The following is a 105,779-nucleotide window of genomic DNA, read 5'->3' as shown; positions in this document are numbered from 1 at the left end:
CGCCGCATCACCGACCGCCACCGCCGGATCCGCCGTCAACGCATCAAGCAAAGCCACAAACCGAACACCCATCGACTCCAACGTCGACAAATCGAACATGTCGGCGGCACCGATGATCTCGCCGGACCATCCCGCTCCGGCCTCACCGGTGAACAGCGCAAAGTTCATGTCGAGCTGCGCGGGGACCGGCAATCCCTCGACCGCCGCGAAATCGAGGCCGTCGACCTCGTGGCTCGCCCGCAGTGCCGCCCCCGCGGGATCGAACGAAAAGATGACTTGCACGAGTGGCGAGAACGCTTCACTGCGCACCGGGTCGACGGCTTCGACCAGGGTCTCGAACGGCACGTCGGCGTGCGCGAACGCATCCAGGTCGATCTCGCGCACCCGCGCGAGGAGCTCACCGAACGGCTCGGAGAGATCGACGTCGGTCCGCAGCACCAGAGTGTTGACGAACATCCCGATCAGACGATCGAGGACGGCCTGTCCTCGCCCGGCCACCGGCGTTCCGACGATGACGTCATCGGTGGCCGACAGCCGCGCCATGAGCACCGCGAAGACGGCGTGCGTGACCATGAACGGCGTGACCCCATGCGTGCGCGCGAACTCCGTCACCCTCGTCGCCAGCGAGGACGGGATGTCGAACACGGCCTGCACACCGGTGTGCGTCGCGACCGCAGGTCGGGGTCGGTCACCCGGGAGTTCCAGAACATCGGGTGCGCCCACCAGCCGCTCTCGCCAGTAGGCGAGCTGGCGACCGACGATCGAGTCCGGGTCCTCCGGCGATCCGAGCACGTCGTGCTGCCAGATGGCATAGTCGGCGAACTGCACCGGAAGCGGAGCGAAGTCCGGCGTCGCGCCGCGAACGCGTGCCGCGTAGGCGGCGACCACCTCGGTCACCAGCGGGAGCATCGATTCGCCGTCTGCTGCGATGTGGTGCACGACGAGACCGAGCACGTGCTCCTCGTCGCTGATCGGCCACAGCATCACCCGCAGCGGCCACTGCTTGGTGATGTCGAAACCGTTCGTCACCGAAGCGAACAGCGCTTCCTGCGAGTGCACGACCTTCCACACCGCCGAGAGCCGCGCCTCGACATCGTCGACCGAGGAAACCGCCTGGTAGGGGATCCCTTCGACAGCGGGAAACTCGGTGCGCAGAATCTCGTGGCGCACGACCACGTCGACGACCGCCGACCGCAATGCGGCCGTATCGAGTCGACCGGTCAGTCGCATGACGGCGGGGATGTTGTAGGTCGCCTGCGCCAGGTCGAACTGGTTGAGGAACCACATCCGCTGCTGCGCGAACGAGAGCGGTATCCGTTCTGGCCGCTTCTCGACCTTGGTGATGGGTGGCAGGGCCGGCGCCGACTCTGCGGCCCGGACCGCGAGTTCCCGGATGCTCGGTGCCTCAAAGAGGTCACGGAGGTTCAGTTCGACATCGAGTTCCTCACTGGCGCGACCGATGATGCGCGCCGCGAGCAACGAGTTTCCGCCGAGGTCGTGGAAGGAGTCGACGGCACTGACCTTCTCCACACCGAGGACGTCCGAGAAGATGATCGCCAAGGTGCGTTCGACGCCGTCTTCCGGCGCGACGTAGTCCCCGGAGGAGAAGTCCGGTGCCGGCAGTGCCCTCCGGTCCAGCTTTCCGTTGACGGTCAGCGGCAGTTCGTCGAGCACCACGACCGCGTCGGGCACCATGTAGTCCGGAACGACCGACCGCGTGTGTTGCCGGATCTCAGCGACGTCGAGCGCCCCGGTTTCCTCGGCAGTTCCGACGACGTAGCCGACCAGCAGGTCGGTCCCGCCGCTGCCGTCCTTGATGGCGGCGGCAGCAGCCTGGACACCCGGCGCAGACAGCAGCCCGGACTCGACCTCGCCGAGTTCGATTCGGTAACCGCGGAGTTTCACCTGGTCATCGCCGCGACCGAGGAATTCCAGACTTCCGTTGCGAACGAGGGCGCGGTCGCCGGACAGGTACATCCGTTCGCCGGGCGCCCCATACGGGTCGGCGACGAAGCGCGTCGCATTCAGCGCGGCCCGGCCTGCATAGCCGCGGGCGAGCTGGCGGCCGGCGATGTAGAGGTCGCCCGGCACACCATCGGGGACCTTGGCGAGCCGCGCATCCAGCACATAGACCGCAGAGCCCGGCAGTGCGAGGCCGACGTCGCCGGTGGCGTCCGCGGCGAACTCCGGGGTCAGCCGCCGGCGCGTCATGTACACGGTGGCCTCGGTGGGCCCGTACATGTTGTTGAGTTCGGGCCCGTCGTTGCCGCCGAGCTGCCGACGATCTGCGTACCAGCGCCGCACCTGCCCGAAGTCGAGGGCTTCACCGACGAAGATCATCGAGCGCAGCGCTGACGGCAGCTGCCGTCCCCCGGCGCCACGCAACGCCGCGGCCAGTTGGTAGAACGCCGACGGCGTCTGATTGACGACGGTGATCTGCTCGCGCTCCAGCGCATCGACGAAGGCGCCCGGATCACGGGCGGTGTCGCCGTCGAGGATCACGAGACGTCCGCCGACCGCAAGCGGCATCCAGATCTCACCGACCGACAGGTCGAAAGCGTACGAATGATACTGCGACCAGCTGTCGGTGTGGGAATAGTCGTACTCCGCCCCCATCGCGGAGATCAGGGCGACCAGGGCGCCGTGTGCGACGGCGACACCCTTCGGTGTTCCGGTGGAGCCCGATGTGTAGATCACATACGCCGGATGCACCGAAGACACCGCCGCCCCCACGGCGGCCCGCGTGTCCGCGAGGGCCCGGGACATCTGATGCTCCACGGTCACGATCGGCGCCGACACACCGTCCCACTCGGCAGCGGTCACCGGATCGGCCAGGATCACCACGGGATCGGCGTCCTCGATGATCTTCGCCAGTCGGTCCATCGGATGCGAGCGATCCAGCGGCACATACGCGGCACCCGACTTCATGATGCCCAGGAGAGCCACGACGAGATCGACGTCTCGGGGCATCGCGACGCCGATGCACGCCTCGGGTCCGGCACCGTCGGCGATCAGACCCGCCGCGAGCACCTCAGAACGCTCGTCGAGTTCCCGGTAGCTCAGCGTGACCCCGTTGTAGTCGCTGACCGCCGGCCGATCCGGAAAGCGGGTGGCGATCGAGCGGAACACCCCGGGAAGCGACCCCAGGTCGGCCGAACCGACCAGATCGAACACCGCTCGGCGGATATCAGAAACGGCGATCTTCGTCGCCGCGCCGGCGGCGGCCGGTTCCAGTCCAGCCTGCACGAAGAGCGGTGTCACGGCACCGCTGACCGCCGCATCGGGGTCCAGCCCCTGCGCGGCGAAGACGGCGGCCAGCGGCGCCGTCCGACTTTGGAGTTCAGCGAACGAGATCGGCCCGCTCGGCGCGGTGAACGCGACCGATCGCCCCGACTGGAGCGCCGCGAAGGCGAGCAGGTCGACGGTGCTCGGTGCGGATCCGAGGATCCGGCAGAAGGCGCGATTCAGCTCAATTCCGATCATCAATGTCAGTCCTACTGTCCGTCGACCCGAGCACTGCGGATGTCCGACAGTGCGCTACTGAGACCCTCCGGCCCCGCCGCCGCGAGCTCCGGAGCCAGGCTCATCAAAGCCGTGACCAACGCCGAATCCCGATCGGGGATCGACACCGCCATCGCGGTGGTCGTGGCCCATAGCTCACCGAAAGTGATCGTCGAGGCGCCGAACCGAACCGCGACCGCCTCCGGTGTCTGATTCGCACCCGACTCCACCAGATCTGGCAGCGCCACCCTCTGCGCTGCATCGTCGTCGTCGGAGTAGCCGTCGCTGTCCGTGGCGATGGAGATGTCACCGACGGTGACCATCGGGTCGCCCGCGACGGCTTCCAGCACGGCGAGGAATCGCCCGGCATACTGTTCGATCGTCGACGCGTCGAAGAGGTCCGTGGCGTAGACGAAGTTCGCCCGCATCGGACCGCCCGTCCCGGAGCTGCCGAGGGCGAGCGGGTCAGTGGGAAAGACGCTGAGTTGCAGATCGACCTGCCCGGCGGTGAGACCTTCGTCGACCGGCGCGATCGTGAGTCCGGGGACCTCGACGACCGGCATCTCGAAGTTCTGAAAGAGCAGCATCGCTTGGAACACGGGATTGAACGCACTGCTGCGGCGCACACCGACACCCTCGACAACGGCTTCGAAGGCGATGTCGGCATTCGACATGTCTTCCATGTCCTCGGCGTGCACTCGCTCGACGAGGTCACCGAACGTCTCGTTCGCATTCAGAATGGTGCGCAGCGGCAGACTGTTGACGAACATGCCGACGAGACTGTCGAGAGCCGGCTCCGTGCGGCCCGCGAACGCAGTACCGATGACCACGTCGTCCACCCCCGCCATGCGTCCGAGGAAGACGGCATAGGCCGCGTGCACAACGTCGAACAGGGTGCCGTCGTGACTGCGCGCGATCAGTTCGAGGGCGGCGACCAGCTCCGCCGGAATCTTGAACTCCACCGTGTCGCCGGCAAAGGACGGTGCGATCGATCGCGGCCGGTCCGAGGGCAGACGGAGTTGATCCGGAGCGCCGCGCAGCCGACCCTGCCAGTAGGCAAGCTGTCGATCCCGCTCCGAGATCCCCTCGGCACCGACGGCGTTGAGCCGCTCCGCTTGCCACAGCGCGAAGTCGACGTAGTCGACACGGAGGGGCGGCAACGCAGGGATTCTGGCTTCGGCCCGCGCCAACGCCGCAGCGATGAAGTCCTGCGCAAGCGGACGCAGCGATGACCCGTCCGCACTGATGTGATGCATGACGAACACGACGATGTGCTCGGCCGGCCCCAGACGCACCAGGGCCATTCGGAACGGTGGCGCCTGGGTGACGTCGAACCCCCGGCGGACGACGTCGCGCACCACGTCGAGTGCTGAATCGGTGGCCTCCACCATCTCGAAATCCAGGGCGGCCACGGCCTCGGCTGCGGGTACCACTCGCTGGCACGGGTCGCCCCCGACCATGGGGTAGTAGGTGCGCAGGGTTGCCTGTCGCTCAACCAGATCCGCGGCAGCCGCCCGAACCGCCGCTGCGTCGAGAGTCCCCGAGAGGCGCAAGGCGAAGGCGATGTTGTAGGCCGGCGAATCCGGATCCAGGCGATTGAGCAACCACATGCCGCGCTGGACTTCGGAGATCGGGGCGTGCTCCGGATGCGGACGAGGGCGCAACGGCAGGGCGACTCGTTCGGTGTCCGACGACTCCGCATACGCGGCAATCGCCTCGACCGACGACGCCTCCAGCAGTGCCTTGACCGGGATGTGCTGGCCGGTGACACCCGACAGGGCACCGGCCAGCTTCACGGCCGCAAGTGAATTGCCGCCCATCTCGAAGAAGCCGGCGGTGACGCTGACCCGGTCCAGACCGAGATACTGGGCGAAGACCTCGGCGACCACTGCTTCACGCTCGGTGCGCGGTGCGACGTACTCGCGATCCACCGTGGGAGTGAAGTCGGGCAGCGCGCCGCGGTTGACCTTTCCCGTGAGCGTCCGCGGAAACTCGTCGATCACTTGGAGTGCTTGCGGCACGAGGTGACCGGGCAGGAGCGTTCGCGCATGCCTGAGCATGTCGGCCTCGTCGGCCGCAGCCCCCGACACGAGACTCACGTAGGTCGCGAGCATCGTCTCGCCACCGGGACGCGCAACCCCCAACGTCAGCGAGTTCGCCACCGCGGGGTGCCGGAGCATCGCGGCATCGACTTCACCCGGTTCGATACGCAGACCACGGATCTTGAGCTGATGATCGGTGCGCCCCAGGTAGTCGAGACGACCATCCGCTCGCCACTGCACGCGGTCCCCGGTGCGGTACATCCGCTGGCCGCGGTCGAAGGGATTCGCCACGAAACGGCTGGCGGTGAGGCCAGGCATCCCGCGGTAGCCGAGCGTCACCTGATCGCCGACGAGATAGAGCTCGCCCGCGACACCGACCGGGACCGGCCGCAGGCCGCCGTCGAGCACCAGCGTCCCGACGCCCGGCAAGCCGGTGCCGATGGTCACATCGTCCTCGGGCCGGGTGAACACGTCGACAGTGGTCCACACGGTGGTCTCGGTGGGACCGTAGATGTTGATGTAGCGACGCCCCGCCGCCGTCCACCGACGCACCAGCTCCGGCGGATTCGCCTCGCCGCCGCCCAGCACATGACGCAGGGTGGGCACCGACTCCGGGTCGATGGTCGCAAGGACCGAGGGGGTGAGGAACAAGTGGCTGACCTGATGCCGGTCGATCAGTGACGCCAGTTCCGACCCGGCGTACGTGTTCAAATCCGCGACGACCTGCGTGGCACCGGCGCCCCACGCCATCGTCAGTTCCAGAATCGACGCATCGAATGTCGGTGAGGAGACGTGCAGTACTCGCGATTGTGGCGTCAGCGAGAGGAACTTGGATTCGGCGGCAATCAGATTCGCGAGTCCACGATTGGGCACCTGCGTCGCTTTGGGCGTTCCGGTCGATCCCGAGGTGTGAATGATGTACGCGATGTCATCGAGCCGAACCGGGCGGCGAAGTTCCTCGTCACGGATCTGGCCGGCGCTGAATCTACCGATCACCGCTTCGTCCCGCGCGTCACCCAAGACCAACCAGTCGAGCTCCGGGAGTTCTCCTGCCGCCGATTGGGATTCGACCGCGGCGACCCCGACCGTCGCGCCGCTGTCGGCCAACATGACCCGGCGGCGTCCGAGGGGGTCGCGCACATCGATACTGACGAATGCCGCACCGGTCTCGATCACCGCGGCCGTCGCCAGCACCGACAGATCCGAGCGCGGAATCGCCAGCGCGACGACGTCACCGGGCCCCACGCCCTTGGCGATCAGCGTGCGGGCCACCTGCGCGGTGCGGGCCGAGAACTCGTCGCGCGGGATCGTCCGCGTCCCGACCACCGCCGGGGAGGTGGGATCGGCCAGGGCCGCACCCGCTCGGACGAGTTCCCGAAGCGTGCGGGCCTGAATCTTCGACGGAGCTCGGGTGAGCCGTTCGATCTCTTCCACCGGTATCAGGTCGATCGATCCCAGCGTGCGTGCCGGATCCTCGATCATCGAGCGCAAGGCGGACCGGACGTAGCCCGCGAGATCCTCGATCCTCGCTTCGGTGAAGAGGTCCGTCGAATAGTTGAACTCCAACTCGATGACCGGTTGCGACGCGTCCCGCAAGTCGATGGTCTCCGTCGCGTCGATCGCCAGGTCGTACTTCGCCGCGGCGATACGACCGTCGCTGAACTCCGCGCCCAATCGTTCGAGGGGTTCCCGGTAGTCGGCTCCCAGCGTCAGCGAGACTTGGAACAGGGGATTGTGTGCGAGCGTGCGCTGTCCCACCACCGCGTCGACGATCTTCTCGAAGGCCACCTGACTGTGTTCCATGGCGCGCGTCCGGATCTGTCCGGATGCGGTCAAGGCGTCGCCGACGGTGGTTTCCGGATGCAGAGCACTCCGCAAGACCACCGTATTGACGAACATGCCCACCATGTCGCTGGTCTCCGGCTCATCCCGGCCGGCGATCGGAGTACCGATGGAGACATCGCTGGTGCCGGCCAACCGCCCGAGAACCGTGGCCACAGCCACGTGCAACACGGTGAACGGAGTGACGCCGTGTTCCACGGCCAACGACCTGATTCCGGCGACGATGTCGTGGGGCAGAACCGCGTCGACGAAGGCACCGCGACCGCTGGGCACCGCCGGACGCGCGAAGTCCGTCGGCAGCGCGAGAAGGTCGGGTGCCCCGCCGAGTTGCTCTCGCCAGAAACCGACCTCCCGGGAGCTGCGCGACGCCGGGTCGTCGGGTTCGCCGAGCATCTCGTTCTGCCAGAGCGTGAAGTCGGCGTACTGCACGGGCAGCGGCTTCCACTGCGGAGCACGGCCCTCGCACCGTGCGGTGTAGGCGGTGATCAGATCGGAGATCAACGGCCGGAGCGAGTACCCGTCACCCGCGATGTGATGCAACACGCACACCAGCGCGTACTCCGTCTCGACACCGTCGAGCACCCGCAGCAGCGCGAAACGGACCGGAAGGTCGGAGACGAGGTCGAATCCGCCGACGACTTCAGCGAAGATCTGCGACTCCAGTTCCGCCGCCGTGACGGCCGACGTTCGCACCGGCACACGGGCCACCGCTTCAGCCACGCTGAGCACGGCTTGGACAGGATCGCCGTCGCGAGTCGGATACACCGTGCGAAGAATCTCGTGACGTTTCAGCACATCGGCGATCGCCTGTCGGAATGCGTCGCCGTCGACCTCTGCGCGCCACCGGATCACTCCGGGCATGTTGTAGGTCGGCGCCTCGGGATCCAGACGATTGATGAACCACAGCCGGGACTGCGGGTTCGACAGCGGGGCGCCCCCGGAGCGCTCGCGCGGCCGCAGCGGCAGTCTCTTCTCCGAGCTCGGCGTCGAGGCCACCGCCAGGTCGGCGATCGTCCTGCTGCCGAAGATGTCCGTCAGCGCCAGATCGAAGCCGGCCGCGTGCATCTTGGCGCGCAACCGCGCCGCCGACAGCGAGTCCGCACCCAGTTCGAAGAGGTTGTCCCCCATCCCGATCAGGCGTGCCCCGAGCATCTCCTGAATGATGTCGGTGAGCGTGATCTCGACGGCGGACTCCGGCGCCAGGTATTCGTGCACTTCCGTCCGGAAGTCGGGCGCCGGCAGCGACTTGCGATCCAGCTTTCCCGCGGAATTGAGTTGGATGTCGTCCAGCACCATCCAGACGCTGGGGACCATATAGCCGGGAAGCGCCCGGACGGCTTCCGCCTTGACCGCATCCAGGACGACGCTGTCCCGTCCGACACCCGCCAGGTACGCCACCAGGTGCTCAGCGCCGCCGGGCGCCGCGGCCACCGTCACGGCCGTGTGAACAACGCCGGGCACACTCGATATCACCGACTCGATCTCGCCCAATTCGATGCGTTGGCCGCGGAGCTTCACCTGGAAGTCGGTTCGGCCCAGGTACTCGAGCCGCCCGTCCGGTAGGCGCCGCACGAGATCACCGGTCCGATACATCCGCTGGCCCGGACCGCCGTAGGGGTCCGCCACGAATCGCTCGGCGCTCAGATCGGCGCGGTCGGCGTATCCTCGCGCGAGTTGTACACCCGCCAGGTACAACTCACCGGGCACCCCATTGGGCAGTCGCTCCAACCGCGAACCCAGAACCCGTGCGGCGGAGTTCCATACCGGCCGGCCGATGGGCACCGACAGGTTCGTCGAGTCGAGCTCGCGAATCTCCTCGGAGGTGATTTCGATCGCGGCTTCGGTCGGGCCGTACAGGTTGTAGAAATCGACCGACGGCCATATCCGGCGCACTTCAGCCGCCACCGCCGGCGGCAGCGCCTCCCCCGTCACCGAGATCATCCGAATACTGTCCAGCCGGCGAAGCCGCTGCTCGTCGTTCGCCTCGAGGAAGACCGACAGTATCGAGGGCACGAAATGCACCATCGTGGCTTCGGTCCGAGAGATCTCGTCCGCGACGTACTCGGCGTCGATATGTCCGCGGTCCTTCAACAGAACAAGGGTCGCACCGACCATCAGCGGGGCGAACAACTCGGGCACGGAGCAGTCGAAGGTGTACGGCGTCTTCTGCACGACCCGGTCGTGCGGGGCCAAACCGAGCTCGGAGATTCCCCAATACAGTCGGTTCAACACCGCGCGGTGGGTGAGAACAACACCCTTCGGCGCCCCCGTCGACCCCGAGGTGAAGAGGGCGTAGGCCGCACAGTCGGGGCTGAATACCCCTCGGTCCCCGACCGGCAACGGCTGGAGATCGACGTCGACGGGTCCGGTCGAGTCGACCTCGACCATCGGCACTCCGCCGACTCGAGCAGCCGCGGCCGCCTCGGACTCGCTGTGATGGCGACTGATCAGCATGTGCCCGGCCTGCGCCGTAGCCAGCATGTGACCGATACGCTCCGCCGGGGCCTCCGGGTCGATGGGCACGTAATGTCCACCCGCCGAGATGATGGCGTATATCGCCACCATCATCTCCACGGACCGCGGCATGCACAGCGCCACCGCGCGCTCTGCGCCCACCCCTTGATCGACCAGTTCCCGTGCGAGCGCAGCCACGCGCGCACCGAACTCGCCGTACGAGATCTCCCGGGTCCCGAGGACCAGAGCCGTTGCCTCTGGATTCGTGGCGACCTGCCGCTCGAAATCAGCCAGGAGATAAGTCATGTCTCCTGTCGGGTGCGACGGCCCCTCCTCCACCGCGGCCAGCCATTCGGCTTCGCGCACCGAGGTGAGTTCGATCGCCGGGATCCGGCGGTCCAGGTCCGCGTACATTCGATCGGCAAACCGCAGAAAGCGGTCGAGATGGTCTTCTATCTCTTCCAGCCGATAAAGACTCGGGTTCGCCTGAAGATCAATCGTCATCGGCGCCCCCGGAACCGGCTGGTAGAGATTGATCGCCAGATCTTCGATTATTCCGGTGGACAGCACGCGATAGTCGATCGTCGCCTCGTCCAGGCTGAGTTCGTCGAAGAACATCATGTTGATCGCGGGCCCGAAGTACAGCTTCTGCGGGTCCAACCCCGCTTCACGGCGGATGTCCTCGGTCCGATACCGCTGGTGCCGCAGCGCTCCGGTGAGTTCGATTTGAGCGGCCGTCGCGACCTGACGCACAGTCAGCTCTTCCAGCCCGCGCAGCCGGATGGGCACGATGTTCGACAGCATGCCCGCGGATTCCCGGATCGCCTTGGTGGTGCGACCGGTGACCGGGAGGCTGAGCACGACGTCGTCGGTGCCGCACATCCGCGCCATGAACGCCGCGAATGCGGCGGTGAGCAGGGCCGCCTGATAGCTGTTGAGTTCCGACGACACCTCTGCCAGACGCGCCTCAAAGGCCGCGTCGAGTGATCGCCGAACCACTATCGCCTCGGCGAGCGCCGGCTTGGCGGCGGACCGAGCAAGGGTCACCGGTTCGGGCATCTCGGCGATACGGCTCTGCCAGTGTTCACGATCGCGCAGACGACGTCCGCTGTCGAGGTAGTCCTCGTCGTACTTGGCGATCTCGGCGAGCGTCAGCGCCGGCCTGTCGTCGGGCTCCTCCCCCCGCCTGATCGCGTTGTACCGGTCGATGATCCGCAGCGCTATCGCGATGGCCGCGCTGCCGTCGCACACGATGTGGTGGGCGCGCTGATACCACAGCGTGCATTCGTCCGAGATGATCAGAAGTTCAGCGACGACCAGCTGATCGGTCCACATATCAACGGTTCGCCGCTGATCCTCGGCGATCCACTCGTCGACAGCATTCTCGGGATCGTCCGCATTCCGGAAGTCGTGAATACCGACTTCCTGGGGAAAGTCCAGATCCACATACTGGCAGGGAACATCCCCCTCAGAGGAAAACCTGATATACGGCGCTTCCAGGAGTTTACCGACCGCCTTTGTGCAGTCGGCGAGCAGTTCGATATCGAGTGCTCCTGCCGCGTGGCTGATTCTGAAGCACTGCGCGATATTGACCGAATAGTCCTGCGATAGCGTCTCTGCGAACCATATGCCGCGCTGTGGGGCGGTAAGGGGCAAAAGCAATCGTGAACCGGCGGCCCCCCGCCCTCGCCCGCTGTCCGCTGAGCGGTGCTCTGCAGTTTCCGTACCCAATTGACTATTCACCTCCCTCACCCCGAGACTACACAGTTCATTCCCAGCGACAACCAAATCTCGCTTTGTCGGAAAAGGCCGGATTCCCTAACGGTCCTAACACCTCCTGAGCTGCGGTGATGGCGAATCTGACTTACGGCCGGTCCTGAAATACATCGGTTCAGACGACCCCGGATGCGACCGACACAGACACCTCGTTTTCACCCTCTTCCCGCCGCTGCTCGCTGATATCCACGGAGAGCCGGGACCGTGGTGAGCAGAGTGATCACGACAACCCAGATCGCCACCTTCGTAAGGTCCGCAACGAGTGGTCCACCCGCCGCTAACGCCCGCATCGAATCGATCGCCGGCGTCATCGGCTGGTTCGCCACAATCGGTTGTAACCATCCCGGATACATATCGATCGGCGAGAATCCGGAATTGAAGAACATGAGCAAGGACGACAGCAGTCCCAGATACGGAACGAGCGGCGCACCGGGTCGGAAATTGACCGCCAGGGCGAGGGTGAGCATCGCGAATGCACCGGCAAAGGCCAGCGCGACGACCACGAGTCCGATGGCCGGCCCGACCCCCTGGGTAAACCGGAATCCGATGGCGAATCCGGCCGCGATCAGAAGCAGTGTGGTGATCAACGCGCGCACGATCTCGGCCAGCACGCGCGCGCCGAAGTCGGCGCCGCGATTGATCGGGAGCACATAAAGTCGACTGAGCAGCCCGGTCTTGCGTTCCAGATTCAATCGAGTCGCTGACACCACTGACCCGAACATCGCACTGGTCAAGATCACGAGTGGCACCGTGCCGTAGACGCTGTCCTGCCCTGTCGCTTGGCCGATGACGTCGCCGAGGACCACCTTGAACATGACCATCGTCAACGCGGGAAAGATCAGCACCTGAACAAGGGTGGGTATGTCGCGGCCGGCGACCAGCAGTTGTCGGCCGGTCAAGACCAGGGTCTGCTGCCACCACGCGGACAGCGAGGTCTCCGAGTGCGGGCCGGCAGTACCCGCCAGCATCATCGTCGCCGGGACCCCGGCGTCGGCGTTCATTGCGCATCCTTGCGGGAGCCGATCGCCACGAGCACCGCGGCCAGCACCAGCAGGCCGAGGGTCCACCACACGGCCGCCGCCAGACTCTGCCAATCCAGAACGCCGCCGATCGCGTCGCGCATCGCTCTGGTGATCTGTGAGATCGGCTGATTCTCGACGAACCCTTGGATCCACTCGGGAAAGCGATCGACCGGCATGAACCCGGTCGACAGCATTCCCAGGATCAGCGTGGGGAAGGCCACCAACTGGCTGGTAGCCGCGGGCGACTTGGCCACCAACCCGATGCCGTCTGAGACCAGAGACAACGCCATGCCGATCATTCCGACGAGGGCGACCGCGATGGCCGCGCCGGCAATCCCGCCACCGACCTCGGCCGATTCCGGACGCCACCCCATGACCAGGCAGGTCACGAGTCCGCAGGCGAGAGCCACCACGAGCAGCACCGCATTGGTGGCCGACCGCGCCAGGAAGGGAATCGCCTCCGACATCGGCAAGACCCGGAAACGGGCATGCACTCCCGCCTGGCCGTCGAGCGCGGAGCGCATCGCCGACGACGAGGCCACAAAGGCCATGGACTGCAGCATGATGATGGGCATCAGGTACTGCGCGTAATCGATCGCCGTCACCTCCGCGACGACCTTGCGCAGCGGCAGGTAGAAGCAGACGGCGAGAAAGACGGGGGAGACGAACGCGAAGATGAACTCGCCGTTGCGGAGCACCTTGAGCAGACCGCGTTCGGTGAGCACCCACCACTGCTGGAACGCATTGATTCGACTCGTGACCGGTTCCAGGGTGAGAGTCGGCGTGGCGTCCGCAGCCCGCGCCGTCATGGCCGATCCTCAGCTGCCGTTCCGCGGTCCGCCTCCGGGTCGGTGAGCGCCAGGAAGACCTCATCCAATGAAGGCCGTCGCAGCGCGATGTCGGCGAGCGGTATCCGCGCAGCTTCGGTGCGCTTGAGTACCTCGGCCAGAGTCGCCGGCCCGTGCGGAGCAGGAACCGACAGCGCGTCGGCGGTCTCGTCCAGGTCGTCGGCCGTCGGTCCGCCGAGGCCGTGCAGCGCGGTCCGGAGCCGCGGCAGGTACGCCGGATGCACCGGAGTGACCTCGCAGTAGGCCGCGCCGGTGGCCGACTTCAGTTCGTCCGAGGTGCCCTCCGCGATGACTTTGCCCTTGTCGATGACGACGATGCGATCGGCCAACGAGTCGGCCTCCTCCAGGTACTGGGTCGTCAGCAGAATCGAGACCCCCTGGTTGCGCAGACTCTCGACCAGTGCCCACACGTCCTGGCGGCTGCGCGGATCCAAGCCGGTCGTCGGTTCGTCGAGGAAGACGACCTTCGGCTCCGTCACCAGGCCGCAGGCGATGTCGATTCGTCGGCGCATACCGCCGGAGTACTGCCCGACCTTCCGGTTGGCAGCCCCCTCCAAACCGAACGTGTCGAGCAGTTCGGCCGCCCTGGCTTTGGCCGCGTTCTTACGCAGCCCGAGCAGCCGGCCGAACATGATCAGATTCTCGCGGCCGGTGAGGCCCTCGTCGAGCGCTGCGAATTGTCCGGTCAACATGATCGACTGACGCACGGACGGCGCCTCGGCGACCACGTCGAAACCGCAGACGGAGGCGCTGCCGCCGTCGGGTGTCAGGAGCGTGCACAGCATATTGACGGTGGTCGTCTTGCCCGATCCATTGGGGCCGAGCAGAGCGACGACACGTCCCTGCGGTACTTGAAAGCTCACTCCGTCCACGGCCACGAGATCTTTGAACGCCTTTCGCAGGCCGGCGGCCTCGATCGCGATCGGCAGGTCCTCGTCGTCTCCGACGGGAACCAGATCCAAGGCCGGAAAGGCGACGGTGCTGGCCTGCGCCTGCGCCAGCTCCTGCCCGGTGAGCGCAGGCTCCACGGCAGTCACCGACCGGCCGGTGACATCCCAGGTGGGGCCCGGCCGCCGCGGGGCCTGCCTGGGCAGCGCGGGTGCATCGTCGATGATGCGCTCCTCGGCACGCCGTCGGCCGACTCCGCTCAGTGCCCACACACCCGTCGTCGTCGTGCCCTCGCCGCGGTGCCGACCCCGCGGCGCCGACGCCTGAGACGGGAACGGCTCCGACCGCGCGGGAACATCGGGGCCGCGCTCGGTCAGGGGCGCTGCCGTCGTGGTCGGCGCAGAGGGACCCGTCCCGTTATGCACCCGGGAGTCGCTGGTATCGAGTTCGGTTCGCCATGCGCGCAGCTGCAGCAGCGTCGGGTCGTCTGCAGGAACCCAGGGCATGGTGTCCTCGAGCGGGTCCCCCGCACCCCCGTCGCGACGGCGACTGCCAGCCGCGGGAACTGACGTGTGCTCAGCGCGCACACCATCGCTGACACGTCGATCAATGTCCGGCATCCGGTCCCGCTCTGTCGGGCCTCAGTTGACCCGGGACGTCGTCCCAGGCTCGTCGAGGCGGCGAAAAGCACTACTCCTTCTCTGCTAAATCTATCGACGGGTGGATCACTTCCGTTTCGCCTTCGACGAAGATGGGCCCGTTCGGTGGAATCCACCCAGCTGGGCGCAACGAATCGATAACTGTCCCGCGGCGGCGCCTCACGGACCGCCTAGAATGCGAATCGGCCCGAGTTCCCCCGCGGAACCGGGCCGATTCCGTCAGCAGCAGCCAGTCCCCCGGTCCCGCACGCCAGACTCGGTACGACGCGCGACGCTAGTATCCGAGCGGGTTCTCTACCTGGAACCGCCACGCATCGCGGCACATGTCGTCCAGACCACGGGTCGCGTGCCAGCCCCAGGCCGACGCGACCTTGCCCGGGTCCGCGATCAGCGTCGCGACGTCGCCCGCCCGGCGCGGTTGCACCAGGTGGGGAATGTCCCGGCCGCTCGCTTTCGCGAACGCCGCGCTCAGCTCCAACACCGACGTCCCCACTCCCGTTCCCAGGTTGAACACCTGCATGCCGGGCTCGTCGTCGACGTGGTCGAGGGCGTCGACATGGCCGTCGGCAACATCGACGACGTGGATGTAGTCCCGCTGCGCGGTCCCGTCGGGCGTCGGGTAGTCGTCTCCGAAGACATTCAGCGCAGGCAGTCGCCCGTCCGCGACCCGCATCAGTACGGCATCAGATTGTGGATCGCCCCCTTGGGAGACTCCCCCAGCAGCCCACTCGGATGAGCCCCGATCGGATTGAAATAGCGCAGCGCCGTCGCCCTCAACTCCGGGTGATAACGGCAGGCCTGCGTGATCATCTGCTCGCTGGCCCACTTCGACCAGGCATACGGATTCGTCGGCCCCTGCGGATCGGTCTCGGTCAGCGGGCGCGGCAGAGCCTCGCCATAGATCGAGCACGACGAGGAGAACACGAGGCGATGCACCCCGTACTCACGCATCACCCGAAGCAGGGCGGTGGTGCCACCGATGTTGATGTCGAAGTAGTCCAGGGGGATCTGCGTGGACTCGCCGACGGCCTTCTTCGCCGCGAAGTGGATGACGACATCGATCTCATGCCGACCGAACACCTCCGCGAGCGCCCCTCGGTCGAGGACCGGCAAAGACAGGGCGGCGGTAACCACAGGTGGCAATCGTAGGTCCTTCAGTGACCTGAGATGCGAATCGGCCCGAGTCCCCCACCGGGGGAATCGGGCCGATTCATTGTTCAGCAGAGACTGCCGAGAAGACCTACTTGGCCTTCTCCAGCACCTCGACGAGGCGCCAGCGCTTGGTCGCCGACAGCGGTCGGGTCTCCATCAGACGAACGCGGTCGCCGATACCGGCCACCTGCTCCTCGTCGTGCGCCTTGACCTTGCTGGTGGTGCGGATGATCTTGCCGTAAAGCGGGTGCTTCACGCGATCCTCGAGCTCCACCACGATGGTCTTTTCCATCTTGTCACTGACGACGTAACCGATCCGCTCCTTGCGGCGGTTGCGCTCTTCCACGTTCACGTTCTGGTCCTCACTCATGCGTCGTCACCTTCCGGACCGGACGCCAAGCCCAGCTCACGTTCGCGCATGACGGTGTAGATACGTGCGATCTCGCGACGCACGGTCCGCAGGCGGCGGTTGTTGTCGAGCTGGCCGGTGGCCATCTGGAAACGAAGGTTGAAAAGCTCTTCCTTCGACTCCTTCAGCCGGTCGACCAGATCGGTGTCGCTGAGCTCACGGAGCTCACCAGCAGCGATTCCGAGTGCCATCAGAACTGCTCCTCTCTGGTCACAATCCGGGTCTTCATGGGGAGCTTGTGCTGTGCGCGACGCAGGGCCTCGCGAGCGGTCTCCTCATTGGGGTAGGTCATCTCGAAGAGAACGCGACCCGGCTTGACCGGGGCGACCCACCACTCGGGCGAACCCTTACCGGAACCCATGCGGGTTTCGGCAGGCTTCTTCGTGATCGGACGGTCCGGGAAGATGTTGATCCAGACCTTGCCACCTCGCTTGATGTGGCGGTTGATCGCGATACGAGCGGACTCGATCTGACGGTTGGTGATGTAGGCGCTCTCCAGTGCCTGGATACCGTAGTCACCGAAGGTGACCTTGGTGCCGCCCTTGGCCCGGCCCTTGAGGCTCGGGTGGTGCTGCTTGCGGTGCTTGACCCGACGAGGGATCAACATGCCTCAGCCCTCCTGGTTCTCGGCCTGCTCAGGAGCAGGCGCGCTGGCTTCCGCGGTGACCGCTGCGCGGCCGGCCTCGGTGCTGGTACCGGTGGTGCCGGAGGCACCGCTGCGACGCGGGCGGCTCGGGCGACGCGAACGACGATCCTCGGCTGCCGGAGCGGCCGCAGCCTGCTCGCGACGTCCACCGACGATATCGCCCTTGTAGATCCACACCTTGACGCCGATACGTCCGAAGGTGGTCTTCGCCTCGAAGAAGCCGTAGTCGATGTCGGCGCGCAGCGTATGCAGCGGCACGCGTCCTTCGCGGTAGAACTCCTTGCGGCTCATCTCGGCACCGCCCAGACGACCGGAGCACTGGACACGAATGCCCTTGACGCCCGGCTGACGCATGGCCGACTGGATGGCCTTGCGCATGGCGCGACGGAATGCCACGCGGTTGCTGAGCTGCTCAGCGACGCCCTGGGCGACGAGCTGCGCATCCGCTTCGGGGTTCTTGACCTCGAGGATGTTCAGCTGCACCTGCTTGCCGGTGAGCTTCTCCAGCTCGCCGCGGATGCGATCTGCTTCGGCGCCACGGCGACCGATGACGATGCCCGGACGAGCGGTGTGGATGTCCACGCGAACCCGGTCACGGGTGCGCTCGATGTCGACACCGGAGATGCCGGCGCGCTCGAGGCCCGTGTTCAGGAGCTTGCGGATCGCGACGTCTTCCTTGACGTACTCGGCGTACTGCTTATCGGCGTACCACCGGGTGTTCCAGTCGGTGGTGATGCCGAGGCGGAAGCCATGCGGGTTGATCTTCTGGCCCATGCTCAGGCTCCCTTCTTCTTCTGCTGACGCGAGCGCTTGCGATCGGCGACCTCACCGATGCTCGACACCACCACGGTGATGTGGCTGGTCCGCTTACGGATCCGGAACGCACGACCCTGAGCACGCGGCTGGAACCGCTTCATGGTCGGGCCCTCATCGGCGAACGACTCGGTGACCACCAGGGTGCGTCGGTCCAGGCCGAGGTTGTTCTCGGCGTTGGCGACGGCGCTGGCGAGCACCTTGGCGACCGGCTCGCTGGCGGCCTGCGGGGCGAACCGCAGGATGTCCAGTGCCTCGTCGACGTTCTTGCCGCGGATCAAATCGATCACGCGACGCGCCTTCATAGGCGTGACACGGACGAACTTGGCAACAGCGCGTGCGCTCTGCACTTCGTTTTCAGTCTGAGTACTCATGGTTTACCGGCGCTTCGCTTTCCGGTCATCCTTGATGTGACCCTTGAAGGTGCGGGTAGGGGCGAACTCGCCGAGCTTGTGACCCACCATTGAGTCGGACACGAACACGGGCACGTGCTTGCGACCGTCATGGACCGCAAAGGTGTGACCGATGAAGTCGGGGATGATGGTCGAACGACGGGACCAGGTCTTGATGACCTGCTTGGTGCCCTTCTCGTTCTGCACGTCCACCTTCTTCAGAAGGTGGTCGTCGACGAACGGGCCTTTCTTCAGGCTACGTGGCATTTCTTACCTCCTCCTAGTTATCGCTTGTTCTTGCCGGTACGACGACGACGGACGATCATCTGGTCGCTGGCCTTGTTCTTGCGGGTGCGGCCTTCCTTCTGACCCCACGGGCTGACCGGGTGACGACCACCCGAGGTCTTGCCCTCGCCGCCACCGTGCGGGTGGTCGACCGGGTTCATCACGACGCCACGGACGCTCGGGCGCTTGCCCTTCCAGCGCATGCGGCCGGCCTTGCCCCAGTTGATGTTCGCCTGCTCGGCGTTGCCCACCTCGCCGACGGTGGCGCGGCAGCGCACGTCGACACGGCGGATCTCACCCGACGGCATACGCAGGGTCGCGTACGGACCCTCCTTGCCGAGGAGCTGGATCGAGGCACCCGCACTGCGGGCCATCTTGGCGCCACCGCCCGGACGCAGCTCCACGTTGTGGATCTGGGTACCGGTCGGGATGTTGCGCAGCGGCAGGTTGTTGCCGGGCTTGATGTCGGCGTTGGGGCCGGACTCGACGATGGTGCCCTGCGTCAGGCCCTTGGGGGCGATGATGTAGCGCTTTTCGCCATCGACGTAGTGCAGCAACGCGATCCGCGCAGTGCGGTTCGGGTCGTACTCGATGTGAGCGACCTTGGCGTTGATGCCGTCCTTGTCATTGCGACGGAAATCGATCAGGCGGTAGGCACGCTTGTGCCCGCCACCGCGATGCCGGGTGGTGATCCGGCCGTGTGCGTTACGTCCGCCGGTGCTGTGCAGCGGACGGATCAGCGACTTCTCCGGATGGTCACGGGTGACCTCGGAGAAATCTGCACCACTGGAGCCACGACGGCCCGGGGTTGTCGGCTTGTACTTACGAATAGCCATATTGTCTTACGTCCCTCTCTCAGAGCGCGCCGGTCAGGAGACCGGGCCCCCGAAGATCTCGATGGGATTGCTGCCGTCTCGCAGCGTCACGATGGCGCGCTTGGTGTCCTTGCGCTTGCCGAAGCCCGAGCGAGTGCGCTTGCGCTTGCCCTGGCGGTTGGCCGTGTTGACGCTGTCGACCTTCACATCGAAGATCTTCTCGATCGCGATCTTGATCTGAGTCTTGTTGGCATCCGGGTGGACCAGGAAGGTGTACTGGCTGTCTTCCTGCAGGCCGTAGGCCTTCTCCGAGATCACCGGCGCCAGAATGATGTCACGCGGATCAGCGTGCGTCGCCATTCTCAGGCCTCCTTCTTGGTGTTCGCCTCGACGAAGGCGTTCAGCGTCTCGACGCTGAACACGACCTCATCGGCGTTCAGGACGTCGTAGGTGTTCAGCTGATCCGGAGCGATCGCGTGCACGTTCTTCAGGTTCGCGAGGCTCTTGCGTGCAGCATCGTCTTCGCGGCTGATGACCACGAGGAACTTGCGGCGAGCGCTGATCTCCTCGAGGAAGGTGCGTGCCGTCTTGGTGGACGGCACCTGGCCGGCCACCAATTCGGTGATCACATGGATCCGCTCGTTACGCGCCCGGTCCGAGAGGGCTCCGCGCAGGGCGGCGGCCTTCATCTTCTTGTTGACCTTCTGCGTGTAGTCGCGCGGCTGCGGGCCGTGAACGACGCCGCCGCCGACGAACTGCGGTGCACGGATCGAACCCTGACGGGCGCGGCCGGTGCCCTTCTGGCGGTACGGCTTCACGCCGCCGCCACGAACTTCACCGCGCGTCTTGGTCGAGTGCGTGCCCTGGCGGCCTGCGGCCTGCTGAGCAACGACGACCTGGTGCATCAGGGAGATGTTGGCGGTCTGATCGAACAGTGCGGCCGGCAGCTCGACGGTGCCGTTGGTGGCACCACCGGGAGCGCGGACGTCCAGCGTCAGCTTGGTTGCGGTTTCGGTGCTCACTTGTCGCCACCCTTCACAGCGTCGCGAACCACCACGATGCCGCCCTTGCGGCCGGGGATCGCGCCCTTGATCAGCAGGAGACCGGCCTCGGCGTCCACCTTGTAGACGGTGAGGTTCTGCGTGGTCACCTTGTCGTTACCCATACGACCGGCCATCCGCATGCCCTTGAACACGCGGCCCGGGGTGGCGCAGCCACCGATGGAGCCGGGCGAACGGTGCACGCGATGCGCACCGTGGGTCGCGTTGGCGCCCGCGAAGCCGTGACGCTTCATGACGCCGGCGAAGCCCTTGCCCTTCGAGGTGCCGGTCACGTCGACCTTGACACCGTCGGCGAACAGGTCGGCGCCCAGTTCCTGGCCCACCTCGAACGCCGCGGTGTCCGCAACGCGGATCTCGGCGAGGTGGCGACGCGGGGTGACTCCGGCCTTGGTGAACTGACCGGAGACCGGCTTGCTCACCTTGCGGGGATCGATGGCGCCGTAGGCGAGCTGCACGGCGGTGTAGCCGTCACGCTCGTCGGTGCGGATCTGGGTGACGACGTTGCCGCTGGTCGCGATGACCGTGACCGGAACGACCCGGTTCTGCTCGTCGAATACCTGGGTCATGCCGAGCTTGGTGCCCAGGAGACCCTTCTTTGCAATCTGGTTGCTCATTGTCTCATCCCCCGTCACTGAATGTTGACGTCGACGCTGGCCGGCAGATCGATACGCATGAGCGCATCGACCGTCTTCGGCGTCGGATCGAGGATGTCGATGAGTCGCTTGTGCGTGCGCATCTCGAAGTGTTCGCGGCTGTCCTTGTACTTATGCGGCGAACGGATAACGCAGTACACATTCTTTTCGGTGGGCAACGGCACCGGGCCGACCACGCGTGCACCCGTACGGGTCACGGTCTCGACGATCTTGCGCGCAGAAGCGTCGATCGCCTCGTGGTCGTAGGCCTTGAGCCTGATGCGGATCTTTTGTCCCGCCACGCTTGTGTCCTCTTCCGTCTCAATGTCTCTCGACGAACAGAACACCGCGTGGACTCAACACCCGCTTCGTGAGATGCGGGCGGCAACGGAGCCACACATGACCATCGCCCGTTTGACTTGGGCGCGATCGACGCTGTTCTTTTCGTCGTTGTACGCTGTCGAACCCGAAAGTTCGACGCTGGCTGTACACCAGCTGGTTTCTCCGGCACCCGCGGTCGGGCGTGTCGGTCCGCAACTCCCTGGGGAGTGCGCGTTACACGCCCGGGTCCACGTTTCGCGGCCCGGAGAGGTTTCATCGCCTCGCGAGGAGGCAACCTGTCAAGTATGCACGACGCTGCCCGTCCAGGACAAATCCCGGCGGCCACCGCCACTCAGCGTGGCCGCAGCACGTAGGCCGTGTAGCCGTACTCGTCGCCGTGGTCGCGGCGGACGGCGAGTTCCGCCCGGGCCGGAGCGAGCATTTCGGCGTCGATCCCCTCCGCGCTGAATTCCCCTACCCGCGCGGCCAACGGACCGTAGTACTCCTGCCAATCCGATTCGGGCAGACGATAGGTGGCCGCCACGTCCCAGCCACCCTCCAGACAGGCCGCCACATTGCCGGCCGTGGTCCGCATGGCCGGATAGCCCGGCTCCCAGAACGCCCGCACCTGCGCCGACGGGTGGGCCACGGTGTACTCGGCCTCGGTGACGACGAGGACACCGCCGGGGGCGAGTAGACGACGCCATTCGTCCAATGCCCGATCGAAGCCCATCAGATAGGCCGCGCCCTCGCTCCAGAGGAGGTCGACGCCGCCGTCGGGCAGCGGCAGGTCCTCCATCGACGCCTCCAGGACGTCGACGCGGTCTGCCACGCCCGCGGATTCGGCCCGATCCCGCACCTCGTCGAGGAAGGGTCGGTGGACGTCGACGGCGGTCACGACGCCGTCGGTCAGCTGGGCCAACGGGATGGTCGAGGCCCCCGGGCCGGACCCGATGTCCACCACGACGGGTCGCGGCGGGAGCGGACCGGCCAGGCGCAACAGCAGCTCGGTGGTGGCGGGCGAGCCGGGCGCCTGCCGGGGCAGCCCGGCATGGAGGCGATGAAAGAAGGCGTGCAGTTCGGCTTCGTCGGGGGCCATCACGTCAGCCTCACAGATCGGCGCGCGCAGCGCGAGGGAATTCCAGTCGAGACCCTGGCGCGGTACGCGCGGTCACAGTAACGTGATCGACCACACACCAATAATGCACACATCGATTACGGCGTCATGCCGGGAGTCAGGGGCCCCATGTCGAAGCTCGGATCCATCATCGAGTCGGTATCGGATGTTGTCGGGGCGGTGAAGGTGATGAGCAAGTCCGGCGCCATCGACCTCTCCGATCCCAAGCGTGTGCTGTCGATGATGAAGTCCAACAAGTTGATCGGCCCCACCGCGACGGTGCTGGCCCACAAGGCCGCCGACTTCCCGGATGCCCCCGCGGTGAGCGATGAGCACGGCACCTTGACCTGGGCGGAGTTCGACGCGCAGGTCAACGCCCTGGGCAATGCCCTGCTCGACGCCGGCCTACGCCCTGGCTCGGTGGTGGGCATCATCGCCCGCGACCATCGCGGGGTGCCGATGGCGCTGTGCGCGGCCGGGCGCGCGGGCATCCGCCTGGCCCTGATGAACACCGGCTTCGGCGCCACCCAGTTCGCCGAGGTCGCCGCGCGCGAGGGCGTGCAGGCCATCCTGTACGACGAGGAATTCGCTCCGCTGGCCGACACGCTGCCCGACGATCTGGTCCGCATCGTCACGTGGACCGACGGCACGCAGCCGGTGCGCGCGGACGCCCGCACCCTCGACGAGATCGTCACCACCGGAAACACGGCCACGCCCCCGGTGCCGGAGGCCTTCGGCGGCATGGTGATCCTCACCAGCGGCACCACCGGCCTGCCCAAGGGTGCCAGCCGGACCAAGTTCGCCCCGTTTGCCAGCGCCCTGGTCCTCGATCGCATCCCGCTGCCGCGCAACGGCACCATGGTGATCGTCTCGCCGATCTTCCATTCCACCGGCTTCGCACTGTGGGGCGTCGGTCTGGCGCTGGGGAACGAGACCGTGCTGATGCGCCGCTTCGACGCGGAGAAGACGCTGGCCGCCATCGAACGGCACCGGGCGCAGGCGCTCGTCGCCGTCCCGACGATGCTGCATCGCATGGTGGCGCTCGGCCCGGACGTGATCGGCAAGTACGACCTGAGCAGCCTCGAATCCGTGGTTGTGGCCGGTTCGGCCTTGTCCCCCAAGCTCTGCCAGGAGGTGCAGGACGCGTTCGGCGACGTCCTCTACAACCTGTACGGCTCCACCGAGGTCGGGATCGCGACCGTCGCCCAGCCCGCCGAACTCCGCAAGGCCCCGGGCACCATCGGCAAGCCCCCGGTGACCAGCCACATGGCGCTGTTCGACGACGACGGACGGCCGATCACCGCGCCCAACACCAAGGGGCGGCTGTTCGTCCGCACCGGCGCCCCGTTCGAGGGCTACACCGACGGCCGGAACAAGGACTTCATCGACGGCTACATGTCCAGCGGCGACATGGCGTACGTGGATGAGGACGGCCTCTGGTTCATCGCCGGGCGCGACGACGACATGATCGTCTCCGGCGGCGAGAACGTGTACCCGCTGGAGGTGGAGAACCTGCTCGCCGAACATTCCCACGTCGACGACGTGGCGGTGATCGGCGTCGACGACGACGAGTACGGCACCCGACTGCGCGCCTTCGTCGTCCGCGCCGACGGCGCCCCGGAAGATCCCGACGCCCTGCGCGCGCACGTGAAGGCGAACCTGGCCCGCTACAAGGTGCCCCGCGACGTGGTCTACATCGACGAACTCCCCCGCAACCCGACGGGCAAGCTCGTCCGCCGCCTGCTGCCGACCGGCCCGTTGGAGTCCTGATTGCCCGGTTCTCGATTAACGTCGAGCACATGGGATCCACTGTGCCGCCGCTGACGGTGCCATCACCGCGTTCGACGGTGCCGTTGCCGACCACCGGCGCGCCGGCGCCGTCGAACGTCACCCTGAAGGTGACGATGGCGCTGACCGGGACCGTCTTCGCGCTGTACGTCCTGGTGCACATGATCGGCAATCTGAAGGTCTACACCGGCGCCGAGCACTTCGACGCCTACGCGCACTGGCTGCGGACCCTGGCCGAGCCGTTGCTGCCGTACGAGGGCGCGTTGTGGCTCTTCCGCGCGGTGCTGCTGGTCTGCCTGGCGGCGCACGTGGGCGCCTCGGTGCTCATCGTGGTCCGGGCACGACGGGCGCGCGGCCGGGTGCGGCGTACCGGCATGGGCTGGCGACGCCTGCCCGCCACCCTCATGCCGTACACCGGACTGGTGTTGCTCGTCTTCATCGTGGTGCACATCCTGGACCTGACCACCGGCACCCGGCCGGTCGCCCCGACGGGTTTCGTCGATCCCACCCGCACCTCCTCGGACGCCTACGGCAACCTGGTGGAGAGTCTGCAGCGCTGGCCGATGGCCCTGTTCTACATCGTCGTGATGGCGATGCTGTTTCTGCATCTGGTGCACGGGCTGTGGACCCTGGCCCAGGACTACGGGGTCACCGGTCAGCGCACCCGCCAGGTCTGGGCGCTGCTGGCCCTGGTCTTCGCCGGTGCGGTGGCGCTGGGTGACCTGAGCATCCCGATCGCGGTGCTGGCCGGATGGGTGGGTTGAGATGGAGCATCTTCTTCGTTCGGGTGCGCCCGACGGCGACCCGGCCACCGCGTGGGCCCGCCGCCGCGACGACTACCGCCTGGTCGGCCCGCTGAACCGTCACAAGTTCTCGGTGATCGTCGTGGGCACCGGGCTGGCCGGCGCCGGGACGGCCGCGGCCCTCGGCGAACTCGGCTACCGGGTGCACGCCTTCACCTTCCACGACGCCCCGCGCCGCGCGCACAGCGTCGCCGCGCAGGGCGGCATCAATGCCGCACGCGCCCGCCAGGTGGACAACGACTCGGTCCGGCGCTTTGTGACCGACACCGTCAAGGGCGGCGACTTCCGCGGCCGCGAGGCCGACGCCTTCCGCCTGGCCGAGGAATCGGTCCGGGTGATCGACCACCTCAATGCCCTCGGCGCGCCCTTCGCCCGCGAGTACGGCGGCTCCCTGTCCACCCGCAGCTTCGGCGGGGTCCAGGTCTCGCGCACCTATTACACGCGCGGCCAGACCGGCCAGCAGTTGCAGGTCGCGGCGACCGCGGCCCTACAGCGTCAGGTGGCCGCGGGCAATGTCACGCTGCATACGCGTCAAGAGATGCTCGATCTGATCGTGGCCGACGGTCGCGCCCAGGGGATCGTGGTGCGCGACCTGGTCACCGGACAGATCGGGGCGCAGACGGCGCACGCCGTCGTGCTCGCCACCGGCGGCTACGGCACCGTCTTCTACCAATCCACGCTGGCGCGCAACTCCAACGCCACCGCGGCCTGGCGCGCACACCGGCGCGGGGCGCTGCTCGCGTCGCCGTCGTTCATCCAGTTCCATCCCACCGCGTTGCCGGTGAACGCCCCGTGGCAGACCAAGACCACGCTGATGAGCGAATCGTTGCGCAACGACGGCCGCATCTGGGTACCGCTGCGGGCCGGCGACGACCGTCCAGCGAACTCGATTCCCGAGCACGAGCGCGACTACTACCTCGAACGCAAATACCCGACGTACGGGAATCTGACGCCGCGCGACGTGGCCTCCCGCGCGGCGCGCGAGCAGATCGAAGCCGGCCACGGCGTGGGTCCGCTCCGCAACAGCGTCTACCTGGACTTCGCCGACGCGCGCGGTCGTCTCGGTCGCGCCACGCTCGCCGAGCGCTACGGCAATCTCTTCGACATGTATCGCGACGTCACCGGCGAGGACCCGTACGAGGTGCCCATGCGCATCGCCCCGGCGGCGCACTTCACCATGGGCGGGCTGTGGTCGAACTACGACCTGATGACCTCCGTCCCCGGCCTGTTCGTCGGCGGCGAAGCGGGTTGGGGCTACCACGGCGCCAACCGGCTCGGCGCCAACTCGCTGCTGTCCGCGTGCGTGGACGGCTGGTTCACGCTCCCCTATTCGGTGCCCGACTACCTCGCCGGCCTGCTCGGCGAGCCGGTGCTGGCCGCCGATCACGAGGCGGTGCGGCAGGCCGCGGCCGACGTCCGCGCGCGGATCGAGGCGCTCACCGGCATCGGCGGGAGCACCGGACCGGCTGCGTTCCATCGCGAACTGGGCGAGATCCTCTACCGCGGCTGCGGGGTGGCGCGCAGCGCCGACTCCCTCGCCGCCGCCCTGACCGAGATCGACGACCTGAGTCGCCGCTTCTGGTCGGACCTGCGGGTGACCGGCGGGACCGGCGCCTTCAATCAGCAGCTCGAACACGCCGGGCGGGTGGCCGACTTCCTGGAGCTGGCGCGGCTGATGTGCCTGGACGCCCTCGATCGCGACGAGTCCTGCGGGGCGCACTTCCGGGTGGAACATCAGACCCCCGACGGCGAGGCCCTGCGCAACGACGACGAGTGGTGCTTCGCTTCGGCCTGGGAGACCCGGCCGGACGGGAGCGCCGTGCGCCACCGCGAACCGCTGACGTTCGAGTCGGTCCGCCTGGCCACCCGCAACTACCGATAGGACACCCGTGGAGATCACCATCGAGGCCTGGCGCCAAGAGCATCGGGATGCCCCCGGACGGTTCGAGACCTATGTGGTCGCGGGCGTCACCGAGCAGATGTCGCTGCTGGAGGTCCTCGACCTGCTCAACGAGCAGCTCGTGGCCGCCGGCGACGAGCCGGTCGCCTTCGACTCCGACTGCCGGGAAGGCATCTGCGGGGCCTGCGGGATCACCGTCGACGGCCGACCGCACGGCCCGGTGCCGAACACGCCGTCGTGCCTGCAGCATCTGCGCCAGTTCCCGCAGACCACCCGCCTGCGTCTGGAGCCTTTGCGCGCCAACGCCTTTCCCGTGGTGCGGGACCTGGCGGTGGACCGGTCCGCCCTGGACCGGGTGATCGAGGCCGGCGGGCACGTGGACGTGCGGACGGGGCAGGCCGCCGACGCCGATGCCGAACTCGTCGGCCACGACACCGCCGAGCGCGCTCTCGACTTCGCCGGCTGTATCGGTTGCGGCGCGTGCGTGGCCGCCTGCCCCAACGGTGCGGCGCATCTGTTCGCCGGCGCCAAGCTGCTGCATCTGGCGGAGCTGAGCTACGGAAAGCAGGAACGCGGGCGCCGGGCCCGCGCCATCACCGGCCAGCTCGACCACGATTTCGGGCCGTGCTCCAGCTTCGGCGAATGCGCGCAGGTCTGCCCCGCCGACATCGATCTGGCCGCGGTCGCTGCGGTGAATCGCGAATCGATCCGGGCGGGACTCCGCCGCCGATCTGACTGACCGGTAAGATCGGGCCGCATGGCTGCCGAATCACCCACCTACGCCCTGCGCAAGCGCCTGCCCGCCAACCGCCTCGGGAACGCCCTGTTCTCGCTCGGGATGGTGGCCCGGGTGCCGTACTTCGGCACGGTGCTGCCGATGGTGCAGGAGATGCGCCCCGGCTACTGCCGGGTGTCCTCCCCCAACTGGTTCGGCGTCCACAACCACCTCGGCACGTTCCACGCCATCGCGGCCTGCAATCTCGCCGAGGCCGCGATGGGCATGCTGATGGAGGCGTCCACGCCCACCAGCCACCGCTGGATCCCCAAGGCCATGAACGTGCAGTACCTGGCCAAGGCCACCACCCGCCTGACCGCGCACGCCGAACCGGCCCGGCCGCTCGATTTCGACGCGATCGACGAGGGCACGGATGTGGCGATCAGCGTGCGGATCTGCGATGCGAGCGGGACCGAGGTGGTGCACGCGGACATCACCACCTGGGTCAGCCCCGCCTGACCCGGGCCCTACTCTGCTCTCAGGAACGCCCAGTAGTGTTATCCCCGACCTTTCCCCGAATCTTCTCGGGGCATACACGTGACGAAGGACCAATGCCTTGAGCGCCAACCGTGTGATCGATCCGCGCGCCGCTGAGCGGCGCCGCTCCATTCTCATCACCATCTCCGCCGTCATGGTGTTGGTCGTGATCGCCGCCGTCGTCGTCATCTGGGCGTTCAGCGGCAAGGACGACAACGGCAGCGGCGGCACCGCGATCCCGACCGTCACCACCGGCGACGCCATCCGCATCACCTCCGCTCCGGCCGACACCACTCCCCCGGTGGTCATCACCGTGGTCGAGGACTTCCAGTGCCCGGCCTGCAAGCAGTTCGAATCGATCATGGGCCCGACGCTCAACGGCTTCAAGGACAACCCGAAGGTCGCCGTCGACTACGTCTCGATCAACATGCTCGACCAGATGTCGACCACCGAGTACTCCACCCGCGCGGCCAACGCCTCCATGTGCGTGGCGGAGAAGACCGGTAAGGACGGCGACTTCGACACGTGGATGACCTTCCACAACGCGCTGTTCACCTCGCAGCCCGCCGAGGGCGGTGCCGGCCTGGCCGACACCCAGCTGGTCTCGATCGCCAAGGACGCCGGCGTCACCGACGTGGCCGACTGCATCAAGAACCTCGAGTACTCCAAGTGGATCGACGAGGCCACCGCGACCACCATGGGCCAGCCCGGCTTCGAGGGCACCCCGAGCGTGCGGATCAACGGCGACGTGGTCAAGGTCGGCACCCCCGACGAGCTGCAGGCCAAGGTGAACGCTCTTCTCGAGGGCGATAAGTGACGTCCGCGGCCTCCGCTGACACCGGGGACACCGGGAACGACACGGCCCTCGCCGCAAACGAGGCCGCGTCCACCCATCCGCTGCTGGCTCTGCGACCGATCGGCACCGTCGCCTCGTGGGTGATGCTCATCTGCGGCGTCCTCGGCATGGCCGGCGCGGCCGCCCTATCGATCGAACGCGTCGAGCTGCTGAAGAATCCGAGCTACTCGGCTTCGTGCAACTTCAGCCCGGTGCTCTCCTGCACGTCGGTGATGAACACCGAGCAGGCCGCCTTCCTCGGCTTCCCCAACCCGTTCCTCGGGCTGCCCGCCTTCGCGGTGATTCTGGTGACCGCGCTGCTCTCGCTGGGTCGGATCCAGTTGCCCCGCTGGTACTGGATCGGCCAGACGCTGGTCACCGCGGTCGGCTTCGTCTTCGTCAATTACCTTGCGTTCCAGAGCATCTACCGCATCGGCGCGCTGTGCCCGTACTGCATGGTGGTCTGGACGGTGACCCCGATCATCCTGGTGCTGAGTCTGTCCCGAGCGCTGGGCGACGGGCCCCGCGCCGCACTGGTCCGCGATGCCTCGTGGATCGTGCTGGCGGCCTGGTACCTGATCGTCGTCATCGCCGCCGGTGAGCGGTTCTGGTACTACTGGAAGACCCTGTTCTGACCGATCCCCTCGCCGATCAGGCGAGGTCGGTGGCGATCGCCCAGGCGACAGCCGCGATGGTCGCGTGCGGACCGCTGTGCAGCGGTCCGGGCAGCACCGAACCGTCCACCACCCGCAGCCCGTCGAGGGCGCGCACCGCACCGAGCGGGTCCACGTGTGGGCCGCCGAGCGGGAGCGTTCCCGTCGCATGCTGCGACATGCCCAGCACCGGATCGATCTCCACCGACCCGGGCAGCACCAGGTCGGTGAACTCCGGAGCGGTCAGCATCGCCGCCACCCGTCGCGCGCCGCGGTCCATGCGGGTCGCCGAGCCCGCGGTGGGCTCCCCGAGGTCGAGCCCGTGGCCATCGCACTCGCCCACGCTGGGCTCGCTCATGTCGGTCACCCCGATGGGCACCCCCCGCAGCGGTTGACCTCCGATGAAGGGGGCGAAATCGTCTCCGTAGCACCGGATCTCGAGACCGTCGTCGGTGTGCACCACGGACTGCAGCAGGGCCGGTGCGGTCACCTCGCGGCGCGGCGTGAAACGCACCAGTCGTTCGGCGTGCTCCCGGGGCCGCAGCGCGGCCAGGCCCATCAGCGGCAGGACCCCGCTGCCGGCGAGGAGAGCCGCGGTGCCGAGGGTGCCCGCGGCCACCACCACTTCCCCCGCGGTCACCCGTTCCTGGCCCACCCGGACCCCGCGGGCTCGCGCGCCGTCGTGCAGGATCTCGTCCACCGCCGTGTCCCCGCGCACCGTCAGGCCGGGCACGGGCCCCGCCAGGAAGGCGTCGGCGGCGGTGACCCGATGTCCGTCCCGCCGGTTGCTCCGCACCCGCAGCAGCCCGGTGCCGGACCAGGCATCGCGGCGGGCCGGGCCGAGGATCGGCGACCAGTACCGCTCGAAGGCGGCCGGGACGTCGCCGAGTTCGTCGTCGCCGAAGGGCCGCACCGACATGGCTCCGCCGCCGTCGTCACCGCCGTCGAGGGCGGCGAAGGCCTCCTCGAGACGCGCGGGCGTCCACCACGCCGGCCAGGCCGCGAAGTCCTCGGGGTGCGGACGGAGGAAGTAGCCGCCGTTGATCGCCGCCGATCCGCCCAGTCCCCGCCCGCGCACCACCGGCCGACCGCGACGTTCGGGGATCGGCGCGCTGCGCTCGCGATCCTCGAGCGGCAGCCGGGTCAGGTCGGTGATCGCGGCGCCGGGCAACCCGCCGGGGCCGCGCTCGAGCAGCAGCACCGACCGATCGCCGGCGGCCGCCAACAGGCTCGCCACGATGGCCCCGGCGGTACCGGCGCCGACCACCACGACGTCGGCCGTGCGCGGCAGGTCGGGCGGGGTCATCGTCAGACCCGGAGAACGGGGACGAGCGCGGCCGGGCTGGCCGCGGCCAGCACGCCCTGCCACAGGCCCGCGCCGTAAGCCAGATCGTCGAGCCTGCGCATCACGACGAAGCCCACCGGACCGATCGCGGGCGACCGGGATTGCAGGACCTGATCGCGCAGCCACCACACCGCCCCCTCGGCCACCGCCAGCTGCAGCACCACCCGGCGGAAACGCGGGATCAGCAGAGCCGCGACCAGCGTCAACGGCCAGTAGTGCCGCAGCATCGCCTGGCAGGCCTGCAGCAGGCCCCAGCCGATCCCGCGACCGGTGGCCAGGGCCGCGATCGAGGTGCGGCCGGGAATCCCGGCCATCAGCGTGCGGGTGCGGTACATCGAGTACAGGGCGATCACCGAGGCCAGCAGCACCCCGAACCGGGTGCGGGTGAGCAGGGCCACCACCGCCAGCGCCATCGAGGCCGTCGCCATCACCGGCGCCGCGGACCGCCCGTGCCGGCCCGCCAGTTCCGCCGCACCGGTGCCGTAGTAGCGGCGTCGGTTCAGCAGCTTCGACAGCGACTCGCGGTGATCGTGCCGAACTCGCGCGATCGGGTCGTAGTACACGCGCCATCCGGCGGCGTGGGTGCGCCAGCACAGGTCGACGTCCTCGGCCACGCGCAGCGTCTCGTCGAAACCGAGGAAGGCGCTGGTGCGAACCACCATGGCAGCACTGGGCACGTAGGCCAGCGCCGTCCCGGGTGCGACCGGGGACTCCCGCGGCCCCATGTCGAGGCTGGAGTGCGCATTGGCGTACCGGGCCACCACCGAACCGCCGGCGGACAGCCGTCGGCCCACCACCCGCGGGGCGACGATGGCGACCGTCGGATCGGAGAAGTGCCCGAGCAGCATGGTCAGCCAGTCGCGCGTGGGCACCGTGTCCGAGTCCAGGAAGGCGACGAACTCGGTCTCGGCGGCCGCCAACCCCGCGTTGCGCGCGGCGGCCGGGCCCCGGTTGACGTCGAAGCGGATCAGCGTGACGTCCTCGGGAACGCGCACCGGTTCGGCGGAGCCGTCGTCGACCACGATCACCCGTTGCCCGGCGAGGGCGTGCAGGATGGTGTCGATCCCGGACTGGTTGTCCCGCACCGGAATCACCACGGTCACCGCGCACGAGTCCGGTCCGTTCATCGGCCGCGGCAGACCGATTCCGGAGTCGAGCAGGGTGCGGGCCAGCGCCCGCGTCGCCGCGTCGTGCACCGAGATCCGACCGTCCGCCGAGGTCATGCCGAGCGCCGCATCGGAGAGCTTCAGCACGCGCATCGGCGAACCGCCGACCAGGTAGCGCAGGTCGGAGTTGCGGACGCAGCGGCGGTCGATCTGCACCTGGAAGCCGTCCGGCAGCGCCGTCACGCTCGGCCCGTTCCCGTTCGGGCCCGTCTCCTTCGGCCCGGTCACCGCAGTCGACCCGAGTCGTCGACGGTCCACTCGGCCAGGGCGCGGGTCAGGGAGCGCGCGAGAGCGTCCAGATCGCGGGCCCCCGCGCGGGCGTCGGCGCCGCTCGGGTCACCGAGCACCCCGTTCGGGCTGACCCCGGCCACGCCCACGGCACGCAGGTCGTCGAGCAGCTCGGCGATCGGGGCGGTGTTTCCCGCCTCGGCCCGGTCCAGGCGCACTCGTTCCGGCGAGATCTCAAGCAGCACAGCAGTTTCCGTCCGACCTGCGTGCGCATCCGCGCCGGGAAAGGCGCACGGGAACCAGCCCACGTCGCGGCTCTCCGCACGCAGCTGGGCCACCGCGGCGCTCACCGCAGCACCGTTGCCGCCGTGCGCATTGACGAAGACGAGGCGCCGAGCCCACCGGCACGCGCTCCGACCGAACTCCACGAGCAGCAGCGTCAGGGCTTGTGTCCCGATCGAGATGGTGCCCGGAAAGCCCTCGTGCTCGCCGGAGGCGCCGTACTCCACGGTCGGCGCGAGCAGATATCCCGGCACCGCCAGGGCGGCCACCGCGCGGGTCGCCACCGTCTCGGCGATGCGCGAATCGGTGTCCAGCGGCAGGTGCGGTCCGTGCTGCTCGAGCGAACCGACGGGGACCACCAGCGTCACCGCCGACCCCCCGAGGTCGGGCCACACCGTCGAGGCGAGTCGCGGGACGGCGTTCATTGCGCAGACTCTACCGACGCACACGCCCGAGGTGAACCCCGCCTCCGCGATGTTTCCCGCCGTGACCACCTCGTCGGCACCGCGAGAACCAGAGACCACACGAGTTGCCTCCCTCACAGTTGTGTAATGCTGAAGCGATCGGCCCGGTGACCCTCACCACTGTTGAACTTCGGAGGTACTTCCAGTGACCACGCCCGCCCATCCCGCTTCGGACCGCTCCGGCCCGCTCGCCGCCGTTCGCGTCATCGAGTTCGCCGGCATCGGACCGGGCCCGCACGCCGCGATGCTCCTCGCCGACCTCGGCGCCGACGTGATCCGCGTGCAGCGTCCCGGGGAGATGCCCCAGGAGGGACGCAAGGCCGACGCGCTGCTGCGTGGCCGACGCGTGGTCGAGGCCAATCTGAAGAATCCGGCCGACCGCGAGACCATCCTGAATCTGGTCGCCAAGGCCGACGTCGTGATCGAAGGGTTCCGCCCGGGCGTGATGGAGCGCCTCGGCTTCGGTCCCGAGGACCTGGCCGCGGTGAACCCCGGCCTGATCTACGGACGCATGACCGGCTGGGGCCAGGAGGGCCCGCGCGCCGAGCTCGCCGGCCACGACATGAACTACATCTCGCTCACCGGCATGTTGCACGCCATCGGACGGGCCGACGAAAAGCCCACGCCCCCACTGAATTTCGTCGGCGATTTCGGCGGCGGTTCGATGTTCCTGGTGGTCGGCATCCTGGCCGCGCTGGTCGAGCGCAGCATCTCCGGCAAGGGCGACGTGATTGACGCCGCCATGGTCGACGGCGCCTCCGTCCTCGGTCAGATGATGTGGGCCTTCCGTGGCACCGGCCTCTGGCAGGACCGCCGCGGCGTGAACCTGCTCGACACCGGCGCCCCGTTCTACGAGGTCTACGAGACCTCGGACGGCAAGTGGATGGCGGTCGGCGCCATCGAGCCGCAGTTCTACGCGCAACTGCTGGCCGGTCTCGAACTGGACCCGGAGTCGCTGCCCCACCAGCTCGACACCGCACGCTGGCCCGAGCTCAAGGAGAAGTTCATCGAGGTCTTCGCCACCAAGACCCGCGACGAGTGGGCGTCGGTCTTCGACGGCACCGATGCATGCGTCTCGGCGATCCTCGACTTCACCGAAGCCCCGAACGATCCGCACCTGGCCGCCCGCGGCACGCTGGTCGAGATCGACGGCGTGATGCAGGCACAGGTGGCCCCGCGGTTCGCCCGTTCGTCCACCGTCACCCCGGAGGCGCCGGCCCGCACGGCCACCGATCCGGCCGCCATCTGGAACGACTGATTCCTACCCGCCACCCTCTCCGCGAAACGGCCGATGGGCACCGACTTCGGGCACGCACGACCGCCAATTAGAACGTGTTACAGTTTCCCCAAATTCAGCGGAGAGGGTGTCATGGGACAGTTCGAGGGCCAGGTCGTCTACATCAGCGGTATCGCACGTGGACAGGGCCGTAATCACGCGATTCGTTTCGCACGCGAGGGTGCGTCGATCATCGGCATCGACATGGCGGGGCCGGTCGTCGACCACGCCACGTATCCGCCGGCCACGGCCGACGACCTGACCGAGACCATCGCACTGGTGGAGGCCGAGGGTGGCCAGATCCTGGCGCGCCAGGGCGACGTCCGCGATCTCGCCGCGCAGGTGGACCTGCTCAACGAGGGCGTCGAGCGGTTCGGCCGACTCGACCATGTGGTGGCCAACGCAGGCATCCTCACCTGGGGCCTCACCTGGGAACTCACCGAGGACCAGTTCACCGACGTGGTCGACGTGAACCTCGTCGGCACCTGGAAGACCCTTAAGGCCGCCATCCCGCACCTGCTCAAGAACGGCGACACCGGCGGCTCCATCACCATCATGAGTTCGGTGGCCGGCCTCAAGGCGATGCCCGCGCAGGCGTCGTACTCGGCCTCCAAGTTCGGCCTGCGCGGTCTCGCGCAGACCGCGGCGAAGGAACTGGGCCCCCAGCGGATTCGCGTCAACACCGTGCACCCGTACGCGGTGAACACGCAGATGGGCCTGGCCGACACGTCGGCGCTGAAGGCGTTCGAGGAGTGGGGCATGCACTTCCCGTCGCTGCTGGGTCACTACCCGGTGGCCTCGCTCGACGACCTCACCGACGCCGTCTTCTACCTGGCCACGGCCAAGGCCGTCACCGGCGCCGAGTTCCAGATCGACATGGGCCACTCCAAGGTCTGACCCTCCCGGTCTCGCCTCCGCGACCGGCAACAACTGAGCCCGCCCTCCTCGTCGCGAGGAGGGCGGGCTCAGTGCTGGCGTCCCGGTGTCAGGCGCCGAAGGTCTGCTCGAAGCCTTCCGGGATGATCAGGTCGTCGCGGCTCAAATCGGCGACGTCGGACTTGCCCAGCCCCATCAGCGACGAGTCCAGCCCCATCTGCAGCAGATCCAGGACGTTCTCCACGCCGGTCTGCCCGTTGGCGGCCAGGCCCCACAGGTACGCGCGACCGATCATCACGGCCTTGGCGCCCAGCGCCAGCGCCTTGGTCACGTCGCTGCCGCGGCGGATTCCGCCGTCCAGGAGGACGTCGAGATCCTTGCCCACCGCGTCGGCGATCGGGCCGAGAACCCGGATCGTCGCCGGGGTGCCATCGAGGTTGTTGCCACCGTGGTTGGACACCGAGATGGCGGTGGCGCCGATGTCGACGGCACGCTTGGCGTCGTCGATACGGGTGATGCCCTTGACCATGAACTCGCCGTCCCACTGCTCGCGCAGCCACTGCAGGTCCTCCCAGGTGGGCGGCGGGGTGTTCATCCACTGGCCGTACACGTTGAAGAAGGTGGGGCCGGGCTCGCCCTTGTGGGCGATGTTCGGGGCGCTCAGGTCCGGAATGTGCAGCTTGCCGTCGCGGAACCAGCTCATCGCGAAGCGCGGCTTGGTGATCATCTCCGGGGCCAGCTTGGCGACGGCGTTGAAGTCGACCTTCTCCGGGATCTCCGGGCTGCCCCAGTCGCGGCCGACGTTGAACACCCAGTCGGTGGTGACGATCAGACCCTTGCAGCCGGCCTCGCGGGCGCGGTTGGCGCGCGCCAGGATGTCCTCGCGGCTGCCGAGCCAGTAGATCTGGAAGAACACCTTGTCGTTGACGGCGGTGACTTCCTCGACCGGCTTGGAGGCGAAGCTGGACAGCCCCATCGCGGTGCCGCGGGCCGCCGCCGCACGGGCCACCGCCACCTCGCCGTCCGGGTTCACAGCCTGGACGCCGGTCGGGCTGATCATCACCGGGAACGGCAGGTGCTGCCCCATCACAGTGGTACTCAGGTTCCGCTCCGGGGTGGCGCCGATGACGTGCGGTGCGAAACCGAGCTCGCCGAAGGCGTCGACGTTGTCAGTGACGGTGATGCCCGCCTGGGTGCCGGCCACCAGCGACGAGTAAATGGTCTTCGGCAGGCGCTTCTTGGCGCGCCGCTGGGCTTCGCCCACGGTCTCGAACCAGGGGTTGCGCCGCCACGGATTCTTCTCCGCCAACTCAGCGAATTTGGACATGTCTGAACTCTCGATCAATAGAAATGGTGAAAAGGCTGCCGACCGCTGGAATCAGGAGCAGCAGGAGGACGACGAGCAGCCGGTGGCCGTGGTCGGCATGAACCCGGCCAGCGGATTCTCGTCGCAGTCGCGCGAGGGCGGGCGGGTCATCAGCGTCAGCGGCACACCGCGGGAGTGGTCCTTGTTCGCGGTGGGCTTGGAACGCTCACCGGCCAGCAGCGTCTCCCCGTAGCCCTGCACGCACTCCGGGTCGGGGCCGTCCAGCGGCAAGCCGGTGAAGAACTTGGCCGCCATGCAGCCGCCTCGGCACGCATCGAAATGCGCACACGAGCTGCACGCACCGGCGCTCTGCGGCTCGCGCAGTTCGGTGAACAGATCGCTGCGCTGCCAGATCTCCTGGAAGCCGCCGTCGGTGGTGATATTGCCGGCCAGGAAGTTCTCGTGGATGGCGAACGGGCACGCGTAGACGTCGCCGACCGGGTCGATGAGGCAGACCACGCGTCCGGCGCCGCACAGGTTCAGGCCCGGCAGGCCGCTGCCGCCGCCCTCACTGAAGGCCGCCAGGTGGAAGAACGAGTCACCGGTGAGCACCCGGTCGCCGTGCTCGACCAGCCAGTCATACAGGTCGCGCTGCTGCTCGGGCAGCGGGTGCAGATCGTCCCAGACGTCGGCGCCGCGACCGGACGGACGCAGGCGCGTGATGCGCAGTGTGGCGCCGAAGCGGTCGGCCAACGCCTTGAACTCATCGAGCTGGGTCACGTTCTGCCGGGTCACCACGACGCTGATCTTGGCGTCGGCGAAGCCCGCATCGGACAGGTTCTGCAGCGCGCGCACGGCCATGTCGAAGGAGCCGGGGCCGCGCACGGCGTCGTTCACCTCGGCGGTCGCGCCGTCGAGCGAGATCTGCACGTCCACGTAATCGGTGGCAGCCAGTCGCTGGGCCACCTCGGGGCTGATGCGCAGACCGTTGGTGGAGAACTTGACGCCCACCTGGTGGTCCACGGCGTAGTCCACGAGCTCCCAGAAGTCCGGGCGCACGGTGGGCTCACCGCCGCCGATGTTCACGTAGAACACCTGCATGCGCTGCAGCTCGTCGATGATCGCCTTGCACTGCTCGGTGCTCAGCTCGCGCGGATCGCGCTTGCCCGAACTGGACAGGCAGTGCACGCACGCGAGGTTGCAGGCGTAGGTCAGCTCCCAGGTGAGACAGATCGGGGCGTCCAGCCCGCGTTCGAACTGGTCCACCAGACGCCCCACCTTCGGGGGCGCCGCGACAGAAGTCGGCAGATCCAGGCGCGGGGTGGTCGACGGCAGATCGTCGATCCGGGGTTCAAGGGTGGTCATGGGTCACTCCTGGTCGCGGGCGGTGATCATGCCCGAGTCGGCGAGCGCGGTCAGCGCCTGCACATACATGGGGCGGTCGGCGTCGGCGATACCGGCGGCGATCAGCGCCGCCTCCGCGCTGGGCTGATCGGCCAGCGACTGCACCAGGTCGACGACGACGAGGTTCTTGAGGAAGGACAGCTTGCGCGTCCCGAAGTGATACAGCAGGGCACCGAACGGTTCGGGCCGCAGGGCCACCGACGGATTGAGCCGCCAGGGCAGTGCGAGAGAGAAGGACGTGCTTCCGGTGACCGCGAGGTCACCGGAAGCACTTGTCGACGCGGTGGTCATCAGTAGACGCCGCACATCCCGTCGATGGAGACTTCCTCCACCAGCGATTCAGTGACGAGTTCCTGAGTGTCGTCGGTCATATCGAACCAACCTCCTTCGAGTTTCTTTGTGGTTCACGACACACTATAATGGCACCGGGTGCAAAATCAAGACCCGCGGCCCATCCGACCGCGACGGGCACCGCGGGAGCAGAAAGTGAGAGCGATGACGCGCGCCGGGCGACCACAATCGACCACACGTGCCGAGTTGAGCACCCTCGCTATCGACCTGTTCACCGAGCAGGGCTTCGACGAAACCAACGTCGACGACATCGCGGCCGCGGCCGGCATCGCCCGGCGCACCCTGTTCCGCTACTTCCCCTCCAAGAACTCCATCCCGTGGGGCGACTTCGACGGACACCTGGCCAAGATGCGCGACCAGCTGCGCGCACACCCCGACCAGCCCCTTGGCGAAGGCCTGCGCCTGGCCCTGATCGCATTCAACGAGGTCCCGGAGGTGGAACACGAGCACCACCGGCGCCGCATGCGCCTACTACTGGAGGTGCCCGCCCTGCAGGCCCACTCGATGCTGATGTACGGCGAGTGGCGGCAGATCGTCGCCGAGCACGTGGCCGAACAACTGGACCTGCCCGCCGGCGCGCACTTGCCGCAGACCATCGCGTGGCAGCTGCTGGGGGCCAGCCTGGCCGCCTACGAGCAGTGGCTGTCCGACCCGAACACCGACCTGTTGGCCCTGCTGAACGAGGGCTGCACCGTGGTGACCCACGGCCTGCCGGCGACCGGGCCCGACGCCACAGACGCCGTGTGACGAGCGCGAACTAGACTCGCGCCGAAGCCCTGATATTCTGCAGTAGAACCTGTTCTAGTTTTCCCGGCGATGCCGTCGGGCCGATTCCACAGAGAGTCCCACGATGACGGATCTGACGCCGCACTCCGCCCGCAGTGCGATTCTGACGGTCGCCGAGGTGATCGACGAGACGCCCGACGCCCGCAGCATCGTCTTCCAGGTGCCCGAGGCCCACGCGGACAAATTCACCGACTACGAGGCCGGTCAGTTCCTGACGCTGCGCATCCCGAGCGATCAGACGGGCTCGGTGGCGCGCTGCTACTCGCTGTCCTCGGCGCCGGGTTCGCACGAGCTGCCCAAGGTCACCGTCAAGCGCACCGCCGACGGTTACGGCTCCAACTGGATCTGCGACAACCTCGCCGCCGGCGTGCAGATCGAGTCGCTGCCGCCGTCGGGCGTGTTCACCCCGGCCAACATCCACACCCCGCTGCTGCTGATCGCGGCAGGATCCGGCGTGACCCCGGTGATGTCGATTCTCAAGACCGCGCTGGCCAAGGGCACCGGACCCATCACGTTCTTCTACGCCAATCGCGGCGAGAATGACGTGATCTTCGCGGCCGAGCTCCGCGAACTGACCGCCGCCCACCCGGGCCGGCTCACCGTGATGCACTGGCTCGAGTCGCTGCAGGGCCTCCCTTCGGCCAAGATGCTGGCCACCGTCTTCAAGCCGATGGCCCCGACGCACAGCGCCTACATCTGCGGCCCAGGCCCGTTCATGGACGCGGTGCACGACGGTTTGGCCAAGGCCAAGTTCGATCACCACAACGTGCACACCGAGGTCTACAACTCGCTCTCCGGCGACCCCTTCGTCGACATCGAGCTCGAGGAGATCAGCGACGAGGAGGCCGCGGCCGCCGCCGAGGTCGAGGTGGAACTGGACGGCGAGACGCACGTGCTCAAGTGGCCGCGCTCGCGCACCCTGGTGGACGTGATGTTGGCCGCCGGTCTCGACGCGCCCTACTCGTGCCAAGAGGGCGAGTGCGGTTCGTGCGCGTGCACGCTGACCGAGGGCACCGTCGAGATGGAGAATTCGGGCGCGCTCGACCCCGATGACATCGCCGACGGCTACATCCTGGGCTGCCAGGCCCGCCCCACCAGCGACCAGCTCTCCGTCGAGTTCTGATCCATGACCGATTCGGTAGTCATCGTCGGCGGTGGCCTCGGCGCTTCCCGGCTCGCGGAGAACCTGCGCGGCAACGAGTTCGCCGCACCCATCACCATCATCTCCGCCGAGGCGCACCCGCCCTACGACCGCCCGCCCCTGTCCAAGAGCACGCTGACCGACGCCGCCGACCGGGTCGATCTCAAGCCGTCGGAGTTCTACACCGACGCCGGGATCGAGCTGCGGCTGTCGTCTCGCGTTGTGGCGGTGGACACCGCCGCCCGGCACGTCACGGTGGAGACCGGCGGACAGCGCTCGGAGGTTCCGTACGGCACCCTGGTGCTCGCCACCGGCCTGAGTCCGCGGCGTTTCCCGGGCGAGGGCGCCGACCTGTCCGGCGTGCACGTGATCCGCACCTTCGACGACGCCGTGGCGCTGCGTGAGGACGTCGACGGCGTCCGCACCGCCGTCGTGATCGGCGCGGGCTTCATCGGCTGCGAGGCGGCCGCGAGCCTGACCAAGCTGGGACTCACGGTGACGGTGGTCGAACCGGCGCAGACGCCGCTGGCCGGCGCACTCGGCCCGGTGATCGGCGGGTTCGTCGCACGCCTGCACACCGAGGCCGGGGTGAACCTGCGCACCGGGGTCGGTGTCACGCGCCTGTGCGGCACCGACGGCCGGGTGTCGGCGGTGGAACTCGACGACGGCACCGTGCTCGACGCCGACCTCGTGGTGGTCGGCATCGGCGGCTACCCCGACCTGACCTACCTGGAGGGGTCCGGCATCGAGCTCGCCGACCGGTCCACCGGCGGCGGTATCGCCTGCGATCACCTGGGGCATACCAGCGCGCCGGGCGTCTTCGCCATCGGCGACGCCGCGAACTGGGCGGACGCGCACGGCCGCCGGCACCGGGTGGAGCACTGGAACCACACGGTCGAGCAGGCCGTCACCGTGGCCGCCGAGATCGAAGAGCACGCGCTGCCCGCGCCGACCGTGCCATACTTCTGGAGCGACCAGTACGACCTCAAGGTCCAGTTGCTCGGCGCCCCGCGCCCGGACGACCAGGTGCACGTGGTCGACGACGACGGCCGCAAGTTCCTGGCCTACTACAGCCGCGACGGCCTGCTCACCGGTGTGGTGGGCGCGGGTCGCGTCGGCAAGCTGATGAAGACCCGGCCGCATCTGCTCACCGAGACCCCGATCGCCGAGCTGCTCGACGCGCAGTGAGCGGGCCCGGCGCGCCGTGCAGTGCCGCGTCGTCGGCCGCCGAGATCGCGGCCGCGGTGGCCGCGCTCGGCGACCCGGCGCGGGCCGACGGGCAGCGTCGGTTCTTCAAGACCGGCCCCGGACAGTACGGCGAGGGCGACGAGTTCGTCGGGGTGCGCGTGCCGACCCTGCGCGCGCTCGCGCGCTCGCTGCGCGGCCTGCCACCGGACGTGGTGGACACGCTGCTGGACAGTCCCGTGCACGAGGTGCGCCAGCTCGCACTGTTCGTGGCCACCGCGAACTTCGCGAAGGCCGACGCGGAGGCGCGCGCCGACTGGGTGCAGCGCTACCGCGCCGCCGTCGCGCGTGGTCGGGTCAACAACTGGGATCTGGTCGACCTGTCCGCCGACCCGATCCTCGGCGGGTGGCTCCTGGAGCGGGGTGACCACCGCGAACTGTTGACCTGGGCTGGCTCGGCAGACCTGTGGGAGCGCCGCGTCGGCCTCCTCGGCACCTTCGCCTTCCTCAAGGCCGGGCAGCCGCGGGCGATTCTGGACGTGGCCCCGCTGGTGATCGACGACCGTCGGGATCTGATTCAGAAGGCCTTCGGGTGGATGCTGCGCGAGCTCGGCAAGCGCGTCGATCGGCAGCTGCTCCTGGACTACCTGGATGCCCACGCCCACGCGATGGGCCGGACCGCGCTGAGCTACGCGACCGAGCACCTCTCCGCCGATCAGCGGACGCTATACCGAGCGCTTTGCGCGCCCAAGTGAGACAGTGGGGTATGTCCCACATCGACTTTCACATGGATGGTTCTCTGGCCCGCGCGGCACGTCACCTGTCCCGGGTGTCGGCGCGGACCGTCGCCCGCCACGCGGGGATCGAGACCGACGAGCTCCGCAGCTACGAGAAGGGCGGCGACGCGCTCACCGAGGAGCAGATCCAGGCCGTGGCCGACGCCCTGATCCACTACGGCGTCCTGTTCATCGCCGAGGACGAGGTGGGCGGCGTGGGCGTGCGCCGCAAGTTCACGCAGACCGGGGTGCGGCGCCTGGACACCTGGGAGGGCGAGGGCGGACCCGTCGGCGTCGACGACGCCTGACCCGACCCGACGGTCAGGCGTCGGTATCGGTGCTCGTGCGAGCAGCGGGGCTCTTGCGCCAGATCGCGAGCGCGACGCCGATCAGCGGGAGCTGCAGCGGCAGCCGCGCCCAGGCCACGGTCTTGATCGCGGGACCGGCGTCGACGGCCAGGCGCACCGTGTTGAGGTTGGCCGGGAACACCGCGACCATCAGGGCGGCGGCCGCCGCGGCGGCACCGCGCCGCGTCCTGGTCGGCAGCAGGGCGGCACCGATCCCGATCTCGGCGGCGCCGGAGGCGTAGGTCAGCGTCCGCGGATCGCCCGGAAGCTCCTTCGGGATGATCGCGTCGAACGGCTTGGGCGCCACGAAATGCAGCACGCCCATGAACATCAGTAGCCCCGACAACGCCTTCGCCATCCGATCGATCATCATGCGCCGCAGTCTACTGGCGTGCGCCCCTATTGCGGGGACACCGGTTCGAGCCGGGCCAGCAGCCAGCGGCCGTCGGTCTCGGTCATCGTCGCCCAGCGCGCCACGCCGATCCGTTCCGGCTGCACGGTGCTGCCCTGCACGGAGATCGTCTGATCGACGAACACCAGGACCCGCGCCCGCGCCGGTGTGCGTTCGGCGACGCCCACGTCGAGCACCATCGACGACATGACCAGCCGCGAGGCCGTCGCGCCGGGGAAGACCACGTCGGGCCCGCGCGACAGGTAGTCGGCGGCGAGCGCCCCGGTGAGCCGGTCGGCGACGCGCTCCCGGTCGGCCGCAGTGTCGCCGGGTGCGAAGGTCATCAGATCGGTGACGGCGATCGCGGTCGCCTGCCGAACCGGCGCCGCGGCCTCGTCGTCGACCGTGCCGCCGCGCCACGCGAGGACCCCGGCGACCACTGCCACGATCACCGCGAGACTCGTCACCGCGGCCCAGATCGTCACGAACCGACGATCGGCGGGGACGGAAAGGCGTGTGCCGATCATGAGGCCCGCTCGGTGTCTTGCACCAACCACCGGTCACCGGTGTGGCGCATCAGGACCCGCACCGCGACACGGTCGGTCCCCGGCGCACCGCCGACCAGTTCGGGCTCGGTGGCCTGCGCCACCACCAGCACGGCGACCGGTTCCCCGGCGCCGGCCTGCACACCGGCAGAGATCACCCGGCCGGTGCTGGGCGCCCCCAGGCCGGCCACGGCGGCGCGCAGATCGTCTTGGGCCGCCGAGAGCCGTTCGTGCTGCGCACCGGTGCTGATCGCCAGCACGCGCTGCACATAGTCGGCCGGTGCGGCCGGATCGGCGGAGAGCATCGTCTCGATACTCTCGGTCGCCGCCGCTCGCGCGGCGGCGTCGCGGTCTAACTGCCGCTGCGCGGACACCCTGTCGTTGGAGGCCCACACCGTCGCCGCGACCAGGACGACGGCCACTGCCAGGGCCGCGACCATCAGCAGTCGCAGCCCGGCGCGTCGCCGTCGCGCCAGCCGCCGCAGCCCGGGAGCGGCGGCGATGCGTGCTTCCCGCTCGGCTCGTTCGGCGGCGCGGTAGGCCTCCTGGGCGGCGCCGAGCCGCTTGCTCTGTTCCTTGGTCGCCGTCACTGCAGCTCGTCCACTCCGTTCAACAACCAGCGGTCCCCCGAGCGCCGGTACTCGGCGTTCACCGACTTGGTGCGCACCGTCGGCTCACCCTGCTCGGGCGTCACGATCACGTTGACCACCACCACCGCGGTCCCGGAGTCCTCCTGCGCGTCGACCACCCCCACCTGCAGCGGCTCCCACCGGACCGAGCGGGTGCCGGTGGGCGGTGACGCGGCGAAGGCGGTCGCCACCGACGCGGCCAGCGTCGGCGTCACCAGGGTCCGCGCATGCGCGCGGTCCTGTTCCCAGCTGACCGCACGCGCGGAGAACACCTCGGCGAGGATACGACCGGCCTGCTCATTGAGTTCGACGGTGGTGGCCGCGCGCGCGGCCACCGGTGCGCGTCGGGCGTCGACCACGCCGAAGGCGGTGGCGGCGATCGCGAACAGCAGCAGCACGATGAGCCCGTGCCGCCACCAGTCGCGCCGACGCATCGGCGCCTCGAGGCGATCGACCACGGCCGCGGTGCGCGAGGGCTTCTCGGTCCCGGTCTTGTCGGTTCCGGTCTTGCCGGTTCTGGTCTTGTCCGTCATGGCAGGAAGGCCACCCCCGACAGTTTGAGTCGGCCGTCCTCGGGCTCGACGACGACCCGCAGACGCAGCTGTCGACGCTTCTCCCCCTCGCCGGCGGCACCCTTCACCGCGACTGCCGCGGCGATCAGGACCACGCCGACATCACCGCTGCGGCCCACCAGACCCGCGCCGTCGATGCGCGCCCGACCGTTGCTGCCCTGCTCCTGCACGAACTCGGTGTAGGCCTGCGCGGACTGCGCGAACTGGTCGTGGAAGTCGCCGGTGGCCCCGGCCAGAATCTGGCGGGCCCGATCGGTGTCGTCGGCGTCGGCGGTGAGCAGCAGTTCCACCCGCGAGGTGGCCGCGTCGATCAGGTCGGCGTCGCTGTAGGACCGCTCCCGGGCCGTGGCCTGCCACACCGTGACACCGGCGACCAGCACCGCGAGCACGGCGACGACCGCGAGAGTGAGCCGCACGGATCGCGAAAGACCCTGTCGCAGACCGGCATCCACTTCGGCCTCGGCCAGGCGCGCGGCCGCCTGCTTGCGCGCAGCGCGCGCCGACCGCCATCGCGCCACCGCCGGATCCGCACCTGTCACCACGGCTCGACCCTACGCGGCGGGCGGGGCGGCCTATTGACCGATGCGCGAGTTGTAGTCCGAGCGGGCCGTGGGGTCGGGGTGCAGGAAGATGCTGTCGGTCTTGGTCAGTCGTCGCATCGCCTGCTTGAGGGGGTGCGGCAAGATCGTGTTGACCCCCACCCAGCCCATGAATCGCGGCGCGGTGACGCGGACCCGCGGATGGGCGATCACCCGCACCACCTCGGCGGCCACCTGCTCCGGTCGCACGGTGGTCACCAGGGCGTTGGTCTGCAGACCGTCGATCAGTCCGGTCTCGGTGAACGTCGGCAGCACGGTGCTCACGCGCACGCCGCGCGGCGCGAGTTCGGCGTCGAGGGCCTCGGAGAACTCGATGACGGCCGCCTTGGCCCCGTTGTACACGGTGAGGCCGGGGTTGGGCAGCCGACCGGCGACCGAGGAGATGTTGACGATCTGGCCGCCGGGGCCGTCGACCATCCGGCGCGCCGCCGCCTGGCTGCCGAGCATCACGCCCACCAGGTCGATCTCCACGGTGCGCCGGATCAGCGCCTCGCTGTAGTCCAGAAACGACCCGACCGGCATGATCCCGGCGTTGTTGACCAGCACGTCGATCGGCCCGACCCGCCGCTCGATCTCGTCGAGGAAGGCGGCGAAGGAGGCGGCGTCGGTCACGTCCAGCGCGATGCCCTCCACGCCCAGATCGGCGGCCGCTTTGCCCACCGCGTCGGCGTCGATGTCCCCGAGCACCACGCGCGCCCCGGCCGCCAGCAGTTGGGTGGCGGTCTCCAGGCCGATACCGCGGGCGCCGCCGGTCACCGCGACCACCTTGCCCGCCAAGGCTTCCCGTACGTCGGTGCGGCGGCGGTCGGCCCGGGCGCGGCGAGAGGTCAGGAACGAGGACAGCATGCGCGGCCTTCCGAGAGGTTGAGGCGATCGAGAGCGGGAGACGGCGTCGGTCAATAGACCATGGGCGCCAGGAAGGTGGTGGCGAAACTGCGCACCGACTCCGGCGTACGCAGCGAGTCGTCGGAGGCCGGGACCTCCAGGAACGAGATCACCAGGCGGACATGGATGTCCACGGCCCGCCGCAGCAGGTCCTCGGGCATCGTCGCACCGCATTTGCGCAGCGCGCCGGCGACGCGCGCGGTCACCATGTCGATGAACAGCGAGCTGATCGACGCCGTGAGGCCGCGGATCTCGGCGTCCTCGATCACCATGCGGTGCAGCAGCGGATCGGTGTCGATCATCGTCGCGCCGGTGGCGAACGCCTCGACGACGGCCTCCGCAGGCGAGCGCCCCTCCACGGCCCGCTCCAACTCGCCCATGCCCCGCTCGAAGGTCGCATTGGCCAGCGCGATCAGCAGATTGTCCTTGTTTGGGAAGCGCCGGTACAGGGTCGACCGGCTCACGCCTGCGGCCTTGGCCACCCGGTCCATGTTCGCCGAACGCACTCCGGCCTCGGTGAACTCCTGAGCGGCGGCCGCCAGAATCGCGGCTTCCTGCTCCTGGGGGGACGCCGTGACGCGGGCCTTGCGCGGTGCGGCCATCAGCGTCGAACCAGGGTGACGGGCAGCTTGTCTTTCGGCACCGGCAGCGCGCTGTAGTCCATGGGAAGACGGTAGCCCGCAGGCACCGACCACTCGTAGTCACGCAGCAGGTTGTGCATGATGGTCTTGATCTCCATCTGCCCGAAGTACAGGCCGATGCACTTGTGCACGCCGCCGCCGAAGGGCATCCACGCCATCCGGTGCCCCTTGTCCTCCGCGCGGTCGGGCTCGAAGCGGGTCGGGTCGAAGACGTCGGGCTCGGAGAAGTACTGCGGGTCCCGATGATTGGCCAGCTGCGGGATGGTGACCATGGTGCCGCTGGGGATGAAGAATCCGTTGACCTGGGTGTCCTTGATCGCCATGCGCGGCTGGGCGGGCACCGGCGGGCAGAGGCGGAGCGATTCCTTCATGACGCCGTCGATCACGGTCATCCCGGCCAGGTCGTCGTAGGTCAGTTCCGCGTTCAGCGCCATCGACTGCGCCCGCGCCCGCGCCTGCCACTCGGGGTGTTCGGCCATCCGGTAGGCCATCTGGGTCATGGTGATGGTGGTGGTGTCGTGCGCGGCCATCAACACGAAGATCATGTGGTTCACCACGTCCTCGTCGGTGAACGTGTCGCCGTCGTCGCTCTCGGCGTGGCAGAGCACCGAGAACAGGTCGGGCGTCGCCGTGGCCCGCTTGGCCGGGATGTGCTTGTAGAAGAAATCCTCCAGGATCTTGCGCGAGCGCAGGCCCTTCCACCAGCGGCCGCCGGGAACCGGCTTGCGCACCAGGGCCACCCCGGCCCGGACGGTCTCGATGAAGGCCTTGTTGAGGCGGTCGGCTTCGGGCTTGCTCAGCTCCAGGCCGAGGAAGATCTCCAGCGCGATGTCGAGGGTGAGCTCCTTGAACTCTTCGAAGAGCTTGACCCGACCTTCGGGGAACTTGGAGACGCGATCGATGATCACCGGCTGCATCTCGTCGAAGTACCCCTTGAGCACCTTCGGCGCGAAGGCCTGCTGCAGGATGTGCCGATGATGCCGGTGCTCGTCGAAGTCCAGGAGCATGATGCCGCGGTTGAAGAACGGGCCGATGAAGTAGCTCCACGCCGGGGCGTTGGCGAAGGCGCGGTCCTTGTTCATCAGGATCTCACTGGCCGCCTCGGCACCGTGCGCCGTGACGATTCGCACGCCCAGCGCGTTCATGGCGAAGACCTCGCCGTACTGCTGGAGCCGTTTCTCGGAGAAGTCGAAAGGATCGCGGCGCATCGTGAGGATCTCGAGCACACCGTTGCGTTCACTGACCGGAACGGGACGCAGATCGCTGCCTGCCGCGGGCTGAGCGAGCAGTGGGAAGGCCATGGTTCCTCCTGAAGTCGGCGCCGCTGTGCGGCAACTCACTCCATTGGAACAGATAAATGCTTTTGTTTCTAGTGTCGGTGCCGACAAAAGTCGGCCGCGCGGTCAGCGCGCCATGAGAATGGCGTGGCAACGGCGCAGTCGCGCCTCCCACCAGGCGGCCCGCTCCGGCGAGGCGAGCGGGAGCTCGTCGTCCGGGGTCACCAGCCGCGGACCGACCACCCCGCCGCGCGGGACGAACGACGGCGCGACGTCGCGCTCGAACAAGGCGCCGGTACCCAGTCCGCAGGCATGCTCGAGCACCGGCAGCGCGGCCGCCGTCGACACCGAGGCCGCCATGCCGACCGCGGTGTCCAGCGCGCTGGAGATCACCACGTCCATCCGCAGCGAGGCGTTGAGCGCCAGCACCTTCCGCATGCCACCGAGCGGGGCCACCTTCAGCACCGCGATGTCGGCGGCGTCGGCCCGCACCACCAGGAGCGGGTCGTCGGCGCGGCGGATCGACTCGTCGGCCGCGATCGGCACGTTCACCACGCGGCGCACGGCCGCCAGTTCGGGAATGGTCGCGCACGGCTGCTCCACGTACTCCACGTCGCCGATCGCCTCGATCGCCTCGATCGCGGTGGGCACGTCCCAGGCGCCGTTCGCGTCGATCCGCACCCGTGGCACCAGCTCCCGGACGGCGGCGACCCGCTCGACGTCGTCGTGCAGACTCTGACCCGCCTCGGCCACCTTCACCTTGGCCGTCGTCGCCCCGGGGAAACGCGCCACGATCTCGGCGACCTCGTCGGCGGGCACGGCGGGCACGGTGGCGTTGACCGGCACCGCGTCGCGCACGGCGGGCGGCGGCCCCTGCCAGGCCGCCTCGATGCCGGCGGCGAGCCAATTCGCCGCCTCCACATCGTCGTACTCGACGAACGGCGCGAACTCGCCCCACCCCTTGAGTCCGCGGAAGATCATCGCCTCGCGCACGGTGATCCCGCGAAAGCGCGTGCGCATCGGCAACGACACCACGTGCGCGTTCTCCAGGATCAGATCCACCGGCGGCAGTTGCGGCTTGCTCGCCCGCACCACGAAGGTGGGCATCTCGCCATGCTTGCTCGGAATCGCGAACGGGTTGTTGCTGCCCGGCTGATAGACCATGCCCCCGAGCCTACTGCCGCACCCACCCCTCCCCGTTAGAAACAAACTCTTTATTTTGTGTCAATGCGGGGTTACGCTGTTCCCATGACGACCGACTTCTCCGCCCGAGTCCGCGAGGCCGAGCCCAGCATTCTCGACGACGCGGACCTCGATGCGCTCCCCCTGCGCCTCGGTGCCGATTCCCTGCTCTGGAAGTACGCCGGCGATGTGCGGATGATTCTCGGTTTCCAACGGCTGGCCGGCACGGAGAACTGCATCGAACAGCTGGCCCAGGGCGTCGAGGACCACTCGATCATCTTCAACGACTTCATCGGGCGCGCCCGGCGCACCGGCCCCCCGGTGATGCGCACCGTCTACTCCGATCAGCCGCAGCGCTGGGGCCGCCGCGTGCGCGACTTCCATCGCGACATCAAGGGCACCGTCGCCGACGGCTCGCGCTATCACGCGCTCAATCCGGAACTGTTCTACTGGGCGCACGCGACCTTCGTCGATCAGGTACTGACCATCACCGACACCTTCATCCGGCGCCTGTCGTACGAGGAGAAGGTGCAGATCTTCGAGGAGAGCAAGGTCTGGTACCAGCTGTACGGGGTGAGTCCGCGCAGCCAGCCGCAGACCTACGAGGAGTTCTGCGAGTACTGGCAGTCGATGTGCGAGAAGTTCGTACCCACCCGCACCATCGTCTACGCCACCGGCTACCTGCGGCAGGGTGTGCCGGGTCCGCGCTGGATGCCCGCACCGCTGTGGCGCCTCGCCGCGGCGCCCCTCAACGGCATCCTGCGCACCGTCATCGTCGGCACCCTCCCGCCCGAGATGCGCCAGGTGTGCGACCTGCCGTGGGATGCCCGCAAGCAGCGCCGCTACGACCGGTTCGCCGCCGTCATGCGCGCGGCGAACCCGGTGATCAACCGACTGCCGGTGCGCATGCTGTACGTGCCGTGGGCCTACGAGGGGTGGATGCGCACCGGCGTCGATCCGCGGCCGCTGCACAATAAGTCCTGACCTCGGCGTCGGCGCACGGCCGGCTACCAGAAGCGGCAACGGTTTCAGCCCGGCATGAGCGCACGAGTGCGCAGCAGCGAGACCACCGTCTCGGCAACGCCGATCCGGTCTTCGGTCAGGTCGTGCCAGGTGAAGCTCAGCGGTAGCCAGCCCGCCCGGATCAACGCATTCCTCTTGCGCGCATCCCGGCGGAACGCTTTCGGGTCGCAGTGGAACGCCCAACCGTCGATCTCGACGGCCACTTTCCACTCGGGCCACGCAAAGTCGAGCCGCCAGCCTTCGAAGGGGTGCTGCCCGATCCATCCGCGGATCCCTTCCTCGCGCAGCAGCTGCGCGAACATGCGCTCCGCCGCCGATTCGGTGTCTTCGTCGAGAACTGCCAGCAGAGCCCGGGCCGTCGACATGCCCCGCGTGCGGGGATAGCGCTTGACCGCCTCGCGCAGTCCGTCGACCGTGACCTGACCCAGCTGCAGTGTGCGATCGAGAAGGCGCGAAGGGTCCGGATCGAATTCCACGGCGCCCACCACGGTCAGGTCCTTCGCGGTCAGGTCGAGCCCACGAAGCGTCGTCAGGTCCTCCGCGCAGAAGGTGCGGCGCACGACGTCCACGGCGCACCCCGTCCACCGTTGTTCAGGGACCGCCTGAGCCGCCGACATGGTCAGCGGCTCGGGCAGGGTGTCCACGAGCCCGTGCCACCACGCCGCTGTCGTCCGATCGAGCACCCCGCGGTGCGCCAGAGCCGCCGCCCGCACCATCGCTCGCTCGCCATAGTCGTGTTCGGCGGATCGGTAGATGCCTGCGGCCAACCGCTTCCATTCTCCGCGCACCGCTCGCCCACGAATCCCGCCCCGGCTGAGGCCGCACGCAAGGGCCTGCGCGGTCGTGACGATCCCGTCCTGTTCGGCGAGGATCGCCGCCAGCTGTCCGGTCTCTCCCATGAGGTTTAGACGCGGGGCGGCGCCTCCCGGTTCCATCTCCGCTCGAAACTGTTGACTTTGGTGCGCTGAGGTCACCAAAGACAACGGTCTCGCCGAGTCCGCGCCCCGAAGGGCCCAGCACGGTCGCCGAGCTACCGCGGGCGGCTCAAATGCCCCACCACCGACTCCACGAATGCGGCGGGTGCCTCCCGATGCACGCTGTGACCGGCCTCGATGGTGACGAACTCGCCGTCGGGCAGCGCCTGCGCCAGACTGCGTAGGTGGCGGGGCGGCAGAAAGCTGCGGTCGCCGCCGGAGATCACCAGCGTCGGTGCGGCCACCGCGCGCAGCCCCTCCCACCACGCCGGATCCGCCTGCTCGAACTGCAGGCCGACCACCTCGGGCATGCTCCGATCGAACCGGAGGAAGGGTCGCGGGTCGGCCAGCAGGACCCCGAGGCCGCGCACCCGTTCGCGCAGCGTCGAGGTGGGCGTGATCGCTTCGGCCAGGTCGGCGGCATCGCGGGGCATGGGCGGCGGCTCCTCCACCACCGCGCGGCGCACGCGCTCGGGTTGGGCCATCGCCAGTCGCAACACCGAGTGGGCGCCGAGGGAGTGCCCCACCGCGTCGACGGCGGGTACGTCGAGGGCGTCGAGCACCGCGGCCAGGTCGTCGCGGAAGTCGTTCAGGCGGTACCGGTCGGCGCGGCCGCTGCGACCGTGTCCGCGGAGGTCGACGGCGATCACCTCCCGGCCCGCGCCGGTGAGCGTGCCCTCCAGGCGGCGCCAGGTGGTGTGGTCCCCGCCCATCCCGTGCACCAGCAGCACCGGTGGCAGGCCCGCCGCCCGATCGGCAGCGGAGGCGACCCGCACCGCCAGGTCGGGTCCGCGATTGATTCCGCTCAGTACACGCACTCCGCCAGCTTAGTCGCGGGCATTCCTCGCGAGGAGCACAGCGCGGGGCGTCGTCCACGGACTCGGTGCTGCGGCCCGTCACCCGATCGGACGACACCCCCGACGATTCGATACGCTCCGGCTTTGCCGTCGGCAGGCAATGCCGACATTCCTCCGAAAGTGACGTGATGACTACCCGACTGTCCGCCGCCATCGTCGTGACGGCGCTGCTGGCCGCCCTCCTCTCGGTCGTCGCCACCGGCCCCGCCGAGGCGCGCACCCGCTGCACCAAGGTCGCCGTGATCGGCGACAGCAAGAGCGAGCGTCGGATCGGCGCGCGCGAGGTGATCGCCGAGCAACTCAACCGGCGCGGTATGCCCTCCTTCCTGAGCACGTCCAGCGGCCGCACCGTGCACCGCGCCGGTTTCGGCACCGACAAACGTCACGGCAGCGGCATCGCGGCGGTCGGGCACGCCAAGCGCGCCGGGGCGAACTGCTTCGTGATCGCACTGGGCGGCAACGACGCCATGCGCGCCCGCGGCGACCGCCGCGTGCTGCGGCAGTCGATCGAGGCCCTGATGTCGGCGGTGGGCCGTGAGCACACGGTCGACTGGGTCACCAGCACCAGCGGGCACCTCACCGGTCGCTGGTCGCGGCACACCCTGCACCAGTTCACGATCGAACTCGACCGCGCCCGCGCCCGCTGGCCCAATCTGGAAGTGAACCACTGGGAGCGCGTGCCCGAATACCTGCCCCTGTGGTGGCGGCCCGACCTGCTGCACTATCACACCGGAAACACCGAACGGGGTCGATACACCGTGGACTCGGCCTTCCTCCGCGGCAGTCGCTAACCTCGGGGTCATGGCCGACTCCGAACAACCCCGCAGCTCGCAGCCCGTCCCCCGGTCCGACGATCCGCTCGCCGCCTTCGCCGGCACCTGGCGCGGCACCGGCGAGGGGCACTATCCGACGATCGCCGACTTCACCTACACCGAGGAGATCGAACTCTCCCCGGTACCCGGCAAACCGTTCCTGTTCTACCGCTCGCGCACCCGGGCCGGCGACGATGGTCGGCCGCTGCACACCGAGACCGGCTACCTGCGCCCCACCGGCGACGCCGTGGAACTGCTGATCACCCAGCCCACCGGCTTCGTGGAGATTCACCGCGCCACCGAAGCCGACGGGGTCCTCGACTTCGCGGAGATCCTCCTCGGTGCCTCCCACGATGCCAAGGATGTCCACGCCGTCCGGCGCCGCTTCGTCGTCGCCGGCGACACCCTCTCCTATGACATGTGGATGGCCTTCGCCGACGTGCCGATGACCCATCATCTGCGCGCCGAGCTGCGCCGCGCGCAGTAGCGCCGAGCCGACGCGAAACGCCCTCGTCAGCGAGCGTTGGTGACGTCGTTGCCGCGCGCGGTGATCGACGACGACGACAACGTGAATCCCTGGTCCCCCAGATCGCAGGAGACGGTGTCGGCGGCAGGCACCGTGCACGTGACCGACCCGGACTGCACGACGGCACCGACTTCCGCCGTCGGAACCTGGTCGAATCTCACGCTGAACGGTTGACCGCCGGCGCAGATACCGCGGGCGACCCAACCCGGCCCGAGGGCGCCGGCACCGCCGAACTGCGCTGCCCCCGGTGAGCAGTCCGCCAATGGTGCCGTCCGGCGTCCGGAAGTTGCACCCGGCGATGCGAAACGCCCGCCCCACCGAAGTGGAGCGGGCGTTTACGTCGACCTAGGCGGTCAAGATCTCAAGCAATGATCACTTGATGATCTTGGTGACGCGGCCGGCACCGACGGTGCGGCCACCCTCGCGGATAGCGAAGCGCAGGCCCTCGTCCATGGCGACCGGCTGGATCAGCTTGACAAGCATCTCCGTGTTGTCGCCCGGCATGACCATCTCGGTGCCCTCGGGGAGGGTAACGACGCCGGTCACGTCCGTGGTGCGGAAGTAGAACTGCGGACGGTAGTTGTTGAAGAACGGGGTGTGACGGCCACCCTCGTCCTTCGACAGGATGTACGCCTGGCCCTCGAACTCGGTGTGCGGGGTGGTCGTACCCGGCTTCACGATGACCTGGCCGCGCTCGACGTCCTCACGCTTGAGGCCGCGCAGCAGCAGACCGGCGTTGTCGCCGGCCTGTGCCGAGTCGAGCAGCTTGTGGAACATCTCGATGCCGGTGACGATGGTCTTGGTCGAGCCCTCGCGGATACCCACGATCTCGACTTCCTCGTTCACGTTGACCTCGCCGCGCTCCACACGACCGGTGACCACGGTGCCGCGGCCGGTGATGGTGAAGACGTCCTCGACGGGCATCAGGAAGGGCTTCTCGGTTTCGCGGACGGGGTCCGGCACCGACTCGTCGACAGCAGCCATCAGCTTCTGGACCGACTCGACCCACTTGGGGTCACCCTCGAGCGCCTTCAGTGCCGAGATCGGCACGACCGGAGCATCCTCGTCGAAGTCCTGGGCGGCCAGCAGTTCGCGGACCTCCATCTCGACGAGCTCCATGATTTCCTCATCGTCGACCATGTCGGCCTTGTTGAGGGCAACCAGGATGTAGGGCACACCGACCTGACGCGCGAGCAGCACGTGCTCACGGGTCTGCGGCATCGGGCCGTCGGTAGCCGCCACGACCAGGATCGCGCCGTCCATCTGGGCGGCACCGGTGATCATGTTCTTGATGTAGTCGGCGTGACCGGGGGCGTCGACGTGGGCGTAGTGACGCTTCTCGGTCTGGTACTCGACGTGGGAGATGTTGATCGTGATACCACGAGCCTTCTCCTCCGGCGCCTTGTCGATCTGATCGAAAGCGAAGCTCTCGTTCAGGTCGGGGTACTGGTCAGCCAGCACCTTGGTGATGGCCGCCGTCGTGGTGGTCTTGCCGTGGTCGACGTGACCGATGGTGCCGATGTTCACGTGCGGCTTGGTCCGCTCGAACTTCGCCTTCGCCACTTGTGTCCTCCTGGACTCTAGTCTGCCGAGGCGATCCCGGCAGAGGTGGATTTACAGTTTATTGCGCCGCAGCGCGGGCCGCGGAAGCGGGCGGGTGATTACTCGCCCGTCGCCTTCGCGATGATCTCCTTCGCCACGTTCGCCGGAACTTCGGCGTACGAGTCGAAAACCATGGAGTAGTTTGCTCGGCCCTGAGTCTTCGACCGCAGGTCTCCGATGTAACCGAACATCTCCGACAGCGGAACCGCAGCCTTCACGACGCGGGCACCGCTACGCTCCTCCATGGCCTGGATCTGACCACGGCGGGAGTTCAGGTCGCCGATGACGTCGCCCATGTAGTCCTCCGGAGTCGTGACCTCGACGGCCATGATCGGTTCCAGAATGACGGGGCTAGCCATGCGCGCAGCCTCCTTGAGAGCCTGCGAGCCGGCGATCTTGAAGGCCATTTCCGACGAGTCGACGTCGTGGTACTGACCGTCGAGCAGAGTGACCTTCAGGTTGACCAGCGGGTAGCCGGCCAGGACGCCGTACTGCATCGCATCCTGCGCACCGGCATCCACCGAAGGGATGTACTCGCGCGGGACACGACCGCCGGTGACGGCATTGCTGAACTCGTAGGTCGCGCCGTCTTCGGCGTCGACCAACGGCTCAAGCTTGATGATGACCTTCGCGAACTGGCCCGAGCCACCCGTCTGCTTCTTGTGGGTGAACTCGTGCTTCTCGACGGTCTTGCGGATCGTCTCGCGGTAGGCCACCTGCGGCTTACCGACGTTCGCCTCGACCTTGAACTCGCGCTTCATGCGGTCGACCAGGATGTCGAGGTGGAGCTCGCCCATACCGCCGATGACGGTCTGGCCGGTCTCTTCGTCGAGCTGCACCGAGAAGGTCGGATCCTCTTCGGCGAGCTTCTGGATCGCGGTGCCCAGCTTCTCCTGGTCCGACTTGGTCTTCGGCTCGATCGAGACGTTGATGACCGGGTCCGGGAAGGTCATGGACTCCAGGACGATCGGGTTGGCGATGTCGCACAGGGTGTCACCGGTGGTGGTGTCCTTGAGGCCGATCATCGCGTAGATGTGGCCGGCCACCGCGTCGTCGACCGGGTTCTCCTTGTTGGCATGCATCTGGAAGAGCTTGCCGATGCGCTCCTTCTTGCCCTTGGTCGCGTTGAGCACCTGGGTGCCCGGATCGACCCGGCCCGAGTACACGCGCACAAAGGTGAGCTTGCCGAAGAACGGGTGAGCGGCGATCTTGAACGCCAGCGCCGAGAACGGATCGTCCTTGCTCGGCTTCCGGGTGAGGACTTCGTCCTCCTTGCCCGGAACGTGGCCCTCGATCTCGCCGATGTCCAGCGGGTTCGGCAGGTAGGAGACGACGGCGTCGAGCATGGGCTGGATGCCCTTGTTCTTGAACGCCGTGCCGCACAGCACCGGGTAGACCTCGGAGCTGATGGTCAGCTTCCGGATGGCGCCCTTGATCTCATCGATCGTGAGCTCTTCGCCGGCGAAGTACTTCTCCATGAGGGCTTCGTCGGACTCCGCGACGCGCTCCAGAAGCTTCTCGCGGTACTCCTCGGCGCGCTCCTGCAGATCCGCGGGGATCTCGGCGACGGTGGCCTCGGTGCCGATGGCGACGGTGCCCGGCCACAGCAGGGCCTTCATCTCGATCAGGTCGACGACGCCGTCGAAGGCATCCTCGGCGCCGATCGGCAGCTGCAGCACCAGCGGGGTGGCGCCGAGACGGTCGATGATGGTCTGCACGGTGTAGTAGAAGTCCGCGCCCATCTTGTCCATCTTGTTGACGAAGCAGATGCGGGGGACGTCGTACTTGGTGGCCTGGCGCCAGACCTGCTCGGACTGGGGCTCGACGCCCTCCTTGCCGTCGAAGACGGCAACGGCGCCGTCGAGCACGCGGAGCGCGCGCTCGACCTCGACGGTGAAGTCGACGTGGCCCGGGGTGTCGATGACGTTGATCTGGTTGTCATCCCAGAAACAGGTGACGGCCGCGGAGGTAATGGTGATACCCCGCTCCTTCTCCTGCTCCATCCAGTCGGTGGTCGAGGCACCGTCGTGGGTCTCACCGATCTTGTAGTTCACACCGGTGTAGTAGAGGATGCGCTCGGTCGTCGTGGTCTTACCGGCATCGATGTGAGCCATGATGCCGATGTTGCGGACCTTGGTGAGGTCGTTCAGCACTTCCTGTGCCATGGGATTCCCTTCGGGGAGTCAGCGGAAAAAGGTCTGCGGAGTACGCGGGCCGCGGCGGTGGCCACTGCGCAAGGCTAATCGCTGGATCAGCCTTGCGCAGGGTTGTCACCAGCGGTAGTGCGCGAACGCCCGGTTGGCTTCAGCCATCTTGTGGGTGTCCTCGCGACGCTTCACAGCGGCGCCCAGACCGTTCGACGCGTCCAGCAGCTCGTTGGCCAGGCGCTCGACCATGGTCTTTTCGCGACGCTGACGGCTGAAGGTCACCAGCCAACGCAGAGCCAGCGTGTTGGCGCGGCCCGGCTTGACCTCGATGGGCACCTGGTAGGTGGCGCCACCGACGCGACGGCTCTTGACCTCGAGGGTCGGCTTGACGTTGTCGAGCGCGCGCTTGAGGGTGATGACCGGATCGGTGCCGGTCTTGTCGCGGGTCTGCTCGAGCGCCTGGTACACGATGCGCTCGGCGGTCGACTTCTTGCCGTCCAGCAGAATCTTGTTCACCAGCTGAGTGACCAGGGTGGAGCCGTAGACCGGGTCCTGGATCAGCGGGCGCTTGGGTGCGGGTCCTTTACGAGGCATGGATCAGTTCCCCTTCTTGGCGCCGTAACGGCTGCGAGCCTGCTTGCGGTCCTTGACACCCTGGGTGTCGAGCGAGCCGCGGACGATGCGGTAGCGAACACCGGGGAGGTCCTTCACACGACCACCGCGGACGAGCACCATCGAGTGCTCCTGGAGGTTGTGGCCTTCACCCGGGATGTAAGCGGTGACCTCGACGCCACTGGTCAGACGCACACGGGCGACCTTCCGGAGGGCGGAGTTCGGCTTCTTCGGGGTGGTGGTGTACACGCGAGTGCACACGCCGCGGCGCTGAGGGCTGCCCTTCAGAGCTGCGGTCTTCTTGATCGAAGCCTTGTCGTTGCGGCCCTTGCGGACCAGCTGGTTAATAGTTGGCACTGAGTTCTTTTCTCCTCGCGACCGGCGGGCGCCGGCCAGTTTCTTCGTCACGGTTAGTGCTCCGGGCAGGCCGCCCACCGCACCGAAAGGCGCTGTGAGCAACTTCCGCAACTCGCCCCACCAGGACTCCCGCCCTGGTCAATGAGTTATTCTGTACCCGTAGTCGGGCGTGTCGTACTGGTACGACCTCATTCACGACCCCCGCCTGACGATCGAAGCCTGTCCGATTTCAGGCGGGCGGCATCCAGCGTGCTGGACACCGACGTTCAACTGTACCGCCCGAGTTTCGACAGGTCAAAATGATCAGCGTGGGTTAAATCGCACGGCCCCGCCTCGCGCGGGCCGGCGTCGGCTGAGACGATGGCACGCGTGCACCGTGACTCCCCCTCTCCGCTCGTGACGCTCTGATGCGGCTGGCCGCGGGCGGCACCGGGCGTGGCGGCCAAGCCCTCGTCCTCACCGCGATCCTGGTGTTCGCCCTGTCGTTGCGCGCGGCGGTGACCTCCCTGACGCCGCTGCTCGGACGGATCTCCACCGACCTCGAGTTCGGCAATGCCGCCGTCGGCGTGATCGGCATGCTGCCCACCCTCATGTTCGGCATCGCGGGCCTGGTCGGTTCCGGGCTCGGGCGCCGGTTCGGCCTGGAGGCCGCCACGGTGGGCGCGGTGATCGTGACCGCCGTCGGCACCGGGCTGCGCGGCGTGGCCACCGACACCTGGTCGTTGATCGCCCTGTCTGCGGTGGCGCTGTTCGGCATGGGCCTGGGCAACGTGCTGATCCCCCCGCTGGTGAAGCGCTACTTCCCGCACCGCATCGCCGCCAGCAGCACCGCGTACATCCTGTGCGTGCAGTTGGGCACCTCGGTGCCGGCCGCGCTGGCGGTGCCTGCCGCCGATGCCGCTGGCTGGCGTTGGGCGCTCGCCGCGTGGGCGCTGATTCCGCTGCTGGCCCTGCTGCCGTGGATCGAGGTGGCTCGACGACGACGTGCGGCCATCGCCGAGGAGCCGGACCAGACCGCCGTCGACCGCCTGCCCGTGTGGCGGTCCCCCATCGCCTGGGGCCTGGTGTTCATGTTCGGCATGACCTCGCTGATGACCTACTCGCTGCTGACCTGGATTCCGGCGGTGCTGGCCGACGCCGGAGGCGACGACTCGCTCGGCGGAGCGGCCGTCGCCGTGTTCGCCGGGGTCGGCTTCCTGGCGACCTTCGTGGCGCCGTGGCTGTGCCTGCGCTTCGCCAATCCCTTCGGCTTCATCGTCGTCTTCGGCGCATGCATGCTCGGCGGCCTGGCCGGCCTGTACTGGGCGCCGCTGTCCGGCACCATGGCCTGGGTCCTGCTCGCCGGGCTCGGCGTGAGTTCGTTCCCGATGTCGCTGACGCTGATCAACGTGCGGACGCGGACCGCCGCGGGCTCATCGTCGCTGTCCGGTTTCGGCCAGGGCCTGGGCTACCTGATCGCGTGCGCCGGACCCATCCTGTTCGGCGTCCTGCGCGATGCCAGCGGCGGCTGGGGCCTGCCCCTGAGCATGCTGGCCGTCGCCACCGCGGTGATGCTCGCCGGCGGCTTCGTGGTGTGCCGCCCCCGTTTCCTCGAGGACTCCCTGTCCCCCGCACCCTGACGGCCGTCGATCCGCGACGATTGTTCGCTGTGGGCGCACCACCTGCCCGGTGACTCGTGTCACAGTGGAAGGGTGAGCACTTCCCCGACCCAGCGCACGGTCATCGCCGCCTCGTGGCAACGAGCACGTGAATGGGGGTTGACCCCCGACGATCGACCCGAGCCCGTGGTGGGCGACATCGCCTCGGCCGATCCGCTCCTGGACGCCGCCCGGCCCATCCTGGCCCGCGCGGCCCAGACCCTGCACGGCACGCCGACGGCGCTGCTGCTGGTGGATCACCGCAGTCGACTGGTGGCTCGGGTGAGCGCCGACGCCACCCTCGAGCGCACGCTGGCCGAGGTCGGCGCGGTGGCCGGGGCCTCCTTCTCCGAGGCGTCGATGGGCACCACCGCCCTGGGCACCACCGCCGAGGTGCGCGGCGACGTGATCATCAACGCCGAGGAGCACTACCTGGAGCAGTTCCGTTCGTTGAGCTGTTTCGGCCAGCCGATCATCCACCCGTCCACCCGCCGCGTCGCGGGCGTGCTGTGCATGACGCAGGTGGCCGCCCGGCTGAACCCGCTGTCGGTACCGCTGGTCCGCGGCGTCGTCGACGACATCGCCGAGCGCCTGCTGTCGCGCTCGTCGTCGGACCACCGCCTGGTGATCGCCGCCTACGAGCAGGCCGCCGAACGGCGCGACACCGCGGTGGCCGCCATCGGCGACGACCTCCAGCTGTCCAATGCGCTGGCCGCGCAACTGCTGGCGCCCGGCGACTTCGGCACGCTGCGACTGCTGGTGGAACAGAACGACGTCCCGCCGATGATCACCCTGGTCTCCGGGGTCACCGTCGACGTGGAGGCGATCCGGGTGCGCTCGGTGCGGCACGCGGCCGTGTTCCGGCTGCGCCCCCGACTGGAGGCCCTGCCGCCCACGTCGGTGAGCCCGCCGCCCGCGGTGGCGCCGACCTGGGCCGTCTGCGGCGAACCCGGCACCGGTCGCACCACCCGCGCACTCGCGGTGACCGGCCGGGAGTCGTCGGTGACCGTCGACGTACCCGCCGCCCTGATCGACGGCACCCCCGTCGACCTCGCGGCGGTGCTCCGCGAGTCGCGCAGCCGCGGTCAGGGCGTGGTGATCGACGGCGCCGACCTGCTGGACGAGCGCTCCCTGGCCCTGCTGCAGTCCGCGGTCGCCGCGCGCACCGGCGGCGAGCCGCCCATCGTCGTGGTGACCGGCCCGCCCGACACGCTCGGCCCCGGCGCCGCCGCGTTGGTGGCGCGGTGTCGGCGGCGCACCACCCTCCCGCCGCTGCGCCAGCGCAGCACCGAACTGGCCGCGCTCTGCCAGGACTTCCTGCGGACCGAGCCGCGCCTGGAGCTGGGGGCCGACGCCGCCGACGCCCTGCTGTGTCACGAGTGGCCGGGCAATCTGCACGAGTTGGCGATGGTGCTCGGCGATGCGGCCGAGTCGGCCCGCGGCCGCGGCTCGCGCACGGTGGCGGTCAACGATCTGCCCAGCGCCTATCGCAGCACCTCGCGCGCCTCCAAGCTGCTGGGCCTGGAGCAGGCCGAACGCGCCGCGATCGTCGCCGCCTTGGAGTCGGCCGACGGCAACAAGAGCCACGCCGCCAAGGCGCTCGGCATCAGCCGCACCACCCTGTACTCCCGACTGCGCGCACTCGGCATAGGGCGCTGACGCCGGCGAGTTGTTCACCGGTGTTCACCTGACCTGTCCAGTTTCCGAACAGGCCGACGACCGAAAACCTGGGAAAGATGAGACGCGCCCCACAGTGTTGCGCCTCACACGCCAGTTTTCGCTGGCCTGCTCCGACAGGCCTGAAGGAGGATCCGATGACCGCCATCCTGACCCCCGCGCTCTTGCCGGAAGTAGCCGACTTCGTCTCCCGTGATCGACAGCTGCTGATCGGCGGCGCCTGGGTGGACGCCGCGTCGGGCGAGAAGTTCGAGACCGTCGACCCGGCGACCGGCGAGGTGATCACCCGAGTCGCCAAGGGCACCGCGGAAGACATCGACCGCGCCGTCGCCGCCGCCCGTGCCGCCTACGAGGGCCCGTGGTCGCGGATGAAGCCCAATGAGCGCGAACGCCTGATCTGGAAGGTCGGCGACATCCTGTCCGAGCGCGCGGAGATCTTCGGCCAGCTCGAGGCCCTCGACAACGGCAAGTCGGTGGCCATCGCCACCGCCGTGGACGTGGGCTGGTCGGCCGACGTCTGGCGCTACAACGCCGGCCTGGCCACCAAGATCAAGGGGTCGTCGATCACCCCGTCCATGCCGTTCGCACCGGACGGCCAATTCCACGCCTACACCCGCCGCGAGTCGCTGGGCGTGTGCGGCCAGATCATTCCGTGGAACTTCCCCATCCTGATGGCCACCTGGAAGCTGGCGCCCGCGCTGGCCGCAGGCAACACGGTGGTGCTCAAGCCTGCCGAGCAGACCCCGCTCAGCGCGCTGCTGCTCGGTGAGGTCTTCGAGGAGGCAGGATTCCCGCCCGGCGTGGTCAACATCGTCACCGGTTTCGGCGACGCCGGTGCCGCGCTGTCGGCCCACATGGACGTGGACAAGGTGGCGTTCACCGGTTCCACCGAGGTCGGCAAGAAGATCGTGCAGGCCGCCACCGGCAACCTGAAGAAGGTCACCCTCGAGCTCGGCGGCAAGAGCCCGAACATCGTCTACGCCGACGCCGATCTGGAGGCCGCCGTCGCCGGTTCGGTCGCCGCCTGGATGTTCAACCACGGCCAGTGCTGCGTGGCCGGCACCCGGATGTTCGTGCAGCGGGAGATCTTCGACGACTTCACGCAGGCCGTGGCCGACGCGGCCGCCGCCGCCAAGATCGGCCCGGGTCTGGATCCGACCACCGAACTGGGTCCGCTGGTCTCGCAGGAGCAGTTCGACCGGGTCAACGGCTACATCCAGCAGGGCCTGGCCTCCGGTGCGCGCGCACTGACCGGCGGCAACCGCTGGGGCGATCGTGGCTACTTCATCGAGCCGACCGTCTTCGTGGACGTGGAGCCCCACTACTCGATCGTCGAAGAGGAGATCTTCGGCCCGGTGGTGGCCGCCCTGCCGTTCGACGACGAGGAGGACGTGGCCCGCGCCGCCAACAACTCCATCTACGGCCTGGCCGCCGGGATCTGGACCAAGGATCTGTCCAAGGCCCACCGCACCGCGGCCGCCGTGCAGGCCGGCTCGGTGTGGGTCAACCAGTACAACGGCTTCGACACCGCGCTGCCCTTCGGCGGTTTCAAGCAGTCCGGCTGGGGCCGTGAACTCGGCGACTCCGCCATCGACGCCTACACCCAGGTCAAGTCCGTCAACATCGCGCTCTGACCCCTCGCGCTTCCGCGACACCCCTCAGCGAAACACCCTCAACAAGTACACCCCTCAAGGAGATCACCGTGAAGACCAAAGCCGCTGTCCTGCTGGGCCCGGGCGAACCGTTCCAGATCATGGAGCTCGAGCTCGATCCGCCCGGCCCCGGCGAGGTGCTGATCAAGTACACCGCCGCCGGCCTGTGCCACTCGGACCTGCACCTGACCGACGGCGACCTGCCGCCGCGCTACCCGATCGTCGGCGGCCACGAAGGCTCCGGCATCATCGAGGAAGTCGGCCCGGGCGTGACCAAGGTGAAGCCCGGCGACCACGTCGTCTGCAGCTTCATCCCGAACTGCGGCACCTGCCGCTACTGCTCCACCGGGCGTCAGAACCTGTGCGACATGGGCGCCACCATCCTCGAAGGCTCCATGCCCGACGGCACGTTCCGCTTCCACGGTCCGGACGGCCAGGACTTCGGCGCGATGTGCATGCTCGGCACCTTCGCCGAGCGGGCCACCATCTCCCAGCATTCGGTGGTCAAGGTGGACGAGTGGCTGCCGCTGGAGACCGCGGTCCTGGTGGGTTGCGGCGTCCCGTCCGGTTGGGGCACCGCCGTCAACGCAGGCAACCTGCGCGCCGGTGACACCGCCGTGATCTACGGCATCGGCGGCCTCGGCATCAACGCCGTGCAGGGCGCCGTGACCGCGGGCTGCAAGTACGTCGTCGTGGTCGATCCGGTCGAGCTCAAGCGCGAGACCGCGCTGAAGATGGGCGCCACCCATGCCTTCGCCACCGCCGAAGAGGCCGCGGAGAAGGTCAACGAGCTCACCTGGGGTCAGGGCGCCGACGCGGCGCTCATCCTGGTCGGCACCGTCGACAAGGAGGTGGTCAGCAACGCCACCGCCATCATCGGCAAGGGCGGGCGCGTGGTGATCACCGGCCTGGCCGACCCGGCCGAGCTCACCGTGCAGGTCTCCGGCACCGACCTGACGCTGAATCAGAAGACGATCATGGGCACGCTGTTCGGGTCGATGAACCCGCAGTACGACATCGTCAAGCTGCTGCGCCTGTACGACGCCGGCGAGCTCAAGCTCGACGAGCTGGTGACCCAGCGTTACTCGCTGGAGCAGGTCAACGAGGGCTACCAGGACCTGCGCGACGGCAAGAACATCCGAGGCGTCATCAACCACGCCTCCTGATCGAGCCGCGACCGCTCTGACGCGGTTCCCGATTGACGATTCCGCTCCCGCGCGCCTTCTGAAGGTGCGCGGGAGCGGAGTCGTCAATCGGGAAAGGTCGCCGCGCGGGCGGGTCAGTCGGCGATCGAGTGCGGCAGGCGGACCGAGCCGGGGGCCGGCTTGGCCGGGCGCGACGGCGGCGGCACCATCGGGCCGACGTTGCCGTCGGGCGCGGTGTCGAGGTCCACGACGACCGGCGCATGGTCGCTGGGCTTGGTGCCCTTGCGCGCCTTGCGGTCCACCCACGCCGCCTGCACCCGCTCGGCGACGGGCGCCCCGGCCACCACCAGGTCGATCCGCATGCCCAGGTCCTTGTGGAACATGCCTGCGCGGTAGTCCCAGTACGAGTAGATCTGCGCCTGCGGCCAGTGCGCACGCTGCACGTCGACCATGCCCAGGTCGAGCAGGCCGGCCAGTTCGGCCCGCTCGGCGTCGGTGACGTGGGTGTGCCCGACCAGGGCGGTCGGGTCGAAGACGTCCCGGTCGGCGGGGATGATGTTGAAGTCGCCGCACACCATGGTCTGCTCCGCCTCGCCGTCGACCGCGGCCCGCAGCTTGCTCAGCCAGTTCAGCTTGTAGCGGTAGTGGTCCGAATCCACTTCCCGCCCGTTGGGCACGTACACCGACCAGATCCGGAGGCCGCCGCACACCGCGGAGATCGCCCGGCCCTCCGGCGCGGCGGTCGGGTCCGGGAAGCCGGGCGCCTCGGGGAAGGCGATCCGGACGTCGTCGAGCCCCACCTTGCTGAGGATCGCGACCCCGTTCCACTGCCCCTGACCGAAGTGTGCGAACTCGTAGCCGCGCGCGGCCAGCTCCTCGCCCAGTTCGGCGGCGAAGGCCTCGTCGGTGGCCTTGGTCTCCTGCAGGCACACCACGTCGGGCTCGCGCTCGTCCAGCCACGGCAGCAGCCGCGGAATCCGCGGCTTCACCGAGTTCACATTCCACGTCACCACTCGCATGCGCCCACGGTAGCCGCGCGGCGGCGCGGCCACCGAATCCGGCGGTCGCAGACCGTTGTTCGCAGGTCAGACGGGGCGTATCGTCGAAAGATGACCAGTGATCCGGCGGTCAGCAATGGGGATGTCTACAAGGTCGTCTTCGAGAACGATCGGGTTCGGGTGCTCGAGTACACCGACCGACCCGGTCATCGCACGACGCCCCACCGGCATCCCGACAGCGTCATGTACACGCTGAGCAGCTTCCGCCGACGACTGATCAGCGGCGACGCGGCCCGCGAGGTGCAGATGGACGCGGGGTTCGTCGGGTGGCTGCCCGCGCAGGAGCATGCCGGGGAGAACATCGGCGACACCGCCACCCACGTGCTCTTCGTCGAGCTCAAGGAACCGCCGCCGCACCCCGGCCCCACCGCGGAGCCGCACCTCGGCCCGGCCGACTGACGGCCGTCGCCGATCACCAGACGTCGACGGCCCCGCCGGCACTCGGGGGCGGCGGGGCCGCCGCCTCGAGCAGTCGGGCGATCAGCCCGCGGGTCTGCGCCGGATCGATCACGTCGTCGATCTCCCCGTACCGTGCGACGTTGAGCGCCGAGGCGTGTTCGCGCAGGTGCGCGGTCAGTTCGACGACGGTGCGCTCGCGTTCGGCGTCGTCGGCGATGGCCGCGAGCTCGGCGCGCATGGACAGTCGGACCGCACCCTCCAGCCCCATCGGGCCCAGGTGTGCACCCGGCCAGGCCAGCGTCAGCAGCGGTTCGCGGGTGCTGCCGCCGAGCATCGCCTGCGCGCCGAGACCGTAGCCGCGCCGCAGGATCACGCCGACCAGCGGCACGGTCAGCGCGGCACCGGCGATGAGCAACCGCGAACAGTGCCGCACCATCGCGGTGGCCTCGGCCGCCGGACCCACCATCATGCCCGGGGTGTCCACCAGCGAGAGCACCGGAAAACCGTTGGCCTGGCACAGCTGCAGGAAGCGGCTGGCCTTGTCGCCCGCGTCGGCGGTGATGGCCCCGGCCACGTACTGGGTGTCGTTGCCCAGCACGCCGACGGTCCGGCCCTCGATGCGCCCCAGCGCCGTGACCAGCTCCGGGGCGAACTCGCTCCGCAGGACGGTCACCGACTCCGCATCGCACAGGGTCTCGATGATGGGCATCGGGTCGTAGGCCACGTTCTCGGTATCCGGGACCAGGGTGCGCAGCACCGTCTGATCCGGCGCCGACCAGGTGGGCGTCGCGCCCAGGAAATAGCCCAGCAGGTCGCGGGCGGCCTCCTCCACGTCGGCCTGCTCGACGGCCACGTCGACCACACCGTTCGCGGCCATCACCTCCAGGGGGCCCACGTCGGCGGCCGCGACGTCACCGAGCCCACCGCCGGCGATCATCGCGGGGCCGCCCATGCCGAGGGAACTGCGGTCGGAGGCGACGATCAGGTCGGCACAGCCGGCGATCACCGCGTTACCGGCGAAACAGTTGTCGTCGACCACGGCGATGCGCGGCACCTTGCCGGACAGCCGCGCCCACGCCGCGAAGGTGGGGGTGTCCAGGGCCGAGGCCAACGGGATGTCGGTGTCGCCGGGTCGGCCGCCGCCGCCCGCCGCGAAGAACAAGGTCGGCAGGCGCAGCCGTTCGATGACGTCGAGGAGACGATCGGTCTTGACGTGCCCGCGCATGCCCTGAGTTCCGGCCATCACCAGGTAGTCGTACGACAGCACGGCGCAACTGCGGCCGTCGATCGTCGCCAGGCCGCCAACGATGCCGTCGGCCACGGTCCGGTCCAGCAGTTCGTCGACGGACCGCCGGTCCTCCTGGGCGCCGGTCACGAACCGGCCGTACTCGACGAACGATCCGGGGTCGACGACGGCGGCGATGTGCTCGCGGGCGGTGCGGCCGCCCCGCGCATGCAGCTTGGCGACGGCGTCGGGCCGCGCCGTGTCCTCGGTCAGGGCCCCGCGTGCCAGCACTTGGAGCAGGTCCGCGCGGATGCCGAGGAGGTCGGCGGGAGTGTCAGACATCCAGCGCCGCCTTCATCTGCTGCACCCACGCCGCGGTCACCTGCGCGCGCCGCGCCGAGTCGTCGGAGAGGGTGTCGGCCAGGCCGAAACCACGCGCCAGGTCCAAGGTGATCTGGGCCAGTCGGTGGGCGGTGGCCCCGTGCGCGCCGGTGGGATCCAGGCCGGCCACGGTGAGCTTGTGCGCCGCCCGGGCCAGCTTGGCTTCCAGCGGCAGAATCAGTTCGCGCAGGTTCTCGTCGGAGGCCGCCGCCGCCCACACCTGCAGGGCCGCCTTGAACTGCAGACCGGTGTAGATAGAGACCGCCCGCTCCACCACGGCGTCGATCCGTTCGGGCCCCTCGGGCAGGTTTTCCAGAGTCTGGGCCGCCTCGGCGGTCATCACCTCGAACATCGACTCGAGCACCGCGGTGATGAGGTCCTCCCGCGCGGGAAAATGATGCTGGGCCGCGCCCCGAGACACCCCGGCCGCTTCGGCGACCGCGGTGACCGTCGTGGCCGACCACCCCTTGGCGGCCAGCATGTCGACGGTCACCGACAGCAACCGCTCGCGGGTCTGACGCGAACGTTCCTGCCGGGGTTCCCGGGCCGCGACGGTCACGAGGAGCTCGCGTCCCAGGAGGGCTTGCGCTTGGACAGGAACGCCGTCATGCCCTCGCGTGCCTCGTCGGAACCGAACAGCGCCATCGACTCGGCGGCCCGCGCGGCGACCGCTTCGTCGAAACCGTCGAGCAGGTCGGCGGTGGTCAGCGCCTTCGACGCCGCCAGCCCCTGCGGCGAGGCCTTGCGCACGCTCTCGCAGATCGCCGCCACCTGCGCCTGCAGGTCCTCGGCGGAATCGGCTGCGGCGGTGAGGAATCCGCTGGCCACCGCGGTCGGGGCGTCGAAGGTCTCACCGGTGAGGAAGTAGCGACCCGCCGAGCGCGCGGTCATCTTGGCCAGCAGCACCACCGAGATCATCGACGGGGCCAGCCCCAGCCGCGACTCGGTCAGCGCGAAGCTCGAACGGGGTCCGGCGACGGCGATGTCGGCCGCCCCCACCAGCCCGAAACCCCCGGCCCGCACATGGCCGTCGATCATGGCGATCACCGGTTTGGGCAGTTCCAGGAACGACCGCATCAGCGCGGACATGGAGCTGCCCACCTCGGCGGTCGCCTCTACCGGGGTGAGGCCGCGCCCCACCGCCTCGCCCAGATCCGCTCCGGCGCAGAAGGTTCCACCGGTGTGGGTCACCACCACCGCGCGCACGGCGGGATCGGCGCCCGCCGTCTCGAGGGCCTCCCGCAGCTGCCGGACCAGCGTGGCGCTGAGTGCGTTGCGGTTGTGCGGCGAATCGAGCGTGATGGTGGTGACGGCCGCGTCGGTGGCCGTGCGAACCAGGGTCTCGGGGGTGTCGGTCATCGCGAATCCGTCACTCTCAGTACGACTTCGGCAGACCGAGGCTGGCCTGCGCGACGAAGTTGAGGATCATCTCCCGGCTCACCGGAGCGATCTTGGCGATCCGGGACAGCGCGATCATCGGCGCCACCCCGTACTCCACGGTGAGGCCGTTGCCGCCCATCGAGTGCACCGCCTGATCGACGGCGGCCACCGCCGCGTCGGCGGCAGCCAGCTTGGCCATGTTCGCCGCTTCCGCGGCGCCCCAGTCGTCGCCCGAGTCGTAGAGCGAGGCGGCCTTCTGCATCATCAGCTTGGCCATCTCGGTGTCGATCTTGATCTTGGCCAGCGGGTGCGAGATCGCCTGGTGCGTGGCGATCGGCGCCTTCCAGACGGTGCGATCGTTGACGTAGGCGACGGCCTTGTCCAGGGCGTACCGCGCCATGCCCACCGCGGAGGCCGAGGCCATGATGCGCTCGGGGTTCAGGCCGGCGAACAGCTGCGACAGCCCGGCGTCCTCGTCGCCCACCAGGGCGTCGGCGGGCAGGCGCACGTCGTCGAGGAACAGTGCGAACTGCTTCTCCGGGTTGACCAGCTCCATCTCGATGACCTTGGCTTCGAGGCCGGGGGCATCGGTGGGCACCACGAACAGCGCCGGCTTGAGCTTGCCGGTCTTGGCGTCCTCGGTGCGGCCCACGATCAGCACCGCGTCGGCCTGGTCGACGCCGGAGATGAAGACCTTCTGGCCCGACAGCAGCCACTCGTCGCCGTCCCGGCGGGCGGTGGTGGTGATCATGTGCGAGTTGGAGCCCGCGTCCGGCTCGGTGATGCCGAAGGCCATCGTGAACGTGCCGTCGGCCAGGCCCGGCAGCCACCGCTGCTTCTGCTCGTCGGTGCCGAAACGGGCGATGATGTTGCCGCAGATGGCCGGGGAGACCACCAGCATCAGCAGCCCGGTACCCGAAGCGGCCAGCTCTTCCATGACGATCGCGAGCTCGGCCATGCCGGCACCGCCGCCGCCGTACTCCTCGGGCAGGTTGACGCCGATGAAGCCCAGCTCACCGGCTTCCTTCCACAGCTCGTCGGTCTTGCGGCCCTGGCGGGCGCAGTCCTGGAAGTACTGCGGGCCGTACTTGGCGCCCAGCGCGGCCACGGCCGCGCGCAGTTCGGTGTGCTCAGCGGGTTCGATGAAGTTCATTTACGCCTCAATCTCTTCGGAAGTGGATTCTTCGGCCTCGTCGGCGATCACGGCGAGGACGTCCCCGACGGACAGCTGCTGGCCTTCGGTCACGGCGAGCACGGCCACCACGCCGTCGCTCGGGGCGCTGATGGTGTGCTCCATCTTCATCGCCTCCAGCCACAGCAGCGGCTGGCCCTGGGTGACGCGATCGCCCTCGGCGACCGCGACGCGGATCACCGCGCCGGGCATCGGCGCCAGCAACGATCCGGGGCGGGCCACCGACGACGGGTCGATGAACCGGGGTGCGCGCGTGAACGCGACACCGGCACCGGGCCAGTCGACGAAGACCTGCTCACCGACCACCGCCACGCGGTAGCGGCGGGCCACGCCGTCCACCAGCAGCACCGCCTCGGTGGGCGTCCAGGAGAGCGCTTCGACGCCGTCGAGGTCGGGCAGTTCCACCGCGCCGCGGGTGATGCGGTAGTCGACCACGGTCTCGGCGGTCTCACCCGCGTGGGTCGACACGTAGGTCTTGCGCTGGTAGCCGGAGGCCATGTTGCGCCAACCCGACGGCAGCCCGGTCAGCACCGTCGCGGCCGCACGATTGGCCGCCGACTGGGCCAACGCCGCCGCGGCCGCGGCCACCCGCACGCTCTTCTCGTCGGCCAGCGGAGCCGACAGCGTCGCCAGTCCCACGGTGTCCAGGTAGGCGGTGTCGGTGTGCCCGGTGAGGTACTGCTCCTCGCGGAGGATGTTCACCAGCAGGTCCCGGTTGGTCACCACACCGTGGATCTCGGCGTCGGCCAGGGCGCGGGCCAGCATGGCCGCGGCGCGCGTCCGGGTCGGCGCCCACGAGATCACCTTGGCGAGCATGGGGTCGTAATAAGTGGAGATCTCGCTGCCGTCGGCCACGCCGGAATCCACCCGCAGACCCGGGCCGCTCAGCAGCCCGAACTGCACATCGGAGGGAATGTCGATGGTGTGCACCGTGCCCGACTGCGGCTGCCAGTCCTGCGCCGGGTCCTCGGCGTACAGGCGGACCTCGATCGAGTGGCCGGTGGCGGTGGGTTCGGGACCGTCCAGCGGCTCCCCTTGCGCCACCCGCAACTGCCACGCCACCAGGTCCACGCCGGTGGTCATCTCGGTGACCGGATGCTCCACCTGGAGCCGGGTGTTGGTCTCCAGGAAGAAGAAGCGGCCGTCGCCGGCGGCGAGGAACTCCACGGTGCCCGCGCCGGTGTAGCCGATCGACGATGCCGCGGTGCGCGCCGCGTCGTACAGCGCGGTCCGCATCTCGGCGCCGATCCGCTCGACCAGCGGGGCCGGGGCCTCCTCGATCACCTTCTGGTGGCGACGCTGAATGGAGCATTCGCGCTCGCCCACCGCCCAGACGCCGCCGTGCGTATCGGCCATCACCTGCACCTCGATGTGGTGACCGCGCTCGATGTACGGCTCGCAGAAGACGGTGGGGTCGCCGAAGGCCGACTCGGCTTCCCGGCGGGCCGCCGCGACGGCGTCCTCGAGTTCGTCGAGTGCGCGCACGATGCGCATACCGCGGCCGCCGCCGCCGGCGGAGGCCTTGATGAGCAGCGGCAGGTCGGCCTCGGTCACCGCGGCCGGATCCAGATCCGACAGCACCGGCACCCCGGCGGCCTTCATGGCCTCCTTGGCGTTGACCTTGGAGCCCATCGCGGTGATGGCGGCCGGCGGCGGGCCGATCCAGATCAGACCGGCATCGATCACCGCCTGCGCAAACTCGGCGTTCTCCGACAGGAAGCCGTAGCCCGGATGGATGGCGTCCGCACCGGCGCGCTGCGCCGCGGCGATCACCAGGTCGCCGCGCAGGTACGTCTCGGCGGAGGTGGCGCCGGGCAGGCGCACCGCCGCATCGGCGGCCCGCACGTGGGGCGCGTCGGCGTCGGGGTCGGAGAAGACGGCCACCGTGCCGATGCCCATCTCGCGGCAGGTCGCGAAGACGCGGCAGGCGATCTCGCCGCGGTTGGCCACCAGGACGGAAGTGATTTGGTTGCTCATGAGTTCCTCACATCCGGAAGACGCCGAAGTTGGTGGCGCCTTCGATCGGGGCACCGGCGATCGCCGAGAGGCTCATGCCGAGCACGGTGCGGGTGTCCCGGGGGTCGATGACCCCGTCGTCGTACAACATGCCCGACAGGAACATCGGGACTGATTCGGCTTCGATCTGCGCCTCGATCATGGCGCGCAGACCGGCGTCGGCTTCTTCGTCGACGACGCCGCCGCGGGCCTCGGTGGACGCGCGGGACACGATCGAGATGACGCCGGCCAGCTGGGCGCCGCCCATCACCGCCGACTTGGCGCTGGGCCAGGTGAACAGGAAGCGGGGGTCGTAGGCGCGGCCGCACATGCCGTAGTGACCGGCTCCGTAGCTGGCGCCGATCAGCAGCGACAGGTGCGGAACTTTCGAGTTGGACACCGCGTTGATCATCATCGCGCCGTGCTTGATGATGCCGCCCTGCTCGTACTCCTTGCCCACCATGTAGCCGGTGGTGTTGTGCAGGAACAGCAGCGGCGTGTCGGTCTGGTTGGCCAGCTGAATGAACTGGGTGGCCTTCTGCGCTTCGGCGCTGAACAGCACGCCCTGCGCGTTGGCCAGGATGCCCACCGGGTAGCCGTGGATCGTGGCCCAGCCGGTGCACAGCGAGGTGCCGTACTCGGGCTTGAACTCGTCGAAGTCGCTGTCGTCGACCACGCGTGCAATCACCTCGCGCGGATCGAACGGCACCTTCAGGTCGGGCCCGACGATGCCGAGCAGGTCCTCGGAGCTGTACCGGGGTTCGGCCACCTCGGCCGACGGCGCGGGCCCCTTCTTGCGCCAGTTGAGCCGGGCGACGATCCGCCGCCCGATGCGCAGGGCGTCCTGTTCGTCGGCGGCGAGGTAGTCGCCGAGACCGGAGACCCGGGCGTGCATCTCGGCGCCGCCGAGCTCCTCGTCGTTGCTCTCCTCGCCGGTGGCCATCTTGACGAGCGGCGGACCGCCGAGGAACACCTTGGAGCGTTCCTTGATCATCACCACGTGGTCGCTCATGCCCGGCACGTACGCCCCACCGGCGGTGGAGTTGCCGAAGACCAGGGCGATGGTCGGGATCCCCGCCGCCGACAGGCGCGTCAGATCGCGGAACATCCGGCCGCCCGGAACGAAGACCTCCTTCTGGGTGGGCAGGTCCGCACCGCCGGACTCCACCAGGGACACCACCGGCAGGCGGTTCTCCATGGCGATGTCGTTGCAGCGCAGGATCTTCCGCAGTGTCCACGGGTTGGAGGTGCCGCCCTTGATGGTCGGGTCGTTGGCCACGATGAGGCATTCGACGCCCTCGACCACGCCGATGCCGGCCACCACGGAGGCGCCGACGGCGAACTGGGAGCCGTAGGCCGCCAGCGGGCACAGCTCCATGAACGGCGAGTCCTCGTCGATCAGCATCTCGATGCGCTCGCGGGGCAGGAGCTTGTCGCGCTTGCGGTGGCGGGCGACGGCGCGTTCGCCGCCGCCGTCGAGCACCTTGCGGAACTCCAGGTCGAGCTCGGCGAGCTTGCCGTTCATCGCCTCCACATTGGCGAGGAAGTCGTCGGAGGAGGTGTCGATCTTGCTCTGGAACACGGTCACTGCTGGTACCCCAATCGCTTTGCTGCCAGGCCGAGGAGAATCTCGTTGGTGCCGCCGCCGATACCGATGATCCGCATGTCGCGGTACTGCCGCTCCACCTCGGATTCGGTCATGTAGCCCATGCCGCCGAACAGCTGCACGGCCTTGTTGGCCACCCATTCACCGGTCTCGACGGCGGTGTTCTTGGCGAAGCAGACCTCGGCGATGAGGTCCTGCTCGCCCGCGGCGTAGCGATCGACCACGGCCCGGGTGTAGACCCGCGCGATGTCGATCTTGCGTGCCATCTCGGTGACGCTGTCCTGCACGCTCTGCCGCGAGATGAGGGGGCGACCGAAGGTCTCCCGATTGCGCACCCATTCGAGGGTCAGGTCCAGGCAGCGCTGCGCTTGCGCGTAGGCCTGCACGGCCAGCGCGGCGCGCTCGGTGACGAAGGCCTGCGCGATCTGCATGAAGCCGGAGTTCTCCGCGCCGACCAGGTTGGCCACCGGCACCCGGGCGTCGACGAAGGACAGTTCCGCGGTGTCCGAGGCCCGCCAGCCCATCTTGTCGAGTTTGCGATCGACGGTGAAGCCGGGCGTGCCCTTCTCGATCACCAGCAGCGAGACGCCGGCGGCGCCGGGGCCGCCGGTGCGCACCGCCGCGACCACGAAGTCGGCGCGAACGCCCGAGGTGATGAAGGTCTTGGCGCCGTTGACCACGTAGTGGTCGCCGTCGCGCACCGCGGTGGTCCGCAGGTGCCCGACGTCGCTGCCGCCGCTGGGTTCGGTGATGGCCAGCGAGCCGATCTTGGTGCCGTCGATGGTGGGGCGCACCCACTTGTCGATCTGCGCCGGATCGCCCGCGGCGATCAGGTGCGGCAGGGAGATGCCGCTGGTGAACAGCGAAGCGAAGACGCCGCCGGAGACACCCTGCTGGTGCAGTTCCTCGCACAGGATGGAGGCGTCGATCAGGTCGCCGCCGGCGCCGCCGACCGCTTCCGGGAAGGCCAGTCCGATCAGACCCAGTTCGGCGGCCTGCACGTGCAGTTCGCGCGGGATCTCGCCGTCGGCTTCCCATTGATCCTGGTACGGGAGAATGTGACGGGCGGCGAAGCCGGCGATGGATTCGCGCAGGGCTCGGCGTTCCGGGGTCTCCCAGTCGGCGTTGCTGATGGGCATAGTGCTCCTACTCGGGTCGCGCTGAAGTCGGGTCGGGTCAGGGCAGGAAACGCTGCGGGATCGGCACGTGCCGCGAACGCAGCCACTCCCCCAGCCCCTTGGCCTGGGGATCGAAGCGGACGTTCTCGGCCACGCCGCGCCCGAGGATCCCCTCGATCACGAAGTTGACGGCGCGCAGGTTCGGCAGCCGGTAGCGGTGCACCACCAGGTCCGCGGCCTCGGGCAGCAGTTCCTTGAGCTTGTCGGTGCTGAGCAGCGCGTCGAGCCAGGCGTACTCGTCGTCGCCGCGCGCCCACACGCCGACGTTGGCGCTGCCGCCCTTGTCGCCGCTGCGCGAGCCGATGATGGTGCCCAGCGGCGCCATCGTGGTGGGCCCCCAGTCGGTGGTGGCGGCCGGGGCCGGCGCGTCCTCGTCGACGATCAGCGCGGTGCGCAGCGGGGACGGTTCGATGACCACCGACACCCCGTCGGGCTGCGTGACCCGGTGATCCACCGAGGCGGCGTCGACGTAGCCGGGTTCGAAGACGCCGTAGGGCGATCCGTTTCCGGGCGGCGCAGTCATGGTGAAACCGGGGAAGCTGGCCAGGGCCAACTGCACCGCGGTGTTGGCGAACGGTCGGCCCACCGTGGCTGGATCGGTGTCGCGGGCGACGCAGTGCAGGATCGCGCTGGCCTGCTCCTCGGTGTCGGCGTCGGGGCGGTCGTGCCGCACCAGCGTCCATTCCAGTTCGGCGGGACGGCTGGGCAGTTCCGCTTCGAACTGGGTCCGGAACAGTTCGGCCTTGGCCTCGATGTCCATGCCGGTGAGCACCACGGAGATCTCGTTGCGCAGGCCCGCCAGGTTGTTCAGCGAGACCTTCAGGTCGGTCGGCGGGGCCTCTCCGGTGGCGGCCGAGATGTGCACGCGATCGGGACCCTGCTGCGTCAGCTGCACCGAGTCCAGGCGCGCGGTGGCGTCCGGGTTGTAGTAGCGCGGGCCGCGGACCTCGTAGAGCAGCTGCGAGGTGACGGTACCGATGTTCACGGCGCCGCCGGTGCCCTCGTGCTTGGTGATCACCGACGAACCGTCGGGATGGATCTCGGCGATCGGGAAACCCAGGTGACCCATCTCGATCTCGGTGAAGAACGAGTAGTTGCCGCCGGTGGCCTGCGCCCCGCATTCGATGATGTGGCCGGCTACCACGGCGCCGGCGATCGCGTCGAGATCGTCGTAGCCCCAGCCGAAGGCCGCGGCCGCGGGCCCTACGGCCAGCGAGGCGTCGGTGACGCGTCCGGTCACCACGATGTCGGCGCCGCGGGTCAGCGCGGTCTTGATGCCGAAGCCGCCGAGGTAGGCGTTGGCGGTCAGCGGACTGCCGAGGTTCAGTGCGGCGGCCTGCTCGACCAGGTCGTCGCCGGAGACGAAGGCGATCTGCGCGTCGATGTCGAGCTCGGCGGCCAGTTCCCGCAGCGCCACCGCGAGGCCGTGCGGGTTGAGCCCGCCGGCGTTGGTGACGATCTTGACGTCCCGGTCCCGAGCCAGGGCCAGGTTCTCCCGCATCTGGTGCAGGAAGGTCTTGGCGTAGCCCGTGCTCGGATCCTTCATCCGGTCGCGACCCAGGATGAGCATGGTCAGTTCGGCCAGATAGTCCCCGGTGAGGTAGTCCAGCTCGCCGCCTTCGAGCATCTCCTGCACCGCACTGAAGCGGTCACCGTAGAAGCCCGAGGCATTGCCGATGCGTACGACGTCGGTCATGTGCGTCCCTAACTGCTGATGTGTCTGCTGGTGTGGTGCTGATCCGCTCGAGGGGATCTATCCCTGGGCGGCGCGGCCCGCTCCGGGCGGACCGGCGAAGACCTGCGCGATAGCGGCCCACTGGCGGGCGTCGTCGCCGACCACCTCCAGCGCGAGGTCGTCGAAGTGGCGGCGCTGGGTGATGAGTTCGCAGAAGTCGACGGCCGGGCCGCGGACCACGTCGGTCGCGTCCTCCGGGCCCCAGACCCACAACTCGCCCGACGGTGCGGTGATCTCCCACCGGAACTCGGACTCTGGTGCGGTCAACCCGTTGACCATGTAGGCGAAGTTGCGCGTGCGCACGCCCAGGTGCACCACGTTGCGGATGCGGTCGGTGCTCTCGCGTTCCACGCCGAGGGCGTCGGCCACGTCGAGCGCGTGCGCCCAGGTCTCCATCAGGCGGGCGGTGGCCATCGACGGCGCCGACATCGGCGGGCCGTACCAGGGCAGCTTGGTGCCTTCCGGGACCGCGGTGAGGGCGCCGGCCAGTCGGCCGCGGGTGGCCCGCCAGTCGGCGAGCAGTTCCTGCGGGTCGCGCGCGGCCTCGACCGCGGCACCCTCGTCGACGAAGCCCTCCGGGTCGGCGAGGGCATCGGCCAGCTGCGCGGTGAACCCGTCGGGGTCGGTGACCGCGAGCAACGAGGCGCGGTCGGTCCACAGCAGGTGGCCGATCTGGTGGGCGATGGTCCAGCCTTCGGCCGGCGTCGGCGTGGCCCACTGCTCGGCGGTCAGCGGCGCGACCAGCTCGTCGAGGGAGTCCGATTCGGCATCGAGCGCGGAAACCAGGTCGTCAATGAGAGCCATGCGACGAGTGTCACATCCGCCCCGGAAAAAATCAAGCGCGCTTGATTGTTTAGTGTCCGGCGCACCGCCGGTGCCCGCTCAGCCGGTGAAGAGCACGTCCCCGCCGGCGGTGGCCAGCAGCACGTCACCGTCGTACAGCTCCGCGGTGAAGACACCCAGCCGCCGCCCGACCTTCACCGCGCGGGTCCGCACCTGCAGGGTGCGTCCGTCCACGGCCGGCGACCGGAGGAACGCGATGCTGAAGTCGACGAGTTGGTAGTCCACGCCCGCCGGTGCCGCGGCCTGGCCGGCCAGGGACAGTGCCTGGGCGACGACGGCCGCGATCACGCCGCCGTGCATGGTGCCCATGATGTTGCCCATCCACGGCTCGGTGACGCTCGCGAAGCAGACGTTCCCGTCGTCGTCGACCGAGACCGAACCGCCGAGGAGTCGGCCCAGTTCGCCGAGGGGTGCGCGGCCGTCGACGAGGTCGGCGACGATCTCGCGCCCGCCGCGTGCGAGATCGGCGGTCGGCAGCGGAGCCGCCGCCGGCGGCGCCACCGGCTCGGCCAGATCCGCCGCATCGCCGTCGACCACGAGGTCACGTCCCACCCGGACGCTGCGGGCGACACCGGTGCACAGCAGGCGGCCGTCACGTCCGGTGATGCGCACCGTCGACACGCCGTACGGCTCTCGTCGCATGGACACCTCGGAGGTGCCGTCGAGCACCTCGTCGACCGTCGGCCGATCCAGCATCGACATCGACAGCCGCGCCTGCACCGTGGACCCGGATCCGGAGTAGAAGAACGACAGGCCGCCGATGTCGTCGAACAGCACCGCCAGCGCCGGGAGGTCGATCAGGCCGCGGTGGTCGGTCACGCCCGGGCCGAGGGCCTGCACCATCTCGGTGCGCCCGGAACCGGCGCGGCGGCCGATGCCGAAGGAGGTGAACGGATCGTTGTCGGTGGGCTGCGTCATGCCCCTAGTCCTATCAACACCCCCGTGCCGCGACGCCGGGGCATGCCCTATCGTTCGCATCGTGGACTTCCGAATCGAAGACATCTCCGAAGAAGAGATCGATCGACGGCTCAGTGTGGTGGAGCCGTTGACCGATTCCGTGCGCCAACTCGTCGACGCGGTGATCCGCAGCGAGGTCAGCGATGAACGCCTGACCGCCGCCAAGGATCGCATCGACGAGATCGTCGCCGACCTCCGTGAGCAGCAGCGTCCCGGCAGTTTCGGGACCCCGTACACCAAGGAATTCATCGGCATGCCGTGGGGCAACGCCGCCGTCGGTGCGCGTAACGCCGTGGCACCGCCGCTGCACGTCCGGCGTTCGCCCGGGCTGGCCGAATGCGAGATGGAACTCGGCGCCGCCTACGAGGGGCCGGGCGGGTGCGTGCACGGAGGAATCGCCGCCCTGCTGCTCGACCAGCTCGTCGGCGAGGCCGCAAGCACCGACGGACTGCCCAGCTTCACCGGCACGCTCACCGTCAAGTATCTGCGACCCACCCTGCTCGGGGCCCTGAGCGCGCGCGCCGAGGTCACCGGCCGCGAGGGACGCAAGACCTTCGTCCACGCCACCATGTCCGACGCCGACGGCGTCACCGTGGAAGCCGACGCGATCATGATCTGCCCCAAGGACTTCGAACTGCCCACCGGGGATGCGCTGCCCCCACCCGCCGACCGCCGATTGGATCGATGATCTGCCAGGAGCACGGTGCGCCGACACCGTTCAGTGATGCCGAAGCCGCCGCCGTACAGGCCTTCACCGAAGGCCTCGGGCTCGACGGCATGATCGATGTCCACACGCATTTCATGCCCAAGCCGGTCCTGGACAAGGTGTGGGCGTACTTCGATTCGGCCGGCCCCATGGTGGGCCGCGAGTGGCCGATCGCCTACCGCGCCGACGAGGAGGAACGCGTGGCCGCGCTGCGCGCTTTCGGGGTGCGCACGTTCTCGTCGATGCTCTATCCGCATCGCCCGGACATGGGCGAATGGCTGAACGGCTGGGGCGTCGACTTCGCCGCCCGCCACCCCGACTGCCTGCAAACGGCCACCTTCTACCCCGAGCCGACGGCGGCGCGGTACGTGGCCGAGGCCATCGAGAACGGCGCGGAGATCTTCAAGTCCCACATCCAGGTGGGCGACTACTCGCCGCTCGACCCGTTGCTCGACGACGTGTGGGGCGTGTTGGCCCAGACCCAGATCCCCGTGGTGATCCACTGCGGATCGGGCCCGGTGCCCGGCAGGCACACCGGCCCCGCGCCGATTCGTGAACTGCTGCAGCGCTTTCCGACGCTGTCGCTGATCATCGCGCACATGGGCATGCCCGAGTACGAGGATTTCGTCGCCCTCGCCGAAGAGTACGACGAGGTCCGCCTCGACACCACGATGAACTTCACCGACTTCTCCAACGAGCGTGCGCCTTACCCCGCCGACCTGCTTCCACGGGTCGCGGCGCTGCGCGAGAAGATCCTGTTCGGTTCGGACTTCCCGAACATCCCGTACTCGTACCTGCACGCCTTGCAGTCGTGCGAGCGCCTCGGCCTCGGTGACGACTGGATGCGGTCCGTGCTGCACCACAACGCAGCAGGGTTGTTCGGCCGCTGAGCTGTCCTGTCCTGTCGACCGCCTGCCACCGGCCGGGTCTGGCTGATCCCCGTGACCACCCAGGCCCGCCCGACGGCAGGCCCACTATGAAATTTTCAAATAACACATCGCGTCGAGACACCTTCCCGACACTGGATCAGAGCGCCTCACGCGGCGCTGGCCGATAACGTCAAGGTTCGTCGCGCATTCGATCGGATCGGTTCACGACGACGCTTCGGATGGTCAGGATCGGCCGGCGGGATGAACCACGGCTGCCGATCGTGACCGATGAACACCTCCCATCCACCGTGGTGAATCACGGTGTGATGCCGACGGCAAAGCAGGACACCGTTGTCCAAACTCGTCACCCCGCCATGCTCCCAATGCTCGACGTGGTGCCCGTCGCACCACGACGGAGGCACCCCGCAACCCGGGAAGGCGCAACCACGATCCCGCAGCACCAGAGCCTTGCGGATACCCGGCGTGAACAGCCGCTTCTCCCGGCCCACGTTCAACGGCACACCGTGCTCGTCCAGCAGCGCCAGAGCCACCGCAGCCTCGCACATGATCAGCTCCGCCGTGCGCGCCGAGATGGGGCCACCGAATCCGAGCCACGGCACGGCGGTGTCGTCGTCGGCTGCGGTGATCGGAACTGAGATCGCCTGTCCGGCAACCGAATCGAGTACCTGCCCGTTCATCACCACCGCTGCGGGCACCGACAGGGTGACGTGCGGCAGTACCCCTCCCGACTCGGGCCGCTCCGAATGAGACAGATACGTGCGAATCACCTGGGCCATCGCATCCGCACGCCGCCGCTTGGCCGACCGCCGATCCTGCGAACCGTCCGGTTCGGGCACCGGCCGGGTCAACGGATCCAACGCCGCACTGAGTTCCTCGGCGGCCACGATGTCGAAGTCGATCGTCACCGCCACCCGGCCGTCATCGGTCCGATCCAGCGTCATCTCGTTCAGGTCGTCACGCTCGGCGACCGGAACCTCCCCGTCCACCGGAATCTCCGGGGCCAACTTGATCGCCCACGCCCGAGCCTTCTCCCTCACCCGCGCCGGCGAAGTCTGCACCAGCAACGAATGCACAATCTTCCGGCGATCCTCGTCGGACAACTCCACCCGACCCGCCACATGCCCGAGACCGCTCGCCACGGCATCACCGTGCTCCGCCGACACCGCACCATCACGCACACCCCGGATCACCGACCCCAGGTTCTCGTCGGACATCGCCTGCCCGAGCCTGCCGGCACGATAGGCCACCGCCGGAGCCGCCCCGAGCTCGGCGAGGATCGCCGCAGCGGACCGCACATGCTTCCGGGCGGGTAAGCCGACTCGTTCGATCGCGGCGCACGTGGCGGCCACCGAGTAGTCGGCCACATTGCGCAACCGCAGAACCGCCGCGGCTACCGCCAGGAGTTCCCGGTCGTCGTCGACGGCCCGCGCCTGGGCCAGGAACTGGGCGAGATTCGCCGGCCTATCGATGTCGGTACCGACTGGGACAGTGAGGTCATCGCTCAACAAGTCGGCGAAGTCTGTGAGAGTTGCTGCGTCCATGACGCTCACTCCTCAGGTCACGAGAAGCCAATAGCAAAGGAACCGGTCGAGCCGGCGACGATCAGCCGCCCGGCCACTCATGTTCCGCGAGTTCGGGACTGTCGATCCCTCCCCTGTCCTTATGGTACACCTCACACTTCGCATGAACAATAGTTCTAGCCGGCTTTGTTCAATGTCCTGTATCAGGACATCGGTGACAGTTCGTTATCAAGACACCCCATCCCCCGAGCAGCGCGGTCGTGGGGCCATCGAGCCGACGGGGAATGTCCGATTCCCCCGCTGTCGCCGGTCATACGTTCTAGATTCGGAGCATGGCCGACACTGTGACCCAGTTGCTGACCGAACGCGCCGACGACGACGGCACCGCAATTCTCTCCGAGCTGGGTACGTGGACGTGGCGCGAATACGTGGAACAGGCCCGCCGAACAGCCGCCGCGGTACTGAAGTCGGCCGCTCCGCAGCGCCCGATGCACGTGGGCGTCCTCCTGGGCAACTCGCCACAGATGTTGATCGCCTTGGCCGCGGGCGCGCTCGGCGGCTACGTGAGCGTCGGGGTCAACGACACCCGCCGCGGCGAGCAGCTGCTGGCCGACCTGCGCCGCGCCGATTGCCAGGTGCTGCTGGTCGACGCCCCGCACCTGCCGCTGCTCGACGGACTCGACCTGTCGTCGATCACCGTGGTCGACGTCTCCGCACCGGCGTGGCAACAGGAACTCGAGGCGGCCGGGGAGCTGGTGCCGCATTCGACACCGGGCCCGATGGATCCGTTCATGCTGATCTTCACCTCCGGCACCAGTGGTGATCCGAAGCCGGTTCGCTTCGCGCACATGATGATTCCCTTCGCCGGACCGCCACTCGTGGAGAAGTTCGGCATCACCGACCGCGACGTCTGCTACCTCTCGATGCCGCTGTTCCACTCGGCGGCACTGCTCGGCGGCTACTGCGTGGCCCTGGCGAGCGGGGCCGCGATGGTGCCGGCGCCGTTCTCGGCGTCCACCTTCGTCGACGACGTCCGCCGCTTCGGCGTGACCTATATGAACTACGTCGGTAAGCCGCTCGCGTACATCCTCGCGACCCCGGAGCGGCCCGACGACGGCGACACCACGCTACGCGCGGCGTTCGGCAACGAGGCCACCGACCGGGACATCGACGAGTTCGCCCGGCGCTTCGACTGCGCGGTCTGGGACGCCTTCGGCTCCACCGAACTGGCCATCATCATCACCCGCGAACCCGGGACCCCGCGCGGCTCCATCGGCAAGGGCTTCCCCGGCGTGGCGGTGTACCACCCGGAGACCGGAACGGAATGTCCGCGCGCGCAGTTCGACGAGCACGGCGCGCTGATCAACGCCGCCGAGGCCACCGGCGAACTGGTCAACACCCACGGCGGCGGCCTGTTCACCGGCTACTACAACAACGACGCCGCGACCAGCGAACGACTCCGCGACGGCATGTACTGGTCCGGTGACCTCGCCTATGTGGACAGCGACGACTGGATCTATCTGGCCGGCCGGTCCGGCGACTGGCTCCGCGTGGACGGCGAGAACCTGGCCGCCGGCCCCATCGAACGGGTGCTGCAGCGGTTGCCCGCACTCAACCGCGTCGCGGTGTACGCGGTGCCCGACGAGGTGGTCGGCGATGCGGTGATGGCGGCCGTCGTCCTGAACGACGACGCCACCCTGACCCCGGCCGAACTCACCGAATTCCTTGCCGCGCAACCGGATCTGTCTCCGAAGGCGTGGCCCACGCACGTGCGGATCGCCGACGACCTCCCCACCACGGCGACCAACAAGATCCTCAAACGGACGTTGAAGGAGCAGGGGTTGGCCACCGATGACCGGTTGTGGACGCGGGCAGCGCGGTCCACCACCTACACCGAGCACTGAAGGTTCACCCGTGCACCTGGTGATCGGCGGCAACGGCTTCCTCGGCTCGCATCTGGTGCGCCGCCTGATCGACGACGGGGAGCCGGTGCGCGTGCTCACCCGCGCCTCCAGCGACCTGCGGAGCCTGCACGGCCTGGACTTCGAGCACGTGACCGGCGACCTGTTCGACGCCGCTGCAGTCGGCGCCGCGATGGACGGGTGCCGGGCGGTCTACCACTGCGCGGTCGACACCCGCGCCTGGCTGCGCGACCCCGCGCCCCTCTACCGGACCAACGTCGAGGCACTGCGCTCGGTGCTCGACGTGGCCGCCGACCGCGACTTGGACCGGGTCGTGTTCACCAGCACCATGGCCACCATCGGGCGCGGTGACCGTCGCGCCGTCGTCGACGAATCGAAGGCCTTCGACTGGTTCGACGACGCGCCGCCCTACGTGCGAGCCCGGGTCGCCGGGGAGCAGCTGGCCCTGCGGTACGCGACCGACGGCCGCGTACCGGTGACCGCCATGTGCGTGGCCAACACCTACGGCGCGGGCGACTGGGCGCCCACTCCGCACGGCGCGTTCGTGGCCGCCGCGGCGCTGGGCCGATTGCCGTTCACGGTGCGCGGCATGCGCACCGAGTCGGTCGGGGTCGACGACGCCGCCGGCGCGCTCGCCCTCGCCGCGACGCGCGGGGGCATCGGTGAGCGCTACATCGTCGCCGAGCGAAATCTGGACCTGGGCGAAGTGGTGGCGACCGCAGCCGCGGCGGTCGACCGCGATCCGCCGCGGCTGGTGCTGCGCAAGCCAGCCCTCTACGCCGCCGGCGCGGCCGGTTCCGCCCTCGCCGCGGTCTCCGGAAAGCCGTCCAAGCTGAGCCTGGACTCGGTGCGGCTCATGCACGCCTTCGCGCCGATGAGTCATGCCAAGGCCGAGCGCGACCTGGGTTGGCGGCCGCGCCCGGCGCTCGACGCCGTCGCCGAGGGCGCCCGCTTCTGGCGCGACCGCACCCGGCGGTGAAAATAGATCGGCGAGATCAGACCGGGGCGACTAGATCGGCGTGATCGGGATCGACGGTCCGCGGTCGCTGAAACGGAAGTCCGCACCCGACGAGAAGCGGGTGATCGCCACCTCGCCGGACTCCGGCAGTTCCTCCGTGCCCCGCGCGAAACGCACGGTCAGACCACCGTCGACGGCACTGCCGGCGACCACCAGGTACGGATCGAGGGCGGTGGCCATCGCCTGCAGCGGCGCCAGGTGGTCCGCGGTCAGCAGGTCCAGCCAACCGCCGTCGGTCATGGCCGGCGAGTCGGCGGGCAGGTGGAGCACCACCTCGTCGCCCTCGACCCGCACCTGAACACCCGTGTACTGCGCCGGCCCGAGGATCGGGTGCACCGACAGCACCCGCGCCACCGACTCCGGGTCGGTGCCCAGCCCCAGCGTGCGACGCAACCGCTCGGCGGTCAGGCCGCTGATCCCGGTGAGCTGTTTGCCGAAGATCTCCCGGACCTGGTCCTCGCCGTCGGCGTACCGGCGCACGCTGAGCTGGAAGCCGAGCGAGAGCAGTTGGTGTTGCAGCGCAACCTCTTCGGCGATCCGGACCAGGGCGCTGGTGGAGAACTCACGGAACTGGAGGTCGTGCACCAGCGGGCCCCGGTAGTCGGTCTTCCCGTCGGTGTCGGACGGATCGATCGGGCTCAGTTCCACGCTCGCCGCGCGGGTGGTGAACACGTGCTCGGCGTCCGGCGGGAGCGGCAGCTCGGGACGATCCGGGTCGATGGTGACGGTCCACGCGCAGTGCGGGGTCCGATCGGCCGGGGTGCGCGGCGGCCGATGGATCGGCCGGATCCGCGCGCGCCGGTTGGTGGCGATGGCGGTGGCGTCGAAGGTGGGGTCTTCGATGTCGTGGCACATGGCGGTCACGTACTCGTCGCCGAGCGGCTCCACATCCATCAGCGCACCGCAGTGGTCGAGCACGAAGGCCCCGTGGTCGTGGTCGGTCACCTCGTACCGGAAGTCCATGAACTGCGGCGGCGCGCCGATGTCGAGCTGGATCGCCTTGAACATGTCCTCGACGCCGTCGCCGTCGATGCCCAGCGCCGCCCGCATGCGGCTGGTGTACACCGGGCTGGACGCCATCCACTCCTCGATCGCGACGGCGGTCATCGTCTCGCGCCCGAAAGCGCTGATCAGATGGGCCATGCCGCTGCGATCGATCAACTGGCCGGACAGGAGCAGTTCCGGCACGAGCGCGGCGAGCTGGGCTTGGTCGAGCGCGCCGAAGCCGAGCCCGAGCGTGGTGCTGTCAGTCACGGTCGTCACCAGAGCGGAACCGGCGCCTGGCCGATCGGGTACCAACCGGGGAGATCTCCCGGCGCGGCCTTCTCGATGCGCGCCAGCATGCCGTCGCTCATCTTCTGGTCCTTCATCAGCTCGATGAAGAGGGCGCTGACGTTGCCGTAGTCGAAGAAGTCGCGCTGCCAGGAGAACTGGAAGTCACCGCCGTACTTGAACCAACTGCCCTGAATCCCGTTGAGCGCGTAGTGCGAACCGTCCTCGCGGGTGGCTTCGTACACCTGCTTCCACAGGCCCAGCATGTCGCCGGTCTTCTCGTCGATCACCCACGCCTGGTACGGGTAGGTCCAGCCCTCCAGGCCTTCCATCTCCTGGCCGAGCGCCAGGTCGCGGATCTCGTCTCGGCCGACGGCCATGAAGTCCTTGTGCGGCCCGTAGTTCCAGCCGTAGGTGGCATCTTCGGTGTAGAAGTCGGCCAGCGGACGCCAGTCGCCGGCCTGCTCCGCCTCGTCGTTCGCCTTGAGCCAGCGCACCACCATCTCATCGAGTTCGGCGCGGTCGAAGGGTCCGTTGTCAGTCACAGTTGTCTCCACTTGTCGGGTTTCGGGGCTTTAGTCTTCGACGATTCGCAGGGCCTGCGTGGGGCAGTAGTGCACCGCCGCAGTCACTTCGGCCTGCTGCGATTCGTCCGGAGTCGGATTCAGGATCTCGACGTGATCTCGTTGTGCGGCAAAGACATCGGGTGCCTCCATTTCGCACATGCCGTGTCCCTGGCACAGGTCCAGGTCCACCTCGACGCGCATCAGGCGCTCCGTCGGCGATAGCGGACGTTGCACGGCTTGGCCAGCTGGACCACCATCTTCGAGTGGTCGTTGCGGTACGAGTCCGCCGGTTGCGCCAGTTCGAACTCGTAGTTCTGCAGCAGCACCGAGAAGATCGCCTTCAGCTGCATCATGGCGAACTGCGCGCCCACGCAACGGTGGCGACCGGCGCCGAACGGGATCCACGTCCACCGGTTGGCCAGATCCTCTTGGCGCGGAACGAGATTGCGGTCCGGGTCGAAGGCGTCCGGGTTCGGGAAGTCTTCGGGCAGACGATTGGAGACCGCGGGCGAGACCGCGATGGTCTGCCCGGCGCGCACCTGGTGGCCCTCGATCACGAAGTCTTCCTGCACCACGCGCATGAGGACGATCAGCGGCGGGTGCAGACGCAGCGTTTCCTTCAGTGCCGCTTCGAGTTTCGGGATCTGCCGCATGGCCGCGAAGGAGTACTCCGCGCGGCCCTCGCCCTTGTCCTCGTAGATGTCGTCGAGCTCGGCGACGACCTGCGACAGGTACTCCGGGTGCCGCAGCAGCTCGAGCAGCGTCCACGCCGCGGTGCCGGAGGTGGTGTGATGCCCGGCGAACATCATCGAGATGAAGATGCCGGTGACGCTGTCCGGGCTGAACATCAGCGAGCCGTCGTCGTTGCGCACCGAGACCAGCACGTCCATCAGGTCGCGTTCGTCCTTGTCGGCCGGCGGGTTCTCGATGCGGCGGTCCATCACGCCGCTGATGAACTCCACCAACTCGGCGCGGGCCGCGTCGCGGCGACGGAAGCTCTCGATGTCCGCGTGGGCGTCCACGTAGGCCATCGGGTCGGTGCCCTTTTCCAGGTCGTGGTACAGATCGGCGATGTGCGCGTTGAGCTCCTCGCGGAACTTGCGACCGATCAAGCACGACGACGACGTGTACAGCGTCAGCTCGCCGAAGAACTCCAGCAGATCGATCTCGCCCTCGTCGCCCCAGTCGGCGATCATCCGTTCCACCTCTTCGGGAATGGTGATCGCGTGCTGCTTCATGTGCGGTCCCTTAAGAGCCTGGTTGTGCAGCATCTCGCTGCGGCGCTCGGGGCTGGTGTCGAAGACGACGCCCTCGCCGAAGACCGGCGTCATGAAGGGGTAGGCGGCGGCTTGGTCGAGCAGTTCGTCGGGCGAACGGAAGAACTCTTCGTTGGCCGCGGCCCCGGAGACCAGCACGATCTCGCGATCGGCCAGCTGGAACATGCCGACGTCGCCGCATTCTTCCCGGACTCGCCAGAACAGCGAGATCGGGTCGGTGGCCAGTTCGGTCAGGTGCCCGTGGGCGTCCTCGCCGCCGGAGACGCGGCGGGGAGTGAGGAGAGTGGACATCAGTGGGTTCCCTTCTTGGCGATGGCGCCTTCGGCTTCGATCTCCAGTTCGCGCAGGTGCGCCCCGCGCGGCATGGTGACCATCGCGTGAATGCCCTGCGCGAGGTGTTCGGGGCTCAGGAAGTTGCCGTGGCGCGCGAGCCCGAACTTGATCCAGTCGTTGAGCATGTCCTCGGTCTGCTTCTGGTCGAGGTTCATGCCCATGCCGGTGAGCGTCTGCCCGGGGCGCACCACCCCCACGCGCACCCCGGTGCCCTCCAGCTCCATGCCGATGGTGGCGGCCAGACCGTCGATCCCCGACTTGGCGGCGACGTAGGCGGCCGACCACGGGCGGGGATGCTTGGCCACGTCCGAGCCGATGAAGACGAAGTCGCCGCGGCCGCGGTCGATCATCGGGCCGATGGCCGCCCGGTACACCCGGAAGGCGCCGTTCAGATGGATGTCGATCTGCGAGCAGAACTCTTCGGGCGTGATCTGGTGGGTCAGGCCGATGGCCAGGTCGCCGGCCCCGGCCACGACGATCTCCAGCCCGCCGAGTTCGGCCCCGGCGCGGGCCACCGCGTCGACCACCGACTCGTCGTCGGTCACGTCCATGCGCACGGCGATCGCTTCGCCGCCGTCGGCGCGGATCTTGTCGGCCAGGGATTCGAGCACGTCGAGGCGGCGGGCGGCCAACGCCACCGGGTAGCCGGCGGCCGCGAACCATTGCGCGGTGGCGGCCCCGATGCCCGACGAGGCTCCGGCCACCAGGACCGGTCGACGCTCCGGGTGCGGGATCGGCGCCATCAGCGGGCCTGCACTGTCATCGGCAGGTGCGCGAAGCCGCGCACGTTGACCGAGTGGACGCGCTCGGCGCGGTCCTCGTCGATCTCGTAGCCGCGCACGGTGCGCGCCATCTCGGCCAGGCCGAGGTTGGTCTCGAGTCGCGCCAGGTGCGCACCCAGGCAGAAGTGCGTGCCCAGGCCGAAGCTCATGATGGTGCGGGACACGTCGCGGCCCAACCGGAACCGGTCGGCATCGGGGCCGAAGACCTCTTCGTCGCGGTTGGCCGAGCCCACCAGCAGCAGAATCCGCTGACCGGCCGCGATCCGGTGGTCACCGAACTCGACGTCCTCGATCACTCGGCGCAGCAGCATCTGCGTGGAGGTGTCGTAACGCAGCGTCTCCTCCACCCAGTCGCTCACGCGCTGCTCACTCGGATCGTCGAGCACCGTGGCCAGCTCGCCCCGGTTCCGGTTGCCCCAGAACACCGAGTTGGCCAGCAGCTTGGTGGTGGTCTCGTTGCCGGCCACCACCATCAGCATCATGAAGCCGATGATGTCTTCGTCGGTGAGGCGGGCGAGCTCGCCGTCGTCGCCGACCATCTCCGCGCCGATCAGGGCCGACACCAGATCCTCGCCCAGATTCTTGCGACGGTCGGCCAGCAGCTCGGTGTAGTAGCGGTGCAGTTCCAGGTAGGCGTAGATCGCGGCCTCGGGGACGTCGGTGACGCCCTCTTCGCGGTGGATCAGCAGATCCGACTGGGTGCGCAGATGCGCCCGGTCGGCGGGGCCCACGCCCAGCAGTTCGGACACCACGTCCATCGGCAGCAGGCCGGCGAAGTCGGCGATGTAGTCGAACTCCCCCATCTGCAGGCACTTGTCCCAGTGCTGCGCGGTGAGCTCGGAGATCCGTCCGGCCAGCTCGCTCACCCGGCGCGGCGTGAACCCCTTGGAGACCAGTTTGCGCAGGCGCAGGTGCCGCGGGTCGTCCATCGCCAGGAAGCTCATCGACTTCTCCGCATGCGGAGTGTACGAGGCGGGGTCGATGGAGACGCCCCAACTGTTGGAGAGGCGCAGGTTGTCGCGGAATCCCGCGGCCACGTCGGCGTGCCGGGACAGCGCCCAGAAGTCGCCGTCGGAGTTGTAGTACACCGGGGCTTCGGCGCGCAGCCGCGCGTACGTCGGGTACGGATCCTCGTGCAGATCGTACGAGTAGGGATCGAACGGGATGAGCGTCTGCATCCCGCGGTGGGCGGCGGCGGTCATCGAACCTCCTGGTCGAGAACGGGCTGATCGGTCAGGAGCAGGCGCGCGGCGGCCACGAGCCGCTCGGACGTCTGCTCGTAGGTGAGGTGTCCCATGCCGGCGTGCACCAGACCGCCGGCGTAGAGCATTTCCAGTGCGTCGACGACGGGGCCCGGGTCGGCCGGGTCCACGTCGAGCGCCTGCGCCAAGCGCTGGCGGATGAAGCCGCCCACGCGCAGTCGCAGGTGTTCCACGTCGGGATCGGCGCCGAGGAGCGCGACGGTCACGGCGCCGCCGAGCTGGCCCTCGCCGGCCACCACCATCGAGACACCGCGCAGCACCTGCGCGACTCGGTCGGCGGGGGCCAAGTCGGGGTCGGGGGCGGGCACACCGTCGGCCAGTCGCCGCCAGAAGACCTCGGCCACCAGGTGACTCTTCGACGAGAAGTAGGTGTACGCCGTGGCCGGCGCCACCCCGGCTCGCTTGGCCACCGCACGCACGGTGAGGCCGTCGAAGCCGTCGGCGTTGAGCACCTCGACCGCGGCGTCGGCGAGCCGCGCCACCGTCTCGGCCTGCTGCGGCGTGAGACGGCGTCGGGTGGATTCTTGAGACACGGCACTGGACATGTGACCGACGCTACACTAGGTTCAGATCCGAGTCCAGACACCTGTCCAGATGGAGTTCCAGCTAATGCCACTTCGCCCCGAATACACCTCCGACCTCCTGATCGACGGCAAGCTCGTGCCCGGTTCCGGCGGCGCCTTCGACGTGGTCAACCCGGCCACGGAGGAGGTGATCGGCCAGGCCTCCCAGGCCACCGCCGCCGATATGGACGCCGCCATCGCTGCGGCGCGCACCGCGTTCGACACCACCGACTGGTCCCGTGACCACGCCTTCCGCGCCCGTTGCCTGCGCCAGTTGCGCGACGCGCTCGCCGGACACTTCGACGAGCTGCGCGAGCTGACCGTGGCCGAGGTCGGCTGCCCGGTGTTCCTCACCCACGGCCCGCAGCTGGAGGGCCCGGTCAACGATCTCGGCTACTTCGCCGACCTCGCCGAGAGCTACACCTGGACCGTCGACCTCGGTGAGGCCTCGCCGATGGGGATCAAGAACCATCGCGAACTGCGGTCCGAAGCGATCGGCGTCGTCGGCGCCATCACCCCGTGGAACTTCCCGCACCAGATCAATTTCGCCAAGATCGGTCCGGCGCTCGCCGCCGGCTGCACCGTGGTGCTCAAGCCCGCCCCGGACACCCCCTGGTGCGCGGCGCTGGTGGGCAAGGTGATCGCGGAGGAGACCGATATTCCGGCCGGCGTCATCAACATCGTCACCTCCACCGATCACGAACTCGGCGCGCAGCTGACCGCCGATCCGCGGGTGGACCTGATCTCCTTCACCGGCTCCACCGCGACCGGGCGCGCGGTGATGACCACCGCCGCCGCGTCGCTGAAGAAGGTGTTCCTGGAACTGGGCGGCAAGTCCGCGTTCCTGGTGCTCGACGACGCCGACCTCGGCTCCGCCTGCGCGATGGCCGCCTTCAATGTGGTGACCCACGCCGGGCAGGGTTGCGCCATCACCACCCGCCTCGTGGTGCCCCGCGAGAAGCTCGCCGAAGCCACCGAACTCACCCGCAACGCCCTCGCCGGACTGCCCGCCGCGGACCCGGAGAAGCCCGGAACCATTTGCGGTCCACTGATTTCCGCCCGCCAACGCGACCGCGTCGAGGAGTACATCGCGCTCGCGGTGGCCGAGGGCGGCACCGTCGAGACCGGCGGCGACCGTCCCGCAGACGCCGACCGCGGCTACTTCGTCTCCCCCACCCTGATCTCCGGGCTGGACAACTCCGCCCGCGTAGCGCAGGAGGAGATCTTCGGGCCGGTGCTGGTGATCCTTGCGCACGACGGTGACGACGACGCGATCGCGATCGCCAACGACTCCCCGTACGGCCTCTCCGGCCAGGTGTGGGGCACCGACCCGGACCGCATCGACCGCGTGGTCCGCGGAGTCCGCACCGGAACCATGGGCATCAACGGCGGTATCTGGTACGCCGCGGATGTCCCGTTCGGCGGCTACAAGCAGTCCGGCATCGGCCGCGAGATGGGCGTCGCCGGCTTCGCCGAATACCTGGAGACCAAAGCCGTCGCCCGGCCCGCCTGAACCCCCGACCACCTCCCCGTCCGACCCCTTCCGAAAGGACCACACATGAACCGTTTCACCGACAAGACCGCTATCGTCACCGGCGCCGCCGGAGGCATCGGCGAGGCCTACGCGCGCGCCTTGGCCGCCGAGGGCGCCAACGTGGTGATCGCCGACGTCAACGACGAAGCCGGCCAGGCCGTCGCCGACTCGATCGGCGGCCTCTACGTGCACACCGACGTATCCGATCCCGACTCGGCGCTGGCCCTCGCCGCGGCCGCCAAGGAGCGCTACGGGTCCATCGACCTGCTGGTCAACAACGCCGCCATCTACGGCGGCATGAAGCTCGACTTCCTCATCACCGTGCCGTGGGACTACTACAAGAAGTTCATGTCGGTGAACCTGGACGGCGCGCTGAACGTGACCCGCGCGGTGTACCCGCACATGCCCAAGGGCAGTGCGATCGTGAACCAGTCCTCCACCGCGGCATGGCTGTACAGCGGCTTCTACGGTCTGGCGAAGGTCGGCGTGAACGGCCTCACCCAGCAGCTCGCCGTGGAGCTCGGCGGCCAGGGCATCCGCGTCAATGCCATCGCCCCCGGCCCGATCGACACCGAGGCCACCCGCACCAGCACGCCGAAGGAGATCGTGCAGGAGATGGTCAGTCGCCTGCCGCTCAAGCGCCTCGGCACCCCCGAAGACCTGGTCGGCATGTGCCTGTTCCTGCTGTCGCGCCAAGCCGACTGGGTCACCGGCCAGATCTTCAACGTCGACGGCGGGCAGGTCATCCGTTCATGACCGGAGACGACATGACCGGGGACAAGCTGCGCGTGGGCTACGTCGGCCTCGGCAACATCGGCGCACCGATGGCCGGCCGCCTGGCCGCCTGGCCCGGAGGGCTGACCGTCTTCGACCTCGACGACGACGCCGTCGCCGCCCTGGTGGACCAGGGCGCGGCGGCCGCGCCGGACCTGGCGGGGCTCGCTGCCGCCGCCGACGTCATCGGGATCTGTGTGGTCAACGATGAACAGGTCCGGACCGTGGTCGACGGCCTGCTCCCGGCAGTGCGCCCGGGCACCGTCATCACCGTGCACTCGACCATCTCCCCGGAGACCGCGATCGAGCTGGCCGCGGTGTGCGCGGAGCACGACGTGGTGCTGCTCGACGCACCCATCTCCGGTGGCGCGTCGGGCGCGCAACAGGGACGGCTGGCGATCATGTTCGGCGGTCCCCGCGGCGCCTACGACTCGATCAAGGAGCCGTTCAAGCTCGCCGGCGACATGCTCGTGCACGCGGGCGAGGTGGGCTCGGGCACGCGAATGAAGTTGGCGCGCAATCTGTTGCACTTCATCTCGTTCACCGCGACCACCGAAGCCGCGCGCCTCGCCGAGGCCGCCGGGCTCGACCTGGGCAAGTTGGGCCGCGTCGTGCGGCACACCGATGCCATCACCGGCGGGGCCGGCGCCATCATGCTGCGGGAGACCACCGCTCCCATCGACCCGGACGACTTCTGGTTTTCCGTCTTCACCCACGTCCGCGAGCTCGGCGAGAAGGACCTCGGTCTCGCGCTGGCGGCCGGGCAGCAGCTCGGCGTGGACCTACCCCTGGGCGAACTCGCCCTGACCCACCTGGCCGCCGGTCTCGGCGTCCCCCACTCCGAAGGAGAACAGCCATGACCACACCCCCCACCCCGAGCTCCGCGCAACGCCAGAAGGGGCTGCGGGTGATGTCGGAGGTCTACGGCTGGGAGATGGCCGACGGGCCGGGCGACTTCTTCGCCCACACCGCCGACCAGGTCTTCGGCGAGGTCTGGTCCCGCGAGGGCCTGAGCCACCGGGACCGCAGGCTGATCCTGCTCGGAGCCCTCGCCGCCAACGGAATGGTCGACGTCGCCGAGATCCAGGCCGGCGCCGCCCTCGGCAACGGCGAACTCACGCCGGAGGAACTGAACGAGATCGGCCTGTTCCTCTGCTACTACGTCGGCTGGCCGCTGGGCACCAAGATGACCATGATGTTCGGCGAACAGATCAAGAAGCACCGCGCCTCGGGCACCTAGCCAGTGCCATGTCGCGACCCGCCCCTCGTGTCGCCGTCGCTGCAGCACGGCGACGTGAAGGACGGGTCGCGACACGGCGGAGTCAGACGGGTCGCGACGCGGCGGAGTCAGGCGGTGGCGCCGAGGTACGCGGATTCCAGGCGGCCCAGGTCGCCGGCCAGTTCGGCGGCCGGGCAGTCGATCGCGACGTTGCCGTGCACCAGCACCACCGCGCGGTCGGCCACTTCCAGCGCCAATCGGACGTGCTGTTCCACCAGGATCATCGAGGTGCCCTGCTCCTGCGCGACGCTGCGCAGCACCGGCAGAATCGATTCGACGATCACCGGCGCCAGGCCCATGCTGAGTTCGTCGATCAGGAGCACCTTCGGTTTCTGCAGCAGGGCCCGCGCGATCGCCAGCATCTGCTGCTCACCGCCGGAGACCTGACCGGAGGCCACCTTCATCCGCTTGCCGAGCGCCGGGAACCATTCCAGCGCCTGGTCCAGACCCTCGCGCACCGGTGCACGCCGCGACGACCGAATGGCCAACCGCAAGTTCTGCTCGCACGAAAGACCGCGGAACAGCGCGCGGTCGTCGGGCACCAACACCAGCCCGGCGCGCACCGCGGCCCGCGGATCACCGGATTTCACCGCGACGCCATCGACCTCGACGTCGCCGCCGAGCCGCGGGTACAGGCCGGCGAGGGTTTCCAGCGTCGTCGTCTTGCCCGCACCGTTCGGCCCCAGCAGGGCGATGATCTCGCCGCGCTCCACAGCCAGGTCGATGCCGCGGACCACCGGGCTGTCCTCCCGGTACCCGGCGTTCAACTCTTTCAGCGTCAGCATGCTCACGCCTGCCCCTCTCCGATTGGCTCGGCGACGGGAGTGCCGAGGTAGGCGCCGATCACATCGGCATTGGCGCGGATCTCGTCGGGCGTTCCGGTGGCGATGAGCTTGCCCAGATCCAGCACGATGACCCGGTCGCACACCGACAGCACCAGATCCATGTCGTGGTCGATGAGCAGCATGGTGACACCGCCGTTGCGGGCCGCGGCGAGCCGCTCCCCGAGCCAACGACTCTCCGACGAATCCAAGCCTGCGGCCGGTTCGTCGAGCAGGGCCACCCGCGGTTGCCCGGCCAGCACGCGAGCCACCGACACCAGCTGCCGTTGCCCCTGCGACAGCCCGGCGGCCTCCATCGACGACAGGTGCGCGATCTCCAGGAGCGAAAGGACCTCGTTCACCGTGGCCGCGGCGTCCGGGTTGTCCCGACGCACCCCCACGGTCACGTTCTCGGCCACCGACAGGTCGTCGTACAGCTCGATGTCCTGGAAGGTGCGGCCCAGTCCGGCCCGCGCACGACGGTGCGGCGCCAGACCGCTCAATCCCACGCCGTCCAGGGTCACCGTGCCGGTCGACGGCGCGAAGCCGCTGATCGCATCGACCAGCGTGGTCTTGCCCGCCCCGTTGGGGCCGATCAGACCGACGATCTCGCCGGGTCTCAGCTCGAAACTCACCCCGTCGACGGCGACCACCTGGCCGTAGCGGACGCCGACCTCGTCGACGGTCAGCACCGGCGCGGCGTCGGCGGCGATCGGTGCGCGCTCCACGGCTGCCACGTCCGCCACATGCTCCTCGACGACCGCCTCGGGCCGGCGCGCACGCAGGAAGGCCGGGCGCGGGATCTGCTGCAACTGCCCGACGATGCCGTCCGGGCTGGTCACCACCGTGATCACCAACAGGATGCCACTGACCAGCAGGTAGTAGTCGCCGATGTCGAGCACGTACGACAGCACCGCGCCGGGCGCCATCACGCCGGCCAGCAACGCACCGGACACCGACGTGACGCCGGCGATGTAGAAGATGACGAACAGGCCGATGCCCGACAGCACCCGGTAGGTGTCGGCGGTGGCGAGCGTCTGCTGGCTGGCCAGCAGAACGCCGCCGAGGCCGGCGAGGAACGAGGCGATGGCGAAGGCCAACAGTTTGGTGGCACCCACGTTGATCCCGGAGGCGGCGGCCGAGCGTTCGTTGGCGCGCACCGCGAGCATCGACGCGCCCAGGCGCGACCGCCGCAGCCACACCACGGCCAGCGCGCACAGCACCAGAACCACGAGGCAGAGCAGGCCGAAAGCGATGCGCGGATAGCCCTCGCCGCGACCGATGCCCAGGTCCAGCCCGAAGAACGAGGGCTCCTTGATCGGCGCACCCTGCAGGCCGCCGTTGAAGCTGGGGTTACGGAACCAGAACGCTTCCAGGAAGACGGCCAAGGCCAAGGTGGCGACCATCAGGGGAAGTCCACGCACACGCAGCGCGGGCAGACCCACCACCACGCCGATGGCCGCGGCGGCGAGCGCCGCCAGCAGCGCCGCCAGCGGGAAGGGCAGTCCCAGGTTGGTGGTGAACCGCGACAGCGAGTAGGCGGCGGCCCCGGCCAGCGACAGCTGCGCCAGCGAGACCTGCCCCGCGTATCCGGTGACGACCACCTGACTGAGCGCGATGATGCCGTAGATCAGGCTCATCACCACGGCCAGGCGCATGCTTCCGGACGTGAAGAACAAGGCGGCCAACGCGATTCCCACGCAGATCACGGTGGGGATCAGCACGTGGTTCGGGCGCGGCGAGCGGCCCAGATCCTGTCGGATCACCGCACCGCGACCGGGCAGTCGTTGCCCACGAACCAGCAGGAAGATGATGATCAGCAGCAGCGGTACGGCCTCGGCGACGCCCGCGTCGGGGAACCAGTCGTAGGTCACCTGCAGCTTGGTGGTCTCGGCCTGCAGCATGCCGATCAGTAGGCCGGCGGCCACGGTCAGGCCGATGCTGGAGAAGTTGCCGACGAGGGCCGCGGCCAGGGCGGGCACGATGAACATCGTGTACGCCACCGAGTTGAGCGGCACCATCGGCGCGATCAGCACGCCGCCGATACCGGCGGTGGCCGACGACAGCGCCCAGTTGGCCACCGCGATCCGGTCCGGCGACAGCCCGGTGACCAGCGCACCCTTCTCCGACTCCGCGGCGGCCTCGGTCGCGATGCCGAAGCGGGTGTAGCGCAGCACCAGCGCCGCCAGAACGGCCAGACCGACGATCACCGCGGCCAGCCAGAAGTGCGCGGTCGGGACGGCGACGTCGCCGATCTTGACCGACTCGCTCGGGAAGATCCGACCCACCGTCGGCGAGTCCGGACCGATGCGCAGCGCGAGCAGCGCCTGGATCACCAGCATCACGCCGATCGCGGCGACCGCCTTGGCCAGGGCGGGCGCGGTGCGCAACGGGCGGAAGACGACGAGGTAGAGCAGAACACCCAGGAGCGCGGCGACCGCGACGGACACGATCAACGCGGGCAGCACCGACCATTTGCCACCGAGGTCGATGGTGGTGGGAAAGCCCGGGATCGGATTGAGGAATTCGCCTTGACGCAGGTAGGCGTAGGTGTACGCCGCATAGAGCGCGATGGCGCCGGTCGCGAAGTTCACGACGCCGGAGCTCTTGTAGGTCATCACCAAGGCCAGGCCGAGCGCAGCGAAGACCGCGCCGTTGCCGAGGCCGAGGGTCAGGAAGGCCAAATGGTCAGTCATGGGTGGAAGTGCCGTTTCGACGATGCGGGAGGGGGTGTGGAGAGGGCGACGGGAAAGGGTTCGCCGGGACGCCCCCGCGTCCCGGCGAACCCCCGTCGGTCAGTTGTCGATCAGTTGACCGCGACCGTGTCGGTGAACTTCAGGTCCTCCGCCACGGTGCTCACCAGAATCGACTTGCTGCACAGCGAAGGCAGCTGCGGAACGGCCTTGCCGTCGCAGGTGAAGGTCAGCCCCGGTGCGGCCGGCACCGGAACGTCCTTGGCGCTGCGCAGCGCGGTCTTCATCTGCTCGGGTCCGACGCCGCCGCCGGGCAGCGAGCCGCCGACCTGCGACAGTGCCATGACCACCTGGTAGCCGAGGTAGCCCAGACCCTGCGGGTCGGTGTCCGGCGCGTACTTGGCCATGACGCTGCGGTACTGGGTCACCGAGTCGTCGTCCGAGGACAGGTTGACGGTGGTGAAGGCCTTGGCGCCGATGACCGCGTCCTCACCGACCGCGTCGATGACGGGCTTGTCCAGGCAGCTGGCGATCAGGTACTTCTGCACGTCCGGCGCAGCGGTCTGCAGCGCCTTGATGCCCTGGATGCACTGGCGGGTGTCGCCGAGGATGGTCACCGCGTCCGGCTTGTCCGACAGGCCCGCGGCGATCTGCGGGGTGGGGTCAGCGGTACCGGCCGGAATGGTCACGACGTTCAGATCCACGCCGGCCTGCTTGAACATCGGCTCGCCGAGCGCCTTGACCGAGGCCGCGGCGTCGCCGGTGTCACCGATCAGGACGGTGACCTTCTTCAGACCGTCCTTGGCGGCGGTGGCCGCCTGACCGCCGAGCACCGCGATGATGCCGCCGGAGATCATGAATGCATCCGGGCTGATCATTTCGGCCTGGGAGACCGGCGCCTGAGCGACGTAGGGGATGCCCGCGCCGGAGATGATCGGAAGCATCACCGCGCCCTGAGCGCCGAGCGGCGTCACCACGGCGGAGACCTTCTTCTCCACCATCTCGTTGGCGCACTTGGTGGCGCTGGCCGGCTCCTCGTGCTGCTTGCAGACCACGAGTTCGATCTTGTGACCGCCGATGCCGCCACCGTTCTCATTGATGTACTGCGCCGCGGCTTCGCCGCCCTCGCGGACCATGGGCAGCGAGATCTGGCCGCCTTCCGGCGCGATGAAGCCGACCTTGATGGTCTCACCGGTGGCCGCGTTGGCGGGCAGCTCGGTGGTCTTTCCGGCGGAGGTCGACGAATCGTCGTCCGAGGAACAGGCGGTGAGCCCACCCAGAACCACGGCGGCGGCGGCGCCCATCACGGCAGTGGACTTCGCTGCGCGCTTGAAGCCGATGGATACGTTCACTTGCAGATCCCTTCGATCAAAGGTTGTCCGGCAAAATGTAACGTGTTCCAAATCACCCGGAGCCGGGTATCAGAAAACCCGCCGGACACGTTTTGGTCTCGGCGGGTTTTCGGTTTTGCGGCTTTTTACGCGACCGCCTACGGAGCGATCTGCACCACGGCCTTGCCGCGCACCCGCCCCTCGGCGAGGTCGGTGAGGGCCTTCGGCAGATCCTCCAGCGGGTAGGTCACGTTGACCGGCGGACGCATGCCCGCGTCGATCATCTCGACCAGCTCGTCGTGCAGCAGCGCCGGGACGTCGGGGTGCGTGCGGATGTACTCGCCCCAGGCCGCGCCGACGATCGAGATGTTGCGGAAGAGGACCCGGTTGAGCTTGATGGTGGGGATGCCGCCGGCCGCGAAGCCGATCACCACGAAACGCCCGTCCGGCGCCACCGTGCGCACGGCCTCGTCGAAGACCTCCCCGCCGACCGGGTCGATCATCACGTCGACGCCGCCGTCGGACAGTTCCAGGACGCGGTCCTTCCAGCCGTCGGTCAACTGCACCACCTCGTCGGCGCCGAGCGCGCGCAGCATGTCCTCGGCCCCGGTCCGGTGCACGATGGCGATCACCTTGGCACCCATGGCCTTGGCGACCAGGATCGACGCCGTGCCGACACCACCGGCGGCACCGAGCACGCCGACCACTTCACCGGGAGCGGTCTCGGCGCGCAGCTTCAGCGCGAACAGCGCGGTCTGGAAGTTGATGCCGAGCGAGGCGCCTTCGTCGAAGCTCAGCGCATCGGGCAGCGGGAACAGTTGCCCCTCGGTCACGGCGACCTGCTCGGCGAAGCCGCCCAGGAACGAGGCCGCCAGGACCCGATCACCGGGCTGATAGGCCGAGCCCTCCGGAGCGCTGCGCACCACACCCGCCACCTCGGTGCCAGGCGTGTACGGCAGCGGCGGCCGCAGCTGATACTTGCCCTGACTCATCAGCAGGTCCGGGAAACACACGCCGCACGACTTGACGTCGACGACCACCTGCTCCGGGCCGGGCACCGGGTCCGGCACCTCCTGGAGCTCCAAGCCTGCGGGACCATTCTCTGCGATCAACACCTGTGCCTTCATGCCTGGAACCCTACTTGGGCGATCCCCGCACGGGCCCGCACCGACGGCCCCCGCCGGACAGCTGCGGCTAGTATTCGCCGCATGACTTCCACTCCGGCCGCCACGTCCTCGCGGCCTTCCGCTCAGCGCCTGGCCGTCGCCGAAGAAGCCCCCGGCTTCCTCCCCCTCGATGAAGCCCTCGCACTGTACGAACACGCGAAAACCTTTATGTCCCAACCAGACTCGGTCGGCCTGGCGGTGGAGGTCGGCACCTACTGCGGCAAGTCCACGGTGTTCCTCGGCGACGTCGCCGAACGGGCGGGCGGCCTGCTGGCCACCGTCGATCACCACCGCGGCTCGGAGGAACACCAGCCCGGCTGGGAGTACCACGACACCGCCCTGGTCGACCCGCACACCGGCACCCTGGACACCTCCGCGCGGTTCCGCCGGACCATGTTCGACGCCGGGCTGGAGGGCACCGTGATCGGTGTCCTCGCGCCGTCGACCGCGGCCGCGAAGATGTGGGGCCGACCGGTCGACTTCGTCTTCATCGACGGCGGCCACAGCATGGAAGCCGCCCAGAACGACTACGACGGCTGGGCGCAGTGGGTGCGCCCCGGCGGCGCGCTGCTGATTCACGACGTCTTCCCCGACCCCGCCGACGGCGGGCGTCCCCCGTACGAGATCTACAAGCAGGCGCTGGAGTCGGGCCGGTTCACCGAGGTCGGCGTCGCCGGCTCCCTGCGGGTCTTGCAGCGCACCCGCGACTGACCCCTCTATCCACTCTGCCGTCTGCTGCAGTCGCCTGGTGACTGCAGCAGACGGCAGCGCTGTTCAGGCCGCGAGTTTCTCCACCGCGCTGCGCAGTGCGGCGAGTCCGGGTTCGGGGGCGACGCTCCGGGCGCGCGGCTGCGCGTTCATCTCCGGCGCCACCACCACCATCACGCGCAGCGTCCCACGGACCTGCGCCAGGAACACGAACTGGTTGAACGTCGGATCGGTCAGTGTGTCCCGCAGGATCGAGTGCGTGCCGCGCACCGCATCCGCACCGGGGATCTCCTCCATCGGCCACGGAACAGTGAAGCCGCCGGCCCCGTCCGGCCCGGCCAGCGCGGTGGCTTCGCATTGATCAGGCAGATCGAACCCCTCGTCGGTACCCGCATCGAAGGCAACCACGGTGATGAACGTACTGGTCGATCGGAACAGTACGACCTCCACTTCAGCCAGGTCACTCTCACTGACCTCCATCGGCACCGGAGCACATTCTTGCGGCTGGAAAGTCCAACCCGGCGGAAGGGGATTTGCCGCTACGTCCCGGGCTGCGCTCCGATTGGGGTTTTCCAATCTCGCGAAACCCTCCGGAGTCGGCATCGACGAGACGGCTCGCACCGACTTCGCAGGTTCCACTCCGTTCGAAGATTCAGCACAACCCGCTAGCGCCGACAGCGCCACTATCGAGCACAGGACATATCCGGGCCCACGCATATCCCACCCCATCTCAGAATTTGCCCATCTCAATAGCTCCAGTCACGCGGCCGATCATATCTTCCACCTCAAGTGCGACACTATCCACTGGATAGAGTCCATTGAAGGAGCCTCCCCAGCCAGAACCGTCGGCTTTAGTCAGATCGATCGCGCATGCTTCCTGACTGAGATACTCGGCGACTACCAACGTTTCGTCGAAGTCCGGCCATTCGCTCCGCGGGATCGTCGCGCCGTCGCCGGAACCGGCGAATACTTCAAACTGTTCCAGATCAGGATCCGTGTATCGAATCCATCGATCAGCGATGGAATGCACGTCCTCGATCGACAGAATCCCTGCGGTTAAGCTCAGCTCCTTGAACCCGTCCTGAAGCCTCGGCAGATCCCCGAGGACAGCAGCGGCAGCGTCGCCCCATGCGGGAAGATCCCCAGAATGGGGGACCTTCCCATACCACAGTTGATACGGAAACCTCTCCGAGAGCCCATCGAATACGTAGATGAGGACCGTCCACCGATCTTTGCGCCAATCGCCAGCAGGGGGCCCCGAAATGAAATCGCGAACGTAATGATAGCGCCTAGGCATTGTTGCCAGAAGAACACCACGAAGGTGAGAGCGGATGAACCGCCCCACTCTAGGCAGCTGAGGGCAGAGCTCATTCCAAACTCCGGCCAAATAGTCGCCACACTTATCATCCGGCAAAGACAAGGCCGTGATCCACTGCTCTGGAATTGCGCCACGCTCCTCCGGAGGAACGTCTGCTAACGCGATAGGAAATGCTCGATTTCCCCGAAGTTCCTCATGGAAATCGTCGTGGTTCCAAAATTCGTCCTTCATCACGATAAGTTCCTATCCTCCCGCTAGACCATAATCACTCTGACTCACCGCGCCAACTGCGGCACTGCCACCGGTCACTGCCGCCCCGGTACACATTCCAGCACTCGCCAGGATGCAGGTACCACCGACGACGGCAACCCCGACGATAACTCCTCCGGCAATTACTTTGCCGCCATTACGCTCCCACCAAGAAGGCTCGTCTTTCTCGCCGCCAGCCGAGTCGTCAGTTGCCTGACTCGCGGGGGGATCGTTCTGCGGGTTCTCGGCCCCATTTGCGGAGGCGTTCGCAGAAGTCTCCACGCCCCCCTGCACCGTCCCAACTACGGCCCCTGCCGAAGCACCCGCGGCCACTCCACCGGTAACCTGCGCGCTTTCAGCAGTTGGCCCGGATTGAGGCGTCTCCTGTGGGTAGTCGACTTCGGGCGGTGCATCCGTAGGATAAGCAGTTTCGGTGGCTGTGGGCATCTCATTAGGGACCGCTGCGGTCTGCTCGCTGCCCTCTAGATCGCCTGAACCTTCCTGCGGGGTGGTCGTTGCACTTGGACTCAGAGAAGGGCTCACTGTCCTTTCAGTTGGCACTGCCGTCAAGGTCGGCATGCTCGATGCGGTCTGGCTTGGTCGGCCACGCTGCGGCGATGGTATTGAATCGATTGGCGGAAACTGCTTCAGATGCGCCAGCCCAATCGCTGCGATGACTGCAATAGTCGCCCTACGTTCTTCCTCGCACAACTGTTCCCACTCCGCCCGCGTGGGCGCGTCCCGGCTTCCCGTCGGACTCCTGGTAGGCCATTGCGCATACGAAAGGTCTTGCTTCGAAGAATTCCAAGGTTGATGCAACGGCCGCGTGTTCTCATTCATATTCGCAATGCGAGCCCTGGTTACTGGATCAAGCTCCATGAACCCCGGAAGCTTGACCATCCTGCTAGCCGCCACAATATGATCAACCTGCCATTCCTCCCGCCTTAAATCCTCATAGCCAGCCCACTTCCCAGCATTGACTTCGCTCACAATTGCTTTAGACCTATCCCTGAACGAGGTATGCCCACGAATTCTTCTTGCCTCTTTTGCGACGCCTTCCGCATCCAGCCCACTATCATCCGGAAACAAGTCAGTGATGAACGTGCCACAGTATCCGGTCAGGCCATATGGAAGAGCTGCCGGACCTTCAGTCGGAAGTTCGCGTTCGACGGACGGCGCCACCCGCGATCGCTCATTTTCGGGAGCTCCAGAAGTTTCAGCGGCCGGCGCCGGAATATCCGTCGGCGCGTGGACATTTGGCACCGCTCCAGCGTTGGTTGTCGCAGTAGTCGTCGGCACTGCGGGCGCGGTCAGCGTCGGCGACGGCGTCGTCGGCGTCTGCGTCGTGGGATCTTGACAAATATATGGCACCAGTGGAGGCGGAGCCTCCGAGGCCGGACGCCCGGTACTTTGCGCCCACGCCTGCGCCGAGGCCTCATTATACGCCGCTGTTTCGCGCGCACACCGCTCCGCAGGAGTTTCAGCACTAACCATAGGCAACTGGAGGCTCGCCAGAAGTATTACCACTCCGACTGAAGCCGCAAGTATTAGCCGTATAGTTCGTCGCATTCGAGCCCGCGACCCTGTCCCCCGATCAGCCACTAAAGCCAGGTCCTGGCGGAGAGGATGTTGATCGTGTCATCGGCGGTCTTCGTCGAGACCGAAAGGCGACCGATGATCCGCGTCGATACCTTACCCCAACACCCGTCAACACTTACACGCGCACGCTTGACACGAATCGATGCGCGATCGCCCTGAAACTGCTTCTTCCCGAGAGAAATTTCTGAAATGCGTCCCGGTTTGATGTTGGCTGAAATTTGGGGGCTGACACTTGCCGACATTCCAAGATTTGCGCTAGGGATACCACTGATCGTGACACCCACGTTCGGGCCCACCGAAGCCGACAGCCCTACCGTGGCACCGTTTGAAACGTCCACCTGGCACCCAATGACCAAAAGTGCTCCACAATGGCCGTTTGCACCGGATTCACCCCGCGACCCTCGACGAAGCCGGTGACCTTCGACGAAATCCAACCTTCACGGGAAGTCGGCGCGTTCGCCAGGTTGTGCATCGGGTTGACAACCATCTCAGTCGACTCGAGCCTAATGGTCCAGTCGTCATCGGTGGTCAGCTTATCCTGCTTCATTGAAAGCGGCGTCGGAGTAGCCTCGGCAGCACCCGTCAGGGAACTAGCCCCACTCAAGAGCGCCGTCGCCGAAGCCACGCCAGCCACCGCTGCCCGCATTCGATTTTTCGCCTTCATGTTCCACTTTCCGCTTTGATTCGAAGAGATGCCCTCCGGCGCGGACTATCAGCAAACACTGTGGCAAGCCCCCCCGGCCTTGTCGGCATAGATTGGGCCCCGAAGCGACCCATCGAGGACGCTATCACGGCTCTTCGTATTTCAGAGTGCGTTGACCCTTTCGGCGAGCTGACCGGAGTGCAGTAGGGACCGCAAGATGTAGTGGTCGAGGTTGCGGAAGCCTTGGGCGATTCCGCGGAGGTGTTCGAGGCGTCCGTTGATGGCTTCGACGGGTCCGTTGGAGACGCCGGTGTCGAAGTAGGCGAGGATGTCGGCGCGCCTGTTCCATAGGCTTCGTCCGAGTTGAGCGAGCTCGGTCAGGCCGGCGGGTAGTCCGGTGCGGATCCGTCGCAGGATCTTGTACATGAGTTTCTTGCCCTCGCGGCGGTGTCGGTGTTCGTAGGCGGCGATGAGTTGCTGATACACCTGATGGGTGATCTCCACGGCGGCGTGTGCGTCGTGGCTGGTCAACGACTCGAATAGGCGGATCTTCTGCTTGTCGGTGAGGAGTTCGGTGCGGGTGTGCAGGATCCGGCGGATCTTGTAGAGCGGGTCGTCTTTGCGGCCCCGGTGCCCACACACCTGCTGCTGGACCCGTTGCCGGCACCGGTCCAATTTCGTCGCGGCCAGATGCACGACGTGGAACGGATCCATCACCACCCGAGCGGTGGGAAGTTCTTCGGTGGTGGCGCTCTTGTAGCCGGTGAATCCGTCCATCGCCACGACCTTGATCCGATCCCGGAACCGTTGGTCTCGCGCCTGCATCCACTGCTTGAGGACCTGTTTGGATCGTCCGCCGATCATGTCGAGCAGGCGAGCCGGGCCGGTCCCGTCGATGACCGGGGTCAGATCGATCAAGACCGTGACGAAACTCGAATCTCCTTGTCCGCGAACATGTTTCCACTTGTGCTCGTCCACACCGAGGCAGCGGACCCCGTCGAGGTGGTCTCCGTCGTAGACCAG

Annotated in this window: 101 protein-coding genes; 31 read left to right on the top strand and 70 right to left on the bottom strand. The window is 68.3% G+C overall.

The window, feature by feature from the left end; all coding sequences use genetic code 11:
* From ACFFJD_RS00505 to ACFFJD_RS00415, 19 genes are all read right to left on the bottom strand, one after another.
* Positions 1-3,483: non-ribosomal peptide synthetase (locus ACFFJD_RS00505; RefSeq protein WP_382359288.1), on the bottom strand; the 3,483-nt coding region annotated here is incomplete at its 3' end.
* Positions 3,484-3,494: 11 nt separating this feature from the next.
* On the bottom strand, positions 3,495-11,582 hold the full coding sequence (locus tag ACFFJD_RS00500) for a non-ribosomal peptide synthetase (RefSeq protein ID WP_446685289.1): 8,088 nt from the start codon (positions 11,580-11,582) through the stop codon (positions 3,495-3,497).
* A gap of 188 nt (positions 11,583-11,770) precedes the next feature.
* Complete coding sequence (locus tag ACFFJD_RS00495) at positions 11,771-12,616, bottom strand: ABC transporter permease (RefSeq protein WP_382359285.1); 846 nt, start codon at positions 12,614-12,616, stop codon at positions 11,771-11,773.
* Positions 12,613-13,446, bottom strand: coding sequence for an ABC transporter permease (locus ACFFJD_RS00490; protein WP_382359282.1), 834 nt, complete (start codon positions 13,444-13,446; stop codon positions 12,613-12,615). The genes ACFFJD_RS00495 and ACFFJD_RS00490 overlap by 4 nt, the downstream gene beginning before the upstream one ends.
* Complete coding sequence (locus ACFFJD_RS00485) at positions 13,443-14,879, bottom strand: ATP-binding cassette domain-containing protein (protein WP_382359278.1); 1,437 nt, start codon at positions 14,877-14,879, stop codon at positions 13,443-13,445. The genes ACFFJD_RS00490 and ACFFJD_RS00485 overlap by 4 nt, the downstream gene beginning before the upstream one ends.
* A 427-nt stretch (positions 14,880-15,306) precedes the next feature.
* On the bottom strand, positions 15,307-15,705 hold the full coding sequence (locus ACFFJD_RS00480; RefSeq protein WP_382359275.1) for an NAD-dependent epimerase/dehydratase family protein: 399 nt from the start codon (positions 15,703-15,705) through the stop codon (positions 15,307-15,309).
* Positions 15,705-16,166 (bottom strand): NAD-dependent epimerase/dehydratase family protein, encoded by a 462-nt coding sequence (locus ACFFJD_RS00475; RefSeq protein ID WP_382359272.1) that lies wholly within the window; start codon positions 16,164-16,166, stop codon positions 15,705-15,707. The genes ACFFJD_RS00480 and ACFFJD_RS00475 overlap by 1 nt, the downstream gene beginning before the upstream one ends.
* 106 nt (positions 16,167-16,272) lie before the next feature.
* Positions 16,273-16,554 carry a 30S ribosomal protein S17 gene (gene rpsQ, locus ACFFJD_RS00470; RefSeq protein ID WP_382359269.1) on the bottom strand — a complete coding sequence of 94 codons (282 nt, stop codon included), beginning with the start codon at positions 16,552-16,554 and terminating at the stop codon, positions 16,273-16,275.
* A complete protein-coding gene (rpmC, locus tag ACFFJD_RS00465; protein ID WP_005936737.1) occupies positions 16,551-16,784 on the bottom strand; it encodes a 50S ribosomal protein L29 in 234 nt (77 codons plus the stop codon). Before rpmC ends, rpsQ begins: the two co-directional genes overlap by 4 nt.
* Positions 16,784-17,200, bottom strand: a complete 417-nt coding sequence (gene rplP, locus ACFFJD_RS00460; RefSeq protein WP_382359264.1) for a 50S ribosomal protein L16 — start codon at positions 17,198-17,200, stop codon at positions 16,784-16,786. The genes rpmC and rplP overlap by 1 nt, the downstream gene beginning before the upstream one ends.
* Before the next feature lie 3 nt (positions 17,201-17,203).
* Positions 17,204-18,013 (bottom strand): 30S ribosomal protein S3, encoded by an 810-nt coding sequence (rpsC, locus tag ACFFJD_RS00455; protein WP_382359261.1) that lies wholly within the window; start codon positions 18,011-18,013, stop codon positions 17,204-17,206.
* A 2-nt stretch (positions 18,014-18,015) separates the two neighbouring features.
* Positions 18,016-18,426 carry a 50S ribosomal protein L22 gene (gene rplV / locus ACFFJD_RS00450; RefSeq protein WP_382359258.1) on the bottom strand — a complete coding sequence of 137 codons (411 nt, stop codon included), beginning with the start codon at positions 18,424-18,426 and terminating at the stop codon, positions 18,016-18,018.
* Between the two features lie 3 nt (positions 18,427-18,429).
* Complete coding sequence (rpsS, locus tag ACFFJD_RS00445; protein ID WP_045823701.1) at positions 18,430-18,711, bottom strand: 30S ribosomal protein S19; 282 nt, start codon at positions 18,709-18,711, stop codon at positions 18,430-18,432.
* Between the two features lie 17 nt (positions 18,712-18,728).
* Complete coding sequence (gene rplB / locus ACFFJD_RS00440; protein ID WP_382359254.1) at positions 18,729-19,565, bottom strand: 50S ribosomal protein L2; 837 nt, start codon at positions 19,563-19,565, stop codon at positions 18,729-18,731.
* Between the two features lie 33 nt (positions 19,566-19,598).
* Positions 19,599-19,904, bottom strand: coding sequence for a 50S ribosomal protein L23 (rplW, locus tag ACFFJD_RS00435; protein WP_382359251.1), 306 nt, complete (start codon positions 19,902-19,904; stop codon positions 19,599-19,601).
* Positions 19,905-19,906: 2 nt separating this feature from the next.
* Positions 19,907-20,566, bottom strand: a complete 660-nt coding sequence (gene rplD, locus ACFFJD_RS00430) for a 50S ribosomal protein L4 (RefSeq protein WP_382359248.1) — start codon at positions 20,564-20,566, stop codon at positions 19,907-19,909.
* Positions 20,563-21,219 (bottom strand): 50S ribosomal protein L3, encoded by a 657-nt coding sequence (gene rplC / locus ACFFJD_RS00425; protein ID WP_382359245.1) that lies wholly within the window; start codon positions 21,217-21,219, stop codon positions 20,563-20,565. The genes rplD and rplC overlap by 4 nt, the downstream gene beginning before the upstream one ends.
* A 14-nt stretch (positions 21,220-21,233) precedes the next feature.
* Positions 21,234-21,539 carry a 30S ribosomal protein S10 gene (gene rpsJ / locus ACFFJD_RS00420; RefSeq protein ID WP_003938093.1) on the bottom strand — a complete coding sequence of 102 codons (306 nt, stop codon included), beginning with the start codon at positions 21,537-21,539 and terminating at the stop codon, positions 21,234-21,236.
* A 371-nt stretch (positions 21,540-21,910) separates the two neighbouring features.
* Positions 21,911-22,657: an SAM-dependent methyltransferase gene (locus ACFFJD_RS00415; protein WP_382359240.1), complete on the bottom strand. Its 747-nt coding sequence runs from the start codon at positions 22,655-22,657 to the stop codon at positions 21,911-21,913.
* A gap of 147 nt (positions 22,658-22,804) precedes the next feature.
* Between ACFFJD_RS00415 and ACFFJD_RS00410 the strand changes: the two genes are divergently transcribed.
* The 7 genes from ACFFJD_RS00410 (at position 22,805) to ACFFJD_RS00380 (ending at position 29,888) form a co-directional block, all read left to right on the top strand.
* Entirely contained in the window at positions 22,805-24,445 is a 1,641-nt protein-coding gene (locus tag ACFFJD_RS00410; protein ID WP_382359237.1) for an acyl-CoA synthetase, read from the top strand.
* Positions 24,446-24,474: 29 nt separating this feature from the next.
* On the top strand, positions 24,475-25,227 hold the full coding sequence (locus tag ACFFJD_RS00405) for a succinate dehydrogenase cytochrome b subunit (protein ID WP_382359234.1): 753 nt from the start codon (positions 24,475-24,477) through the stop codon (positions 25,225-25,227).
* 1 nt (position 25,228) lies between these two features.
* Positions 25,229-27,148, top strand: a complete 1,920-nt coding sequence (locus tag ACFFJD_RS00400; protein WP_382359231.1) for a fumarate reductase/succinate dehydrogenase flavoprotein subunit — start codon at positions 25,229-25,231, stop codon at positions 27,146-27,148.
* Positions 27,149-27,155: 7 nt separating this feature from the next.
* On the top strand, positions 27,156-27,905 hold the full coding sequence (locus tag ACFFJD_RS00395; protein ID WP_382359228.1) for a succinate dehydrogenase/fumarate reductase iron-sulfur subunit: 750 nt from the start codon (positions 27,156-27,158) through the stop codon (positions 27,903-27,905).
* A gap of 18 nt (positions 27,906-27,923) precedes the next feature.
* On the top strand, positions 27,924-28,400 hold the full coding sequence (locus tag ACFFJD_RS00390; protein ID WP_382359225.1) for a hotdog fold domain-containing protein: 477 nt from the start codon (positions 27,924-27,926) through the stop codon (positions 28,398-28,400).
* Between the two features lie 97 nt (positions 28,401-28,497).
* Positions 28,498-29,235: a DsbA family protein gene (locus tag ACFFJD_RS00385; RefSeq protein ID WP_382359222.1), complete on the top strand. Its 738-nt coding sequence runs from the start codon at positions 28,498-28,500 to the stop codon at positions 29,233-29,235.
* Positions 29,232-29,888: a vitamin K epoxide reductase family protein gene (locus ACFFJD_RS00380; RefSeq protein ID WP_382359219.1), complete on the top strand. Its 657-nt coding sequence runs from the start codon at positions 29,232-29,234 to the stop codon at positions 29,886-29,888. Before ACFFJD_RS00385 ends, ACFFJD_RS00380 begins: the two co-directional genes overlap by 4 nt.
* 16 nt (positions 29,889-29,904) lie before the next feature.
* Here the strand turns inward: ACFFJD_RS00380 and mftG are convergent, their stop codons facing one another.
* Genes mftG through mftE form a run of 3 tightly spaced genes read right to left on the bottom strand, consistent with a single transcriptional unit; the run spans position 29,905 to position 33,352 of the window.
* Entirely contained in the window at positions 29,905-31,212 is a 1,308-nt protein-coding gene (gene mftG / locus ACFFJD_RS00375; RefSeq protein WP_382359216.1) for a mycofactocin system GMC family oxidoreductase MftG, read from the bottom strand.
* Between the two features lie 2 nt (positions 31,213-31,214).
* Positions 31,215-32,600, bottom strand: coding sequence for a mycofactocin biosynthesis glycosyltransferase MftF (gene mftF / locus ACFFJD_RS00370; RefSeq protein ID WP_382359213.1), 1,386 nt, complete (start codon positions 32,598-32,600; stop codon positions 31,215-31,217).
* Positions 32,601-32,641: 41 nt separating this feature from the next.
* A complete protein-coding gene (mftE, locus tag ACFFJD_RS00365; protein ID WP_382359210.1) occupies positions 32,642-33,352 on the bottom strand; it encodes a mycofactocin biosynthesis peptidyl-dipeptidase MftE in 711 nt (236 codons plus the stop codon).
* A gap of 184 nt (positions 33,353-33,536) precedes the next feature.
* Between mftE and ACFFJD_RS00360 the strand changes: the two genes are divergently transcribed.
* Positions 33,537-34,649 (top strand): CaiB/BaiF CoA transferase family protein, encoded by a 1,113-nt coding sequence (locus ACFFJD_RS00360; RefSeq protein ID WP_382359207.1) that lies wholly within the window; start codon positions 33,537-33,539, stop codon positions 34,647-34,649.
* A gap of 111 nt (positions 34,650-34,760) precedes the next feature.
* A complete protein-coding gene (locus tag ACFFJD_RS00355; protein WP_382359204.1) occupies positions 34,761-35,564 on the top strand; it encodes a mycofactocin-coupled SDR family oxidoreductase in 804 nt (267 codons plus the stop codon).
* A gap of 88 nt (positions 35,565-35,652) precedes the next feature.
* Here ACFFJD_RS00355 and mftD read toward each other — a convergent pair whose 3' ends face one another.
* The 4 genes from mftD to mftA are packed head-to-tail and all read right to left on the bottom strand — an operon-like array spanning position 35,653 to position 38,624.
* A complete protein-coding gene (gene mftD / locus ACFFJD_RS00350; RefSeq protein WP_382359201.1) occupies positions 35,653-36,870 on the bottom strand; it encodes a pre-mycofactocin synthase MftD in 1,218 nt (405 codons plus the stop codon).
* Positions 36,871-36,921: 51 nt separating this feature from the next.
* Complete coding sequence (gene mftC, locus ACFFJD_RS00345; RefSeq protein ID WP_382359198.1) at positions 36,922-38,214, bottom strand: mycofactocin radical SAM maturase; 1,293 nt, start codon at positions 38,212-38,214, stop codon at positions 36,922-36,924.
* 3 nt (positions 38,215-38,217) lie between these two features.
* Entirely contained in the window at positions 38,218-38,544 is a 327-nt protein-coding gene (mftB, locus tag ACFFJD_RS00340; RefSeq protein ID WP_382359195.1) for a mycofactocin biosynthesis chaperone MftB, read from the bottom strand.
* The gene (mftA, locus tag ACFFJD_RS00335; RefSeq protein WP_382359292.1) at positions 38,544-38,624 is read right to left on the bottom strand and encodes a mycofactocin precursor MftA; all 81 of its coding nucleotides are present in this window, start codon (positions 38,622-38,624) and stop codon (positions 38,544-38,546) included. Before mftA ends, mftB begins: the two co-directional genes overlap by 1 nt.
* 124 nt (positions 38,625-38,748) lie before the next feature.
* On the opposite strand from mftA, the gene mftR reads away from it, so the two are divergent.
* The 5 genes from mftR to ACFFJD_RS00310 all read left to right on the top strand — a co-directional run bounded on the left by mftR (position 38,749) and on the right by ACFFJD_RS00310 (position 42,800).
* Positions 38,749-39,351: a mycofactocin system transcriptional regulator MftR gene (mftR, locus tag ACFFJD_RS00330; RefSeq protein WP_382359192.1), complete on the top strand. Its 603-nt coding sequence runs from the start codon at positions 38,749-38,751 to the stop codon at positions 39,349-39,351.
* A 103-nt stretch (positions 39,352-39,454) separates the two neighbouring features.
* Positions 39,455-40,513 (top strand): 2Fe-2S iron-sulfur cluster-binding protein, encoded by a 1,059-nt coding sequence (locus ACFFJD_RS00325; RefSeq protein WP_382359189.1) that lies wholly within the window; start codon positions 39,455-39,457, stop codon positions 40,511-40,513.
* Between the two features lie 3 nt (positions 40,514-40,516).
* Positions 40,517-41,719 carry an NAD(P)/FAD-dependent oxidoreductase gene (locus ACFFJD_RS00320; protein WP_382359186.1) on the top strand — a complete coding sequence of 401 codons (1,203 nt, stop codon included), beginning with the start codon at positions 40,517-40,519 and terminating at the stop codon, positions 41,717-41,719.
* The gene (locus ACFFJD_RS00315; protein ID WP_382359183.1) at positions 41,716-42,471 is read left to right on the top strand and encodes a DNA alkylation repair protein; all 756 of its coding nucleotides are present in this window, start codon (positions 41,716-41,718) and stop codon (positions 42,469-42,471) included. Before ACFFJD_RS00320 ends, ACFFJD_RS00315 begins: the two co-directional genes overlap by 4 nt.
* Positions 42,472-42,503: 32 nt before the next feature.
* Positions 42,504-42,800, top strand: coding sequence for an XRE family transcriptional regulator (locus ACFFJD_RS00310; protein ID WP_382359180.1), 297 nt, complete (start codon positions 42,504-42,506; stop codon positions 42,798-42,800).
* Positions 42,801-42,813: 13 nt separating this feature from the next.
* Here ACFFJD_RS00310 and ACFFJD_RS00305 read toward each other — a convergent pair whose 3' ends face one another.
* From ACFFJD_RS00305 to ACFFJD_RS00265, 9 genes are all read right to left on the bottom strand, one after another.
* A complete protein-coding gene (locus ACFFJD_RS00305) occupies positions 42,814-43,212 on the bottom strand; it encodes a DoxX family protein (protein WP_382359177.1) in 399 nt (132 codons plus the stop codon).
* Between the two features lie 26 nt (positions 43,213-43,238).
* Positions 43,239-43,715, bottom strand: a complete 477-nt coding sequence (locus tag ACFFJD_RS00300; protein ID WP_382359174.1) for a hypothetical protein — start codon at positions 43,713-43,715, stop codon at positions 43,239-43,241.
* A 38-nt stretch (positions 43,716-43,753) separates the two neighbouring features.
* On the bottom strand, positions 43,754-44,365 hold the full coding sequence (locus tag ACFFJD_RS00295) for a hypothetical protein (protein WP_382359171.1): 612 nt from the start codon (positions 44,363-44,365) through the stop codon (positions 43,754-43,756).
* Positions 44,362-44,937, bottom strand: a complete 576-nt coding sequence (locus ACFFJD_RS00290) for a hypothetical protein (RefSeq protein ID WP_382359168.1) — start codon at positions 44,935-44,937, stop codon at positions 44,362-44,364. Before ACFFJD_RS00290 ends, ACFFJD_RS00295 begins: the two co-directional genes overlap by 4 nt.
* On the bottom strand, positions 44,934-45,518 hold the full coding sequence (locus tag ACFFJD_RS00285; protein ID WP_382359165.1) for an Rv1363c family protein: 585 nt from the start codon (positions 45,516-45,518) through the stop codon (positions 44,934-44,936). Before ACFFJD_RS00285 ends, ACFFJD_RS00290 begins: the two co-directional genes overlap by 4 nt.
* A 30-nt stretch (positions 45,519-45,548) precedes the next feature.
* Positions 45,549-46,421 carry an SDR family oxidoreductase gene (locus ACFFJD_RS00280; RefSeq protein WP_382359162.1) on the bottom strand — a complete coding sequence of 291 codons (873 nt, stop codon included), beginning with the start codon at positions 46,419-46,421 and terminating at the stop codon, positions 45,549-45,551.
* 50 nt (positions 46,422-46,471) lie between these two features.
* A complete protein-coding gene (locus ACFFJD_RS00275) occupies positions 46,472-47,062 on the bottom strand; it encodes a TetR/AcrR family transcriptional regulator (RefSeq protein WP_382359159.1) in 591 nt (196 codons plus the stop codon).
* Positions 47,062-48,402 carry a cytochrome P450 gene (locus tag ACFFJD_RS00270; RefSeq protein WP_382359156.1) on the bottom strand — a complete coding sequence of 447 codons (1,341 nt, stop codon included), beginning with the start codon at positions 48,400-48,402 and terminating at the stop codon, positions 47,062-47,064. Before ACFFJD_RS00270 ends, ACFFJD_RS00275 begins: the two co-directional genes overlap by 1 nt.
* Positions 48,403-48,504: 102 nt before the next feature.
* Positions 48,505-49,542 (bottom strand): o-succinylbenzoate synthase, encoded by a 1,038-nt coding sequence (locus tag ACFFJD_RS00265; protein ID WP_382359153.1) that lies wholly within the window; start codon positions 49,540-49,542, stop codon positions 48,505-48,507.
* Positions 49,543-49,626: 84 nt separating this feature from the next.
* On the opposite strand from ACFFJD_RS00265, the gene ACFFJD_RS00260 reads away from it, so the two are divergent.
* Positions 49,627-50,544 carry an oxygenase MpaB family protein gene (locus ACFFJD_RS00260; protein WP_382359150.1) on the top strand — a complete coding sequence of 306 codons (918 nt, stop codon included), beginning with the start codon at positions 49,627-49,629 and terminating at the stop codon, positions 50,542-50,544.
* A gap of 44 nt (positions 50,545-50,588) precedes the next feature.
* On the opposite strand, the gene ACFFJD_RS00255 is transcribed toward ACFFJD_RS00260, so the two are convergent.
* Both ACFFJD_RS00255 and ACFFJD_RS00250 read right to left on the bottom strand, forming a co-directional pair.
* Positions 50,589-51,557, bottom strand: a complete 969-nt coding sequence (locus tag ACFFJD_RS00255) for a DUF559 domain-containing protein (RefSeq protein WP_382359147.1) — start codon at positions 51,555-51,557, stop codon at positions 50,589-50,591.
* A gap of 56 nt (positions 51,558-51,613) precedes the next feature.
* Entirely contained in the window at positions 51,614-52,375 is a 762-nt protein-coding gene (locus tag ACFFJD_RS00250; RefSeq protein ID WP_382359144.1) for an alpha/beta fold hydrolase, read from the bottom strand.
* A 167-nt stretch (positions 52,376-52,542) separates the two neighbouring features.
* Between ACFFJD_RS00250 and ACFFJD_RS00245 the strand changes: the two genes are divergently transcribed.
* Positions 52,543-53,205 carry a hypothetical protein gene (locus tag ACFFJD_RS00245; RefSeq protein WP_382359141.1) on the top strand — a complete coding sequence of 221 codons (663 nt, stop codon included), beginning with the start codon at positions 52,543-52,545 and terminating at the stop codon, positions 53,203-53,205.
* A 10-nt stretch (positions 53,206-53,215) separates the two neighbouring features.
* On the top strand, positions 53,216-53,713 hold the full coding sequence (locus ACFFJD_RS00240; protein ID WP_382359138.1) for a heme-binding beta-barrel domain-containing protein: 498 nt from the start codon (positions 53,216-53,218) through the stop codon (positions 53,711-53,713).
* 26 nt (positions 53,714-53,739) lie between these two features.
* Here the strand turns inward: ACFFJD_RS00240 and ACFFJD_RS00235 are convergent, their stop codons facing one another.
* The 5 genes from ACFFJD_RS00235 to rpsL all read right to left on the bottom strand — a co-directional run bounded on the left by ACFFJD_RS00235 (position 53,740) and on the right by rpsL (position 58,470).
* A complete protein-coding gene (locus ACFFJD_RS00235) occupies positions 53,740-53,913 on the bottom strand; it encodes a hypothetical protein (RefSeq protein ID WP_382359135.1) in 174 nt (57 codons plus the stop codon).
* Between the two features lie 211 nt (positions 53,914-54,124).
* Positions 54,125-55,315, bottom strand: a complete 1,191-nt coding sequence (tuf, locus tag ACFFJD_RS00230; protein ID WP_382359132.1) for an elongation factor Tu — start codon at positions 55,313-55,315, stop codon at positions 54,125-54,127.
* A 98-nt stretch (positions 55,316-55,413) separates the two neighbouring features.
* A complete protein-coding gene (gene fusA, locus ACFFJD_RS00225; RefSeq protein WP_382359129.1) occupies positions 55,414-57,519 on the bottom strand; it encodes an elongation factor G in 2,106 nt (701 codons plus the stop codon).
* Positions 57,520-57,624: 105 nt separating this feature from the next.
* Positions 57,625-58,095 carry a 30S ribosomal protein S7 gene (gene rpsG, locus ACFFJD_RS00220; RefSeq protein WP_246992057.1) on the bottom strand — a complete coding sequence of 157 codons (471 nt, stop codon included), beginning with the start codon at positions 58,093-58,095 and terminating at the stop codon, positions 57,625-57,627.
* Between the two features lie 3 nt (positions 58,096-58,098).
* The gene (gene rpsL, locus ACFFJD_RS00215) at positions 58,099-58,470 is read right to left on the bottom strand and encodes a 30S ribosomal protein S12 (RefSeq protein WP_382359125.1); all 372 of its coding nucleotides are present in this window, start codon (positions 58,468-58,470) and stop codon (positions 58,099-58,101) included.
* 407 nt (positions 58,471-58,877) lie between these two features.
* On the opposite strand from rpsL, the gene ACFFJD_RS00210 reads away from it, so the two are divergent.
* From ACFFJD_RS00210 to ACFFJD_RS00195, 4 genes are all read left to right on the top strand, one after another.
* Positions 58,878-60,089, top strand: a complete 1,212-nt coding sequence (locus ACFFJD_RS00210) for an MFS transporter (protein WP_382359122.1) — start codon at positions 58,878-58,880, stop codon at positions 60,087-60,089.
* Positions 60,090-60,161: 72 nt separating this feature from the next.
* Complete coding sequence (locus ACFFJD_RS00205) at positions 60,162-61,766, top strand: sigma-54-dependent Fis family transcriptional regulator (protein ID WP_382359119.1); 1,605 nt, start codon at positions 60,162-60,164, stop codon at positions 61,764-61,766.
* Between the two features lie 155 nt (positions 61,767-61,921).
* On the top strand, positions 61,922-63,418 hold the full coding sequence (locus ACFFJD_RS00200) for an aldehyde dehydrogenase family protein (RefSeq protein WP_382359116.1): 1,497 nt from the start codon (positions 61,922-61,924) through the stop codon (positions 63,416-63,418).
* Positions 63,419-63,486: 68 nt separating this feature from the next.
* Complete coding sequence (locus ACFFJD_RS00195; RefSeq protein ID WP_382359113.1) at positions 63,487-64,602, top strand: NDMA-dependent alcohol dehydrogenase; 1,116 nt, start codon at positions 63,487-63,489, stop codon at positions 64,600-64,602.
* A 113-nt stretch (positions 64,603-64,715) separates the two neighbouring features.
* Here ACFFJD_RS00195 and ACFFJD_RS00190 read toward each other — a convergent pair whose 3' ends face one another.
* Positions 64,716-65,600 carry an exodeoxyribonuclease III gene (locus ACFFJD_RS00190; protein WP_382359110.1) on the bottom strand — a complete coding sequence of 295 codons (885 nt, stop codon included), beginning with the start codon at positions 65,598-65,600 and terminating at the stop codon, positions 64,716-64,718.
* A gap of 90 nt (positions 65,601-65,690) precedes the next feature.
* Here ACFFJD_RS00190 and ACFFJD_RS00185 point away from each other — a divergent pair, with 90 nt between their 5' ends.
* The gene (locus tag ACFFJD_RS00185; RefSeq protein ID WP_345314193.1) at positions 65,691-66,038 is read left to right on the top strand and encodes a cupin domain-containing protein; all 348 of its coding nucleotides are present in this window, start codon (positions 65,691-65,693) and stop codon (positions 66,036-66,038) included.
* Positions 66,039-66,051: 13 nt separating this feature from the next.
* On the opposite strand, the gene ACFFJD_RS00180 is transcribed toward ACFFJD_RS00185, so the two are convergent.
* The 10 genes from ACFFJD_RS00180 to ACFFJD_RS00135 all read right to left on the bottom strand — a co-directional run bounded on the left by ACFFJD_RS00180 (position 66,052) and on the right by ACFFJD_RS00135 (position 78,491).
* Positions 66,052-67,605, bottom strand: coding sequence for an acyl-CoA carboxylase subunit beta (locus ACFFJD_RS00180; RefSeq protein ID WP_382359107.1), 1,554 nt, complete (start codon positions 67,603-67,605; stop codon positions 66,052-66,054).
* A complete protein-coding gene (locus tag ACFFJD_RS00175; RefSeq protein ID WP_382359104.1) occupies positions 67,598-68,203 on the bottom strand; it encodes a TetR/AcrR family transcriptional regulator in 606 nt (201 codons plus the stop codon). The genes ACFFJD_RS00180 and ACFFJD_RS00175 overlap by 8 nt, the downstream gene beginning before the upstream one ends.
* Positions 68,200-69,003, bottom strand: coding sequence for an enoyl-CoA hydratase family protein (locus ACFFJD_RS00170; RefSeq protein WP_382359101.1), 804 nt, complete (start codon positions 69,001-69,003; stop codon positions 68,200-68,202). Before ACFFJD_RS00170 ends, ACFFJD_RS00175 begins: the two co-directional genes overlap by 4 nt.
* A 16-nt stretch (positions 69,004-69,019) precedes the next feature.
* Positions 69,020-70,177 carry an acyl-CoA dehydrogenase family protein gene (locus ACFFJD_RS00165; RefSeq protein ID WP_382359098.1) on the bottom strand — a complete coding sequence of 386 codons (1,158 nt, stop codon included), beginning with the start codon at positions 70,175-70,177 and terminating at the stop codon, positions 69,020-69,022.
* Positions 70,178-72,193 carry an acetyl/propionyl/methylcrotonyl-CoA carboxylase subunit alpha gene (locus ACFFJD_RS00160; RefSeq protein WP_382359095.1) on the bottom strand — a complete coding sequence of 672 codons (2,016 nt, stop codon included), beginning with the start codon at positions 72,191-72,193 and terminating at the stop codon, positions 70,178-70,180.
* A gap of 7 nt (positions 72,194-72,200) precedes the next feature.
* Positions 72,201-73,799, bottom strand: a complete 1,599-nt coding sequence (locus ACFFJD_RS00155) for an acyl-CoA carboxylase subunit beta (protein WP_382359092.1) — start codon at positions 73,797-73,799, stop codon at positions 72,201-72,203.
* Positions 73,796-74,956 carry an acyl-CoA dehydrogenase family protein gene (locus tag ACFFJD_RS00150; protein WP_345314200.1) on the bottom strand — a complete coding sequence of 387 codons (1,161 nt, stop codon included), beginning with the start codon at positions 74,954-74,956 and terminating at the stop codon, positions 73,796-73,798. The genes ACFFJD_RS00155 and ACFFJD_RS00150 overlap by 4 nt, the downstream gene beginning before the upstream one ends.
* A gap of 37 nt (positions 74,957-74,993) precedes the next feature.
* Positions 74,994-76,691, bottom strand: a complete 1,698-nt coding sequence (locus ACFFJD_RS00145) for an acyclic terpene utilization AtuA family protein (protein WP_382359088.1) — start codon at positions 76,689-76,691, stop codon at positions 74,994-74,996.
* 57 nt (positions 76,692-76,748) lie between these two features.
* Complete coding sequence (locus ACFFJD_RS00140) at positions 76,749-77,534, bottom strand: TIGR03084 family metal-binding protein (RefSeq protein WP_382359085.1); 786 nt, start codon at positions 77,532-77,534, stop codon at positions 76,749-76,751.
* 78 nt (positions 77,535-77,612) lie between these two features.
* Positions 77,613-78,491 carry a PaaI family thioesterase gene (locus ACFFJD_RS00135; protein ID WP_382359082.1) on the bottom strand — a complete coding sequence of 293 codons (879 nt, stop codon included), beginning with the start codon at positions 78,489-78,491 and terminating at the stop codon, positions 77,613-77,615.
* Between the two features lie 61 nt (positions 78,492-78,552).
* On the opposite strand from ACFFJD_RS00135, the gene ACFFJD_RS00130 reads away from it, so the two are divergent.
* Together ACFFJD_RS00130 and ACFFJD_RS00125 are read left to right on the top strand one after the other, a co-directional pair.
* Complete coding sequence (locus ACFFJD_RS00130; RefSeq protein WP_382359079.1) at positions 78,553-79,218, top strand: PaaI family thioesterase; 666 nt, start codon at positions 78,553-78,555, stop codon at positions 79,216-79,218.
* Entirely contained in the window at positions 79,215-80,126 is a 912-nt protein-coding gene (locus tag ACFFJD_RS00125; protein ID WP_382359076.1) for an amidohydrolase family protein, read from the top strand. The genes ACFFJD_RS00130 and ACFFJD_RS00125 overlap by 4 nt, the downstream gene beginning before the upstream one ends.
* Before the next feature lie 146 nt (positions 80,127-80,272).
* On the opposite strand, the gene ACFFJD_RS00120 is transcribed toward ACFFJD_RS00125, so the two are convergent.
* Positions 80,273-81,667 carry an HNH endonuclease signature motif containing protein gene (locus ACFFJD_RS00120; RefSeq protein WP_382359073.1) on the bottom strand — a complete coding sequence of 465 codons (1,395 nt, stop codon included), beginning with the start codon at positions 81,665-81,667 and terminating at the stop codon, positions 80,273-80,275.
* 311 nt (positions 81,668-81,978) lie between these two features.
* Here ACFFJD_RS00120 and fadD1 point away from each other — a divergent pair, with 311 nt between their 5' ends.
* A complete protein-coding gene (fadD1, locus tag ACFFJD_RS00115) occupies positions 81,979-83,550 on the top strand; it encodes a fatty-acid--CoA ligase FadD1 (RefSeq protein WP_382359070.1) in 1,572 nt (523 codons plus the stop codon).
* Between the two features lie 10 nt (positions 83,551-83,560).
* Complete coding sequence (locus ACFFJD_RS00110; protein ID WP_382359067.1) at positions 83,561-84,547, top strand: NAD-dependent epimerase/dehydratase family protein; 987 nt, start codon at positions 83,561-83,563, stop codon at positions 84,545-84,547.
* Between the two features lie 30 nt (positions 84,548-84,577).
* On the opposite strand, the gene ACFFJD_RS00105 is transcribed toward ACFFJD_RS00110, so the two are convergent.
* From ACFFJD_RS00105 to ACFFJD_RS00075, 7 genes are all read right to left on the bottom strand, one after another.
* Positions 84,578-85,840 (bottom strand): hypothetical protein, encoded by a 1,263-nt coding sequence (locus tag ACFFJD_RS00105; protein WP_382359064.1) that lies wholly within the window; start codon positions 85,838-85,840, stop codon positions 84,578-84,580.
* A gap of 5 nt (positions 85,841-85,845) precedes the next feature.
* Entirely contained in the window at positions 85,846-86,361 is a 516-nt protein-coding gene (locus tag ACFFJD_RS00100; protein WP_382359291.1) for a nuclear transport factor 2 family protein, read from the bottom strand.
* A gap of 72 nt (positions 86,362-86,433) precedes the next feature.
* Positions 86,434-86,625: a ferredoxin gene (locus ACFFJD_RS00095; RefSeq protein WP_382359061.1), complete on the bottom strand. Its 192-nt coding sequence runs from the start codon at positions 86,623-86,625 to the stop codon at positions 86,434-86,436.
* Positions 86,625-87,992: a cytochrome P450 gene (locus tag ACFFJD_RS00090; protein WP_382359058.1), complete on the bottom strand. Its 1,368-nt coding sequence runs from the start codon at positions 87,990-87,992 to the stop codon at positions 86,625-86,627. Before ACFFJD_RS00090 ends, ACFFJD_RS00095 begins: the two co-directional genes overlap by 1 nt.
* Complete coding sequence (locus tag ACFFJD_RS00085; protein WP_382359055.1) at positions 87,992-88,777, bottom strand: SDR family oxidoreductase; 786 nt, start codon at positions 88,775-88,777, stop codon at positions 87,992-87,994. The genes ACFFJD_RS00090 and ACFFJD_RS00085 overlap by 1 nt, the downstream gene beginning before the upstream one ends.
* Positions 88,777-90,018 carry a cytochrome P450 gene (locus ACFFJD_RS00080; protein WP_382359052.1) on the bottom strand — a complete coding sequence of 414 codons (1,242 nt, stop codon included), beginning with the start codon at positions 90,016-90,018 and terminating at the stop codon, positions 88,777-88,779. The genes ACFFJD_RS00085 and ACFFJD_RS00080 overlap by 1 nt, the downstream gene beginning before the upstream one ends.
* Positions 90,015-90,623: a TetR/AcrR family transcriptional regulator gene (locus ACFFJD_RS00075; RefSeq protein WP_382359049.1), complete on the bottom strand. Its 609-nt coding sequence runs from the start codon at positions 90,621-90,623 to the stop codon at positions 90,015-90,017. The genes ACFFJD_RS00080 and ACFFJD_RS00075 overlap by 4 nt, the downstream gene beginning before the upstream one ends.
* A 64-nt stretch (positions 90,624-90,687) precedes the next feature.
* Here ACFFJD_RS00075 and ACFFJD_RS00070 point away from each other — a divergent pair, with 64 nt between their 5' ends.
* From ACFFJD_RS00070 to ACFFJD_RS00055, 4 genes are read left to right on the top strand one after another with little or no spacing between them, the layout of a single operon-like run.
* Positions 90,688-92,154: an aldehyde dehydrogenase gene (locus ACFFJD_RS00070; protein WP_382359046.1), complete on the top strand. Its 1,467-nt coding sequence runs from the start codon at positions 90,688-90,690 to the stop codon at positions 92,152-92,154.
* Positions 92,155-92,199: 45 nt separating this feature from the next.
* Positions 92,200-92,931, top strand: a complete 732-nt coding sequence (locus ACFFJD_RS00065) for an SDR family oxidoreductase (protein ID WP_382359043.1) — start codon at positions 92,200-92,202, stop codon at positions 92,929-92,931.
* Positions 92,928-93,809: an NAD(P)-dependent oxidoreductase gene (locus tag ACFFJD_RS00060; protein ID WP_382359040.1), complete on the top strand. Its 882-nt coding sequence runs from the start codon at positions 92,928-92,930 to the stop codon at positions 93,807-93,809. Before ACFFJD_RS00065 ends, ACFFJD_RS00060 begins: the two co-directional genes overlap by 4 nt.
* Positions 93,806-94,189 carry a carboxymuconolactone decarboxylase family protein gene (locus tag ACFFJD_RS00055; protein ID WP_382359037.1) on the top strand — a complete coding sequence of 128 codons (384 nt, stop codon included), beginning with the start codon at positions 93,806-93,808 and terminating at the stop codon, positions 94,187-94,189. Before ACFFJD_RS00060 ends, ACFFJD_RS00055 begins: the two co-directional genes overlap by 4 nt.
* Before the next feature lie 107 nt (positions 94,190-94,296).
* Here the strand turns inward: ACFFJD_RS00055 and ACFFJD_RS00050 are convergent, their stop codons facing one another.
* The 4 genes from ACFFJD_RS00050 to ACFFJD_RS00035 all read right to left on the bottom strand — a co-directional run bounded on the left by ACFFJD_RS00050 (position 94,297) and on the right by ACFFJD_RS00035 (position 100,200).
* The gene (locus tag ACFFJD_RS00050) at positions 94,297-95,019 is read right to left on the bottom strand and encodes an ABC transporter ATP-binding protein (protein WP_382359034.1); all 723 of its coding nucleotides are present in this window, start codon (positions 95,017-95,019) and stop codon (positions 94,297-94,299) included.
* A complete protein-coding gene (locus ACFFJD_RS00045; RefSeq protein WP_382359031.1) occupies positions 95,016-97,745 on the bottom strand; it encodes an ABC transporter permease subunit in 2,730 nt (909 codons plus the stop codon). Before ACFFJD_RS00045 ends, ACFFJD_RS00050 begins: the two co-directional genes overlap by 4 nt.
* A 110-nt stretch (positions 97,746-97,855) precedes the next feature.
* The gene (locus ACFFJD_RS00040; protein ID WP_382359028.1) at positions 97,856-99,094 is read right to left on the bottom strand and encodes an ABC transporter substrate-binding protein; all 1,239 of its coding nucleotides are present in this window, start codon (positions 99,092-99,094) and stop codon (positions 97,856-97,858) included.
* Positions 99,095-99,231: 137 nt separating this feature from the next.
* Positions 99,232-100,200 carry an NADPH:quinone oxidoreductase family protein gene (locus tag ACFFJD_RS00035; protein WP_382359025.1) on the bottom strand — a complete coding sequence of 323 codons (969 nt, stop codon included), beginning with the start codon at positions 100,198-100,200 and terminating at the stop codon, positions 99,232-99,234.
* 81 nt (positions 100,201-100,281) lie between these two features.
* On the opposite strand from ACFFJD_RS00035, the gene ACFFJD_RS00030 reads away from it, so the two are divergent.
* On the top strand, positions 100,282-100,950 hold the full coding sequence (locus tag ACFFJD_RS00030) for a class I SAM-dependent methyltransferase (protein ID WP_382359022.1): 669 nt from the start codon (positions 100,282-100,284) through the stop codon (positions 100,948-100,950).
* A 63-nt stretch (positions 100,951-101,013) separates the two neighbouring features.
* Here ACFFJD_RS00030 and ACFFJD_RS17615 read toward each other — a convergent pair whose 3' ends face one another.
* The 5 genes from ACFFJD_RS17615 to ACFFJD_RS00005 all read right to left on the bottom strand — a co-directional run.
* Entirely contained in the window at positions 101,014-101,550 is a 537-nt protein-coding gene (locus ACFFJD_RS17615) for a DUF5642 family protein (RefSeq protein WP_512700343.1), read from the bottom strand.
* Between the two features lie 127 nt (positions 101,551-101,677).
* Positions 101,678-102,499: a hypothetical protein gene (locus ACFFJD_RS00020; protein WP_382359019.1), complete on the bottom strand. Its 822-nt coding sequence runs from the start codon at positions 102,497-102,499 to the stop codon at positions 101,678-101,680.
* Between the two features lie 1,616 nt (positions 102,500-104,115).
* The gene (locus tag ACFFJD_RS00015) at positions 104,116-104,409 is read right to left on the bottom strand and encodes an MspA family porin (RefSeq protein WP_382359016.1); all 294 of its coding nucleotides are present in this window, start codon (positions 104,407-104,409) and stop codon (positions 104,116-104,118) included.
* A gap of 14 nt (positions 104,410-104,423) precedes the next feature.
* Entirely contained in the window at positions 104,424-104,777 is a 354-nt protein-coding gene (locus ACFFJD_RS00010) for an MspA family porin (protein ID WP_382359013.1), read from the bottom strand.
* Positions 104,778-104,918: 141 nt separating this feature from the next.
* Positions 104,919-105,779, bottom strand: an 861-nt coding sequence (locus ACFFJD_RS00005; protein ID WP_382359010.1) for an ISL3 family transposase, incomplete at its 5' end; no start/stop codon positions are given.

Source organism: Gordonia phosphorivorans (assembly GCF_042432625.1).
In the GTDB taxonomy this organism is placed as follows: domain Bacteria; phylum Actinomycetota; class Actinomycetes; order Mycobacteriales; family Mycobacteriaceae; genus Gordonia; species Gordonia phosphorivorans.
The sequence above is the reverse complement of the archived record's forward strand: the minus strand, read 5'-3'. Positions and strand labels throughout refer to the sequence as shown.

Bases quoted from the DNA above. Each gene is read 5' to 3' on its own strand.
- ACFFJD_RS00495 (WP_382359285.1), bottom strand. From the start codon at position 12,616: ATGAACGCCGACGCCGGGGTCCCGGCGACGATGATGCTGGCGGGTACT.
- ACFFJD_RS00490 (WP_382359282.1), bottom strand. From the start codon at position 13,446: ATGACGGCGCGGGCTGCGGACGCCACGCCGACTCTCACCCTGGAACCG.
- ACFFJD_RS00485 (WP_382359278.1), bottom strand. From the start codon at position 14,879: ATGCCCTGGGTTCCTGCAGACGACCCGACGCTGCTGCAGCTGCGCGCA.
- ACFFJD_RS00480 (WP_382359275.1), bottom strand. From the start codon at position 15,705: ATGCGGGTCGCGGACGGGCGACTGCCTGCGCTGAATGTCTTCGGAGAC.
- rpsQ (WP_382359269.1), bottom strand. From the start codon at position 16,554: ATGAGTGAGGACCAGAACGTGAACGTGGAAGAGCGCAACCGCCGCAAG.
- rpmC (WP_005936737.1), bottom strand. From the start codon at position 16,784: ATGGCACTCGGAATCGCTGCTGGTGAGCTCCGTGAGCTCAGCGACACC.
- rplP (WP_382359264.1), bottom strand. From the start codon at position 17,200: ATGTTGATCCCTCGTCGGGTCAAGCACCGCAAGCAGCACCACCCGAGC.
- rpsC (WP_382359261.1), bottom strand. From the start codon at position 18,013: ATGGGCCAGAAGATCAACCCGCATGGCTTCCGCCTCGGCATCACCACC.
- rplV (WP_382359258.1), bottom strand. From the start codon at position 18,426: ATGAGTACTCAGACTGAAAACGAAGTGCAGAGCGCACGCGCTGTTGCC.
- rpsS (WP_045823701.1), bottom strand. From the start codon at position 18,711: ATGCCACGTAGCCTGAAGAAAGGCCCGTTCGTCGACGACCACCTTCTG.
- rplB (WP_382359254.1), bottom strand. From the start codon at position 19,565: ATGGCTATTCGTAAGTACAAGCCGACAACCCCGGGCCGTCGTGGCTCC.
- rplW (WP_382359251.1), bottom strand. From the start codon at position 19,904: ATGGCGACGCACGCTGATCCGCGTGACATCATTCTGGCGCCGGTGATC.
- rplC (WP_382359245.1), bottom strand. From the start codon at position 21,219: ATGAGCAACCAGATTGCAAAGAAGGGTCTCCTGGGCACCAAGCTCGGC.
- ACFFJD_RS00415 (WP_382359240.1), bottom strand. From the start codon at position 22,657: ATGGCCCCCGACGAAGCCGAACTGCACGCCTTCTTTCATCGCCTCCAT.
- ACFFJD_RS00410 (WP_382359237.1), top strand. From the start codon at position 22,805: ATGTCGAAGCTCGGATCCATCATCGAGTCGGTATCGGATGTTGTCGGG.
- ACFFJD_RS00405 (WP_382359234.1), top strand. From the start codon at position 24,475: ATGGGATCCACTGTGCCGCCGCTGACGGTGCCATCACCGCGTTCGACG.
- ACFFJD_RS00400 (WP_382359231.1), top strand. From the start codon at position 25,229: ATGGAGCATCTTCTTCGTTCGGGTGCGCCCGACGGCGACCCGGCCACC.
- ACFFJD_RS00390 (WP_382359225.1), top strand. From the start codon at position 27,924: ATGGCTGCCGAATCACCCACCTACGCCCTGCGCAAGCGCCTGCCCGCC.
- mftG (WP_382359216.1), bottom strand. From the start codon at position 31,212: ATGACCCCGCCCGACCTGCCGCGCACGGCCGACGTCGTGGTGGTCGGC.
- mftE (WP_382359210.1), bottom strand. From the start codon at position 33,352: ATGAACGCCGTCCCGCGACTCGCCTCGACGGTGTGGCCCGACCTCGGG.
- ACFFJD_RS00355 (WP_382359204.1), top strand. From the start codon at position 34,761: ATGGGACAGTTCGAGGGCCAGGTCGTCTACATCAGCGGTATCGCACGT.
- mftD (WP_382359201.1), bottom strand. From the start codon at position 36,870: ATGTCCAAATTCGCTGAGTTGGCGGAGAAGAATCCGTGGCGGCGCAAC.
- mftC (WP_382359198.1), bottom strand. From the start codon at position 38,214: ATGACCACCCTTGAACCCCGGATCGACGATCTGCCGTCGACCACCCCG.
- mftB (WP_382359195.1), bottom strand. From the start codon at position 38,544: ATGACCACCGCGTCGACAAGTGCTTCCGGTGACCTCGCGGTCACCGGA.
- mftA (WP_382359292.1), bottom strand. From the start codon at position 38,624: ATGACCGACGACACTCAGGAACTCGTCACTGAATCGCTGGTGGAGGAA.
- mftR (WP_382359192.1), top strand. From the start codon at position 38,749: ATGACGCGCGCCGGGCGACCACAATCGACCACACGTGCCGAGTTGAGC.
- ACFFJD_RS00325 (WP_382359189.1), top strand. From the start codon at position 39,455: ATGACGGATCTGACGCCGCACTCCGCCCGCAGTGCGATTCTGACGGTC.
- ACFFJD_RS00320 (WP_382359186.1), top strand. From the start codon at position 40,517: ATGACCGATTCGGTAGTCATCGTCGGCGGTGGCCTCGGCGCTTCCCGG.
- ACFFJD_RS00310 (WP_382359180.1), top strand. From the start codon at position 42,504: ATGGATGGTTCTCTGGCCCGCGCGGCACGTCACCTGTCCCGGGTGTCG.
- ACFFJD_RS00305 (WP_382359177.1), bottom strand. From the start codon at position 43,212: ATGATGATCGATCGGATGGCGAAGGCGTTGTCGGGGCTACTGATGTTC.
- ACFFJD_RS00290 (WP_382359168.1), bottom strand. From the start codon at position 44,937: ATGACGGACAAGACCAGAACCGGCAAGACCGGAACCGACAAGACCGGG.
- ACFFJD_RS00280 (WP_382359162.1), bottom strand. From the start codon at position 46,421: ATGCTGTCCTCGTTCCTGACCTCTCGCCGCGCCCGGGCCGACCGCCGC.
- ACFFJD_RS00275 (WP_382359159.1), bottom strand. From the start codon at position 47,062: ATGGCCGCACCGCGCAAGGCCCGCGTCACGGCGTCCCCCCAGGAGCAG.
- ACFFJD_RS00270 (WP_382359156.1), bottom strand. From the start codon at position 48,402: ATGGCCTTCCCACTGCTCGCTCAGCCCGCGGCAGGCAGCGATCTGCGT.
- ACFFJD_RS00265 (WP_382359153.1), bottom strand. From the start codon at position 49,542: ATGGTCTATCAGCCGGGCAGCAACAACCCGTTCGCGATTCCGAGCAAG.
- ACFFJD_RS00260 (WP_382359150.1), top strand. From the start codon at position 49,627: ATGACGACCGACTTCTCCGCCCGAGTCCGCGAGGCCGAGCCCAGCATT.
- ACFFJD_RS00245 (WP_382359141.1), top strand. From the start codon at position 52,543: ATGACTACCCGACTGTCCGCCGCCATCGTCGTGACGGCGCTGCTGGCC.
- ACFFJD_RS00240 (WP_382359138.1), top strand. From the start codon at position 53,216: ATGGCCGACTCCGAACAACCCCGCAGCTCGCAGCCCGTCCCCCGGTCC.
- fusA (WP_382359129.1), bottom strand. From the start codon at position 57,519: ATGGCACAGGAAGTGCTGAACGACCTCACCAAGGTCCGCAACATCGGC.
- rpsG (WP_246992057.1), bottom strand. From the start codon at position 58,095: ATGCCTCGTAAAGGACCCGCACCCAAGCGCCCGCTGATCCAGGACCCG.
- ACFFJD_RS00210 (WP_382359122.1), top strand. From the start codon at position 58,878: ATGCGGCTGGCCGCGGGCGGCACCGGGCGTGGCGGCCAAGCCCTCGTC.
- ACFFJD_RS00200 (WP_382359116.1), top strand. From the start codon at position 61,922: ATGACCGCCATCCTGACCCCCGCGCTCTTGCCGGAAGTAGCCGACTTC.
- ACFFJD_RS00190 (WP_382359110.1), bottom strand. From the start codon at position 65,600: ATGCGAGTGGTGACGTGGAATGTGAACTCGGTGAAGCCGCGGATTCCG.
- ACFFJD_RS00185 (WP_345314193.1), top strand. From the start codon at position 65,691: ATGACCAGTGATCCGGCGGTCAGCAATGGGGATGTCTACAAGGTCGTC.
- ACFFJD_RS00180 (WP_382359107.1), bottom strand. From the start codon at position 67,605: ATGTCTGACACTCCCGCCGACCTCCTCGGCATCCGCGCGGACCTGCTC.
- ACFFJD_RS00170 (WP_382359101.1), bottom strand. From the start codon at position 69,003: ATGACCGACACCCCCGAGACCCTGGTTCGCACGGCCACCGACGCGGCC.
- ACFFJD_RS00165 (WP_382359098.1), bottom strand. From the start codon at position 70,177: ATGAACTTCATCGAACCCGCTGAGCACACCGAACTGCGCGCGGCCGTG.
- ACFFJD_RS00160 (WP_382359095.1), bottom strand. From the start codon at position 72,193: ATGAGCAACCAAATCACTTCCGTCCTGGTGGCCAACCGCGGCGAGATC.
- ACFFJD_RS00150 (WP_345314200.1), bottom strand. From the start codon at position 74,956: ATGCCCATCAGCAACGCCGACTGGGAGACCCCGGAACGCCGAGCCCTG.
- ACFFJD_RS00145 (WP_382359088.1), bottom strand. From the start codon at position 76,691: ATGACCGACGTCGTACGCATCGGCAATGCCTCGGGCTTCTACGGTGAC.
- ACFFJD_RS00140 (WP_382359085.1), bottom strand. From the start codon at position 77,534: ATGGCTCTCATTGACGACCTGGTTTCCGCGCTCGATGCCGAATCGGAC.
- ACFFJD_RS00135 (WP_382359082.1), bottom strand. From the start codon at position 78,491: ATGACGCAGCCCACCGACAACGATCCGTTCACCTCCTTCGGCATCGGC.
- ACFFJD_RS00125 (WP_382359076.1), top strand. From the start codon at position 79,215: ATGATCTGCCAGGAGCACGGTGCGCCGACACCGTTCAGTGATGCCGAA.
- ACFFJD_RS00120 (WP_382359073.1), bottom strand. From the start codon at position 81,667: ATGGACGCAGCAACTCTCACAGACTTCGCCGACTTGTTGAGCGATGAC.
- fadD1 (WP_382359070.1), top strand. From the start codon at position 81,979: ATGGCCGACACTGTGACCCAGTTGCTGACCGAACGCGCCGACGACGAC.
- ACFFJD_RS00100 (WP_382359291.1), bottom strand. From the start codon at position 86,361: ATGGTGGTGCGCTGGCTCAAGGCGAACGACGAGGCGGAGCAGGCCGGC.
- ACFFJD_RS00095 (WP_382359061.1), bottom strand. From the start codon at position 86,625: ATGCGCGTCGAGGTGGACCTGGACCTGTGCCAGGGACACGGCATGTGC.
- ACFFJD_RS00090 (WP_382359058.1), bottom strand. From the start codon at position 87,992: ATGTCCACTCTCCTCACTCCCCGCCGCGTCTCCGGCGGCGAGGACGCC.
- ACFFJD_RS00085 (WP_382359055.1), bottom strand. From the start codon at position 88,777: ATGGCGCCGATCCCGCACCCGGAGCGTCGACCGGTCCTGGTGGCCGGA.
- ACFFJD_RS00080 (WP_382359052.1), bottom strand. From the start codon at position 90,018: ATGACCGCCGCCGCCCACCGCGGGATGCAGACGCTCATCCCGTTCGAT.
- ACFFJD_RS00075 (WP_382359049.1), bottom strand. From the start codon at position 90,623: ATGTCCAGTGCCGTGTCTCAAGAATCCACCCGACGCCGTCTCACGCCG.
- ACFFJD_RS00070 (WP_382359046.1), top strand. From the start codon at position 90,688: ATGCCACTTCGCCCCGAATACACCTCCGACCTCCTGATCGACGGCAAG.
- ACFFJD_RS00065 (WP_382359043.1), top strand. From the start codon at position 92,200: ATGAACCGTTTCACCGACAAGACCGCTATCGTCACCGGCGCCGCCGGA.
- ACFFJD_RS00060 (WP_382359040.1), top strand. From the start codon at position 92,928: ATGACCGGAGACGACATGACCGGGGACAAGCTGCGCGTGGGCTACGTC.
- ACFFJD_RS00055 (WP_382359037.1), top strand. From the start codon at position 93,806: ATGACCACACCCCCCACCCCGAGCTCCGCGCAACGCCAGAAGGGGCTG.
- ACFFJD_RS00045 (WP_382359031.1), bottom strand. From the start codon at position 97,745: ATGACTGACCATTTGGCCTTCCTGACCCTCGGCCTCGGCAACGGCGCG.
- ACFFJD_RS00035 (WP_382359025.1), bottom strand. From the start codon at position 100,200: ATGAAGGCACAGGTGTTGATCGCAGAGAATGGTCCCGCAGGCTTGGAG.
- ACFFJD_RS00030 (WP_382359022.1), top strand. From the start codon at position 100,282: ATGACTTCCACTCCGGCCGCCACGTCCTCGCGGCCTTCCGCTCAGCGC.
- ACFFJD_RS17615 (WP_512700343.1), bottom strand. From the start codon at position 101,550: ATGCCGACTCCGGAGGGTTTCGCGAGATTGGAAAACCCCAATCGGAGC.
- ACFFJD_RS00010 (WP_382359013.1), bottom strand. From the start codon at position 104,777: ATGAAGGCGAAAAATCGAATGCGGGCAGCGGTGGCTGGCGTGGCTTCG.